At 70.3% G+C, this 112,406-nt stretch carries 108 protein-coding genes and 3 pseudogenes (1 of these 111 cut by a window edge); 67 read left to right on the forward strand and 44 right to left on the reverse strand.

The genetic code is table 11. The annotated features are described in order from the left end of the window. Nucleotides 1-11 precede the first annotated feature (11 nt). From K3N28_RS07105 to K3N28_RS07180, 16 genes are all read left to right on the forward strand, one after another. Nucleotides 12-335: a DUF397 domain-containing protein gene (locus tag K3N28_RS07105; RefSeq protein ID WP_228091789.1), complete on the forward strand. Its 324-nt coding sequence runs from the start codon at nt 12-14 to the stop codon at nt 333-335. 336 nt (nt 336-671) lie between these two features. Continuing rightward, nucleotides 672-2,213: a S8/S53 family peptidase gene (locus K3N28_RS07110; protein ID WP_228091790.1), complete on the forward strand. Its 1,542-nt coding sequence runs from the start codon at nt 672-674 to the stop codon at nt 2,211-2,213. Between the two features lie 9 nt (nt 2,214-2,222). Beyond that, nucleotides 2,223-2,840 (forward strand): RNA polymerase sigma factor, encoded by a 618-nt coding sequence (locus K3N28_RS07115; RefSeq protein ID WP_228091791.1) that lies wholly within the window; start codon nt 2,223-2,225, stop codon nt 2,838-2,840. Next, nucleotides 2,824-3,360 (forward strand): hypothetical protein, encoded by a 537-nt coding sequence (locus tag K3N28_RS07120; protein ID WP_228091792.1) that lies wholly within the window; start codon nt 2,824-2,826, stop codon nt 3,358-3,360. The genes K3N28_RS07115 and K3N28_RS07120 overlap by 17 nt, the downstream gene beginning before the upstream one ends. 235 nt (nt 3,361-3,595) lie before the next feature. Further along, nucleotides 3,596-5,884, forward strand: a complete 2,289-nt coding sequence (locus K3N28_RS07125; protein ID WP_228091793.1) for a CHAT domain-containing protein — start codon at nt 3,596-3,598, stop codon at nt 5,882-5,884. Nucleotides 5,885-5,917: 33 nt separating this feature from the next. Beyond that, a complete protein-coding gene (locus K3N28_RS07130; RefSeq protein WP_228091794.1) occupies nt 5,918-7,213 on the forward strand; it encodes an MFS transporter in 1,296 nt (431 codons plus the stop codon). Nucleotides 7,214-7,339: 126 nt separating this feature from the next. After that, complete coding sequence (locus K3N28_RS07135; RefSeq protein WP_228091795.1) at nt 7,340-7,768, forward strand: protein phosphatase; 429 nt, start codon at nt 7,340-7,342, stop codon at nt 7,766-7,768. 265 nt (nt 7,769-8,033) lie between these two features. After that, on the forward strand, nt 8,034-8,753 hold the full coding sequence (locus K3N28_RS07140) for a DUF4129 domain-containing protein (protein ID WP_228091796.1): 720 nt from the start codon (nt 8,034-8,036) through the stop codon (nt 8,751-8,753). Then, nucleotides 8,750-9,259 carry a hypothetical protein gene (locus K3N28_RS07145; protein WP_228091797.1) on the forward strand — a complete coding sequence of 170 codons (510 nt, stop codon included), beginning with the start codon at nt 8,750-8,752 and terminating at the stop codon, nt 9,257-9,259. Before K3N28_RS07140 ends, K3N28_RS07145 begins: the two co-directional genes overlap by 4 nt. Continuing rightward, the gene (locus tag K3N28_RS07150) at nt 9,259-10,275 is read left to right on the forward strand and encodes a MoxR family ATPase (RefSeq protein WP_228091798.1); all 1,017 of its coding nucleotides are present in this window, start codon (nt 9,259-9,261) and stop codon (nt 10,273-10,275) included. Before K3N28_RS07145 ends, K3N28_RS07150 begins: the two co-directional genes overlap by 1 nt. Next, nucleotides 10,272-11,630: a DUF58 domain-containing protein gene (locus K3N28_RS07155; RefSeq protein WP_228091799.1), complete on the forward strand. Its 1,359-nt coding sequence runs from the start codon at nt 10,272-10,274 to the stop codon at nt 11,628-11,630. The genes K3N28_RS07150 and K3N28_RS07155 overlap by 4 nt, the downstream gene beginning before the upstream one ends. Nucleotides 11,631-11,692: 62 nt before the next feature. Next, nucleotides 11,693-12,307, forward strand: a complete 615-nt coding sequence (locus K3N28_RS07160) for a hypothetical protein (RefSeq protein WP_228091800.1) — start codon at nt 11,693-11,695, stop codon at nt 12,305-12,307. A gap of 20 nt (nt 12,308-12,327) precedes the next feature. Next, on the forward strand, nt 12,328-13,728 hold the full coding sequence (locus tag K3N28_RS07165) for an FAD-dependent oxidoreductase (RefSeq protein ID WP_374209707.1): 1,401 nt from the start codon (nt 12,328-12,330) through the stop codon (nt 13,726-13,728). A gap of 73 nt (nt 13,729-13,801) precedes the next feature. After that, complete coding sequence (gene mtrA / locus K3N28_RS07170; RefSeq protein WP_030155693.1) at nt 13,802-14,491, forward strand: MtrAB system response regulator MtrA; 690 nt, start codon at nt 13,802-13,804, stop codon at nt 14,489-14,491. Nucleotides 14,492-14,526: 35 nt separating this feature from the next. Beyond that, the gene (mtrB, locus tag K3N28_RS07175; protein WP_228091801.1) at nt 14,527-16,122 is read left to right on the forward strand and encodes an MtrAB system histidine kinase MtrB; all 1,596 of its coding nucleotides are present in this window, start codon (nt 14,527-14,529) and stop codon (nt 16,120-16,122) included. After that, entirely contained in the window at nt 16,106-17,833 is a 1,728-nt protein-coding gene (locus K3N28_RS07180) for an LpqB family beta-propeller domain-containing protein (protein WP_228091802.1), read from the forward strand. Before mtrB ends, K3N28_RS07180 begins: the two co-directional genes overlap by 17 nt. A gap of 202 nt (nt 17,834-18,035) precedes the next feature. Here K3N28_RS07180 and K3N28_RS07185 read toward each other — a convergent pair whose 3' ends face one another. Together K3N28_RS07185 and K3N28_RS07190 are read right to left on the reverse strand one after the other, a co-directional pair. Beyond that, nucleotides 18,036-18,263 carry a DUF3107 domain-containing protein gene (locus K3N28_RS07185; RefSeq protein WP_228091803.1) on the reverse strand — a complete coding sequence of 76 codons (228 nt, stop codon included), beginning with the start codon at nt 18,261-18,263 and terminating at the stop codon, nt 18,036-18,038. 351 nt (nt 18,264-18,614) lie between these two features. Continuing rightward, nucleotides 18,615-19,226: pseudogene (locus K3N28_RS07190) on the reverse strand (TetR/AcrR family transcriptional regulator); the annotation flags it as partial. A 176-nt stretch (nt 19,227-19,402) separates the two neighbouring features. On the opposite strand from K3N28_RS07190, the gene K3N28_RS07195 reads away from it, so the two are divergent. The 5 genes from K3N28_RS07195 to K3N28_RS07215 all read left to right on the forward strand — a co-directional run bounded on the left by K3N28_RS07195 (nt 19,403) and on the right by K3N28_RS07215 (nt 25,648). Continuing rightward, the gene (locus K3N28_RS07195) at nt 19,403-21,394 is read left to right on the forward strand and encodes a hypothetical protein (protein WP_228091805.1); all 1,992 of its coding nucleotides are present in this window, start codon (nt 19,403-19,405) and stop codon (nt 21,392-21,394) included. A gap of 5 nt (nt 21,395-21,399) precedes the next feature. Next, the gene (locus K3N28_RS07200; RefSeq protein WP_228091806.1) at nt 21,400-22,389 is read left to right on the forward strand and encodes an alpha/beta fold hydrolase; all 990 of its coding nucleotides are present in this window, start codon (nt 21,400-21,402) and stop codon (nt 22,387-22,389) included. A gap of 69 nt (nt 22,390-22,458) precedes the next feature. Further along, nucleotides 22,459-23,313 (forward strand): DUF3152 domain-containing protein, encoded by an 855-nt coding sequence (locus K3N28_RS07205; RefSeq protein WP_228091807.1) that lies wholly within the window; start codon nt 22,459-22,461, stop codon nt 23,311-23,313. 106 nt (nt 23,314-23,419) lie between these two features. Continuing rightward, complete coding sequence (moeZ, locus tag K3N28_RS07210; RefSeq protein WP_228091808.1) at nt 23,420-24,598, forward strand: adenylyltransferase/sulfurtransferase MoeZ; 1,179 nt, start codon at nt 23,420-23,422, stop codon at nt 24,596-24,598. A gap of 156 nt (nt 24,599-24,754) precedes the next feature. Next, on the forward strand, nt 24,755-25,648 hold the full coding sequence (locus K3N28_RS07215) for a serine hydrolase (RefSeq protein ID WP_228091809.1): 894 nt from the start codon (nt 24,755-24,757) through the stop codon (nt 25,646-25,648). A 117-nt stretch (nt 25,649-25,765) separates the two neighbouring features. Here K3N28_RS07215 and ahcY read toward each other — a convergent pair whose 3' ends face one another. Next, nucleotides 25,766-27,211, reverse strand: coding sequence for an adenosylhomocysteinase (gene ahcY / locus K3N28_RS07220; RefSeq protein WP_228091810.1), 1,446 nt, complete (start codon nt 27,209-27,211; stop codon nt 25,766-25,768). A gap of 315 nt (nt 27,212-27,526) precedes the next feature. Here ahcY and K3N28_RS07225 point away from each other — a divergent pair, with 315 nt between their 5' ends. Then, nucleotides 27,527-28,558, forward strand: a complete 1,032-nt coding sequence (locus K3N28_RS07225; protein ID WP_228091811.1) for a GNAT family N-acetyltransferase — start codon at nt 27,527-27,529, stop codon at nt 28,556-28,558. Nucleotides 28,559-28,634: 76 nt separating this feature from the next. On the opposite strand, the gene manA is transcribed toward K3N28_RS07225, so the two are convergent. From manA to K3N28_RS07250, 5 genes are all read right to left on the reverse strand, one after another. Next, nucleotides 28,635-29,783, reverse strand: coding sequence for a mannose-6-phosphate isomerase, class I (gene manA, locus K3N28_RS07230; RefSeq protein ID WP_228091812.1), 1,149 nt, complete (start codon nt 29,781-29,783; stop codon nt 28,635-28,637). Nucleotides 29,784-29,946: 163 nt separating this feature from the next. Continuing rightward, entirely contained in the window at nt 29,947-31,140 is a 1,194-nt protein-coding gene (locus tag K3N28_RS07235; protein WP_228091813.1) for an SIS domain-containing protein, read from the reverse strand. Between the two features lie 135 nt (nt 31,141-31,275). After that, nucleotides 31,276-31,449, reverse strand: a complete 174-nt coding sequence (locus K3N28_RS07240; RefSeq protein WP_228091814.1) for a Trm112 family protein — start codon at nt 31,447-31,449, stop codon at nt 31,276-31,278. 3 nt (nt 31,450-31,452) lie between these two features. Next, a complete protein-coding gene (locus K3N28_RS07245) occupies nt 31,453-32,832 on the reverse strand; it encodes a phosphomannomutase/phosphoglucomutase (RefSeq protein WP_228091815.1) in 1,380 nt (459 codons plus the stop codon). 97 nt (nt 32,833-32,929) lie between these two features. Next, nucleotides 32,930-33,364: a DUF3499 domain-containing protein gene (locus K3N28_RS07250; protein WP_228091816.1), complete on the reverse strand. Its 435-nt coding sequence runs from the start codon at nt 33,362-33,364 to the stop codon at nt 32,930-32,932. A 121-nt stretch (nt 33,365-33,485) separates the two neighbouring features. On the opposite strand from K3N28_RS07250, the gene K3N28_RS07255 reads away from it, so the two are divergent. Beyond that, nucleotides 33,486-33,917 carry a metallopeptidase family protein gene (locus tag K3N28_RS07255; RefSeq protein WP_228091817.1) on the forward strand — a complete coding sequence of 144 codons (432 nt, stop codon included), beginning with the start codon at nt 33,486-33,488 and terminating at the stop codon, nt 33,915-33,917. Nucleotides 33,918-34,435: 518 nt separating this feature from the next. On the opposite strand, the pseudogene K3N28_RS07260 reads toward K3N28_RS07255, so the two are convergent. The 3 genes and pseudogenes from K3N28_RS07260 to K3N28_RS07270 all read right to left on the reverse strand — a co-directional run. After that, nucleotides 34,436-34,687, reverse strand: a pseudogene (locus K3N28_RS07260) (WhiB family transcriptional regulator); the annotation flags it as partial. 338 nt (nt 34,688-35,025) lie between these two features. Further along, nucleotides 35,026-35,556 (reverse strand): hypothetical protein, encoded by a 531-nt coding sequence (locus tag K3N28_RS07265; RefSeq protein WP_228091818.1) that lies wholly within the window; start codon nt 35,554-35,556, stop codon nt 35,026-35,028. Beyond that, nucleotides 35,556-36,638, reverse strand: a complete 1,083-nt coding sequence (locus tag K3N28_RS07270; protein ID WP_228091819.1) for a mannose-1-phosphate guanylyltransferase — start codon at nt 36,636-36,638, stop codon at nt 35,556-35,558. Before K3N28_RS07270 ends, K3N28_RS07265 begins: the two co-directional genes overlap by 1 nt. Before the next feature lie 217 nt (nt 36,639-36,855). On the opposite strand from K3N28_RS07270, the gene K3N28_RS07275 reads away from it, so the two are divergent. The 3 genes from K3N28_RS07275 to K3N28_RS07285 all read left to right on the forward strand — a co-directional run bounded on the left by K3N28_RS07275 (nt 36,856) and on the right by K3N28_RS07285 (nt 40,110). Next, nucleotides 36,856-38,946: an alpha-galactosidase gene (locus K3N28_RS07275; RefSeq protein ID WP_228091820.1), complete on the forward strand. Its 2,091-nt coding sequence runs from the start codon at nt 36,856-36,858 to the stop codon at nt 38,944-38,946. Between the two features lie 179 nt (nt 38,947-39,125). Then, on the forward strand, nt 39,126-39,533 hold the full coding sequence (locus K3N28_RS07280) for a hypothetical protein (RefSeq protein WP_228091821.1): 408 nt from the start codon (nt 39,126-39,128) through the stop codon (nt 39,531-39,533). A 199-nt stretch (nt 39,534-39,732) separates the two neighbouring features. Further along, a complete protein-coding gene (locus tag K3N28_RS07285) occupies nt 39,733-40,110 on the forward strand; it encodes a DUF4190 domain-containing protein (protein ID WP_228091822.1) in 378 nt (125 codons plus the stop codon). Between the two features lie 48 nt (nt 40,111-40,158). Here the strand turns inward: K3N28_RS07285 and nucS are convergent, their stop codons facing one another. Further along, nucleotides 40,159-40,824, reverse strand: coding sequence for an endonuclease NucS (nucS, locus tag K3N28_RS07290; protein ID WP_228091823.1), 666 nt, complete (start codon nt 40,822-40,824; stop codon nt 40,159-40,161). 194 nt (nt 40,825-41,018) lie between these two features. Then, nucleotides 41,019-41,756 carry an SDR family NAD(P)-dependent oxidoreductase gene (locus tag K3N28_RS07295; protein WP_228091824.1) on the reverse strand — a complete coding sequence of 246 codons (738 nt, stop codon included), beginning with the start codon at nt 41,754-41,756 and terminating at the stop codon, nt 41,019-41,021. A 125-nt stretch (nt 41,757-41,881) separates the two neighbouring features. Here K3N28_RS07295 and K3N28_RS07300 point away from each other — a divergent pair, with 125 nt between their 5' ends. Next, nucleotides 41,882-45,157 carry a DUF4132 domain-containing protein gene (locus K3N28_RS07300; protein WP_228091825.1) on the forward strand — a complete coding sequence of 1,092 codons (3,276 nt, stop codon included), beginning with the start codon at nt 41,882-41,884 and terminating at the stop codon, nt 45,155-45,157. 54 nt (nt 45,158-45,211) lie between these two features. Here the strand turns inward: K3N28_RS07300 and K3N28_RS07305 are convergent, their stop codons facing one another. Continuing rightward, the gene (locus tag K3N28_RS07305) at nt 45,212-46,138 is read right to left on the reverse strand and encodes an aldo/keto reductase (RefSeq protein ID WP_228091826.1); all 927 of its coding nucleotides are present in this window, start codon (nt 46,136-46,138) and stop codon (nt 45,212-45,214) included. Between the two features lie 2 nt (nt 46,139-46,140). Next, the gene (locus K3N28_RS07310) at nt 46,141-47,358 is read right to left on the reverse strand and encodes an ROK family transcriptional regulator (protein WP_228091827.1); all 1,218 of its coding nucleotides are present in this window, start codon (nt 47,356-47,358) and stop codon (nt 46,141-46,143) included. A gap of 106 nt (nt 47,359-47,464) precedes the next feature. Here K3N28_RS07310 and K3N28_RS07315 point away from each other — a divergent pair, with 106 nt between their 5' ends. The 8 genes from K3N28_RS07315 to K3N28_RS07350 all read left to right on the forward strand — a co-directional run bounded on the left by K3N28_RS07315 (nt 47,465) and on the right by K3N28_RS07350 (nt 57,869). Continuing rightward, on the forward strand, nt 47,465-48,559 hold the full coding sequence (locus K3N28_RS07315) for a Gfo/Idh/MocA family protein (RefSeq protein WP_228091828.1): 1,095 nt from the start codon (nt 47,465-47,467) through the stop codon (nt 48,557-48,559). Beyond that, nucleotides 48,556-50,043 (forward strand): sugar ABC transporter ATP-binding protein, encoded by a 1,488-nt coding sequence (locus tag K3N28_RS07320; protein WP_228091829.1) that lies wholly within the window; start codon nt 48,556-48,558, stop codon nt 50,041-50,043. The genes K3N28_RS07315 and K3N28_RS07320 overlap by 4 nt, the downstream gene beginning before the upstream one ends. Then, nucleotides 50,040-51,038 carry an ABC transporter permease gene (locus K3N28_RS07325; RefSeq protein ID WP_228091830.1) on the forward strand — a complete coding sequence of 333 codons (999 nt, stop codon included), beginning with the start codon at nt 50,040-50,042 and terminating at the stop codon, nt 51,036-51,038. The genes K3N28_RS07320 and K3N28_RS07325 overlap by 4 nt, the downstream gene beginning before the upstream one ends. Beyond that, nucleotides 51,038-52,042 (forward strand): ABC transporter permease, encoded by a 1,005-nt coding sequence (locus K3N28_RS07330; RefSeq protein WP_228091831.1) that lies wholly within the window; start codon nt 51,038-51,040, stop codon nt 52,040-52,042. Before K3N28_RS07325 ends, K3N28_RS07330 begins: the two co-directional genes overlap by 1 nt. 16 nt (nt 52,043-52,058) lie before the next feature. Further along, nucleotides 52,059-53,258 (forward strand): substrate-binding domain-containing protein, encoded by a 1,200-nt coding sequence (locus K3N28_RS07335; RefSeq protein WP_228091832.1) that lies wholly within the window; start codon nt 52,059-52,061, stop codon nt 53,256-53,258. Further along, a complete protein-coding gene (locus K3N28_RS07340) occupies nt 53,255-54,100 on the forward strand; it encodes a sugar phosphate isomerase/epimerase (RefSeq protein WP_228091833.1) in 846 nt (281 codons plus the stop codon). Before K3N28_RS07335 ends, K3N28_RS07340 begins: the two co-directional genes overlap by 4 nt. Beyond that, nucleotides 54,093-55,094, forward strand: a complete 1,002-nt coding sequence (locus tag K3N28_RS07345) for a sugar phosphate isomerase/epimerase (RefSeq protein ID WP_228091834.1) — start codon at nt 54,093-54,095, stop codon at nt 55,092-55,094. Before K3N28_RS07340 ends, K3N28_RS07345 begins: the two co-directional genes overlap by 8 nt. Before the next feature lie 591 nt (nt 55,095-55,685). Next, nucleotides 55,686-57,869 carry an HNH endonuclease signature motif containing protein gene (locus K3N28_RS07350; RefSeq protein ID WP_228091835.1) on the forward strand — a complete coding sequence of 728 codons (2,184 nt, stop codon included), beginning with the start codon at nt 55,686-55,688 and terminating at the stop codon, nt 57,867-57,869. Here K3N28_RS07350 and K3N28_RS07355 read toward each other — a convergent pair. Further along, nucleotides 57,866-58,621 carry an SDR family NAD(P)-dependent oxidoreductase gene (locus tag K3N28_RS07355; protein ID WP_228091836.1) on the reverse strand — a complete coding sequence of 252 codons (756 nt, stop codon included), beginning with the start codon at nt 58,619-58,621 and terminating at the stop codon, nt 57,866-57,868. The genes K3N28_RS07350 and K3N28_RS07355 overlap by 4 nt on opposite strands. 85 nt (nt 58,622-58,706) lie before the next feature. Between K3N28_RS07355 and K3N28_RS07360 the strand changes: the two genes are divergently transcribed. Beyond that, complete coding sequence (locus tag K3N28_RS07360) at nt 58,707-59,300, forward strand: TetR/AcrR family transcriptional regulator (protein WP_228091837.1); 594 nt, start codon at nt 58,707-58,709, stop codon at nt 59,298-59,300. Nucleotides 59,301-59,745: 445 nt separating this feature from the next. Here the strand turns inward: K3N28_RS07360 and K3N28_RS07365 are convergent, their stop codons facing one another. Then, the gene (locus tag K3N28_RS07365; RefSeq protein ID WP_228091838.1) at nt 59,746-61,107 is read right to left on the reverse strand and encodes a permease prefix domain 1-containing protein; all 1,362 of its coding nucleotides are present in this window, start codon (nt 61,105-61,107) and stop codon (nt 59,746-59,748) included. Nucleotide 61,108: 1 nt separating this feature from the next. Beyond that, complete coding sequence (locus tag K3N28_RS07370; protein WP_228091839.1) at nt 61,109-61,477, reverse strand: PadR family transcriptional regulator; 369 nt, start codon at nt 61,475-61,477, stop codon at nt 61,109-61,111. 138 nt (nt 61,478-61,615) lie between these two features. Here K3N28_RS07370 and K3N28_RS07375 point away from each other — a divergent pair, with 138 nt between their 5' ends. Then, on the forward strand, nt 61,616-62,278 hold the full coding sequence (locus K3N28_RS07375; RefSeq protein ID WP_228091840.1) for a nucleoside/nucleotide kinase family protein: 663 nt from the start codon (nt 61,616-61,618) through the stop codon (nt 62,276-62,278). 83 nt (nt 62,279-62,361) lie between these two features. Here the strand turns inward: K3N28_RS07375 and K3N28_RS07380 are convergent, their stop codons facing one another. Further along, the gene (locus K3N28_RS07380; protein ID WP_228091841.1) at nt 62,362-63,177 is read right to left on the reverse strand and encodes an MBL fold metallo-hydrolase; all 816 of its coding nucleotides are present in this window, start codon (nt 63,175-63,177) and stop codon (nt 62,362-62,364) included. A gap of 199 nt (nt 63,178-63,376) precedes the next feature. Here K3N28_RS07380 and K3N28_RS07385 point away from each other — a divergent pair, with 199 nt between their 5' ends. Further along, entirely contained in the window at nt 63,377-64,231 is an 855-nt protein-coding gene (locus K3N28_RS07385; protein WP_228091842.1) for an NAD(P)-dependent oxidoreductase, read from the forward strand. A 98-nt stretch (nt 64,232-64,329) separates the two neighbouring features. Further along, nucleotides 64,330-64,815 (forward strand): hypothetical protein, encoded by a 486-nt coding sequence (locus K3N28_RS07390; RefSeq protein WP_228091843.1) that lies wholly within the window; start codon nt 64,330-64,332, stop codon nt 64,813-64,815. Nucleotides 64,816-64,855: 40 nt separating this feature from the next. Here the strand turns inward: K3N28_RS07390 and K3N28_RS07395 are convergent, their stop codons facing one another. The 4 genes from K3N28_RS07395 to K3N28_RS07410 form a co-directional block, all read right to left on the reverse strand. Further along, nucleotides 64,856-65,317 (reverse strand): hypothetical protein, encoded by a 462-nt coding sequence (locus K3N28_RS07395; protein WP_228091844.1) that lies wholly within the window; start codon nt 65,315-65,317, stop codon nt 64,856-64,858. After that, nucleotides 65,317-66,102: a hypothetical protein gene (locus tag K3N28_RS07400; RefSeq protein WP_228091845.1), complete on the reverse strand. Its 786-nt coding sequence runs from the start codon at nt 66,100-66,102 to the stop codon at nt 65,317-65,319. The genes K3N28_RS07395 and K3N28_RS07400 overlap by 1 nt, the downstream gene beginning before the upstream one ends. A 177-nt stretch (nt 66,103-66,279) precedes the next feature. Beyond that, the gene (locus tag K3N28_RS07405; RefSeq protein WP_228091846.1) at nt 66,280-66,615 is read right to left on the reverse strand and encodes a hypothetical protein; all 336 of its coding nucleotides are present in this window, start codon (nt 66,613-66,615) and stop codon (nt 66,280-66,282) included. Continuing rightward, entirely contained in the window at nt 66,608-66,964 is a 357-nt protein-coding gene (locus K3N28_RS07410) for a hypothetical protein (RefSeq protein ID WP_228091847.1), read from the reverse strand. The genes K3N28_RS07405 and K3N28_RS07410 overlap by 8 nt, the downstream gene beginning before the upstream one ends. 200 nt (nt 66,965-67,164) lie before the next feature. Here K3N28_RS07410 and K3N28_RS07415 point away from each other — a divergent pair, with 200 nt between their 5' ends. The 6 genes and pseudogenes from K3N28_RS07415 to K3N28_RS07435 all read left to right on the forward strand — a co-directional run bounded on the left by K3N28_RS07415 (nt 67,165) and on the right by K3N28_RS07435 (nt 71,206). Further along, complete coding sequence (locus tag K3N28_RS07415) at nt 67,165-68,034, forward strand: Scr1 family TA system antitoxin-like transcriptional regulator (RefSeq protein WP_228091848.1); 870 nt, start codon at nt 67,165-67,167, stop codon at nt 68,032-68,034. Next, nucleotides 68,006-68,260, forward strand: coding sequence for a DUF397 domain-containing protein (locus K3N28_RS07420; RefSeq protein WP_228091849.1), 255 nt, complete (start codon nt 68,006-68,008; stop codon nt 68,258-68,260). The genes K3N28_RS07415 and K3N28_RS07420 overlap by 29 nt, the downstream gene beginning before the upstream one ends. A 202-nt stretch (nt 68,261-68,462) precedes the next feature. Beyond that, nucleotides 68,463-68,831, forward strand: a complete 369-nt coding sequence (locus K3N28_RS07425; protein WP_228091850.1) for a helix-turn-helix transcriptional regulator — start codon at nt 68,463-68,465, stop codon at nt 68,829-68,831. Next, nucleotides 68,828-69,301, forward strand: a pseudogene (locus K3N28_RS23510) (SRPBCC family protein); the annotation flags it as partial. The gene K3N28_RS07425 and the pseudogene K3N28_RS23510, both read left to right, overlap by 4 nt. After that, the gene (locus K3N28_RS23515) at nt 69,290-69,916 is read left to right on the forward strand and encodes a TIGR03086 family metal-binding protein (protein ID WP_374209714.1); all 627 of its coding nucleotides are present in this window, start codon (nt 69,290-69,292) and stop codon (nt 69,914-69,916) included. The pseudogene K3N28_RS23510 and the gene K3N28_RS23515, both read left to right, overlap by 12 nt. Nucleotides 69,917-70,363: 447 nt before the next feature. Next, nucleotides 70,364-71,206 carry a helix-turn-helix domain-containing protein gene (locus K3N28_RS07435; RefSeq protein WP_228091852.1) on the forward strand — a complete coding sequence of 281 codons (843 nt, stop codon included), beginning with the start codon at nt 70,364-70,366 and terminating at the stop codon, nt 71,204-71,206. Nucleotides 71,207-71,255: 49 nt separating this feature from the next. Here the strand turns inward: K3N28_RS07435 and K3N28_RS07440 are convergent, their stop codons facing one another. Beyond that, nucleotides 71,256-72,167: an oxidoreductase gene (locus K3N28_RS07440; RefSeq protein ID WP_228091853.1), complete on the reverse strand. Its 912-nt coding sequence runs from the start codon at nt 72,165-72,167 to the stop codon at nt 71,256-71,258. A gap of 445 nt (nt 72,168-72,612) precedes the next feature. Further along, complete coding sequence (locus K3N28_RS07445) at nt 72,613-72,843, reverse strand: DUF4287 domain-containing protein (RefSeq protein ID WP_228091854.1); 231 nt, start codon at nt 72,841-72,843, stop codon at nt 72,613-72,615. A 281-nt stretch (nt 72,844-73,124) separates the two neighbouring features. Between K3N28_RS07445 and K3N28_RS07450 the strand changes: the two genes are divergently transcribed. Then, the gene (locus K3N28_RS07450; RefSeq protein ID WP_228091855.1) at nt 73,125-74,264 is read left to right on the forward strand and encodes a hypothetical protein; all 1,140 of its coding nucleotides are present in this window, start codon (nt 73,125-73,127) and stop codon (nt 74,262-74,264) included. A gap of 69 nt (nt 74,265-74,333) precedes the next feature. Here K3N28_RS07450 and K3N28_RS07455 read toward each other — a convergent pair whose 3' ends face one another. From K3N28_RS07455 to K3N28_RS07475, 5 genes are all read right to left on the reverse strand, one after another. Next, the gene (locus tag K3N28_RS07455) at nt 74,334-75,119 is read right to left on the reverse strand and encodes an ABC transporter permease (RefSeq protein WP_228091856.1); all 786 of its coding nucleotides are present in this window, start codon (nt 75,117-75,119) and stop codon (nt 74,334-74,336) included. A gap of 37 nt (nt 75,120-75,156) precedes the next feature. Next, nucleotides 75,157-76,101 (reverse strand): ATP-binding cassette domain-containing protein, encoded by a 945-nt coding sequence (locus K3N28_RS07460; protein ID WP_228091857.1) that lies wholly within the window; start codon nt 76,099-76,101, stop codon nt 75,157-75,159. Nucleotides 76,102-76,601: 500 nt separating this feature from the next. Then, nucleotides 76,602-77,120 carry an EXLDI protein gene (locus K3N28_RS07465; protein WP_228091858.1) on the reverse strand — a complete coding sequence of 173 codons (519 nt, stop codon included), beginning with the start codon at nt 77,118-77,120 and terminating at the stop codon, nt 76,602-76,604. A gap of 195 nt (nt 77,121-77,315) precedes the next feature. Then, on the reverse strand, nt 77,316-78,092 hold the full coding sequence (locus K3N28_RS07470) for a sporulation protein (protein ID WP_228091859.1): 777 nt from the start codon (nt 78,090-78,092) through the stop codon (nt 77,316-77,318). Between the two features lie 230 nt (nt 78,093-78,322). Beyond that, the gene (locus tag K3N28_RS07475; protein ID WP_228091860.1) at nt 78,323-79,618 is read right to left on the reverse strand and encodes a nicotinate phosphoribosyltransferase; all 1,296 of its coding nucleotides are present in this window, start codon (nt 79,616-79,618) and stop codon (nt 78,323-78,325) included. A gap of 198 nt (nt 79,619-79,816) precedes the next feature. Here K3N28_RS07475 and K3N28_RS07480 point away from each other — a divergent pair, with 198 nt between their 5' ends. The 10 genes from K3N28_RS07480 (at nt 79,817) to K3N28_RS07525 (ending at nt 88,475) form a co-directional block, all read left to right on the forward strand. Further along, nucleotides 79,817-80,299, forward strand: a complete 483-nt coding sequence (locus K3N28_RS07480) for a Mov34/MPN/PAD-1 family protein (protein WP_255640262.1) — start codon at nt 79,817-79,819, stop codon at nt 80,297-80,299. Between the two features lie 105 nt (nt 80,300-80,404). Next, nucleotides 80,405-80,683 carry a ubiquitin-like small modifier protein 1 gene (locus tag K3N28_RS07485; RefSeq protein ID WP_228091861.1) on the forward strand — a complete coding sequence of 93 codons (279 nt, stop codon included), beginning with the start codon at nt 80,405-80,407 and terminating at the stop codon, nt 80,681-80,683. A gap of 19 nt (nt 80,684-80,702) precedes the next feature. Further along, nucleotides 80,703-81,653, forward strand: a complete 951-nt coding sequence (locus tag K3N28_RS07490) for a PLP-dependent cysteine synthase family protein (protein ID WP_228091862.1) — start codon at nt 80,703-80,705, stop codon at nt 81,651-81,653. A 330-nt stretch (nt 81,654-81,983) separates the two neighbouring features. Beyond that, nucleotides 81,984-82,613, forward strand: a complete 630-nt coding sequence (locus K3N28_RS07495) for a hypothetical protein (protein ID WP_228091863.1) — start codon at nt 81,984-81,986, stop codon at nt 82,611-82,613. Between the two features lie 258 nt (nt 82,614-82,871). Continuing rightward, nucleotides 82,872-83,675: a glutamate racemase gene (gene murI / locus K3N28_RS07500; RefSeq protein WP_228091864.1), complete on the forward strand. Its 804-nt coding sequence runs from the start codon at nt 82,872-82,874 to the stop codon at nt 83,673-83,675. A 6-nt stretch (nt 83,676-83,681) separates the two neighbouring features. Beyond that, on the forward strand, nt 83,682-84,440 hold the full coding sequence (locus tag K3N28_RS07505; protein WP_228091865.1) for an MBL fold metallo-hydrolase: 759 nt from the start codon (nt 83,682-83,684) through the stop codon (nt 84,438-84,440). A gap of 219 nt (nt 84,441-84,659) precedes the next feature. Further along, nucleotides 84,660-86,465, forward strand: a complete 1,806-nt coding sequence (locus tag K3N28_RS07510) for a hypothetical protein (protein WP_228091957.1) — start codon at nt 84,660-84,662, stop codon at nt 86,463-86,465. A 39-nt stretch (nt 86,466-86,504) separates the two neighbouring features. Beyond that, nucleotides 86,505-87,746 carry a deoxyguanosinetriphosphate triphosphohydrolase gene (locus K3N28_RS07515; RefSeq protein ID WP_228091866.1) on the forward strand — a complete coding sequence of 414 codons (1,242 nt, stop codon included), beginning with the start codon at nt 86,505-86,507 and terminating at the stop codon, nt 87,744-87,746. A 97-nt stretch (nt 87,747-87,843) separates the two neighbouring features. Next, nucleotides 87,844-88,059, forward strand: a complete 216-nt coding sequence (locus tag K3N28_RS07520; protein ID WP_228091867.1) for a type II toxin-antitoxin system VapB family antitoxin — start codon at nt 87,844-87,846, stop codon at nt 88,057-88,059. Beyond that, nucleotides 88,056-88,475: a PIN domain nuclease gene (locus K3N28_RS07525; protein WP_228091868.1), complete on the forward strand. Its 420-nt coding sequence runs from the start codon at nt 88,056-88,058 to the stop codon at nt 88,473-88,475. Before K3N28_RS07520 ends, K3N28_RS07525 begins: the two co-directional genes overlap by 4 nt. 158 nt (nt 88,476-88,633) lie before the next feature. Here K3N28_RS07525 and trmB read toward each other — a convergent pair whose 3' ends face one another. Continuing rightward, nucleotides 88,634-89,323, reverse strand: coding sequence for a tRNA (guanosine(46)-N7)-methyltransferase TrmB (gene trmB / locus K3N28_RS07530; protein WP_228091869.1), 690 nt, complete (start codon nt 89,321-89,323; stop codon nt 88,634-88,636). A 39-nt stretch (nt 89,324-89,362) separates the two neighbouring features. Beyond that, nucleotides 89,363-90,175: a hypothetical protein gene (locus K3N28_RS07535; protein WP_228091870.1), complete on the reverse strand. Its 813-nt coding sequence runs from the start codon at nt 90,173-90,175 to the stop codon at nt 89,363-89,365. 363 nt (nt 90,176-90,538) lie between these two features. On the opposite strand from K3N28_RS07535, the gene K3N28_RS07540 reads away from it, so the two are divergent. Together K3N28_RS07540 and K3N28_RS07545 are read left to right on the forward strand one after the other, a co-directional pair. Then, entirely contained in the window at nt 90,539-93,187 is a 2,649-nt protein-coding gene (locus tag K3N28_RS07540; RefSeq protein WP_228091871.1) for a sigma-70 family RNA polymerase sigma factor, read from the forward strand. 188 nt (nt 93,188-93,375) lie between these two features. After that, entirely contained in the window at nt 93,376-93,900 is a 525-nt protein-coding gene (locus K3N28_RS07545) for a GtrA family protein (protein ID WP_228091872.1), read from the forward strand. Nucleotides 93,901-93,981: 81 nt separating this feature from the next. Here the strand turns inward: K3N28_RS07545 and K3N28_RS07550 are convergent, their stop codons facing one another. Both K3N28_RS07550 and K3N28_RS07555 read right to left on the reverse strand, forming a co-directional pair. Beyond that, nucleotides 93,982-94,512, reverse strand: a complete 531-nt coding sequence (locus K3N28_RS07550) for a PH domain-containing protein (RefSeq protein WP_228091873.1) — start codon at nt 94,510-94,512, stop codon at nt 93,982-93,984. 175 nt (nt 94,513-94,687) lie between these two features. Continuing rightward, a complete protein-coding gene (locus K3N28_RS07555) occupies nt 94,688-95,485 on the reverse strand; it encodes a biotin--[acetyl-CoA-carboxylase] ligase (RefSeq protein ID WP_228091874.1) in 798 nt (265 codons plus the stop codon). Between the two features lie 33 nt (nt 95,486-95,518). On the opposite strand from K3N28_RS07555, the gene K3N28_RS07560 reads away from it, so the two are divergent. The 4 genes from K3N28_RS07560 to K3N28_RS07575 all read left to right on the forward strand — a co-directional run bounded on the left by K3N28_RS07560 (nt 95,519) and on the right by K3N28_RS07575 (nt 99,484). Then, nucleotides 95,519-97,102 carry an acyl-CoA carboxylase subunit beta gene (locus tag K3N28_RS07560; protein WP_374209715.1) on the forward strand — a complete coding sequence of 528 codons (1,584 nt, stop codon included), beginning with the start codon at nt 95,519-95,521 and terminating at the stop codon, nt 97,100-97,102. 448 nt (nt 97,103-97,550) lie between these two features. Beyond that, entirely contained in the window at nt 97,551-98,564 is a 1,014-nt protein-coding gene (locus K3N28_RS07565) for an NYN domain-containing protein (RefSeq protein WP_228091876.1), read from the forward strand. Nucleotides 98,565-98,600: 36 nt separating this feature from the next. Further along, nucleotides 98,601-98,810 carry an acyl-CoA carboxylase subunit epsilon gene (locus tag K3N28_RS07570; RefSeq protein ID WP_228091877.1) on the forward strand — a complete coding sequence of 70 codons (210 nt, stop codon included), beginning with the start codon at nt 98,601-98,603 and terminating at the stop codon, nt 98,808-98,810. An 83-nt stretch (nt 98,811-98,893) separates the two neighbouring features. After that, nucleotides 98,894-99,484 carry a nucleoside triphosphate pyrophosphatase gene (locus K3N28_RS07575; RefSeq protein WP_228091878.1) on the forward strand — a complete coding sequence of 197 codons (591 nt, stop codon included), beginning with the start codon at nt 98,894-98,896 and terminating at the stop codon, nt 99,482-99,484. A gap of 218 nt (nt 99,485-99,702) precedes the next feature. Here the strand turns inward: K3N28_RS07575 and K3N28_RS07580 are convergent, their stop codons facing one another. Together K3N28_RS07580 and K3N28_RS07585 are read right to left on the reverse strand one after the other, a co-directional pair. Next, nucleotides 99,703-100,257, reverse strand: a complete 555-nt coding sequence (locus tag K3N28_RS07580; RefSeq protein ID WP_228091879.1) for a thioredoxin family protein — start codon at nt 100,255-100,257, stop codon at nt 99,703-99,705. Nucleotides 100,258-100,604: 347 nt separating this feature from the next. Then, nucleotides 100,605-101,264, reverse strand: coding sequence for a MerR family transcriptional regulator (locus tag K3N28_RS07585; RefSeq protein WP_228091880.1), 660 nt, complete (start codon nt 101,262-101,264; stop codon nt 100,605-100,607). 91 nt (nt 101,265-101,355) lie between these two features. Here K3N28_RS07585 and K3N28_RS07590 point away from each other — a divergent pair, with 91 nt between their 5' ends. From K3N28_RS07590 to K3N28_RS07605, 4 genes are all read left to right on the forward strand, one after another. Then, nucleotides 101,356-102,078, forward strand: coding sequence for a DUF2306 domain-containing protein (locus K3N28_RS07590; protein ID WP_228091881.1), 723 nt, complete (start codon nt 101,356-101,358; stop codon nt 102,076-102,078). Continuing rightward, nucleotides 102,075-102,500: a GNAT family N-acetyltransferase gene (locus tag K3N28_RS07595; RefSeq protein WP_228091882.1), complete on the forward strand. Its 426-nt coding sequence runs from the start codon at nt 102,075-102,077 to the stop codon at nt 102,498-102,500. Before K3N28_RS07590 ends, K3N28_RS07595 begins: the two co-directional genes overlap by 4 nt. A 72-nt stretch (nt 102,501-102,572) precedes the next feature. Beyond that, a complete protein-coding gene (locus K3N28_RS07600) occupies nt 102,573-104,711 on the forward strand; it encodes a UvrD-helicase domain-containing protein (RefSeq protein ID WP_228091883.1) in 2,139 nt (712 codons plus the stop codon). Nucleotides 104,712-104,851: 140 nt separating this feature from the next. Next, a complete protein-coding gene (locus K3N28_RS07605) occupies nt 104,852-105,556 on the forward strand; it encodes a hypothetical protein (protein ID WP_228091884.1) in 705 nt (234 codons plus the stop codon). Here K3N28_RS07605 and K3N28_RS07610 read toward each other — a convergent pair. The 5 genes from K3N28_RS07610 to K3N28_RS07630 all read right to left on the reverse strand — a co-directional run bounded on the left by K3N28_RS07610 (nt 105,549) and on the right by K3N28_RS07630 (nt 109,537). Continuing rightward, the gene (locus tag K3N28_RS07610) at nt 105,549-106,169 is read right to left on the reverse strand and encodes a hypothetical protein (RefSeq protein WP_228091885.1); all 621 of its coding nucleotides are present in this window, start codon (nt 106,167-106,169) and stop codon (nt 105,549-105,551) included. The two genes, K3N28_RS07605 and K3N28_RS07610, sit on opposite strands and share 8 nt — an antisense overlap. Nucleotides 106,170-106,193: 24 nt before the next feature. After that, a complete protein-coding gene (locus K3N28_RS07615; RefSeq protein ID WP_228091886.1) occupies nt 106,194-106,439 on the reverse strand; it encodes a hypothetical protein in 246 nt (81 codons plus the stop codon). Between the two features lie 473 nt (nt 106,440-106,912). Continuing rightward, a complete protein-coding gene (locus tag K3N28_RS07620; RefSeq protein WP_228091887.1) occupies nt 106,913-107,506 on the reverse strand; it encodes a histidine phosphatase family protein in 594 nt (197 codons plus the stop codon). Between the two features lie 92 nt (nt 107,507-107,598). Then, nucleotides 107,599-108,579: an L-histidine N(alpha)-methyltransferase gene (egtD, locus tag K3N28_RS07625; protein WP_228091888.1), complete on the reverse strand. Its 981-nt coding sequence runs from the start codon at nt 108,577-108,579 to the stop codon at nt 107,599-107,601. A gap of 70 nt (nt 108,580-108,649) precedes the next feature. Next, the gene (locus K3N28_RS07630) at nt 108,650-109,537 is read right to left on the reverse strand and encodes a carbohydrate kinase (RefSeq protein ID WP_228091953.1); all 888 of its coding nucleotides are present in this window, start codon (nt 109,535-109,537) and stop codon (nt 108,650-108,652) included. A 503-nt stretch (nt 109,538-110,040) separates the two neighbouring features. Here K3N28_RS07630 and K3N28_RS07635 point away from each other — a divergent pair. After that, on the forward strand, nt 110,041-110,649 hold the full coding sequence (locus K3N28_RS07635; RefSeq protein WP_228091889.1) for a DUF4245 family protein: 609 nt from the start codon (nt 110,041-110,043) through the stop codon (nt 110,647-110,649). Here K3N28_RS07635 and K3N28_RS07640 read toward each other — a convergent pair. The 3 genes in view from K3N28_RS07640 to xseA are tightly spaced (each overlapping or abutting the next) and all read right to left on the reverse strand, a layout consistent with a single transcriptional unit that may run on beyond the window. Continuing rightward, nucleotides 110,646-111,155, reverse strand: coding sequence for a tetratricopeptide repeat protein (locus tag K3N28_RS07640; protein WP_228091890.1), 510 nt, complete (start codon nt 111,153-111,155; stop codon nt 110,646-110,648). The genes K3N28_RS07635 and K3N28_RS07640 overlap by 4 nt on opposite strands. Further along, complete coding sequence (locus tag K3N28_RS07645; RefSeq protein ID WP_228091891.1) at nt 111,155-111,376, reverse strand: exodeoxyribonuclease VII small subunit; 222 nt, start codon at nt 111,374-111,376, stop codon at nt 111,155-111,157. Before K3N28_RS07645 ends, K3N28_RS07640 begins: the two co-directional genes overlap by 1 nt. Continuing rightward, nucleotides 111,373-112,406 carry the 3' portion of an exodeoxyribonuclease VII large subunit gene (xseA, locus tag K3N28_RS07650; protein ID WP_374209716.1) on the reverse strand. 178 nt of this gene lie beyond the right edge of the window, so 1,034 of the gene's 1,212 nt are visible here — the last part of the coding sequence; the start codon falls outside the window, past its right edge; its stop codon occupies nt 111,373-111,375. The genes K3N28_RS07645 and xseA overlap by 4 nt, the downstream gene beginning before the upstream one ends.

Consider the following 112,406-nt stretch of genomic DNA (forward strand, 5'->3'; position numbering starts at 1 on the left):
ATGCTTGGGCCATGACGAAGCGTGAGCACCCGCTCAAGGGCGAGTTCGACACTGCCACCGCCCGTTGGGAACGCACCACCCACGAGGACGGGACCCCGGCCGCGCTCGAGATCGGCTACGCCGACAACGGCCTGGTCGCCCTGCGCATGGCCGAGGACCCCGACGGCGACATCCTCATCTACACCCCGTCCGAGTGGGAGGCCTTCGTCGAAGGCGTCCGCGACGGCGAGTTCGACCTCGAGTCCTGGGAGGACGAGCCCATCGTCGAGATCATCGAGGACGACGAGGAAGCGGAGCCGGTGAACCGGGCGGAAGACGCGCCCGCGAGCAAATAAGCCGAGGCACCGCGAGCCGAAGACCGCACGAACGGCCGCGCCGGCCGGGGAGACCCGGAGGCGCGGCCGTTCGGTTTTCCACCATGGTCGGTATGTGCCAACCTCAAAATCCCGCCGCGCCCGTGTATCCCACCGGACTCGGGGGTCTCTTCCCCGGTGAATGACGTGATTCCCGCCCAGCCCGTGGCGTTCGCGGCATTCCGGGCTCGAGTGCCTCCCGACCTGCCGGAGCCCGCGTGGGACCCCACGTGTGGCACGTGGAGGGGAGAATCGATCGCGAAGGATCCCCCTCCTCAGAACAACCGCATACCCCCCGAGTCAAGCAGAGGAGCTCCCATGCGACTGGTGTTCGCCGATCACGAACCCCATTTGAAGCCCAATCCACGCCGCGACCACATGAGCGGCGTCCCTGAGTTGTCCTACTCCACTCTGGACCGACACGGCGGTCGAGTGCTGGCCCCGGGACAGGTCGTCCGCACCCCCGGGCGCCCCGCCCCGGTCGGCACCATCTACCGCTACGACCGCCTGCTCGTGGACGGGTCGGTCATCCACGACGCCGAAGCCCGCGAGAAGCTCGAAGGCGCGATCCGCCCGACCGGCATGTCGCTCGAAAGCCGGGCCGCGAGCGCGATCATTCCGGGCCAGGGCTCGTACCGGGTCCCGGTGTTCAGCAATCACGGCGACCAATCCGCGGTCGATGCCTGGTCGCTGCTCCAGCGACTGCGCACCGCGAACGACGAGACGATCCTGCCGGACGAACTGCTCGACAAGGTCCGCCTGGAGCACCTCATGATCTGCTCGAAGGGCGGCCCGGGTGTCGGCAGCGGCGAGCCGCCGATCGGCGATACACGTTCTTTCACACTCGGTCGCATCCCGGTCGACATGGTGAACCCGATGCCCGGCCGCAGGCAACTGGACCGGCGACTGCGTGTGGCCATCCTGGACACCGGCGTTCCTACGAAGCACCCTGCCTTCGACGTTTCCGATCGCACTGAGCGCGAGGACACCTTCGTGGTGGTCGACCACGCGTTCCAAGTCAAGCTCGGTGAGCACTCCGATTCGCCCGCGGCTCCGCTCGACGACCCGTGGGAGGGCCCGGTCCACGAACCGACTCTCATCGGCGAGGTCGCCAGCCACTTCGGCCACGGCACCTTCATGACCGGCCTGCTCCGGCAGATGTCGCCAGACGTTCAGGTCTACTCGCTGCGAGTGGTTCACAACGACGGCCTCGCTTACGAGCACGAGGTCATCGCCGCGCTCCACCACGTGGCCGACCAGGTCGAGGCCGCCCGGCGCGGTGACGCAGAGGCGTTCGGCATCGATGTGGTCGTTCTGGCGATGGGGTACGTGGACGAGAACCCCGAGGACCAGCCCGGCGGCTGGATCGGGGAAGCGGTCAAACGCCTCTCCGCCCTCGGCATCCCCGTGGTGGCGGCTGCTGGAAACCAGTCCTCGGACCGGCCGTTCTACCCGGCGGCCTTCGCGGCGCACCCGCAGCTCGAGAACGCGGCGCCGATCGTGAGCGTCGGAGCCCTGAACCCGAACCGCCATGTCGCGATGTTCTCGAACGAGGGCTCATGGGTCTCGTGCTACGCCACCGGGGCCGGGTTGGTGAGCACGTACCCGTGCGAGGCCAAGGGGTCGCGGATGCCTGACCGCCGTGTCAAGTCCACGATCCTTGACCGCCACCGCGAGAGCCACGATCCCGACGACTTCTCGTCCGGATACGCGGTCTGGAGCGGCACGTCGTTCGCCGCGCCTCTGGCTGCGGCGTTCTTGGTGAACGCGATGGCGGATACCGGCATGGCCGAGGTGGAAGACGCCATTCAAGCGTCAGCGCGTGCACACGAAGCGTTGAAGCAACTGAAGAACCGCTAGCCTCAAGTCATGAACGTGACTTCGGCTCATTCGGTGGCCGCCGTGGATTACGACCGGCGCGCGCAGCTCTATCTGGCTGCGCGCGCCGGCGACGGCACTGCGCAGCAGACCCTCGTCGGCGAGCTCAATGAGCTCCTCTGGCGAGCGGCCCGCCGTACGGGACTCGACAGGGAGAGTGCTTCGGACGTCGTGCAGACGGCCTGGCTTCGGCTGTGGCACATCGAGAAAGAGCTGGAACAGCCTCGAGCGCTGACCAAGTGGTTGCTCACCACCGTCAGCCGAGAAGCCTGGAAGCAGATCGGGCACATGCGACGAGAGCTCGTCGCCGATCCGATCGACATCCAGGAGGAAGCGGCCCTCGAGGATATCGAGGACGGCTTCGTCCGTGCTGCCGAGCGAGAGGCCGTGCGTCGTGCCTTCCTCGCCCAACCAGAACGGTGCCGGCGACTGCTCGCCTTCGTGGCGACCGTCGCCCGGCCCGATTACGACGTCATCGCCGAGGCACTCGGGATGAAAAGGGGGAGCATCGGACCCACACGGGGCCGTTGCTTGGACAAACTGAGGAAGACGCTCCTGGACGATCCGTCCTGGGGTGGAGGTGAGGAGCGGGATGAAGATGCGACCTGAATACGAGAGTCAGGGTGAATTCGAGCCATTGGACTCCTGCGACGAGCGGATTCTCGCCGTGATCAACGAGCTGCATCGGCGAGACGACCCGATGCCGGAGGACCTCAATGAGCGAGTGCAATTTGCGCTCGAACTCGAAGCCGAACTCGACGCACGGGTGGCGCGCGTTTCGCGCTCCAGTGAACTGGTTCTCACACGTGGGGACGCTGATCTCATTGTAGGCCAGGGTGATCCAGCGTCGATCACGTTCGACTGCGAAACGGTCACGGTTATGGTCACGCCTCGCCCTTCGGCGCTGCGAGAGCTGCGCCTTGACGGATGGATAGGTCCTGAGGGCACTTACGAAGTTGAACTCAGAAGTCCGGAGGGTTCGAGAAGGGCTTCGACCGATGAGACCGGTCGGTTCGTTCTCGAAGGTCTGCCCGACGGTCAGATGTTCCAACTGGTGATCCGGCCGGATGAGACGCTGCAGCGGGAAGGGCTACCGGCGGTCGTCGTGACGCCTGCGGTGCGGTTGTAGCATGTGAAGAATGCTTCACAGTGCCTGGCGCTTGTTCTCACGTGGGCACCGACTTCAGGGTAGGTGGCGCATCTCCGAGGCCGCCGAGGTGTTCGATGAGGCGCTGAAGCTGCTGGCGTGGAATCCGTCGGCGCCTCCGGAAGCTGGTACTGCACGGGCGAGACTCACTGCCCGAATTCTCATCTCCCGTGCTTTGACATGGACTTACTCGGGTGATGCTCCCGCAGGATTGGCCTTGCTCGACCAGGTGGACCGCTTCGTGGATGAGCGGGATCGCGGACTGCTGATGCATCAACGGGCGATGATCCTTCACCAGAACGGGCGGCCGGTAGACGCGCTTGCCTGGTTCGATCTCGCCGAACCGATACTCAGAAAGCACGGTCCCGACTGGACCTATGCAGGGCTGTTCTTGAACCGTGCGAACGCGTTGAGAGACCTGGGAATACTCGGCAAGGGACTGGAGAACGCGACGAGGGCTCGCGAACTCTTCGCGAAGCTCGGCCGTCGTCTCAACCAAGTGAAGGCGCAGCATGTGGAAGCGCTCTTGCTGCTCGATTTGGGCGAGGTCGCCAAGGCGCTCGCAGAATTCGAGGAGGTTCGGGCCCAATACCGAGAGCACGCTCCTGAACTGGAAGCGTTCGTCCACGGTTCCAACGCCGATGCGCTTCTCTATGTGGGTATGTATCGGCAATCGGCCGAGCACTGGGCTGAAGCCATAGCTGCCTTGCGTCTGGCGGGCGACCATCGCACAGCGGCGATTTACGAGTATTGGCGCGCGGTCACCGCTTTCGAAGACAATCAACTGAAGCTCGCCACCGATTGGGCGAAGCGAGCGATGAATTCTCTCTATGCGCAAGGCAATGAGCCGATGGCCTTCTTGGCGAGACTCCTGATTCTTCAGGGAGAATTCGACTCGGAGACTGAAGGCCCCGACTTCGCCGACAAGGTGTCCCGCCTTTGCGACGCCCTCGAACAGCGCGGATGGACCCTCCGGCTCAAGCAGGCCCGTATTTTGGCTGCTCGGGCCCGCATCAGGGCGCGTGACCTCGAAGGCGTGGAAGTCGCCTTGGCGGATGAGGAGAGCGGCCCGGGCTACGAGGCGCTGGCCGAGGGTTTGGCCAGGCACCTTGCCAAGGCGGAGCTCGCCAGCGCTCGCGGGTTGGATCCGATTCCCGAACTGAAAGCAGGCCTCGATCAGCTGGACGAGTACCGAATGGCGTTCGGTTCGGTGGAATTCCAGGCGGGAGTCTCCGCCCTCGGCGTGCAGTTGTCCGGCAAAGGTTTGATCCACACCACCAATCATGGATCACCTGCGGAGATGCTCTGGTGGAGCGAGCGGTCCCGCGCCCAGGGCCTTCGCATCCCCCCGGTCAAATCGGCGACCGAACCTGATGCGCGAGAAGCGCTCGGCCGGCTTCGTCAAGCACGTCAACGACTCTGGGACCTCCAAGTACAAGGTTCGGAAGGGAGCGAAGAACTTGAGCGGGTCCGCCAACTCGAAGAAGAGATCCGCGCCTACGACCGGACCAAGCCCGGACCTGGAGAGCAGGCCGAGCGCATCGCCCCCGATGCCATCCATGACCTGGCGAAAGCCCGTGACACCGTTGTGGTCAGCCTTTACGAGGTCGGCGGCGATGTGCGTGCGATTCTCGCGGGGGGCGACGGCATTCAGCATGTCCGGCTGATGCAGCTCGAAGCGGCCGTGGAACTTGAACGCCGCATGGGAGCTGACTTGGATGCCCTCGGGAAGCCGTTTCGACTTCCGCCCCGCCTCCAGGCGAGCGTCGAAGGCTCGCTCCGCCGCAACGCCTCCGCGCTCGCCGAAGGCATCTGGGAGCCCATCGCCGCCTACGTTGGCGACCGCCAGGTGGTCATCGTGCCGCACAGCCGACTCGCCTGGGTGCCCTGGCCGCTGCTGCCGCAGCTCCGCGGGCGGCCGGTCACGGTCTCGCCTTCGGCCGAGGCATGGTGGCGGGCGGTCCATCGGAGTGCTGCCACCGGCCCCGCCCTCGTGGCGGCCGGCCCTGCGCTCTCCCGAGCGGGCGGGGAGATCGAGACGATCGCGGGTCTCTACCCGGGGGCGAATCTCATCACCGCAGATAAGTCCGATCCCGAACTCATCCTACGAGCGCTCGACGGTGCCTCGGTCGCCCACATTGCGGCGCACGGCCACCACGAGCCCGACAACGTCCTGTTCTCGCGCCTGGACTTCGGTCTCGGTCCGCTCAACGCGTACGAGCTCCTCGGTCTGGACCAGCCGCCCGGGCATGTGGTGCTCTCCTCGTGCGACCTCGGCCGGTCGACCGTGGCAGTCGGGAACGAGACCCTCGGCTTCACCGCGGCGCTCCTGCACGCCGGTACCTCCACTGTGGTCTCCAGCCTCGGCCGCGTACCCGACGACATGGCCGCCGAGATGATGATCGAGTACCACCGCCGCTGCGCCGCGGGCGCGACTCCCGCCGAAGCCCTCGCCGCCGTCGGTGAGCACCGCCCCTGGCATCCCTTCGTCGCGTTCGGCGCCTGACCCGCCCCCGACTTCCTGAGAAGGCCCACCCCGATGACCGCTCCCGAGCCCGACCGCGACACCGAACCCGAGTCCGGTCGCCGACCCGAGTCGATGTTCCGCAACCCCGATCACCTGAAGCTCTTCACCTCCGTCGGAGCGAGCCAAATCGGCCTCCAGATCGCGTACTTCTCGATCTCGATCATCGCCGTGGTCGTGCTGGACCTCAGCGAATCCCAGATCGGGGTCCTGTACGCGATGGACCAGATCGCGCTGGTGCTCTTCGGCCTGCTGGTCGGCGTCTGGGTCGACCGGTTGCGGGACAAGCCGATCATCATCGTCAGCGAGATCTTCAGGGCGGCCGTGATGCTGAGCGTCCCCGTCGCCTGGGCGCTCGACGCGCTGACCGTCTGGCATGTGTACGCGGCGATGTTCCTGCTCGGCGTGGCCTCGGTGTTCTTCGATGTCGCGCAGGTCAGCTTCGTGCCCCGGCTGATCGACAACAACAGCCTCACCCGAGGGAATTCGCGGATCCACGGGATCAGGTCGGCCTCCGACACGGGCGGGCCCCTGGCCGCCGGGCCGCTGGTGTCGCTGCTGACCGCGCCGGTCGCGATCGTCGTGGCGGTGGTGTCGTTCGCCGTGTCGGCCTTCTCGGTCACCCGGATCCAGTACCGCGAAGAGGAACCCGAACGGGCCGAGAAGCCGCACGTCTGGACCGAGATCGTTCAGGGCGTCAAGTTCATCTTCCACGACATGATCCTGCGGAACATCGCGATCGCGAGCGCCTGGTGCAACCTGTCGGTCGGCGCCTTCCAGGCCATGCTCATGGTGTTCCTCATCCGGGAGGCCGGCCAGTCGAGCGAGGTCGCCGGCTTCATCCTCGCCGGCTCCGGCGCCGGAGGCGTCCTGGGCGCGATGCTGGTCGGCCGTCTCTCGAAGCGGGCGGGCGTCGGCCCGACGGCGATCGCGGCGCTGGCGGTGTCCGGTCCCGGCATGGCGATCGTCGCCGCTTCCGGTCCCGGTTGGGGCGCTGCGGTGGCGTTCGCCGGGCAGGTGGTGTTCGTGTCCGCGGTCGTCGTGTTCAACGTGAACGTCATCAGCTACCGCCAGGCGGTCACCCCGGACGACATGCAGGGCCGAGTGGGGGCGACGCAGCGGGTGATCTGCTGGGCGGCGATGGCGGTCGGCTCGATCCTCGGCGGTTTCACGGGCGATCTCCTCAGCGCCCGGGCCGTGCTCTTGATCGCCGCCGCCATGTTGTGCCTCGGGTTCCTCCCGCTGTTGCGGACGCCGTTCCGGAGTCTGCGCGCGATTCCCGAAGAGCACGAAGTGCGGGCGAAGCCGTAGCGATGTGTTGCTGAGCGTCATCCGTCGGGCACTGGGGAACCGGGTTTCGCGGACAGCACGCCCTGGTCATGGGCTGTCGAGCACCCACTGGGCACCAGTGTGGGCGTCGCACAGTAGGTTCCGAGGATGAAGGAATCTTGGGACCCGGAAGCCGTCGGGGTGCTGCGTCTGCCGTCCGGCCGTCTCGTGCGCGGGCGCGCGCTCGCCCGGCCGCTGCCCGAGGGCCCCGACCCGGATTTCGCGCTCCACCTGCTGGGGCACGAGCCGCCGGAGGTCCCTTGGGCGTCCAGGTGGATCCTCTGGCCGGACTTCCGTCTCCCGAACGACAAGCCCGCCTTCGGGGAGGCCCTCCGGGAGGCCTGGGACCGCGCGGAGACCGAGCGCGTCGAGTTCGCCTGCTACGGCGGCCACGGCCGCACGGGCACCGCCCTGGCCTGCCTCGCGGTCCTCGACGGCGTGCCGGCCAGGGAAGCGGTCGCCTACGTGCGCGAGCACTACGCCAAGCGGGCGGTGGAGACCCCCTGGCAGAGCCGCTTCGTCTCCCGTTTCAGCTAGCGGCCGGAAGGCTGCAGCGGTCTTCGAAGACGGACGCGGCCGGCGCTGAAGGACCGGCCTCGCCTCATGTTCGTATGTCACCACGGTGCTGCCGGTGAAAGCGCGGATCGGCGAGACGTGCGAGCGGCACGGTCGAGTGCCCGAGAGGACTGCGAATCCCTTTTCCGTGTTCGACGGACTCAGGCTGGGAGGCGTTTGCAGCGGCGTTGACATAAGGTGGGGCTCGTAACCCCTCCGGCTAGCGATCCCCCTCTCGAGGTTCCGTATGGCGCACCCCGGTCCGCAGCCGCGTCCGACGCGGCGCTGGCTGCCCGTTCTCGTCGTCGTCGCCGCGCTGCTCGTGGTCGGCCTCGCGGCGCAGGGGACGGGACTCCAGTGGCAGCAGGCCGAACTGCCCGAGGTGACCGGCGGCGGCGAGTCGATCCAACCGGGACTCCAGCCTTCGGAGGAGATGCCCAGCGCACCGGAGGTCCCGGCCGCGAGCGACGGGTTCTCCTTCCCTCCCTGGGTCTCGTGGCTGATCCTCGCCGTCCTCGTGGGCATCCCGCTGGCGTTCGTGCTGCTGTTCGTCGCGCGCAAGGTCATGGAATGGCTCATCGACGCCCCGCCGAACAGCGGCGACCCCGATCTCGAACCGCAGTACCTGCACCGCGACTTCACCCTCGTCGAGGACGCCGTCAGCGCCGCCCTCGCCGACATGGACCTCGGCACGGACCCGCGCGCGGCCATCATGGCCTGCTGGGTCCATTTCGAGCGGGCCTCGGAAGCGGTCGGGATCGAACGCGAAACCTCCGACACCCCCTCCGACCTGGTGCGGAAACTGCTCGAACGCCATCAGCTCGACGGGGCCGCGCTCAACCGGCTCTCGGAGGCCTACCTGCGGGCCCGCTACTCGCCCCACCAGGTCGGCCAGGCCGACCGGGACCGGGCCCGCGACGCGCTCGTCGCGCTCCAGGCGCAGCTCGGCGTCCGGGAGGGCCGATGAAGGAGTTCCTCGCGCCGTTCGGGCGTCTCAGGCTCTGGCCCGCGGTCGGCGCCGTGGCCGCCGCCGGGTTCTTCTGGGTCCTCGGGCTGCTGTCGGGCGTCGACTTCTCGCTCTGGCAGCTGGTCCTCCTCGCCCTCGCCGCCCTGCTCGCCAACTCGGTCGTCAACGGGATGCGCGCCGACACCGAGAAGGCCCCCGAGCTCATCGTCCGCACCGTCAACGAACCGAGCTGGCGGCCCTTCACCGAAGTGAACCGCTGGGAGGACCGGCTCATCTTCGCCGAGGCGAAGCCCGGTCGCTTCGAGGGCACGAACGCCAAGCGGCAGCTCGTCGAACTCGCCGCCGAGCGGCTGCGGCTGCGCCGCGGCCTCTCGCTCACCGGGCAGCCCGACGAGTGCCGCGCGCTCCTCGGCGAGCGCACCTTCCAGTTCCTGACCGGGCCCGTACCGGACTGCCCCACCCCCTGGCAGCTCGACGAACACCTGCAAGCCATCGAGGAGATCTAATGTCCCCAGCACCGAGCGTCAGTCTCGACCAGGTCGCCGACCACGCGAGCGCGGTCCTGAAGTCCGTCCAGTCGGTCATCGTCGGCAAGGACGAGCCGCTGCGCCTGGTGCTCGCCGGGATCCTCGCGGGCGGACACATCCTCCTCGAAGATCTTCCGGGCCTCGGGAAGACGCTCACGGCGCGGTGCTTCGCGCAGAGCCTCGGGCTGGACTTCCAGCGGCTCCAGTTCACCCCCGACCTGCTGCCCGCGGACGTCACCGGTTCCCTGCTCTACAACCAGAAGAGCGGCGAGTTCGTCTACCGCAAGGGGCCGGTGCACACGAACCTGCTGCTCGCCGACGAGATCAACCGGACGCCGCCCAAGACCCAGTCGGCGCTGCTGGAGGCGATGCAGGAGCGCCAGGTCTCGGTCGAGGGGGAGACGCACCTGCTCCCCGAACCGTTCACGGTGCTCGCCACGTCCAACCCGGTCGAGTTCGAGGGCACCTACCAGCTGCCCGAGGCGCAGCTCGACCGGTTCCTGCTGCGCGTCTCCTTCGGCTACCCGACGCCGGACGAGGAGTGGGAGGTCCTCCAGCGGCGCCTCTCCCGCCGGGCCGAGACCGTCGACCTCGCGCCCGTCATCGACGCCGCCACGCTGGTGGGGATGCAGCGGGCGCTGGAGCAGGTCACCGTCGAGGACTCGGTCGGCCGCTACATGGTCGCCATCACCGGCGCCACGCGCGGCCATGCGCAGGTGCAGGTCGGCGCGTCACCCCGCGGGTCGCTCGCACTGCTGCTCGCCTCGCGGGCGCTGGCCGTCCTTTCAGGACGCGACTTCGTGACCCCCGACGACGTGAAGGGCGTCGCGGGCGCGGCCCTGGCCCACCGCATCACCCTCAAGCCGGAGCTGTGGATGCGCCGCATCGACCCGGCCGCCGTCGTCGCCGACATCTGCCGCGGCGTCGAGGCGCCCCAGACGGTCAAGGACCCCACGTACTCGGCCGCGAGCGGGGATTCGGCGCGGCGGCCATGACACTCGCCGGCGATCCCGCGCTCAAACTGCGCACCGACAATCCGCGTCCGCAGCAGCGGGCGGTCGCCGAGCCGCCCGTGACGTGGCGGCGCACCACGGCCCTGACGCGGGCGGTCGCACTGGTGGCGGTGTGCCTGCTCGTCGCGGTCGTGTTCGGCCGGGTGGACCTCGTGCTCATCGCCGCGCCCTTCGCGATCGGCACCGCGCTGCTGCTCCAGCATCGGCCCACGCGCCCGCCCGAGGCGCGGCTCGTCTCGATGGACGACGCCACCAGCGCCGAAGGCGCGACCGCGTCCGCGAGCCTGGTCGTCTTCAATCCCGAGCCGGTCCCGATCACCGCGTTCGTCACCGCCGCGGCCGACCCGTGGATCGCCCTGCACACCGGCAAAGGCGACTTCGCCGAGCGCATCGGCCCCGAGACGGGACGGGACATGGTCGTCGCCGGGACCGCCCGGCGCTGGGGCGGCCACCACCTCGGACCCGTCCACGTCCGCTCGATCGCCTGCGGCGGGCTGCTGGAGACCACGGTGCAGCGCCTGCACGGCGCGACCGTGTGGGTCCTGCCGGTCCCGGACTGGTTCGAGTCGGCCGAGTCGCTGCCGTTCGCGGACGGCGTCACCGGCGTCCACCGGTCCCGGCGCGGCGGCGACTCCGGCGAGCTCGCCGAGGTGCGCCTCTACCAGCCGGGGGACCGGCTGCGGCGGATCGACTGGCGCACGTCGATGCGCAGCCAGGACCTCTACGTCAACGCCACCCTGTCCGAACGCGACACCGACGTGACCTTGATCCTCGACCTGCAGGTCGAAGCAGGGGTCTCCGGCGGCGTCGAAGGCGCGGCGTCGATCGCCGACCTCACCGTGCGCGCGGCCGGCGCCGTGGCCTCCCACTACGCCCTCCAAGGCGACCGGGTCTCGTGCATCGAGTTCGGCGCGCGCGGCCGCCGGATGCGCCCGGGGACGGGCAGGCGGCACGCCGCCGCGACGCTCCGCTGGCTCGCCTCGGTCGACATGCCGCCCGATCCGCTCCCGCCGTCGCCCGAGATGCTCCGGCGCCAACTCGCCGGGCAGCGCAGCCTGAACGTCGTGTTCACGCCGCTGCTGACCGACCGCTCGGTCGCGCTCATCGCCGCGATCGCCCGCGCCGGCCGGCCGGTGCTGTGCGTCGACACGCTGCCGCCGCACCTCGCCCCGCCCGCGCGGACGCATTGGACGCCCGCCGCGGAGCGCCTGTGGCGGCTCTCGCGCGACAACACCGTCATGGAGCTGCGGGACCTCGGCGTCGCCGTGGAGCCGTGGAAGGGCTCCGCTTCGCTCGACAACGTGCTCGCCGAACTGAACCGGAGGCGCTACCGATGAGCATCCTTGACGAAGTTCGGGAGGCATAAATGAGCATCCTTGACGAAGCTTGCGAGTCATAAATGAGCGATGTCCAGCGCGGCCTCGTCCAGGCCCTCGCCGAGGGCGCCCGGCACCGCCTCCGGGCCGGCAGGCGCGGCGGGCTCTCGTGGGCCCGGCGCGTCGCCCCCGGGCCGGTCCTGCTGCGGCTCGCGGTCGCGCTGCCGCTGTTCCTCGCCGCCGAGCTCGCCGTCCCGTCCGAGTGGGCCGCGGCCGCGGGCTACATCGCCGCCGCGGCGCTCTTCGCGGCCGCGGCCGCACTGCTGCCGGGCGGGATCGCGCCCACCGCGGCGATCCTGTTCGTCATCGTCGCCTGGCTGCTCAACGGCGCTCTCAACGAAGGCGACCCCTCCCTGTGGACGGCCGCCGCCCTGGCGTGCCTGCTGTACACCGCCCACTCGGCCGCCACGGTGACGCAGCGGTTCCGAACGACTACCGCAATGGACGGTGAGATCATGCACACCTGGGGTCGCCACCTGGGGCTCGTGCTCGCGTCGACAGTGGCCCTCGCCGGTACCCTGGCCCTGTTCACCGCGTATTTCACCGGACTCGCCGCTGGACTCGTCGCCGCCGCCGGCATCGTGGCCGCGGTCACCGTGATCTACGTCCTCGCGCGTTCACTACACAAGAACCCCTGAGTAAGGCCAGAATTGAACGCGTGAAACGTATAGCCGTGATAGGTGCCGGTCACGTCGGTTTTTACGTTGCCGAACGCTTGAGCAAGCTGCTGAAGGGCGACATCAAGCGCGGTCAAGTTGAACTGATGGTCATCGACCCCAACCAGCACATGACCTACCAGCCGTTCCTGCCCGAGGCGGCTGCTGGCTCCATCTCCCCGCGACACGGTGTTGTGCCGCTCCGACAGGCCCTCAAGCACTGCACCATCCTCACCGGTGCGGTCACCGAGATCAAGCACGCCGAGCGCAAGCTCACCGTGCAGCCTTTCGCCGGTCCCACCCGCGAGGTCGAGTACGACGAGGTCATCGTCGCCCCCGGCTCCGTCTCCCGGCCCCTGCCCATCCCCGGTCTGGCCGACACGGCCATCGGCATCAAGTCGATGGGCGAGGCCATCTGGCTGCGCAACCACGTGCTCCAGCGCTTCGACATCGCCGCCACGACCGAGGACCCGGACGTGCGCCGCAAGGCCCTCACGTTCCTCACCGTCGGCGGCGGCTTCGCCGGCGCCGAGACCCTCGGCGAGCTCGAGGACCTCACGGCGAACATCGTGAAGAACTACCCGATGCTCGACGCCTCCGAGATCAAGTGGTACCTCGTCGAGTACGCGAACAAGATCCTGCCCGAGGTGGGTCCGGAGATGGGCGCGTACGCCGCCCGCCAGCTCACCCGGCGTGGCGTCGACATCCGCCTCGGCACCACCCTCAAGTCCTGCGAGGGCGGCCACGTCGTCCTCACCGACGGTGAGGAGTTCGACTCCGACACCATCATCTGGACCGCCGGGGTCATGCCGCACCCGCTCATCAAGCAGTCCGACCTGCCGGTCGGCCCCCGGGGCCACCTCGAGTGCAACACGCGCCTCCAGGTCGCCACGGGCGTCGAGGCCGGCACCGACACCGTCGGCGAAGTCGTGGAAGGCGCCTGGGGCGCCGGCGACTCCACCCAGGTGCCGGACACCTCGGACTTCCCGATGGACTGGTGCTCGCCCTCGGCGCAGCACGCCGTCCGCCAGGCCCGCATCCTCGCCGACAACGTGTACGCCAAGCACGTCGGCCGCGAACTCAAGCCGTACGAGCACAAGTACATCGGCTCGGTCGCCGGCCTCGGCCTGTACAAGGGCGTCGCCAACACCTACGGCTTCAAGGCCAAGGGCCTGCTCGCATGGCTCATGCACCGCGGCTACCACCTGTCGCGCGTGCCCGGCACCGGCCGCAAGGGCCGCATCCTCGCGGACTGGATCGTCGGCTTCTTCACGAAGCGCGAAATGGTCCAGCTCGGTGAAATTCAGGCAGGGCGCGAACCCTTCGAGGCCATCGCCGCTGGCACCGACCCCGCACGTGCCGCCAAGCCCGAGCCCGCGGAGGCCGTCAAGTCCGTCGGTTAGTCGTTACAGTTAGAGCACCACGGGAGTCCACCCGTGGTGCTCTAGCCTTTAGCGAGGTGGAAAACTGGTGTCCATGAGAGCACGTGTACTCGTCGTTGACGACGACCCGGCCCTGGCGGAGATGCTCGGCATCATCCTCCGGACCGAAGGCTTCACCCCCACCTTCGTCACCGACGGGGAGAAGGCGCTCGCCGCGTTCAAGGAGCACCGGCCCGACATCGTCCTGCTCGACCTCATGCTCCCGGGCATGAGCGGCATCGACGTCGCCAAGGCGATCCGCGGCGAATCGGGCGTGCCCATCGTCATGCTCACCGCCAAGTCGGACACCGTCGACATCGTCCTCGGCCTCGAATCGGGCGCCGACGACTACATCGTCAAGCCCTTCAAGCCCAAGGAGCTGGTCGCCCGCATCCGCGCGCGCCTGCGCCGCGGCGACGACGTCACGCCCGAGCGCCTGGAGATCGGCAAGCCCGGCCTCCAGGTCCAGATCGACGTGCCCGCCCACCAGGTCACCCTCAACGGCGCCGAAGTCAAGCTCACGCCGCTCGAATTCGACCTGCTCGTGGCCCTCGCCCGCAAGCCCCGCCAGGTCTTCACCCGGCAGGTGCTCCTGGAGCAGGTCTGGGGCTACCGGCACTCGGCCGACACGCGCCTGGTGAACGTCCACGTCCAGCGCCTGCGCGCGAAGATCGAGCCCGACCCCGAGCGCCCCCAGCTCATCCAGACCGTGCGCGGCGTCGGGTACAAAGCCGGATTGGGCTAGTGAAACCGGATCAGAGCCGGCCTCGCCCGAGGCCGGTGTGGCTGCGTCGCCTCGGCCAAGGCGCCGCCCGCGTCGCGGACCGCGTCTCGCGACCGCTGATCGAACGGTTCGCCGCCTCGCTGCAACTGCGGGTCGTCGCCTCCACCCTGATCGCGTCCACGATCCTCGTCCTCATCTTCAGCTTCGTGGTGGCCGGGTCGGTGACCTCGGGCCTGCTCGACGAACGCCAGGACACGGCCGTCGACGAGACCGGGAACGCCGCCGAGCGCGCCGCCGAGCAGCTGGGCACCTACTCCTCCTCCTCGGACACCGCGCTCGCCACCACCCTGCAGCAGATCGCGAACGAGCTGGCCGAGGACCCCGCGTACGCGCCGTACATCATGCTGCGCACCGCCGACGGCGACGTGACCAAGACGCACCCGATCGCCGGCGACGTCCGGTCGAGCGACGACCTCCAAGCGGCCGTCGCCGACCGGAAGGTCGCGAGCCAGTACGCGGACTTGGACGTCGAGGGCGACGGCGACTTCCTGCCGTACCTGGTCGTCGGCTCCTACATCGACGTCGGCATCGGGTACGAGATCTACGCGTTCTACCCGCTGGAGTCGCAGCAGGACGCCATCAGCCTCCTGCGCACCAACCTCGCTCTGGCCGGGGTCGCCCTCGTCCTGCTCCTCGGCGTCATCGCCGCGCTCGTGACACGGCTGGTCGTCACGCCCGTGCGGGAGGCCGCCCGCACCTCGCAGCGCCTCGCCGCAGGCCTCCTCCACGAACGCATGGAAGTGCGCGGCTCCGACGACCTCGCCCGCCTCGCCGGATCCTTCAACCTCATGGCCGAGAACCTCCAGAGCCAGATCCGCCGCCTCGAAGAGATGTCGATGATGCAGCGGCGCTTCACCTCCGACGTCTCCCACGAGCTGCGCACCCCGCTCGCGACCATCCGCATGGCCGCGGACCTGCTCTACGACAACCGCGACGACTTCGACCCGGTCACCAAGCGCTCCATCGAACTCCTCCAGCACGAGATCGACCGGTTCGAGGACCTGCTTCAGGAGCTGCTCGAGATCTCCCGCTTCGACTCCGGGTTCGCGTCGCTCGAAGTGGACGCCGTCGACGTCGGCCGCATCGCCGAGGACGTCGTGACCGGCCTGTCCCGCCTCGCGGGCGAATGCGGCGTCGAGGTCACCGTGGAGAAGCCGCCCCGCCGCGTCATCGCCGAGGTCGACCCCCGGCGCGTGCAGCGCATCCTGCGCAACCTCGTCTCCAACGCGATCGAGCACGCCGAAGGCCGACCCGTCGAGATCCGCGTCGCCGAGAGCGACACGGCCGTCGCCGTCGCCGTCCGCGACCACGGGGTCGGCCTCAAACCCGGCCACGCCGACCGCGTCTTCGACCGGTTCTGGCGCGCCGACCCCTCCCGCAACCGCAAGACCGGCGGGACCGGCCTCGGCCTCGCCATCAGCCTCGAAGACGCCAAGCTCCACTCCGGGACCCTCAAGGCCGCCGGCGAACCCGGCAAGGGCACGCTGTTCGTGCTCACCCTCCCGCTGCAGGCCGGCAACCGGGTCATCACCTCGCCGATCCCCCTGCGCTTCGAGGAACCGAAGGAGGCACCGCATGCGACGCAGGACTAGTCTCGCCGCCGCGACCGCGATCGGCACCGTCTGGGCCCTCTCGGCGTGCGGCATCCCCACGGGCAGGGCGCCCGACGTCATCGGCGACGCCCCCACGGACTTCGACCAGTCCTCCGGGGTGAGCCCCGAGTCCTTCGACCCGACCGAGGACGCCGCGGTCACGGTCGCCAACTTCTACAAGGCCGCCGCCGGCGACCCCGCCAGCCGCGACGACCGCCTGCAGCGCTTCACCGCCAGCGAGGACGAGCAGTTCTCCGGCCCCGGCGACGGCATCCGCCTCCTCGACGACCTCGCGTTCTCCATCGAGGACGCGGGGGCCCTCGAGTCGGCCACGGTCACCGTCACCGGTTCGGTCGTCGGCATATACCGCGAAGACGGAACGGTCCGCGTGCCCCCGACCTCGACCGACTACAGCGAGATCTTCACCCTCCAGCGTGACGGCGTCGGCGACACCTGGGAGATGACCACCCTTCCCACGCAGGTCGCGCTGGACTACGACTACTTCACCGCGTCCTACGAGCAGGCGCCGCTGTACTTCCAGGCGGGAGAGGCCGAACTCCTCGTCCCCGACCTGCGGTGGATCTACGGCGACCTCAACGCCGGCACCCGCCGGAAGCTCCTCCTCGACTGGCTCGTCCTCGGCCCCTCGGAATTCGCCAAGCAGGCCGCGGGCAACGCGATCCCGCCCAGCACCGTCGGCAAGATCGCAGAACAGGACGGCGTCCTCCAGGTCGACCTCTCGCTCGGCGCGGAGGTCGAGGACGACGTCGCGGACGCCATCGCCGCCGAAGTCGCCTGGAGCCTCGGCCTCGACGGCGAGTTCGTGCTCACCGCCGACGGCGAGGAGCGGGCCCGGGGCACCCGCATGGACTGGCGCGACTGGAACGCGATTCCCGCGGAACTGCCCGAGACCGCCTACTTCATCGCCGAAGAGACCGTGTGGCAGTACACGAGCGACGAAGGGGTCACCAGGACCGACGCGGACCACCCGTGGGTCGGGTTCACCATGCCCGGCCTCCGGCAGGTCGCGGTCGGATCAGGCGGCCGGATCGCCGCGATCACCGCGGGCTCCGGCGGCGAGGTCCTCCAGACGGGAGACGCGGTGACCGGCGTGCGTCCCGTCAGCGGCGTCGACGGGGCGCTCACCGACCCGCAGTGGCTCGGCGACGGCACCGTGATCGTCGTCGACGACGGCGTGCCGATCGCGGTGGTGCCGCGGACGGGCACGATCCAGCCCCTCGCCGCGGGGGACCAGGTGACCGCGCTGGCGCTCTCGGCCGACGGCCGGCGCCTGGCCTACGTCGAGGACGGCCTCGCATGGGTCGCCCCGCTGTTCCTGGACGCGGACGGGAACATCTCCGCCGGCCAGTCGGAGCCGGTCGGCACGGGCATCGAGGACGTGTCGGACGTGGCCTGGAGCTCGGAGAACTTCCTGTGGGTCGCGGGGAACCGCGAGGACTACAAGCTGTTCAACGTGGCGATCGACAACTCGCGGATCGAACCGCAGGCGGGGACCGTGGCGTTCCCGCCGATCACGGAGATCGCCGCCAACCCGGCCGAGCCCGTGGGGTCGAGCCTGCCCCGCGGCGAACCGGTGATCATCGTGGCGAACTCGACGCTGTACCGGGTCTTCACGACCCCGGACGAGGTGCTGAACGGCGACGTCCCCGTCTCGGGATCGGCCCCGTTCACCGTGCTGCAGGCGCGGTAGGGCCCGCAGCGGCAGACGCAAGGCCCGGAGCGGGCTGCTCCGGGCCTCTGCTGTACTCCTGATCAGGCGTCGCCGTGCGGCCCGCCCGGGCCTTCGCAGGCTCAGGCGTGGACGGCGCCCTTGCGCTTCACCGTTCGACGCTTCCGCGGCTCAGGCGTCGACGGCGCCGCGCTTCTCGTTCACCGCTCGGGCCTTCGCAGGCTCAGGCGTCGACGGTGAAGCCGACCGATCGGACGTTCGTCGCGGCGATCTCGACGTAGGCGATCTTCTCGACCGGGACGATCACCTGGCGACCCTTCTCATCCTCGAGCCGAAGGACCCCGCCGTTCTCGACGGCCTGGTCGATCGTCTCGGACAGGTCCTTCGGCGACAGCTTGCTCTCCAACACCAGTTCGCGTGGGGCGTACTGGACACCGATCTTGACCTCCACGGGCCCTCCTCAATCGAAATACTCTGACGTCTAGACGGATGCAAGACTACTCGCGGGGGCCGCCGGGGTCCGGCACCGCGCAGTGCGCCGATAGCGAACGGGGCGCGGCGGCACCGTGGTCTGTTTCACGTTCGCGAAGCGGCGCCGGTCGCGAGCGGTCGACTCGGCAGGGCTCCCGCCTCCTCAGCGTTCCTCGGCTTCGCCTCGCGGGCTGTGCTCGTGCTCCCCTGGCTCGGCTTCGCCTCGCGGGCTGAGCTCATGCTCCCCTGGCTCGGCTTCGCCTCGCGGGCTGTGCTCATGCTCCCCTGGCTCGGCTTCGCCTCGCGGGCTGAGCTCATGCTCCCCTGGCTCGGCTTCGCCTCGCGGGAAGTGCGAAATCCCGCGCCACGCGAGGGCGCTCATGAGCTGCACGGCCTCGTCCTTCGGGATGGCGCGGCCCGAGGCGATCCACTTCCTCGCGGCGACCTCGGCGTTCCCGAGGAGGCCGGTCGCCAGGAGTTCGGCGCGGGCCTTGTCGACGTGGGTGTCGGCCATGATCGTGTCGGCCATCGCCGCCACGCAGTCGGCCTCCATCTTCAGCACCCGCTCCGACACCTCGGGGTCGTTGCGCTGGTCGGACTCGAAGACGAGCCGGAACGCCTCGCCCTGGGCGTCCACGAAGTCGAAGTAGGCGCGCATGGCCCGGTTGACCCGCTCCTTGTTGTCCTCAGTAGAGTCGAGGGCGTGCCGCACCTGTTCGACCAGCTCGGCCGCTCGACCGTCGAGCAGCGCCAGGTAGAGCTCCAGCTTCGACGTGAAGTGCTGGTACAGCACGGGTTTCGAGACCCCGGCGTTCTCGGCGATGTCGTCCATCGAGGTGCTGTGGTAGCCCTTGGACACGAAGACGTCCTGCGCGGCCTGCAGCAACTGTGCCCGGCGTTCGCTTCTGGGCAGTCGGACCCGGCCCTCACCAGCGCTGTTCACCTCGGCACCTCTCTTCGGCACATGTCGGTCATCCGTCAGTGGCCCGCTCTTGCGACCTGAACGAAGTTTACGGAAACCTGAATACAGTCTCCCAGCGTACGGGGGCGACAAACGCGGGTTCGAGTCACTGGCCGCGCCACGGTACCTTGAGGGCGGGAATATGAAGGAGTTGTCTAGTGGTGTATGACCAGAACCGACCGGATGAGCCGCAGCGTCCGAGCGGGGAGGACCGGCCCGCTCGCAGGCGCATCGGCAGGTCGTGGGGCCCGCCCGCCGACGAGGCTCCCGAGGCCGCCGAGGAGTCCCGGCAGGGGACGGGCCAGGCGCCCGAGCAGTACCGCTTCGATCCGGATCGGGGACGCCGCCACCGCTACAGCGAGGACCCCACCGGGCAGGTCCCGAACGTGCCGGTCGAGATCGCCGAGACCGGCCCGATGGTCCCGGCCACCCGCCGCCCCTCGCCCGGCGACCAGTTCGAGCCGATCCCGCCCGCACCGCAGCAATCTCAAGGCCCCCAAGGATTCCCGTCCGAGCAAGCGCAGCAGCAGTCGCAGTTCGCGCCGCCAGGGGCGAACCATGAACACAGCGCGCCTCCCGGCGTGAACCAGGAGTACAGCGCGCCTCCTGGAACGAATCAGGAGTACAGCGCACCTCCCGGAACGAACCAGGAGCACGGCGCGATGCCGGGCGCGAACCAGCAGTACAGCCCCCCGCAGCAGCACCCCGGATACAGCGCCCCGCCGATGCCCGGCGACTACGCCGCCCCGCAGCAGCAACCGAACCAGGGGCCGCCGCAGCCGAACCAGGAGTTCGCGCCCCCCGGCGGGAACCAGGACTACGGCGTCCCGCAGCAGGACCAGAACGCCCCCGCGCAGCAGTTCTACAGCGCTCCGCAGCAGGCCATGCCGAGCGCGCCGCCCGCCAACCAGCAGTTCGCCCCGCCGGGGGCGAACCGTGAGCGCGGCGCCGCGCCAGGGGCGAATCAGGAGTACAGCGCACCGCCCGGAGCGAACCGTGAGCACGGCGCGCCGCCGGGCGGCAACCGGGAACCGGTCGCCGACCAGCAGTACAGTGCGCCGCCGGCCGCTCAGCGCGAGTTCAGCGCCCCGCCCGCCGTTCGCCCCGAACGCCACGCGCCGCCCGCCGACCAGCACCACAGTGCGCCGCCCCCGCCCGCCGCGCCTCAGGAGACCCCGGCACCGCCCGCGGCGCCGGACGTGAACCAGGAGCACTCGCAGGGCCGCGGTCCGGCCCAGCCGCCGCACACCGGCCCCATCGAGGTCCCGCCGCGGCCCGCCGCGACGCCGCCCCCGAACGGGCCCGGCCCGCAGGCCCAGGTCTCCGTCGCCGAGCAGCAGACCGAGCAGTTCCCGGTCCAGCCACCGCCGCCGGTCACGGAGGTCTCGCCCCCGGCGGTCCCGAGTCCGCCCGTGACCGAGCAGGCCCCGCTGCGCTCGTCGCCGCGGAACCGGCCGCCGATCGCCGAGCCCACGCCTCCCGCGACCGTAGAGAAAGACGTGAACGACCCCGAATCCGCGCGCCTCGTCGAGGCCGTCCGCCAGGTCCCCGGCGTCCGCGACGCCTTCCACGTGACCGCCCCCGACGGCGCCTCCAGTCTGCGCCTCGAACTCGAGGACGGGGTCGACCCCGACGAGGTCCACGCCGTCGTCTCGGCCGTGGTCGCCGAGCAGCGCGCCGTCGAGCCCGGCCCGCAGTCCTCCGACGAGCCCGGCGAGGAGCTCCACGGCCAGGTGGAGTCGCCCTCCACCGACGTCGAGGTCGCGAACATCGGGCCGGTCGAACTGCGCCGCGTCGAGATCGAGTCCGCCGGCCTCGAAGCCGAGGTCAGCGTCACCCTCGCGCTCGGCGACACCGAGTCCACCGGCAAGGTGGCCGTCCCGCCGATCGACTGGCACATCCACCACGCCGCCGCGGCCGCGACCGTGGAGGCCCTGCGTCCGCGGCTCGGCGAGAGCGACGTCCGCGTCGAGGTCGAGCACGCGTCGATCGTCCCCACTGGACCGGTGAAGACCGCCGTCGTCGTCATCCTGTGGCTCGACGGCCGCTCCGTGCGCCGCCTCTCGGGGGCCTCCGTGGTCACGGCCGAGCGTTCCCGTGCGGTGGTTTCGGCTACATTGGGCGCGCTGGCGGGCGAAGTGTCACACTAGGACACATGAAACGGGCACGTCTCGCGGAGGCGGGCGGGGTTCGGAATCCGACCCGCCCGCACCCGCCGTGGCCCGGCATCGAACACCAGCTCAGCCGCCGTCGGCTGTTCATCCGGCACACCCCGCCGACCGCGCCGAACGCCGAGCCCGCCGTGTTCGTCCACGGGCTCGGGGGCTCCGCGCAGAACTGGACGGACCTCGCCGACGCGCTCTCCGACCGCCTCGCGGTCGACGCGGTCGACCTGCCGGGCTTCGGCCAATCGGCCCCCGCGCCGCGCGTCACCATCCCGCTACTGGCGCAGGACGTCGCCGCCTGGATCGTCGAGTCCGGCCGCGGCCCGGTCCATCTCGCGGGCCACTCCCTCGGCGGGGCCGTCTCGGTCTATCTCGCCGCCACCCGCCCGGGCCTCGTGCGCACCCTCACGCTCGTGTCGCCCGCGATGCCGTTCGCGAACCCGCGCCGCTCGCACCAGTCGCGGTTCGTGCCGATGCTCGCGGTCCCGAACATGGCCCGCATCGCCGACCGGCTCATGCGCGGCCGCACCCCCGAGCAGGTCGTGAACGACATCTACCTCGGCACCTGGGCCGACCCGACGCGCGTCCACCCGCAGCGCCGCCGCGAGGCGATCTCCGAGGCCCGCCGCCGACTGGCGGTCCCGTGGAACTCCAGCGCCTACATCCAGACCTACCGGGGGCTCATGGCCTCCTTCTTCCAGTCGTTCGTGCCCGGCACGCACTCGCTGTGGCGGCTCGCCAAGAAGATCGCATGCCCCACGCTCGTCATCTGGGGCAAGCAGGACAAGGTGATCGACGTCCGCCTCGCCCCGCCCACGGCGCTGGCCATCCCCGACTCGCGGCTGCTCATCCTCAACCGCACCGGCCACGTGGCGATGATGGAGCACCCGCACACCGTGGCGCGCGCGATGGTCGCCCTGCTCGACGACGCCAGCGAGGTCGAACCGGACACGGCGGACGACGCTCTGTCCGTGATGTGAACACGAACGGGGCCACACCGACCTCCGGGGTTGAGCCCCTCAGGCCTTCGTCTGTCCTAGACTCGCCGTGTGACTGAGGGACGGGTGGGACGGCTGCAACGCAACCGCAGGCTCCGCAAACGGCGGCGCCTCGTGTTCTTCGCCATCCTGATCCTCATGGCGGGCACGGGGCTGTACTTCGCCCTCGGCGCCGCCGACGCCGAGAAGCCCCAGGCCTTCGACCAGGACGAGCGGATCCCGCCCACGACCGTCGCCGATCCGTCCCCTTCGGACATCGCTTCCGCGGAGGCTCCGGCCGAGACGCAGGCGACGCCGCCGCTGTACTTCTCCGGCACCGGCACCTGGACCTACGCCGAGCCGGTGAGCGCCGCGGTCGTCGGCTCCGCCGGGACGCTCCTGACGTACAACGTCGCGGTCGAGGACGGGCTCGCGCTCGACGCGGCCGAGTTCGGCGCGTTCGTCCACGCGACCCTCGCGGACCCGCGCTCCTGGACCGCCGGGGGCGGCTGGCGCTTCGAGCAGGTCGGGGAGGGCGGCAACGCCGACTTCACGGTCTACCTCGCCAGCCCCGAGCAGCGCGCGCTGCTCTGCGGCTCGCAGAACACGACGGTCTCGTGCCGCAACGGCGACAACGTCGTCATCAACTCGGCCCGCTGGATCACCGGCGTCGAGCACTGGGACGGCACGCTCGACGCCTACCGGCAGTACGCCGTGAACCACGAAGTGGGCCACCGGCTCGGCCACGGCCACGAGGTCTGCCCTCAAGACGGCGCGCTCTCGCCGGTGATGGCCCAGCAGACCTATCAGCTCGCCGGCTGCGTCGGCAACGCCTGGCCCTACCCGGACGGCACGACCTACGTCTCCGGCCCGGTCGGGGACTACGGCGGCCCGGACCTCCCTCCGGACGACTTCGTCGACCGCTGACCGCAGGAGTCCCGGAACGTGGGACGAACCGTCCCACGCGGGTGAAGAACCGCACACCGCGCTTCCCGGTGGAATATCCAGCCAGTGGACATGCATTATTGACCATATGAGTTTGCCGCCGCTGGTCGAACCAGCCTCAGAGCTGTCGGTCGACGAGGTGCGCCGCTATTCGCGCCACCTCATCATCCCCGACGTCGCCATGGACGGTCAGAAACGACTCAAGAACGCCAAGGTGCTCTGTGTGGGCGCGGGCGGCCTCGGGTCCCCCGCGTTGATGTACCTGGCAGCCGCCGGGGTCGGCACGATCGGCATCGCCGAGTTCGACACCGTCGACGAGTCGAACCTCCAGCGCCAGATCATCCACGGCCAGTCCGACGTCGGCCGCCCCAAGGCCGAGTCCGCCGCCGACTCGATCCGCGAGATCAACCCGTACGTCGACGTCGTCATCCACAACACGGTGCTCGACAACGACAACGTGTTCGAGATCTTCGAGCAGTACGACCTCATCGTCGACGGCACCGACAACTTCGCCACGCGCTACATGGTGAACGACGCCGCCGTGCTGCTCGGGAAGCCGTACGTTTGGGGCTCGATCTACCGCTTCGACGGCCAGGCCTCGGTCTTCTGGGCCGACCAGGGCCCGTGCTACCGCTGCCTCTACCCCGAGCCCCCGCCGCCCGGCATGGTGCCGAGCTGCGCCGAGGGCGGCGTCCTCGGGGTGCTGTGCGCCTCGATCGGCTCCATCCAGGTCACCGAGGCCATCAAGCTCCTCACCGGCGTCGGCGACCCGCTCGTCGGCTCGCTCATGGTCTACGACGCGCTGGAGATGACCTACCGCAAGATCAAGGTCCGCAAGGACCCGAACTGCGCGGTCTGCGGCCCGAACGCCACCGTCAAGGAGCTCATCGACTACGAGGACTTCTGCGGTTCGGTCACCGACGAGGCCGCCGAGGCCGTCATCGGCTCCACGATCACCGCCCGCGAACTGGAGACGTGGATCAAGGAAGGCCGCGACATCGACCTCATCGACGTGCGCGAGCCCGCCGAGTACGAGATCGTGCGCATCCCCGGTTCGCGGCTGATCCCCAAGGGCGAGATCGTCTCCGGCGCCGCGCTGGCCGATCTGCCGACCGAGCGCCAGGCCGTGTTCTACTGCAAGGCGGGCGTCCGCTCCGCCGAGGCGCTGGCCGCGGCGAAGGCCGCCGGTCTGAAGAACGCGGTCCACGTGCAGGGCGGCGTGCTCGGCTGGATCAACCAGGTCGACCCGAGCCTGCCGACGTACTAGAGCAATGCGAGCGAGGGGCGTGCGGCCGACGGCCGCACGCCCCTCGGCGTGCTTTGCGTTGCTTCGTGGCCCTATGAGATTTCCGACTCCGATCGATCGGACTTTCCGTTCCTGGGGCGTTGACTCGCACTCGACCGGTTCCGTAGCCTCGCAGGAATGATCCGCAAAAGCGAACCGTCCTCTCGCCGCTTGACTCCCAGCCGCCGCAATCTGCTGCGGTTCGGCGTGCCCGCCGTCGTGCTCGCGGGCGCGGGCGCGGCCACCACGGTCGCCGCGAACGCCGAGGAGCTGGGCCTGCCCTTCTTCGGGCCCTCCCGCGAGGAACTCGAAGCCGACCTCACGACCCGGATCGACGCGTACCTCGCGGACACCGGCACGAAGGTCGAGGCGTCCGTGGCCGTCGAGCGCGGGGAGCGCCGCCTGGACTACAACCCCGGCCGGACCCACATCACCGCCTCCATCGTCAAAGTGGAGATTCTGGCGATGGTCCAGGAGTACTGGGGGGCGGTCGACGCGATCCCCGAGGACCACCGGGAACTGCTGCACCTCATGATCACCGAGTCGAAGAACCGCGCGGCGACGACGCTCTACAACTACCTCGGCGGCGTGGACGCGCTCGTGGCCGCGCACGCCCGGTACGGCCTCCAGGACACGACGCCCGACGCGGAGGGCCGCTGGGGCGTGGGCTGGTCGAGCGCTTCGGACCAGCTGATCCTGACCGACCTCGCCCTCTTCAGCGACCGCGGCGTCCTCGACGCCGAGCAGGTGGACCTGAGCCGGGAGCTCATGGGCGGCGTGATCGAGGAGCAGGCGTGGGGCGTCTCGGCCGCGGCCGCGGAAGGCGAGACGGTCTGGCTCAAGAACGGCTGGGACGTCGAGTCGCAGCTGGACGGGCTGTGGGTGGTGAACTCGATCGGTGTCCTGGGCGGCGAGGGCGGCGAGCCGGTGAAGATGGCCGTCCTCACGAGCGGTGCGGTCGACGACGTGGAGGGCATCCCGATCGTCGAGGCGATCGCCGAGATCGCCCGCGACGTCGTCGAGACGGAGTAGCCGCGAAAGCGGCCCGGACCTCTCGGTCCGGACCGCTTTCCCTCGTCTCGCAACGGCGGCGCCGCGGCAGTGGGCCGTCGGCTCCGTTCAATGCCTACTGCGCCGCGGTCGCTTCGCTCAGTACCGGTAGTGGTCGGGCTTGAACGGGCCTTCCACTTCCACGCCGATGTAGTCGGCCTGCTTCTTGTTCAGCTTCGTCAGCTTGACGCCGAGCGCGTCCAGGTGCAGGCGCGCGACCTCTTCGTCGAGCTTCTTCGGCAGCGTGTAGACCCCGATCGGGTACTGGTCCAGCCTGGTGTGCAGCTCGATCTGGGCGAGCACCTGGTTCGTGAAGCTGTTGCTCATCACGAAGCTCGGGTGCCCGGTCGCGTTGCCCAGGTTGAGGAGGCGGCCCTCGCTGAGCACGATGATCGAGTGTCCGTCGGCGAACTGCCACTCGTGGACCTGCGGCTTGACCTCGAGCTTCTTGACGCCCGGCTCGGCGGCGAGGCCGGCCATGTCGATCTCGTTGTCGAAGTGGCCGATGTTGCCGACGATCGCCTGGTGCTTCATCCGGCGCATGTGGTCGATCGTGATGATGTCGCGGTTGCCGGTGGTGGTGATGAAGATGTCGGCGTACTCGACGGCGTCTTCGAGGGTCAGCACCTCGTAGCCGTCCATCGCCGCCTGGAGCGCGCAGATCGGGTCGATCTCGGTGACGATCACCCGGGCGCCCTGGCCGCGCAGGGACTCGGCCGAGCCCTTGCCGACGTCGCCGTACCCGCAGACCACGGCGACCTTGCCGCCGATGAGCACGTCGGTGGCGCGGTTGATGCCGTCGATGAGGGAGTGGCGCACGCCGTACTTGTTGTCGAACTTCGACTTGGTCACCGAGTCGTTCACGTTGATCGCCGGGAACGGCAGGCGCCCATCGCGCTGCATCTCGTAGAGGCGGTGCACGCCGGTGGTGGTCTCCTCGGTGACGCCCTTGATCGCTTCGGCCTTGCGGGAGAAGCGCGTCGGGTCGTCCCCCAGTGAGCGGGCGAGCAGCGCGAGCACCACGGCCTCCTCCTCGCTGTCGGCGGCGTCGACGCCCGGGACGGCGCCCGCGGCCTCGTACTTGGCGCCGTTGACCACGAGCATCGTGGCGTCGCCGCCGTCGTCGAGGATCAGGTTCGGCTCCTCGTCGCCCCAGTCGAGGGCGCGCTCGGTGCACCACCAGTACTCCTCCAGGGTCTCGCCCTTCCAGGCGAACACCGGAACCCCTTGCGGGTCTTCGGGAGTCCCCTGCCCGACCGCGATCGCGGCGGCGGCGTGGTCCTGGGTGGAGAAGATGTTGCACGAAGCCCAGCGGACGCGGGCGCCGAGGGCCGTGAGCGTCTCGATGAGGACGGCGGTCTGAATCGTCATGTGTAGAGACCCGGTGATGCGGGCACCCTCAAGAGGACGGGCCGCGCCGTAGCGCTCGCGCAAGGCCATCAGGCCGGGCATCTCGTGTTCGGCCAGGCGGATCTCGTGGCGGCCGTAGTCGGCCAGCTTCAGGTCGGCGACCTTGTAATCGTCGGCTCGCAGCGTGTTCGTCATGGTTGAAATGCTACGCGCCGCGCCGGTCGCCCTCGAAGTACGACGTCGGTGGCGGGGGACACGGAAAAATATCCACGGGGATCCGTGATTCGACTTGACACCGTCGGGGCTGTGGGTAATATTGCAGATACACAGCGTCACGGAGGTGCGGGGATCCACAGGGTCCCGAACCATCGCCGATGACGCGGGGGAATACCAAACCGGGGGGAGTGCCGGGCGGTCTGGGGTGGCCGCCCGGCACATTTTTGCGCGCTGCACACCCTCGCCCGAAAACGGTTTGCGTCCGGTCTCGAAGTGCGGGACGGTACGGGGGACATGAGTGACATCGACATCATCCCGATCGATCCCCTCGACGCCGAAGTCGTCGGGGCGTGGATCGCCATGCAGAACGCCGTCATCGCGCACGACCGGCCCGGCGACGCGCCCTACAGCCCGTCGCATCAGCGGCTCCGCCTCCTGCTCCATGCATCGGCGGTCGACGTCGAGCGCTACGCCGCCCGCCTCGACGGCGTCCTGGTCGGCAGCGTCGAACTGGTCTTCTACCTCACGGACAACCAGCACCTCGTGAGCGTCGAACTCGAGGTGCACCCGGACTGCCGCCGCCGCGGCGTCGGCACCCGCCTCGTCGAGTTCGTCGAGCAGCGCGCCGCCGAACGCGGCCGCGACACCCTCCTGGCCGGCGTCGCCGAATCCGTCGAGGGCGGGCCGGCCTTCGACCACGCCGGCCGCGAGTTCGCCAAGGCCCGCGGGTACGCGTCCGTGGACAACGAGATCCACCGCCGCAACGACCTCTTCGCCGTCGAGGACGACGACCTCGCGAAGCTGTACGCCGACGCGTGGGCCAAGGCCGCCGGGTACGAGCTGATCCAGTGGGTCAACCACGCCCCGGACGACATCGTCGAGGGCATCGCCGCGATGCGCGCCCGCATGTACACCGACCCGCCGATGGGCGAGGAACTGGACATCCGACCGGCCGTCTACGACGTCGCCCGGGTCCGCGACGAGGAGCGCGTGCGCGCCGACCGGGGCGAGCTCCAGCTCGCCGCCGCCGTCCGCCACGTCGAGTCCGGCGAGGTCGCCGGCCTCACCGACATCCTGGTCCCGCCCGGCAGCGAAACGCACGCGGGTCAGAACGACACCATTGTGGACCCCTCCCACCGCGGCAGGCGCCTCGGGACGATCCTCAAGATCGCCAACCAGCGGCTCCTGCGCGAGTACCGGCCGAAGCTCCGGTACGTGCACACCTGGAACGCCGAGTCGAACGCCCACATGATCGCCATCAACGAAGCCGTCGGCTACCGCCGCCTGTGCCGCGACATCGACGTGCAGAAGAAGCTCACGAAGTAACGAGATTCCCGCGTTGCAGATGGGAACCGGCCCGACCGCGCACATCAGCGGTCGGGCCGGTCTTCGTTCGGAGCGATCAGGCGCTGGCGATGAACAGCTCGCCCTCGCCCGAGACCACCAGCGGCCCGGCGCTGCCAGCCGAGAACGCCGCGCGGCCGGGGGACAGGGCCACCTCGCCGCGGTCGTCGGCGACGGTGACGCTCCCGCCGGTGCTCAGGCAGATCTTCGGCCCGTCGACGGCGAGGGTCTGCGTGTCGCCGCGGAGCTCGACGCGCCGCAGCGCGAAGTCGTCGATCGGGACCGGCCACGAGCGCACGGGCCCGTCGTCCTCGATGCGCGCCCGCGGCTCGTCCATCGCGCGGAAGTCCAGGACCCGCAGCAGCTCCGGCACGTCCACGCGCTTGTTCGTGAGGCCCCCGCGCAGCACGTTGTCGCTGGCGGCCATGACCTCCACGCCGAAGCCCTTGAGGTAGGCGTGGAGGTTGCCCGCCGGCATGTAGACGCCCTCGCCGGGCTGGAGGGTGATGTGGTTGAGCAGCAGGCTCACCAGGACGCCCGGGTCGTCGGGGTAGGACCGGGCCAGGTTCACCAGGTCGGCGGCGTCCTGCGTGTCCACGTCCGAGGCCGCCTTCGCGGCGGCGTCGATGATGCCGCGGCACTCCTCGCGCCCCAGGCCCAGCAGGTCCGGGACGGCCCGGCGCAGTCCGGCCTTCGGGTCGCGCAGCGTGCGCACCAGCGGCTCTAGCTCGGTGACGCCGAGCGCCTCGATGTCGGCGGCGGCCGCGAGCGGCTCGCGGAAGCCGCACATCGCGCGGAACTCGGTGAGCGCCACCAGCAGTTCGGGCTTGTGGTTGTCGTCCACGTAGTTGCGGTAGGCCGCGTCGATGCCGATGCGCAGCTCGCGCTGGTGGCCCGAGTGGGCCTGCCGCGAGTTGGGGTGCGCCTGGAGCGACAGCGGCTTGTCGGCGGCGAGCAGCTTCAGCAGGAACGGCAGCCGCGGGCCGAAGCGGTCGAGCGCCCGCCGGCCGAGCATGTCCGCCGGGGCCGAGGCGATCGCGTCGTCCAGGGGACGGCCGTCGTGGAGGGTCGAAGGGGCGTTGTGGTGCGCGCCGAACCACTCCTCCGCCTCGGGAAGGTCGGCGGGGACCTCGCGGCCCTGCAACCTGGCCAGATCGACCTGCGATCCCCACGCGTAGTTGCGGATGACGCCGTAGAGCCCGTGCACCGCCCCTCCTCACTGTTCGGGTTGAAGGCCTCAACTCTATCGGTTCGGCCCGCGCGCCCCGTTACCCCGGCCCGTCCCCCGCAAGCGTGCGCCCGACAGCGGGACGGCCGCGGACGGCGTCGCCGTCCGCGGCCGCGAACCACTTGCGGGCCTTCAATTGTCGTCAGTCGGAGCCGAGGGCCGCGTCCTTCATCTCGGAGACGGCCGGGACGCGCATCGGGTCGAGGCCGTGCGCGAGCGCCAGGTACACCGACGCGAAGTCGGGGACGGCGATGAGCGAGGCGAGCCGCTCCAGCGAGCAGCCGCCTTCGGCCGGGAGCACGTCGCAGCGGACGCCGCGCCGGGAGGCGAGGTCGGCCACGGCGTCGGCGCGGCGCGTGTCGGGCTTGGGCCCGGTGTCGTCGCCGTCGAGGCCGTCGTCGCGCATGAGGACGATCCGCAGCCGCGTCAGCTCGTCGTCCTCGGGGTCGGCGAAGATGTCCGTCTGCCCCTCGGCGAGCGAGCCGAACACGCCGTCGAGGAGGCCGACGCGGCCGCGCCCGACCTCGCCGAGTTCGCCGGAGACCACCGGGTAGCGGGAGTTCGCGGCGAGCATGTCGCCGAAGCGGCGGGCGGCCACGCCCGCGAGCGGGCTCGAACCCCAGATGACGGGGATCGAACCGGCCAGGTTCATCGCCAGTTCCTTCGCCGGGTTCACGTACGCGTCGGCGTCCGGGCGGCAGCGCTCGGCGTCCTCGTCGAGCCGGCGCGCGGTCTCGGCGATGTCGGCCTCGACGAGGTTCACCAGGCCGAGTTCCCTCGCGGCCAGCAGGACCGGGACCGCGAGCGCCCACAGGCTGAGCCGGGCGGGGGCGCGGCGCGGGACCGCCACGAACGAGGCGCGCGCCCGTTCGGCGACCGCCTGGAGTTCGGAGTCGGGCGCGCCGATGGCGACCAGGCGCGCGCCGCGGCGGGCGGCGGCCTCGGCGGCGGCGAGCGCCTCCGGGCTGCGACCCGAGGCCGAGACGGCGATGACCACGTCCGCCGCGCCCACCCAGCCGGGGACGCCGGCGGAGCGGTGCCCGAGGATCGGGACGGGGCAGCGGGGCCCGGCCACGGTGGCGAGGATGTCGCCCGTGCGGGCGGCGGTGCCGACGCCCGCGACGACGACCGCTCTGGGGCGGCCCTCCTCGGCGAGCGCGCCGAGCCCGGCGTCGGCGGCGAGCGCCGCCGATTCGCGCAGCTGCGGTCCGGCAGAGGCGAGCGCCCACAGGGCGCCGCCGGGGCGGATCGACTCGCTCAGATCGCCTTCGATGCGGCGCTCGTCGGCGAGCCGGTCGCCCGTGATCCCGGCGAGGCCGTCTTCCTCAAGACCCATGCTGTGTGTCCCTCCTTGGCCTGGCGCCGGCCGGTTGCACTCCGGGGCCGCACTTCGGTGCGCCCCTTCTGATCGCCTGAAAGCGGGGGCTCGTCGACGTCTCGGCTGGCGAGTGTCGCCGAGGGTGTCGCCGTCCTACTCGGGTCCGTCGAGGAGCATCACGGGGATGCCGTCCTCGACGCGGAAGACCTTCGCGCACTCCGAGCAGGTGAGCGCGTTGTCCTCGCGGTCGTACGCGAGCGGGGCGTGGTGGGGTTCGGGGCAGCGCAGCAGTTCCAGGAGGACTGGCTTGGGCGCGGTGGCGGGCATGGGCTAGTTCCTTACGGTGCGGAGGATGTCGTCGCGCAGTCGCTCCATCGAGGCCTTGTCGGGGCCCTCGACGTTGAGGCGCAGCAGCGGTTCGGTGTTGGACGGGCGCAGGTTCGCCCAGGAGCCGTCTTCGAGCGAGACGGTGAGGCCGTCGAGGCGGTCGATCGTGACGTCCTCGTCGGCTTCGAAGCGGGCGGCGACCTCCTCGATCTTCGCGCGGGGGTCGTCGACCTCCGAGTTGATCTCGCCGGAGGGCGCGTAGCGGACGAACTCGTCGGCCAGGTCCGAGGCGCTGCGGTCGCTCTCGCCGACGGCGGCGAGGACGTGCATGGCCGCGAGCATCCCGGTGTCGGCGAACCAGAAGTCCCGGAAGTAGTAGTGCCCGGAGTGCTCGCCGCCGAAGACCGCGTCCTCCTCGGCCATGACGGCCTTGATGTAGGAGTGGCCGACGCGGGTGCGCAGCGGGCGGCCGCCGTGCTCGGCGACGATCTCGGGCACGGCCTTGGAGCAGATCAGGTTGTGGCAGATCGCGCTGCCGGGGTGCTTGGCGAGTTCGCGGGTCGCGATGAGCGCGGTGATCGCGGACGGCGTGATGGGCTCGCCCTGGGCGTCGACGACGAAGCAGCGGTCGGCGTCGCCGTCGAAGGCCAGGCCGAGGTCCGCGCCGACTTCCTTGACCCGGGCCTGGAGGTCGACGATGTTCGCCGGTTCGAGCGGGTTGGCCTCGTGGTTGGGGAAGGTCCCGTCGAGTTCGAAGTAGAGCGGGTCGATCTCCAGGGGGAGGCCGGGGAGGAGCTGGTCCCCGAGGACGGCGGGGACGGTGTGGCCGCCCATGCCGTTGCCGGCGTCCACGACGATCTTGAGCGGGCGGATCTTGGAGAGGTCGACCAGTTCGCGCATGTAGTCGGCGTACGCCGCGAGGAAGTCCTCCCGGGAGACCGTTCCCGGCTCGTCCGCGGCGGGGGCCGGCTCGCCGTCGAGGATGGCCTGGGCGCGGTCGCGGATGTCGGCGAGGCCGGTGTCGAGGCCGATGGGGCGCGCCGCCGGGAGGCACATCTTCAGGCCGTTGTACTCGGCCGGGTTGTGGCTGGCGGTGAACATCGCGCCGGCGACGTTCCGCTGCCCGGCGATGAAGTAGAGCATGTCGGTCGAGCAGAGCCCGGCCTCGATGACGTTCGCGCCCGCGCGGGTCGCGCCGCGCGCGAAGGCCTCGGCGAAGCCGGGGCCCGAGTCGCGCATGTCATGGCCGACCGCCCAGGTCCGCTCGCCGGTCACGGCGACGGCCGCGGCCCCTATGGCCTCCATGACCTCCGCGGTGAGTTGCGAACCGACGAGTCCGCGCACGTCGTAGGCCTTCACGAAATCGCTGAGCTTCGGAGCCACTCAGATGCCGCCTTTCCGCAGTGTCGGAACCGGTCGGGGCGCCGTCTCGTCCGCGGTTCGCAAGCTTCGCCGCGGGCGTGCCGTCCCCGAGACGAGACTAGCGCTGTAGGTCCTCGTCGCCGGACACCACCCGGAGGTGACGCCTCGCACCGATCTGCGGGGCGGCGGGGCGGTGGCCTTGGCGCTGAGACGGATCGGGGCCGTCGTACCGGGCGCCGCCGATCGCGGGGGCTTCGGGCGGTTCGACCTCGTGCCGTTCGCCGACGGCGGCTTCGCGGACGGCGTTGGCCAGCGCGACCAGGTCGTCGTCGGTGGGCATGGGCACCGCGTAGTCCCCTTGGTGGCGGACCAGCTCCCAGCCGTGGGGCACGGTGAGGCGCCGGGCGTGCGCATCACACAGGTCATAGCTGTGGGGCTCCCGCGTCGTCGAGAGCGGGCCGACCACAGCCGTCGAATCCGAATAGATGTACGTCAAAGTGGCCACCGCAGGCTGGCGGCAGCCGTTCCGGGAGCAACGCCGATCCGACCTCACCCCACGAAACTACCACCCGCGGTGGTGAAGTCAGCGGCGCTGAACAGTGCTGGGAGGGGGATTCGCGCCATTGGGGATCGCGCGGACCGAAATCGTCGGACGCGGAGGCTAAGGTGGCCCCATGCGCAGAGATCGACACGGACGGGGGATGCGGGGTCCGTTGGCGCCGGGCGCGCTGCCGCTGCGGCGCACGCCTGTCGAGCAGTTCGACGCGTTGGTGATGGACTCGGTGGTGGCGATCGAGCGGCGTCTCTCCGAGTCGCTGGGCTCGAAGTTCACCGATCTGCGGCACATCGAGTTCGCGGTGGACGAGGTGCCGCCGGAGACGCAGGCGTACGACGCGGACATCGTGGAGGAGCGCGGGGTGCCGCTCTCGAAGCTGTACCCGGCGCAGCCGGGCACGGTCGCGTCCTCGCCGCGGATCGTGCTGTACCGCAGGCCGATCGAGCTGCGCGCCGAGAGCAGGGCCGAGGCGGAGGCGCTGGTGCGTTCCGTTCTGGCCGAGCAGTTGGCCTCGTTGCTGAATCTGCCGCCGGAGGAGCTGGAGTTCTGAGGCTGGTTCGCCTCTTGTTCGAAGCGGACCGTGTCGTACCGACCGGTTGGTTTTCAACCGAGGGGCCCGGCGGGACGAACCGGGAATATCCCGTTTCGCTTTCGCTTTCGTGGTCGTGGTCGTGGTCGTGGTCGTGGTCGTGGTCGTGGTCGTGGTCGCCGGTCGCCGGTCGCCGGTCGCCGGTCGCCGGTCGCCGGGCACGGCGAAGGGGCGGGACTTCGCTGGCCCGCCCCCTGCTCGATTCGCTCGTAGGGATGTGTTCGTTATGCGGCGACCGGGATGCGCTCCTGCACCGCCGGTTCCTCCACCAGTTCGCCGACCGGCACGCCCCTGCGGGCGCCGATCAGATCGTCCATCAGTCCCACTTGGTTCCCCAGTCCGGCTCCGACCAGGACCGGTTCGGCGTGGCGCTGTTCCGCCGCGAAGACGGTCTCCGCGGGCAGCGCGGGGTTGATCATCGGGCTCGGCATGCACACCACCACCGGCATGCGCTCAGTGCGACGCCGTGCGGCCTCGCGCGCCTGGCGCTTGATCTTGCGGCGCTCCCGTTCCGAGAGCCCGCCCCAGATGCCGAACCGCTCATCGTGGTCGAGTGCGTACTGCAGACAGTTCTCTTTGACCTCGCACCGCGCGCAGATGCGTTTCGCATCCCGCGTGGAACCCCCTTTTTCGGGGAAGAACGCCTCCGGATCGGTCTGCGCGCACAATGCGCGAGCCTGCCACTCCGGAACGTTACCCAACAGGTCGGCCAAGTAGTCACGGCCGTCCATATGCGTCCGCCTCCTCGTTCGCGCACCGGAAACCCGGTGCTCCCCCCTTGCAATCACTTGCGCGGCATCGGCATGCGGACTCGGGACTCCGGGTCGGACGCGTCCCCTCCCCTGAAAACGCGTACGGCCCAGCTGCGGACGCGCCGGTCGCCCGCTGTGTCGCTCGGTCCTGCATTGCTGTGCTTCTCTAAGAAGCCCGGTGCCCGCGGGCGGCCTGAAGATGGGGCCGCACCGCCATACTCATCTCTATGGACGATGAGTGTTCATCGCTATTCGATAACGGTTCGATATCAGACGATAGCGCACAGTGATCTGGATGATGGAAGGACCCCTCAGACTCACGCTTGTGGGGGACTTGTCTTGACAGGTTCCGAATTAGAGGATCGCTCGCGCTTTCCGCTCCATCGAGTGAAGACGAGGCCGATGACGGCCAGCGTCAACCACACCGTGTCGAGCACGAGTCGCTCTGCGGCGGCGCGGGTGTCGATGAAGACCTGTCCTTCCTCAACCAGTTGCCTGGGCTCGTCGAATCCGTACCGTGCTGCCGATATCGCCAGCAGTACACCGATAACGAGATAGGCGACGTAGACGAGACGGGTCAGGCGGGCTATCACCCGTCCGGGTCGCGTGTCGGGCGCGAGGAGGGCGGCGAGGGCGGGGAGCGCGACCGGCAGGACCGAGAAGAGCGTGCTGCGGGCCTCGTCGGAGAAGCCGAGGCCGGCGGCGCGGCGCAGGGAGTCGTCGCGCGGGTCGATCCCGAAACCGAACAGCCATTGGGACACCGCGACCGCGATGACCGCTGCGGCGCAGGCGAGGAGGAGGGCGGCGATCACGGAGCGCCGTCGTGGAGCGAGCTGCATGGCGGCCATTACACCAGATCGGTTCGATTCGCCTGCTTGAGTTCCTCGACCAGGGCCTTGACCTCTTGGGCACGGTCCCTGGGGCACACCAGGAGGGCGTCCGGGGTGTCGACGATGATGAGGTCGTCCACGCCGAGGGCGGCGACGAGCCGGCCGGCCGCCGGGACGACGACGTTGCGCTTGGCCTCGGTCAGGATCGCCTCGCCCGAGCCGCGCACGACGACGTTGCCGACCTTGTCGGCGGCCTTGAGGACCTGGCCGAGGGTGTCGTAGTCGCCCACGTCGTGCCAGTCGAAGTCGCCGGGGACGACGCCGACCTTGCCGGCGGCGGCGGCGGGTTCCATGACGGCGTAGTCGATCGAGATCTTCTCGAGGGTCGGCCACAGCTGGGAGAACAGGGCCTCGCGGCCGGGCGAGTCCCACGCGGCGGCGAGGGTGCGCACGGCGTCGTGGAGGGCGGGGCGGTGGCGGGCGAGCTCGGCGAGGAACACGTCGACGCGCCAGACGAACATGCCGGCGTTCCACAGGTAGTTGCCGGCCGAGACGTACTCGACCGCCGAGACCTGGTCGGGCTTCTCCACGAACGCGTCGAGCTGGTAGCCCGGGCCGATCGGGGCGCCGAGGCGCAGGTAGCCGAAGCCGATGTCGGGGCCGGTCGGGTTGATGCCGATGGTCATGAGCAGGCCGGTGGCGGCCAGTTCCATCGCGCGCTCGACGGTCTTGGCGAAGGCCCCGCCGTCCTGCACGAGGTGGTCGGCCGCGAAGGAGCCCATGACGGCGGTCGGGTCGCGCTCGGCGATGACGGCGGCGGCCAGGCTGATCGCGGCCGCCGAGTCCCGCGGGGAGGGCTCGACCAGGATGTTGTCCCCGGGCACGTCGGGGAGCTGGCGGGCCACGTCGACGGCGTGGGCCGCGCCGGTGACCACATAGACGCGGTCGGGGTCGGACAGGAGCCGGACCCGGTCCACGGTCGATTGCAGCAGCGAGGACTCGGTGCCGGTGAGGGGCAGCAGGAATTTGGGTCGTTGCGCACGAGACAGGGGCCAGAGTCGGGTTCCGGAACCGCCTGCAGGGACCACCGCGTGAAGCATGCCAACAGTCTTTCATGCCGTTCCCACGTGCCCGTTCACCGCCTTCGACGGGGCCGCCGGGGTGACGCGGCCGTAGCGCGGGCGTGAAGAATGCGGCAACTTCGGCGATTCCTGCCCCCTTTCGCGCGGCCGGTGCTCGCCCATGCGGGTGGATACCGTTTGCTCGACGGAGGTCGGCCCGGCAGACTGGAGCCGATCTCGATCGTGAGGAGACTGCATGTCCATCCGCTTCGACGAAGCCGCCCTCGCCTGGCACCTCACCGGGCCCGGCCTCTCGTACGTCGTCGGCGTCCAGGACGGGCTGCCCCGTCAGCTCTATTGGGGCCCCGCGATCCCGGACGGGGCCGTCGCCTCGCTGGCGCGGGAATGGCGGGAGGCGTACTCGTTCGACGACCGGCTCCACACCGGCGCGGAGCTGCTCGGCGAACTCGGACCCCAGTTCGCGACGCCGTCCCTCCAACTGCGGCATCCCGACGGCGCCAAGGGCTTCGACTGGCACTACCGCGACCACGCCATCGAGGAGGGCGACGCCGGCGGCGACCGCCTCGCGATCGTCTTCACCGACCGGGACCTCACCCTGACGCTGCACTACCGGCTGTGGGACACCGGCGTGCTCGACCGCTGGGCCTCGATCGACGCGGGCGCGCCCGTCGAGGTCACCCGGTTCGACTCGGCCGCATGGACCCTCCCGCACTGGGGCGACTACCGGCTCTCGCACCTGAGCGGCGAATGGGCGGGGGAGTGGCAGCTGCGGCGCGTCCCGCTGCCCGTGGGCGAGACCGCGATCGGCTCCCGGCGCGGCAACACCAGCCACCAGGCCAACCCCTGGACCGCGGTGGACGACGGCACCGCCACCGAGACGAGCGGCCACGTCTACTCGACGAACCTCGCGTGGTCGGGCTCGTGGCGGGTCATGCTGCGCCGCTCCCCGCAAGGGCGCGTGACGATCACCGGCGGCGCCGGCCACGAGGGCCTGCGCTGGACCCTCCGCGAGGGCGAGACCTGGACGACCCCGGTCTCCTCCGGGCTGTGGACCGACACGGGCTTCGGCGGGGCCTCCCGCGCCTGGCACGAGCACCTGCGCCGCCACGTCATGCCCACGCCGGAAGAAGACGCCCCGGTCCTGTTCAACTCCTGGGAGGCCGTGTTCTTCGACGTGTCCGAGGAGAAGCAGCTCCCGCTCGTCGAACTGGCCGCGCGGGTCGGCTGCGAGCAGTTCGTCATCGACGACGGCTGGTTCGGCAAGCGGCTCGCCGACAACGCCGGCCTCGGCGACTGGTGGCCCAACCCCGACCGGTTCCCGAACGGCCTGAAGCCGCTCATCGACGCCGTGCACGCCAAGGGCATGACGTTCGGCATCTGGGTCGAGCCGGAGATGGTCAACCCCGACTCCGACCTCTACCGGGCGCACCCCGACTGGGTCCTCAACCAGCAGGGGCGCGACCGCACCGAGCTGCGCACCCAGCTCGTCCTCGACTACGGCCGCCCCGAGGTCGCCGAATGGGCCTTCGCCTGGCTCGACAAGCTCTTGAGCGACAACGACATCGACTACGTCAAGTGGGACCACAACCGGCCCTTCACCGAGGTCGGCCGCCCCGGGGCCGAGGACCCCGACCGCGCCTACTTCGAGCACGTCGAGGCCGTCTACGCGCTGAAAGAGCGCCTGCGCGCGGCCCACCCACGGGTGCGCATCGAAGGCTGCGCCGGCGGCGCCGCCCGGGTCGACCCCGGCATCCTGCGCTACGTCGACCAGGTGTGGACCTCGGACAACACCGACGCGGGCGACCGCGTCAACATCCAGTACGGCTTCGGCCAGGCCTATCCGGCGCGCGCCATGGGCACCTGGATCACCGACGAGCCCACCGGGTTCAACCACCGGACCACCTCGATGCGGTTCCGCTTCCAGGTCGCCAGTGCCGGGGTGCTCGCGGTGGGCGGCAACCTCACCGAGTGGTCCGAGGCCGAGCTCGACGAGGCCGCCGAGCATGTGGCGTACTACAAGCGGCTGCGGCCGGTCGTGCAGCACGGCGTGCAGTACCGGCTCGGCGATCCCGAGCGCGAACCGCTGACGGGCGTCCAGTACGTGCGCGGGGACCAGATCGCGGTGCTGGCGTTCAAGACCCCGTGGCACTGCAACCGGCCGCTGCCGCCGCTGCGGCCCGAGGGGATCGCGGCGGACTCGCGCTGGGAGGACGAGGACACCGGCGAGACCCATTGGGGCGCGACCCTGAACGCGCTCGGCCTGCCGCTGCGATGGGGGAACGCGGATTGGGACTCGGCGATCCTTCGACTGCGTCGAGTGGCTTAGCGAATCCCATCACTAAGTGCAAACAGGACAAATAAGGAGAGCGGCGGTGCTGGATCGCGCGTGAGGCGCCTCTCGGTCATCGCGCCGGTACGCGAATCATGCTCACTGGCATCGCTGGCTTAGACTCACCGCTGTTCCGCCCGAACGCATCATTCACCGCTATCCATAGGAGTTCCCCCGTGGCCTATCCGCCCGCCCCGGCTCCCGCCCCCCAGCCGTACCCCGCCAAGCAGGGCAACGGCTTCGGCGTGACCGCCCTCGTGCTCGGCATCATCGCGATCGCCGGGTTCTGGATCCCCATCGTCAACGTCGTCAGCATCATCCTGGGCGTGCTCGCCCTCATCTTCGGCATCGTGGCGCTCGTCGTCGCCCCCAAGCGCGGCGGCAAGGGCAAGGGCACCGGCTGGACCGGCGTGATCCTCGGTGTCCTCGCCATCGTCGCCTCCATCGCGTGGAACGTCTACGTCTTCAACGAGGCCGACGAGTACCTCGACGAGGAGTGGAAGCAGGCCTGCGAGGACGCGGGCATCCCCGAGGACGAGTGCGGCGACTGGGAGGACTGGGAATCCGGTCTCGAGACCCAGTGACCCTTTGAACACCAAGGCCGCAGCGATCTCGCTGCGGCCTTTCGCGTTGCGGTGAAGTGGTACCGGAAGGATCGGTGTGAGGCTCATGTTTTCGGGAGCCGGAATTCGCTACCGCGAGACAGGAGCGGCCTCGGTGTCATACACTCGGCCCAGTCCTGCCCGGAACGAAACAGTCGATTTTGAACCTTTGGAGTACACCGTGTCGTACCCGCCCGCTCCGCCTCCGGCCGCTGAGCCCGCACCCGCCAAGCAGAGCAACGGTTTCGCCGTCGCCGCACTCGTGCTGGGCCTCATCGGCCTGATCGTCTTCTCGTGGATCCCCGGCATCAACCTCTTGACCGCCATCCCGATCGGCATCCTGGCGATCATCTTCGGCATCATCGCGATCGTCAAGTCCAAGAGCCGCGGCGGCAAGGGCAAGGGGATGGGCCTGGCCGGCCTGATCCTCGGCGTCCTGGCCATCGCCGCCGCGATCGTGATGAACGTCGTGCTGGTCGATGCGGTCAAGGAGCAGTGCGAGGACCCGAACTCCGAGATCTACGGCAGCACTCAGTGCGAGGACATCCAGAACATGTGAGGCGACAGGGAAAGGGCCGCGGCATCGCCGCGGCCCTTTCTCGTTGCGCTAGAAGAGCCTGGGCTGGCTCTCGTCGATCGCGCCGCGCAGGTCGTCGTAGTCGAGGACCACGCAGCGGATGCCGCGGTCCTCGGCGAGGACGCGCGCCTGGGGCTTGATGGCCTGGGCGGCGAAGACGCCCTCGACGGGCGCGAGCAGGGGATCGCGGTTGAGCAGCTCGAGATACCTGGTGAGCTGCTCGACGCCGTCGATCTCGCCGCGGCGCTTGATCTCGACGGCGACGTGCCTGCCGTCGGCGTCGCGGCACATGAGGTCGACGGGCCCGATCGCGGTGGGGTATTCGCGCCGCACGAGGGTCCAGCCCTTGCCGAGCGGGTTGGTGTCGGCGGCGAGCAGCTCCTGGAGGTGCGCCTCGACGCCGTCCTTCTGGAGGCCGGGGTCGACGCCGAGTTCATGGCTGGAGTCGTGGAAGACCTCTTCGATGGTGATCTTCAACTGGTCGCCGGACTTCTTCGACGTGACGGTCCACTCGGTGGCCCCCTCGACGACGGTGCACGGCGGCGTCATCCAGTTGAGCGGCTTGTACGAGCCGCCGTCGGCGTGCACGAGCACGCTCCCGTCCGCCTTCCAGATGATGAGGCGGGTGGCCATGGGCAAATGGGCCGAAAGCCGCCCGGTGTAATCGACCTGGCATCGTGCCACCAACAAACGCATGGCAAGCACCCTACCGGTGGCGCTTGAGCGGTCCGGAAACGCGGGGTTGGGCAGTGGTCCGCCGCCGCGCGCGCCCGCGTGCCTTCCACCATGGACCTGTCCGAGCGGACCAGTGCCGCTACCACCTTCGTGCCGCCCAGGCCGAGCGCGAGGCCCCTGCCGTTGCGGCGTCCTTCGATCGAATCAGCGGGCGCTCAGTCCATGTTGTGGCCGCCGTTGACGGTGAGGCGCTGGCCGGTGATGAACGACGCGTCGTCGGAGGCGAGGTAGGCGACCGCCGCGGCCACGTCCCCGGGGACGCCGATGCGACCCATCGGGACGTCGGCGACGTAACCGGCGAGGTCCTCGTCGGTGAGCTCGCCATGCCGCTCGACGGGGACCCAGCCCGGCGCCACCAGGTTCACGGTGATCCCGTCCGCGCCGAGCTCCTTGGCCCACACGCGGGTCAGGCCCCACTGCGCGCCCTTCGCGGCCGTGTACGCGGACATCCCCGGCAGCGAGCGCTCGAACACGTCCGAGCCGATCTGGACGACGCGGCCCCGCCGCGCCGCGCGCATGTCCGCCAGCACCGCCTGCAGGAGCAGCGTGGGGCTCTTGACGAAGAACGCCAGCTGGCCCAGGTGGTCCTCCCAGGTCACCCGGTCGGCGGCGATCTCCGGCTGCGGGCCGGTCGCGTTGCACACCAGGACCCCGACGGGGCCGAGCGCGGCGCGGACCTCCTCGACGAGCTTCACCACCGAGGCCTCGTCGGTGACGTCGCCGCCGAACGCCTCGGCGGTGCCGCCCGCCGCGCGGATCTCGGCGACCACCTGTTCGGCCTGCGTGCGGCTCGACGCGTAGTTGACGGCGACGGCGAAGCCGTCGGCGGCCAGCCGCTTCGCGATGGCGGCGCCGAGGCCGCGGGATGCGCCGGAGACGAGTGCGACGGTCATGGGGATCCTCCGTTTCGGCGCCCGAGCGGCGCCCCGAGCAAGCATTCCAGGCGCTCGGCGATCCGGCCCGCGGGCTTCCGGGAAGTGGAACGCCGATGTCGCACCCGCTTCCTATGCTCGCCCTCGTGAACCGAGCTGACACCACCCCAATCGATGAAGACGCGGTCGACTTCCCCGAGGACTGGGCCGCCTACCGGCTCGACCGCCGCGGCCGACACGCCCCGCGCCCGTACGAGGCCGACCCGGCCGCGCCCGAGCGGCTGCGGTCCCTCTTCGCCGCGGCCGGAGCGGAGCTCGACCTGCGGCTCCAACGGCTCGACCCCGCGCGGGCGGCGTCGATCCGCGCCGCGATCGCCGGGGAGCCCGACCCGTTCGGCGCCGCCTCCGCCGCCACGATGGCGAACGGGATCGTGCACGGCCACTGGCGGCCCGACGGGGACCGCACCGCCAGTGACGCCTGGATCGCCGCGCACGGCGTCGCCTTCGCCGCCGCGGCCACGATCGAGCGGCACGCGCACTCCGTGTACTGGCACGTCCAGGAGCCGCCCGATAGCGCCCTGGTCACGATCAAGGTCGTCCCCGTCCGGCAGTTCCTCCACATGACCGGGACGATCGAACGGATCGCCCCCATGCGGTCGCTCCTGGCGGCGCTGCCGGACGCCGAGTACGCGGAGGTCCGTGCGGCCGTCGCGCGGCACCGCACCAGCGACACGCACCGGTTCCTCTCGGCGATGCTCATGCCCGGCGAGGACGACTGGGTCCTCGACGCCTGCCGCATCCAGTCCACGACGTGGCCCCGCGAGAGCTTCTGGGCGGTCCCCACCAGGGCCGAGCACCTCGAACTCGCCGGGATACGCCGGCTCGATCCGTACTACTGCGGCGTCGCGGCGGTCGCCCGCCTGGTCGACGCGCTCGGCCCCGAGGCCCTGCCGATCCTGGTGAACACCCTCGAACAGGGCAGCAGACCCGATGCCGCGGACTGCGACCGCATCTACGACGCGATCGGGCGGCTGCCCTCCGACGCCGCGATCGCCTACCTCCTCGACCGCATGACCGTCCCGCGGGCGGTGGGCGCCGCCCGCGCCGCCGTCGCGCGCTTTCCGACCAGGGCCCTCCGCGCCATCGCGTCCCTCGTCCCCGACGCCTCGGTCGCCTGCAGGGCCCGCCTGGCCGGCATGGCCCGCGAACGGGCCGAGCACCTGCACCGCTTGAACGACGAGGACCGGAGCCGCATCGAAGGCCTCCTCCCCGCCGCCCGCCGCCCCGTCGCCTCGCCGGACGCCGTGCCGCGCGTGTTCACCGCCCCGCCCTGGGCCCGGTTCGGCAAGCCCTCCGCGAAGACCGCCGTCACCGGGCTCGTCCCGCCGCCGATCGACGATCTGCGCTGGGCCCCCGGTGAACGCGAGGAGTGGTCGTCCTCGGAGGGGATGTACGCGAACTGGGAGCACTACGGGGTCTGGGAACGGTTCCTGAAGCGCGGCTTGGGACCGACCGACTACTACTTCGTCCCCACGCTCGCCTTCGCGCCCGAGGAACGGGCGCGCCCGCTCTACGACCGCTGGGACGGCACGCTCAGGGAAGCATCGCTCGCCGCGGTCAAAGCCCTCATCGTCCGGTACGACGACGCCGCTGCGAAGCTGCTGCCGCTGGTCAAGAAGCGTCCCGGGTACCGCCCGGCCCTGCTGCCGTTCATCGATCGCGACATCGCCCGCATCGCCGCCGACAGCCTCGCGCGTTCGCGTACCCACCGCGCCTTCGCCCGGGCATGGCTCGACCGCCACGCCCCCGACGCCGCCGCGCTCCTCGTCCCCGACGCCGTCGGCAAGCCGGGCAAGGCGCGCCAGTCCGCAGTGGCGGCGCTCCGGCACCTCGCCGAGACCGATCGGTCCCTGGTGGAGTCCACGGCCGCCGGCTACGGCGACGCCGCCGCGAAGGCCGTCGCGGCCCTCCTGGACGCCGACCCGCTCGACCCGCAGCTCCCGCGCCTGCCCAAGCCTCCGGCCTGGGCCGACATCGCCATGCTTCCGCCGCTGCTCCTGCCCGGCCGTGAAGCGGCCCTTCCCGACGAGGCCGTGCGCACCCTCCTGACCGCGCTGGCGATCGACGACTTCGACCGCCCCTACCCCGGCGTCGACCTCCTCGCGGCCGAATGCGACCCGGCGTCGCTCGCCGACTTCTCCTGGGCGCTGTTCGAGCTGTGGCTCTCGGCCGGATCGCCGACGAAGGACGGCTGGGCCATGGACCAGCTGCGCCGGTTCGCCGACGAGGACGCCGTGCGACGCCTGACGGCCCTCATCCGGGAATGGCCGGGCCAGAACCAGAGCCGCAAGGCCTCCCGGGCCCTGGAGATCCTCGGCGCGATCGGCACCGAGACGGCCCTGCGCGGCGTCCAGGACATCTCCCGGACGTCGAAGTTCAAGGGGCTCAAGCAGACCGCGACCGAGCAGATCGAGGTCATCGCCGAGCGGCTCGAACTCGACGCGGACCGGCTCGCCGATCGCCTCGTGCCCGACTTCGGGCTCGGCGGCGAGCAGGCGCTCGCCCTCGACTACGGCCCCCGATCGTTCACGATCAAGTTCGACGAACGCCTGCGCCCGTATGTGATCGACGAGCAGGGCAAGCGCCGCGCCGGACCGCCGAAGCCGGGCGCGAACGACGACCCCGAGCTCGCCCAGGCCGCTTACGGACGGTTCGCGGAGCTGCGGCGCGACATCAAGACGACCTCGGAGGCCCAGGTCAAACGCCTGGAGGAGGCCATGATCGCCGGCCGCACCTGGGCGTTCGGCGAGTTCCGCCGCCACCTCGTGGACCACCCGCTGGTGTGGCAGCTCTCCAGCCGCCTGGTCTGGCAGGCCGAGACCGGGGCCGAGCGGCGCGTCTTCCGTCTCGCCGAAGACCGCACCCTGGCCGACGCGGACGACGAGCCGCTCGCGCCGCCCGAGGACGCGGTGGTGCGCCTCGCGCACCCGGTCCTCCTGGGCGAGAAGGAAGTCGAGGCTTGGGCGAGCGTCTTCGCGGACTACGAGATCCTGCAGCCGTTCGACCAGCTCGCGCGACCGGTCTTCACCCTCACCGACGAGGACCGCGCGACCGGGCGCGTCGCCCGGTTCGAAGGCGCGAAGGCCGGCGCGGGCGCGCTGATCGGCCTCATCAAGCGGGGCTGGCGGTACGGCGACCCGCGGCCGGGGAGGCGGTACGGCAACTGCCTCTACTTCACCTTCCCCGAGGGCGGGTTCGTGCTCCTCGATCCCAACCCGAGCGTCCACCCCGGCGACTACCGGCCCCAGGGCGAGTGCGTGCTGGAGACGGTGGCGTGCGCCCTCCCCGAGGGCGCGTCGATCGACCCGGTGAGGCTTTCCGAGACCTTGAACGCGGTCGCGAAGCTCACCCGCACCGCCTGACGGCGACCGCGTCCGGTGCCCCGGTTCGGGCACCGGACGCGGTAGGCCGAGCGGTCAGATGGCGACCTTCGGGACCAGGGCCTCGAGTTCCTCCCACAGGGACTCGGGGATGTCGACCGCGAGCAGGTCGATCGTGTCCTGGACGCGCTCGGGGCGGGAGACGCCGACCACGGTGGCGTCGACCAGCGGGGAGCGGACCGAGAACTGCAGGGCCGCCGCGATGAGCGGGACGCCCGCGCGCTCGCACGCCTCGCTCATGGCGAACGCGGCGTTCCCGATCGCCTCGTCGCGTTCGCCGTAGCAGTACTTCGGCTGCGCCGCAGGGCCCTTCGCGAGCATCCCGCCGCCGTACGGCGCGGCGTTGAGGACCCCGAGGCCCGCGGCGCGGGCCCGCGTGAAGAGCTCCTCGGCCTCGCGGTTGAGCAGCGTGTAGCGGTTGTGGTTCAAGACGACGTCGAACTCGCCGGTGTCCAGGTACTCCTGGGTGACGCGGAGGTCGCCCGCGGCCACCGCGAGATGGTCGGCGACGCCCGACTCGCGGATCTCGATGAGCGCTTCGAGCGCGCCGCCGGGCGCGAAGCCGTCCTGGCGCATGAACTCGGGGTCGTGGAGGGCCAGGATCGGCAGGTGGTCGACGCCGAGCCGCTCCAGGCTCTCCTCGACCGAGCGGCGCACCCGGTCGCCCGAGTAGTCGCCCGTGGCCGGGTCGGGGTCCACCTTGGTCTGCAGGACGAAGCCCTCCGGCAGGCCCCCGCGCCTGCGGACGGCCGCCCCGACGCGGTGTTCGGCGAGGCCGTCCTCGCCGTAGCCGTTCGAGGTGTCGAGGAAGTTGACCTCGCTGTCGAAGACCGCCTCGATCGTGGCGATCGCCTGCTCGTCCGAGACGGTGTAGCCGTAGTGGGCCAGGTTCGCGATCGGGCTCGTGCCGATGCACAGGGGGCTCACTTCGATGCCGGTCTGTCCTAGCGTGTTGCGCTGCATGTTCATCCGTTCTTGAGTTCGGCGCCGAAGGAGGCGCTGTCGAGGCGGTCGGGGTCCAGGGCGTGCTCGATGACCATGACCCCCGCGCCGATCGCGCCGCTGCTCTCGCCCGTGCGGGCCGCCGCGATCCGCAGGTGCCGGGTGGCCAGTGGCAGCGAGCGCTGGTAGATGACCTCGCGCACGCCCGCGATGAGGTGGTCGCCCGCGAGCGCGAGGGAGCCGCCGATGACGATGATCGACGGGTTGAAGAAGTTGACGGCCCCGGCGAGGACCTCGCCGATGTCGCGTCCGGCCTGGCGCACGAGGCGCAGGGCCGGGACGGACCCGGAGCGGGCCAGTTCCACGACGTCGAGGGAGCCGCCCGCGGGGATGCCCTGCTCGGTGAGCTTCGCGGCGATGGCCCCGCCGCTGGCGACGGCTTCGAGGCAGCCGGTGTTGCCGCAGCGGCAGTGGACGTCGTCGGCGTGGGCGACGCGGATGTGCCCCATGTCGCCCGCCGCGCCCTGGGCGCCCCGGTAGACCTTGCCGTCGGCGATGATGCCGCAGCCGATGCCGGTGGCGGCCTTGATGAACAGCAGGTGCTCGTATTCGGGCCAGGCCGTGAAGTGCTCGCCGAGGGCCATGATGTTGACGTCGTTGTCGCACATCACGGGGACCGGGATGCGTTCGCGCACATAGCCGGGGACGTCGAAGCCGTCCCAGCCGGGCATGATCGGCGGGTTGACGGCGCGGCCGGTGGAGTGCTCGACGGGTCCGGGCAGGCCGATGCCGACGCCGAGCAGGTCGGCGGCGGGCCGGCCGACCTGGTCGAGGAGTTTGCGGCCGCGGTCGATCGTCCAGTCGAGGACGGCCTTGGGGCCCAAGGCGATGTCGAGGTCGGCGTTGGCGACGGCGAGGACGTTCCCGGCGAGGTCGATGACGGCGAGCCGGGCGTGGGTCGCGCCGAGGTCGGCGCCGAGGACGATGCGCGCGGCGGGGTTGAACGCGAACGTGGCCGGGGGCCGGCCGCCGGTGGAGGCGGTCTCGCCGCTGGGGGCGATGAGCCCCGCGGCGAGCAGGGCGTCGACGCGGCCGGTGACGGTGGAGCGCGCGAGGCCGGTGAGGGCGGAGAGTTCGGAGCGGGTCCGCGGCACGCCGTCGCGCAGCAGCTGGAGCAGCGCGCCGGCGCCGACCGAAGCCCCTGGGGACGGGCGGCGTCCCACGCCTGAATCATCTGCCACAGCACTAGTGAAGCATATGGGTTCGGCTGGAGGGTAGACGTAACTGTTTCATAACGCAGTCAACTTTTGCTTGTGTTCTGTCATAAGTCTGTCTTACTGTCGTCATATGGCCCACGTCACGATCACTCGAGCGACCTACCGCGCCGCGATAGTCGGCACCGGCTTCATGGGGCGCGTCCACTCCCACGCCATCGCGGTGGCCGGGGGTTCGGTCGCGGGGATCATCGGGTCGAGCCCCGAGCGGGCCCGCGAGGCCGCCCCCGCCCTCCGGGCCGAGGCCGTGTTCGACGACGTGGAGGCCGCGCTCGACGCCGCCGACGTCGTCCACGTCTGCACCCCCAACCACCTCCACGCCCCGATCGCCTTGGCCGCCATCGCGGCCGGGAAGCACGTCGTCTGCGAGAAGCCCCTCGCCACCGACCCCGACACCGCCCGCGCCATGACCGAGGCCGCCGCCGAGGCGGGCGTGGTGGCGACAGTGCCGTTCGTCTACCGCTTCCACCCGATGGTCCGCGAGGCCCGCGCCCGCGTGGCCGCCGGCCGCGTCGGCCGCCTCACCCTCGCCCACGGCTCCTACCTCCAGGACTGGCTCCTGCGCCCCGGCGACGACAACTGGCGCGTCGACGCCGACAAGGGCGGCGCGCTCCGGGCCTTCGGCGACATCGGCTCCCACTGGTGCGACCTGCTCGAATTCGTCACCGGGGACCGCATCACCGCCGTCTCCGCCCAGCTCGCGCGGGCCAACCCGCGCCGCGCCGGACGCGACGTCTCCACTGAGGACATGGTGACGCTCCAGTTCGCCACCGCGGGCGGCATGATCGGCTCCACCGTCGTCAGCCAGGTCTCCGCCGGGCGCAAGAACCGGCTCCTGCTGGAGATCTCCGGCACCGAGGCCACCCTCGCGTTCGACCAGGAGCAGCCCGAGACGCTCTGGGTCGGCGGCCGCGACCAGAACGCCCTCCTCATGCGCGACCCCGAGAACCTCGGCCCCGAGGCCGCCCGCCTCGCCCGCGTCCCCGGCGGACACGCCCAGGGCTACCAGGACTGCTTCAACGCCTTCGTCGAGGACACCCGCGCCGCCATCGCCGGGGACGCCCCCGACGGCCTCCCGGTGTTCGCCGACGGGCTGCGCGCCGCGAACCTCGCCGACGCCGTCGCCCGCTCCGCGAGCACCCGCGACTGGGTGGAGGTCCCGCGATGACCGCCACCGCGGCGCTCACCATGCGCGGCATCGACAAGGCCTTCCACGGCATCCCGGTGCTCTCCTCAGTGGACCTCACCGTGGAGCAGGGTGAAGTCCACGCCCTGGTGGGGGAGAACGGCGCGGGCAAGTCCACCTTGATGAAGATCCTCGCCGGCGTGCACACCGCCGACGCCGGCACCATCGAGCTGGGCGGCCGCGCCGTCTCCTTCACCCACCCCGTCCAGGCCCAGAACGCCGGGATCGCCACGGTCTTCCAGGAGTTCAACCTCCTGCCCGAGCTCAGCGTCGCCGAGAACGTCCACCTCGGACGCGAACCCCGGCGGGGCGGGCGGATCGACCGCCGCGCCATGGCCGACCGGACCGCGCAGGTGCTCGCCGACCTCGGCGTCGAGGACCTCGCCCCGACCGCGAAGGTCGGGTCCCTGTCGGTCGCGCACCAGCAGATCACCGAGATCGCCAAGGCCCTCTCCCAGGGCGCCGACCTCATCTGCATGGACGAGCCGACCGCCGCGCTCGCCGACGCCGAGGTCGCGCTGCTCTACCGGCTCGTCGAGCGCCTGCGCGAACGCGGCGTCTCGGTCCTCTACGTCTCCCACCGGCTCCGCGAGATCTTCGACCTCTGCGACCGGATCACCATCCTCAAGGACGGCCGCCTGGTCGACAGCGTCGACACCGCCGACATCACCCCCGACGAACTCGTCACCAAGATGGTCGGCCGCCGCATCGAAGCCCAGTTCCCCGAACGCCTCCCGGGCACCGAGACCGGCGACGTGCGCCTCCGGATCACCGCGGGCGGCAACGACTACGTCGACGGCATCGACCTCGACGTGCACGCCGGGGAGATCGTCGGCCTGGCCGGGCTCCAGGGCTCGGGCCGCACCGAGATCGCCGAGGCCGTCTTCGGCATCACGCCGTTCACCCGCGGCTCGATCGCCGTCGACGGCCGCCCGGTGCGGATCACCCGCCCCCGCAAGGCCATCGCCTCCGGGATCGCGCTCGTCACCGAGGACCGCAAGGCCCAGGGGCTGGCGCTGCACCAGTCGGTGCGGGCCAACGCCCGCATGGTCCTCGATGCGAACCGCAGCGTCCACTCCCGGCAGCGCCTCGCGCGCATCCGCGGCATCCTCTCCAGCCTCGACCTCGTCTCGCGCGGCGACGACCAGGAGGTCCAGTTCCTCTCCGGCGGCAACCAGCAGAAGGTCGTCGTCGCCAAGTGGCTCGCGGCCGAACCCGGGGTGATCGTCCTCGACGAGCCCACGCGCGGGATCGACGTGGGCGCCAAGCACAAGCTGTACTCGGTGATCCGCTCGCTCGCCGCCGACGGCCTCGCGGTGCTCCTCATCGCCTCCGAACTCATCGAGGTGATCGGCCTGGCCGACCGGATCGTGGTCCTCCACGACGGGCGCATCGCCGGCGAGCTGCCTTCGGGCGCCACCGAGCAGGACGTCATGGCGTACGCCACCGGGAGGCGGACGGCATGAGGACCCTCAACACCACCGCCCTCAGCTCAACGGCCATGATCTACCTGGCGCTCGCCGGGGTCCTCGCCGTCGGCGGCGCGGCCGTCGCCCTCGACGGCGGGAACCTGTTCGCCACCGCGAACCTCGTCGACATGCTCACCCGCACCAGCCTCACCGGGTTCCTCGCCATCGGCATGACCCTGGTGATCCTGTGCCGGTCCCTCGACCTCTCCGTCGGCTACACCGCGGCCCTCTCCAGCCTGGTCGCCGCGACCACGATGGACGGCCAGGCCGCCAACATCCCGCTGGCGATCGGCGCGGTCCTCCTCGTCGCCGGCCTCATCGGCGCGGCCAACGGCGCGATCATCGCGTTCCTCAAGGTGAACCCGTTCATCGCGACCCTCGGCACCGGCCTGATCATCAAGGGCTACCTGGACACCGAGTACAAGGGCCCGGCCGGTGACGTGCCCGCCGCGTTCCAGCAGTTCGGGTACACCCGGATCGCGTTCGTGCCGGTCTCGGCGCTCGTGATGCTCGCCGTCGCGGGCGCGGCGATCTGGTACCTGCGCTCCACGCGCACCGGCCACCACATGTACGCCGTCGGCGGCGACATCGACGTCGCCCGCATGTCCGGCATCCGCACCACCCGCGTCCTGCTCACCGCCCACGTCCTGTGCGGCATGGCCGCCGGGGTCGCCGGGCTGCTCCTGGCGGCCCGCTTCGGCACCGGCTCGGCCGAGGCCTACACGAACCTGTACGAGCTCGACGCGATCGCCGCGGTCGTCCTCGGCGGCACGCTCCTCCTCGGCGGCAAGGGCGGCGTCGCCGGCACGGTCGCCGGCGTGGCGATCCTGGCCGTGCTCGACACCGTGTTCAACGTGATGCAGATCGACCCGTTCGCCAAGGACGTGCTGCGCGGCGTGGTCATCATCGCCGCCGTCGCCCTCTACGCCCGCCGCCAGCTCGACCGCACCGCCCGAAGACCGCGCTTCGCAATCAGTGAAGGGAGGGCGTGATGCAGCGCCTCCGCTCCGCCGCCGCAGCGCTCTTCGGGGGCGGCACCGGCACCGTCTTCGCCCTGCTCATCGTGATCCTCGCCGGGATCTTCGCGATGAACCCGGGCTTCTTCGAGGGCCCCTCGCTCATGGCCTTCCTCAAGCAGGCCGCGCCGCTGGTGATCCTCGCGGCCGGGCAGTACTTCGTGATCGTCTCGGGGAACTTCGACCTCTCCGTGGGCGCCCTCGTCGGCGCGCAGGTCGTGATCGCCGCCCGCCTCATCGACGGCGAGGAGTCCCGCACGGTCCCCGTGCTGCTGGTGATGCTCGCCTTCGGCCTCACCGTGGGGCTTGTGAACGGCCTCATCACCACCGTCCTGAAGGTCCAGTCGTTCATCACCACGCTCGGGATGCTCCTGGTCCTCTACGGGGCGATCCGGCTGTGGACCGGCGGCGCGCCCACCGGCGCGCTCTCCGAGGCCTTCCGCAAGGTCGGCCGGCACGGCATCGACGACGTGCCGCTCGTCGGCCAGATCCCGTGGGCGCTGCTCGTCATGCTCGCCGTCGGGGCGGGCGCGATCCTGCTCATGCGCACCCGCTTCGGCCGCATCGTCATGGCCACCGGCGACAACGACCTCGCCGCGGCGCTCTCGGGCGCCCGCGTCGCCACCGTCCGCACCGCCGCGTTCGTCCTCTCAGGACTCTCGGCGACGATCGCCGGGGTCCTCATCGGCGGCTTCGCCGGGGTCAGCGCCCAAGTCGGCGAAGGCCTCGAGTTCACCGTCATCACCGAGGTCGTCCTCGGCGGCGTCGCGCTCGGCGGCGGCCGCGGCACGGCCCTCGCCGCCATGGCCGGCGCCCTCGCGATCGAGGCCCTGTTCACGCTCTTCAACCAGATGGCGCTCCCCGCGACGCTCCGGCCCACCGTGCAGGGCGCCATCATCATCGCCGCCGTCGCCTACGCGGCCCGGCAGCGGACCCGTCCCGCCGCCGTCACCGCACCAGCAACCGTCAGTCCCTCATGAGAAGAAGGTCCGCACCATGCAGACAACGCGCCTAGCCTTCGCTTCGGCCGCCGCCCTCGGGCTGCTGCTCGCGACCGGCTGCACCACCGACGCACCGACCGAGTCCCAGGACGACGCCACCTCCGGAGCCCCCTCGGGCGACGAGTGGTTCGTCCAGGCCGAATACGACGAACAGCTCGCCCAGCGCGACATCGAACCCGAAGGCGACCCGAGCCAGCCGTGGCTCCAGGCCATCGAACCCGAGTGGATCGACACCAGCCAGTACGCCCGCGAGGGCGGCGACGCCACGGTGTGCTTCTCGAACGCCTCGGTCTCCAACCCCTGGCGCGTCACCGGCTGGATCACCATGCAGGAGCAGGTGAAGGTCCTCCAGGAGGCCGGCGAGATCGGCGAGTTCCGCCACTCCGACGCCGGTGACGACGACGACCAGCAGATCTCCGACATCCAGGCGTTCGTCGACTCCGGCGAATGCGACGCGCTGATCATCTCGCCCTCGACCACCGCGACGCTCACGCCCGCCGTCGAGACCGCCTGCGCCTCGGGCATTCCGGTGATCGTCTTCGACCGCGGCGTCAACACCGACTGCGCCACCACGTTCATCCACCCGATCGGCGGCTACGCCTACGGGGCCGACGCCGCCGAGTTCCTCGTCGAGAACCTCGAACCGGGCTCCACGGTCCTCGCGCTGCGCATCCTGCCCGGCGTGGACGTGCTCGAACACCGCTGGGCCGCCGCCCAGGAGATCTTCGGCGACTCCGAACTGGAGATCCTCGGCAACGAGTTCACCGGCGGCGACGCCGCCGAGATCAAGAACATCGTCACCCAGTACCTCCAGCGCGGCGACGTGGACGGCATCTGGATGGACGCCGGGGACGGCGCCGTCGCCGCCATCGAGGCGTTCGAGGACGCCGGCAAGCCCTACCCGGTCATGGCCGGCGAGGACGAGCTGTCGTTCATGCGCAAGTGGGAGGAGACCGGCATGACCGCGATCGCGCCCGTCTACTCCAACTTCCAGTGGCGCACGCCGGTCCTGGCCGCCACGATGATCCTCAACGGCGAGCAGGTCCCGGCCGAGTGGGTCCTCCCGCAGGACCCGATCACCGAGGCCGAGCTCGCCGACTACCTGGAGCGCAACGCCGACATGCCCTCGCTGCACTACGCCAAGTTCGGCGGCGAGGACCTGCCCGGCTTCCCCGACGCCTGGCGGGACCGTTGAGCCGGAAGGTAGGAGTCAACACCTGGGTCTGGGCCTCGCCGCTCGACGACGAGGCCCTGGCCCGGCTCGCGGTCCGCGTCCGCGAGTGGGGGTTCGACGCGATCGAGCTCCCGGTCGAGGCGCCCGGCGACTGGGACCCCGAACGCGCCGCCGAGCTCCTCGAGGGACTCGGGCTCGACGCCACCGTGGTCCTGGTGATGGGCCCGGGCCGCGAACTCGTCGACGCCCCGGGCGCGACGGTGGCCGAGACGCAGGACTACCTGCGGCGCGTCGTGGACGCCGCCGCCGCCGTGGGCTCGCCCGTCATCGCCGGTCCCGCGTACGCCTCGGTCGGCCGCACCTGGCGGATCGAGGACCGCGCGGCGGCGTACCGGGAGCTGCGGGCCAACCTCCGGCCCGTCGCCGAGTACGCCGCCGAACGCGGCGTGACGGTGGCCGTCGAACCGCTCAACCGTTACGAGACCAGCCTGATCAACACCGTCGACCAGGCGCTGGAAGCGCTCGACGGCCTCGCCGGGGCCGCGCTGGCGCTGGACGTCTACCACATGAACATCGAGGAGACGGACCTCGCGGCGGCGATCGGGCGGGCCGCCGGGCGCATCGGCCACGTCCAGGTGAGTGCGAACGACCGCGGCGCGCCGGGCCGCGACCACCTGCCGTGGCCGGCGATCCTGCGTGCTCTGGACGAGGCCGGGTACCCCGGTCCTCTGGTGATCGAGTCGTTCACCGCGCACAATGCGACCATCGCGACGGCCGCCTCCATCTGGCGGCCGCTCGCGCCGACCCAGGACGCCATCGCCGTCGACGGCCTGGCCTTCTTGAGGAGCCTCATCGATGCCTAGACCAGTCACGCTGTTCACCGGCCAGTGGGCCGACCTGCCGTTCGAGGAGGTGTGCCGCCTGGCCTCCGGGTGGGGCTACGACGGCCTCGAAGTCGCCTGCTGGGGCGACCACCTCGACGTGCGCCGCGCCGCCGAGGACGACGACTACGTCGCCGAGCGGAAGGCGATCCTCGAATCGCACGGCCTGGGCCTGTGGGCGATCTCGAACCACCTGGTCGGCCAGGCGGTCTGCGACGACCCGATCGACGACCGGCACAAGGCGATCGTGCCCGCCCACGTGTGGGGCGACGGCGACCCCGAAGGGGTGCGGCGGCGGGCCGCCGAGGAGATGCGGACGACCGCCCGCGCGGCGGCGAAGCTCGGCGTCGACACCGTCGTGGGCTTCACCGGCTCGGCGGTGTGGAAGTACGTGGCGATGTTCCCGCCCGTCGCGGAGTCGGTGATCGAGGCGGGCTACGACGACTTCGCGGCGCGCTGGAACCCGATCCTCGACGTCTTCGACGAGGTCGGCGTCCGCTTCGCGCACGAGGTGCACCCCTCCGAGATCGCCTACGACTACTGGTCGACGCACCGGGCGCTCGAAGCGGTCGGGCACCGGACCGCGTTCGGCCTCAACTGGGATCCGAGCCACATGGTGTGGCAGGACATCGACCCGGCCGCGTTCCTGTGGGACTTCCGGGACCGGATCTACCACGTGGACTGCAAGGACACCCGCAAGCGCTTCGACGGCCGCAACGGGCGGCTCTCCTCGCACCTGCCGTGGGGCGACCCGCGGCGCGGCTGGGACTTCGTGTCCACCGGCCACGGCGACGTGCCGTGGGAGGACTGCTTCCGGGTCCTGGGCCGGATCGGCTACGCGGGGCCGATCTCGATCGAGTGGGAGGACGCGGGCATGGACCGCCTGCGCGGCGCGGCCGAGGCCGTCGAGTTCGTGCGGGGCTTGAACTTCGATCCGCCGCAGGCGTCGTTCGACTCGGCCTTCGGATCCGAATAGGACAAAGGCCCGGGTCGCGGACGCGACCCGGGCGCTCTTCGGTCGGGGCCGCTGCCGTGCGCCGCGGTCCTTGCGAGTGGCGGCGAGGGGTCTGCCGCGGTAGGGGAGGCGGGCGGTCGCCGGGGTCGCGCCGGGTTGGCGTTCGGGCGGGCGGCGACGAGGTGGGCGTGGGCTTCGGTCGGGTTTCGGCTGCCTGGTTCGTGTCGGTCCCGCTTCAGGCGAGCGGTGACGACGAGGCTGGAGAACTCCTCGGTTCGGTTTCGGCTGCCCGGTTCGTCTCGATCCCGGTTCAGTGGGGCAGCGACGACGAGGGCGGAGGGGCCTCGGTCGGATTTCGGTTGCCTGGCCCGCGTCGATCCCGGTTCAGGCGAGCGGTGACGACGAGGTGCGCGCGCGGGTGGACTGATCGGCAGCCGTCCGCTTCTAATCTCACGGCGGCACAGGCAGTTCAGGTCATGTCGCGAACCGTCCTCATAGAACTTTCACCCCTCTGGGCGATGCGGATTCGTAACCGGACTGTCACTATTGACATAGGACGAGTCACTGAAAAACCGACAGGCATTCGAGCATAGGTAAGGGAGGCGGACCCTGATGGCAACCAGTACCGTCGAAGCCCTCGACGTTCAGCTCGCGTCCCCTCTTCATTCCGTGTCAGGGTCCACTTCTCGTGCCCAGATGACGCGGGCACTCCTGGATGACACCGCTGCTCTCGTGAACGGCGCTTACGCCACCGCCCTGCGGATTGTGATCGACGCCTTCGAACACCGGGTGCATCGCGAGGCCGACGGGTTCTCGGCGCAGCGGGACTGGTTGGTCTCGACCTTCGATTTCACCTGCTCGGCGGCCGGTGAGATCGCGGTGATCGCGAAGTACGCGAACAAGTTCAGCGTGCTGGCCGAGGCGGCCCTGACCGGGTACGCCCGGATCGACCAGGTCGCGTACGCGGTCCGCTCCCTGGCGAAAACCGCCGCTAGCGCCCTGTTCGCCCGCACCCCCTTCCGTACTCCTGTGGCGTCTCCGTTCGACTGCGACACGGTTTGCGCGAGCCCGGAGGAACTGGTGGTCGAGTATGCCGCTCACGCCCCTTACCGGGTCCTCAAACGGCACTTGGCCGAACTGCACGCCAACCTCGTTGAAGAGGCCGAACTCCTGGATGCACTCGGGGAGGAGTCCCTTCAGCGGCTCGAGGTGCAGGGACTGGGGGAGGGCGGCATGTGGGTCGTCTCAGGGCTGCTGTCGGCCACTACCGGGATGCTTCTTGACAAGTACTTGAAGACCGCCGTGCCCCCGCCCCGCAAGGAGGAGGCGGACGCCGAGGGGGTCCTGCCCCCGCAGGCGACTCGCAATGCCGAAGCCCTCCACCAGCTGCTCGCCGGCTACGGGTCCGCTCCTGAGGCCGTCACCCGGCATGGGCACACGGTGACGCTGAACCTGACCGTCGACATCGAGACGTTGCAGGGAAACGACACCGGCCGCACCTCGCTGCTGGAGAGCCGGCCGATCTCCCTTGCCAGGGCTCGGTTCCTCGCTTGTGAGGGCGTGGTGGTCCCGAGCGTGTTCGACTACGCCACCGGGGAGGCCATCGAACTCGGTCGGGCACGGCGTCTGCCCAACACGGCCCTGCGTCGGAAACTCGAACTCGAGCAGCCCGAGGGTTGCGCTTGGGCCGGGTGCGGGCGTCCGGTCGCCTGGACCGAGGCCCACCACGTCCGGCACTGGGCCGACGGCGGAAAGACCGTGGCGGAGAACCTGATCTTGCTGTGCCGGTTCCACCATGGCCGCGTCCACACCGCGGGCTGGAGTGTCACCAAGACCGCGCCCGGGCGGGCGTCGATCGTTCACCATGAGGGCCACGAAGTGAGCGAGGACCAGGGCGGGGCGTGCGGGGCAGGGTGCGCGGACTGGCGCACCGACGCCGACATGGACACCCTGTTCGAAGACGACGCGAAGAGCTGCTTCCCGACTGGGCTGTACCCCACCGAATGGTCCGAGGCCATGACTCCGCATCTGGCCGCGGTCACCGAGCAGGTGAAGGAAGCCCGTCGATACTTCGCCTTCGGTGGCAGTGCCGCCGCATACGACGCCCGCGGCCTCAATACCCACGACACCGGCCACGCGAATGATGACGGTGACGCCGGTGAGAATCGCGGTGGCGATGGCGAGGATGGCGGGGCCGCCATGAGGGCTTATCGAGTCCCGGACACGAACCCGCCTCCGATCTATGGGGAGCGATCTTCCGCCGAGGATCTGATCCCGTTCTTACCCCGCCCGCCGGGACCGTGGAACCCGGCGGGGAGTGAAGCAGCGACCACGAACCGCCGAGACGGGCCGCGGCTGCTGCATAGGCCTGCGCCCGTAACGGACACAAGTCTTTTCCCTTGCCCGCCAGCGGTACCGCCGAAAGCCGGTCAGGGACCCCGCTCCGCCCGCCGGGTTGTCGGTGCCCGCTCGGACCTTGATCACCACAGACCGGCCGGCCGAAGAGGGACCGGATCCTGCCGCCCGCCCCATTGTCGCCACCGCTTGAACCGCCACCGCACCGCGACACGGAAGTCGACGCACTCACCCGGCCTCCGCGCACCCATATGGCCCGCCGATCGAACACCGACTCTCATCGAAGATGAAGCTGTGAAGCGACTCGGCTCCTGCGCTCGCCAAGTGATCGGTGACGTTCGCGTACTGAACGCCCGTTCTCCAACGGTTCGCAGAGCTTCCCGTGGCGCCCCGGTGGAACGAGCTCACGGGAAACCCTGCAAACCGGTCGAAGCGGTCTAGAGGTCGGAGCCGCCGGTCGCGTCGATGACCTGTCCGGTGGTCCATCGGCCCGCCTCTGAGGCCAGGAACAGGACTGGGCCGGTCACGTCTTCCGGCAGGCCGACCCGGCCGAGTGCGGCCCGGGCTGCGGCTGCTGCCTGCGCCTCAGCGTTGCCGCGCAGCCAAGAGGCATTGATGTCGGTGTCGATGATGCCCGGAGCGACCGTGTTCACCGTGATCCCGCGGGGCCCGAGTTCCGCGGCGAGGGCGAGCGTGAAGGCGTCGACTGCGCCCTTGGTCATGGCGTATGCGATGCCTTCGGGGAAGGCGATGCGGGTGACGCCGGAACCGATGTTGACGATGCGGCCGCCGTCGGGAATGAGCTCCAGTGCCCTGCGCGTGACGAAGAACAGCGACTTCGTGTTGACGGCGAAGGCGCGGTCGTAGTCCGCCTCACTGACGCCGCCGATGCCACCGTAGGCGTTGACGCCGGCGTTGTTGACGAGGATGTCGAGCGGGTCCCCGCCCAGTTCGATAGCGAGTGCGTCGATGAGGGCATCGGCCGCGCCGGGTTCGGCGAGGTCGGCTTGGACGGTGAAGGCGGCGCCTCCTTCGGATTCGATCGCAGCGACCGTCTCCTTGGCGGCCTGAGCGCTCGCGCTGTAGTGAACGGCGACGCGCGCCCCGGCCCCGGCCAGCCCGACGGCGATGGCGCGGCCGATGCCCCTGCTGGCGCCGGTGACGAGAGCGGTCTTTCCCGAGAGGGGGAACATGGCGATTCCTTTCTTGAGTGATCGATCAATAATCTGACCGACATGAGGTTACCAGATTCTTGAGCGATCGCTATATAATGGGGTGGTGACCAGAGGAAGGCCCAGGTCGTTCGACCGAGACGCAGCTCTTGACAAGGCCCTGCGCGTGTTCTGGCGGTACGGCTACGAGCCCGCCTCCATCGCCGCGCTCACTGATGGGATGGGCATCCGACCGGCCAGCCTCTACGCCGCCTTCGGCGACAAGCGGCGGCTCTTCAGTGAGGCGGTGACCCGCTACCAGGCCACCTATGGTGCCTTCGTAGGCGTGGCACTCGCCGAAGAGCCCACCGCCCGCGGCGCGATTGAGCGGATGCTCCACGAGATCGCCGTCAACTACACCGATCCGAGCCAACCGCCCGGGTGCCTGATCATCTCCGGCGCGATCAATCACGGACCCGACGCCGCCGAGGTCGAGGACGAGCTGCGGGCGATTCGGGCCCGGTCGCGAGCGGCCGTGGCAGAGCGCCTCCGCCAGGGCGTCGCGAACCGGGAGCTTCCCGAAGACGCCGACATCGACGCACTCGCCGATTTCATCGCGGCCGTAGTTCGGGGCATGTCGCGCTCCGCCCAGGACGGCGCGACCGCCGAAGAGCTCCGCGCGGTCGCCGACCTGGCCATGAACGCCCTGCCTCGACGGTGACCGAGTCGGAGATCTGAGCGCCCCGTGCTGTGGTGGTGCTTCGTTCGCGCAGTGCCCGATGTCAGTTGAGGATGCCGCAGGCCTTGTCGTGGCCGCCCGTGGCAGTCGGGATGCCGTAGGCCTTGTCGGCTGCCCGGCTGCCCGGCTGCGGCCGGGTGGCCTCAGGCTTTGTCGGTGGCCCGGTGGCCCGGTGGCCCGGTGGCCCGGTGGCCCGGTGGCCCGGTGGCCCGGTGGCCCGGTGGCCCGGTGGCCCGGTGGCCCGGCTGAGACCGCGTGCAACCTCCTCGGCGTGAACCTTCCGCTCCTGCAGTGGCGCCGCCCGCCCGCCGCGCCCGGAGCCTCGTGATGCTCGGGCCGACGGATCCACCGCTTGCGAATCATGCAGACGCCCCGCCGGCGCCGACCTCGACGAATCCGAGGTCGGCGCCGACGGAGGGCGTTACGGCTAAGCGAAGGCGAACAGCGGCGGGAAGACCAGGACCACGGTCCAGGCCCACGCGGCGTACACCGGCACGTAGTCGGTCTGCCAGCGTTCCAGTAGTGCGAACCGCTTGCGGCCCTTGATGACCGAGAAGTACAGCCAGGCGGTCCAGGCGAGGTTGACGAACAGGATCAGGTTCTCGCCGAGCGCCGCGCTCTTGTTGGGCGTGAAGCCCCACTCGGTGATGCGGCCGGTGATCGCGATGAGCACCAGGACGTCGATGAGCAGGGCGCTCACGACGAGGGCGAGCTGCATCCAGTCGAAGATCCCGGCGGGCTTGCCGGGGTCGCGGGCCGAGATCGAGTAGAGCACCAGGCCGAGCACGACCACCAGGAGCAGGTCGAACAGGATGAGCATGTCCCGTTCGACGTCGATGGCATTGGTGGTCACGGCGATCGCGATGAGGACGGCCACCAGCGTCACGGCGAACAGCGGCGTGAACACCCGGGTGAGCACCGGGGCCATGTTCTCGATGACGCCCTGCTTGGCCTCCACGAGCCACGCGGCGACGATGACGGCCGCGGCGGCGCCGCAGGGGAGCAGCCATTCGCTGATGAACACCTCGGCGTCGATGCCGATGGCGCTGAACGTGCCGACGGTGACCCCGGTGAGCACGCCGCCGCCGAGGGCGATGAGCACGAAGTAGATGAACCACTCGCCGGTGAAGCGGATGAAGTCCATGCGCTTCGAGCCCGAGCGCCAGTCGCCGGCGGCGTAGGCGAGGCCGACGACGAGCCACAGCGCCAGCGGCAGGTGGAGCGCGCTGAGCACGATCGACTGCGAGTCGTCGTCCAGCCGGTACGCGTTCGCGCCGACCGCGCCGAGGACGAAGAGCAGGGCGAGCACGACCCCGGTACCGGTCCCGACGCGCCGCCGCCACGCGAAGTAGGCCGTGAGCGGCGCGAGGGCGAACAGGCCCGCGTTGCGGGCGTAGAAGGCCTGGTCCTGGTCGAGGTCGAGGCCGAACAGGGTCGGGAGTTTCACGGCGAGGGCGGCGAGGGCCGCGCAGACGACCATGGCGAGCAGGTCGCGGCGGCGCTCGGCCTCGGCGGGCGCGTCGGGGGTGAGCACGAGCTGCTTCCACAGCCGGTCGGAGTGCTCGCGGGCGAACTCGCGGGAGAGCTCGTCCATGCGGCCCATTCGCTTGACGGCGATGAGGAAGGCCTCGTCGGGGCGCAGGCCGGTCTCGGTGAGGTCGCCCACGCGCTCGCGCAGGTGGTCCTCGAGTTCGTCCACATCGGAGCCGTGGATGGCGCGGCGGCGGAGCATGTAGGTCCGCCATTCGGCGATCTGGGCTTCCAGATCGGTGTCGTTCTCCGTGGTCATCTCACCCCTCCAGTACCGGCGGCGCGATCGGGCCGATCGAGCGCGTCGCCTTCCAGACGTCCTGCAGCGCCTCGGTCACGGCGGCCCACTGCTTGCGCTGCTCGACGAGTTCCTTGCGGCCGGCGTCGGTGATGGCGTAGTACTTGCGCCGCCGTCCGCCTTCGGGGGTGCGCCAGGTCGCCTCGACGTGGCCGAGCCGTTCGAGGCGGTGGAGGAGCGGGTAGAGCAGGCCTTCGGTCCACTCCAGGCGGCCGCCGGAGCGGTCGCTGATCTCCTTGAGGATCGCGTAGCCGTAGCTCTCCTCTTCGGCGAGGATGCCGAGGACCAGCGGTGTGGCCGAGGCGGCCACGAGGTCTTTCGCGATGTGCATGAGGGGGGAGCCTCCTAACCCTAGCGGTTCTATGCCTTGATCTTCTATGCATCATAGATCTAGGCTTCCGTGGATGTCAAACGGCCTCGCCCGGGGCACGGCGGCGGGTCGATCCGGGCCGTCGGTTAAGTTCGGCGAGTGGACTTCGCAGACGACCCGCAATCGCTGTCGGACCGGGTGAAGGCGCTCGGCGCCGACGGCGGGCGGGTGCTCATCGGCATCGCGGGCTGCCCCGGCGCGGGCAAGTCGACCGCCGCCGCGTGGCTGGCGCGCTCGCTCGACCCGGAGGGCCGCCGCGCGGTGCAGGTCCCCATGGACGGGTTCCACCTCGCCAACGCCGAACTCGTCCGGCTGGGCCGGCGCGACCGCAAGGGCGCGATCGACACCTTCGACGGCGCGGGCTACCGCGCGCTCCTCGAACGCATCGCCGAGGGCCGCGACGAGACCGTCTACGCCCCCGCGTTCGACCGGCGCGTCGGGGAACCGGTGGCGGGCTCGATCCCGGTGTTCCCGGAGGCCGAGTTCGTGGTCACCGAGGGGAACTACCTGCTCGACGACGAGGGCCCGTGGCCCGCGGTGCGGGCGGCGCTGACCGAGGTCTGGTACTGCGAGACGCCCGAGCCGCTGCGCCTGGAGCGGCTGATCGCCCGGCACGAGCGCTTCGGGAAGAGCCCCGAGCACGCCCGCTCCTGGGTCGCGGAGGTCGACGAGCGCAACGCCGAGCGCATCCGGGCCGGCCGCGAACGCGCCGACCTGATCGTCGACTTCGAGGCGCTGGCGATCGGAACGCCCGAGCCCTGACCGGCCGGGAGCAGGAGACCGACGCCCCGGCTTCCCGAAGCGTGCGCCAGGACGGCGGTGCACCGCAGCGGTCCGAGGCCGCGTCAACGCCCCCGAGCGCGGACGAACGGCTCGGTGAGGTGCGGGGTCGCCAGGTGGAGCACGGTCGCGGCGTCGCGGTCGAGCATCCGCTCCCTTGAGCGCCTTGCCGTCTCGGGGTCGGTCTCGTGGGCGTAGGGCAGTTCCGGGTAGAGCAGCTGCAGGGCGTGCACGAGCAGGTCTCCGGTGACGAGCGCCCGCTCGCGGCCGGCGTCGACGAGCACGCTCTGGTGCCCCGGTGTGTGCCCCGGGGTGGCGAGGACCTGCACGCCGCCGCGCAGCGGTGTGTCGCCGTCGAGGAGCCGGAGCCGCCCGGCCCGCCGGAGCGGGTCGATCAGGGTCTCCCGAAGCTGCGGGTTGAGCGTCTCGATCGCTTCGAGTTCACCTCGCTGCAGCAGGTATTCGGCATTGGAGAAGTAGGGGCGGCGGTGTTCGCCCTCGCTCACGACGGCCCAGCCGACATGGTCGGTGTGGAGGTGGGTGAGCACCACGGTGTCCACTTCGGCCGGATCGATGCCGCCGGCCGCCAGCGTCTCGGGGAGCCTGCCGGGCACGGGCGCCCACGAGGAGGCGGGGCCGTCGGCCGGGCCGATCCCGGCGTCGACCACGACAGTGCCCTTCGGGCCGCGGATCGCGAAGGCCCGGAACTGCAGGATCCACCGGCCTGCGGCGTCGACCGCGCCGGGGTCGAGGCGGTCGGCCGCGGCCCACTGGTCGGCGGTGGCCGCGGGGAAGGCCTCGGCCCGAGGGGAGAAGAAGGGCCCCTCGCCGTCGGCGAGGGCGAGGATCTCGATCGGACCGATCCGGATGGCGGGGGTCATGACCGTGATCCTGCCACCGCGCGATCGCCCGCCGCCCGCCAGACTGCGCGTCGGATTCGGACGGCAGGGCGCGCGGCGACGATCCCGCCACCGCGTGAGCGACCGGCGCGTCGGCTCCGATGAGCAGGCGGGTTGTCCTGGAGTGCACTCCAGGTCGTAGGCTGCGAGCGATCACACCGAAGCAAAAGGGGGCAATGCGATGGCGCGAGTGGCGGTGACCGGAGGCAGCGGCAAACTCGGCCGCGCCTGCGTGCGGGACCTGGTGGAGCACGGCTGGGAGGTGGTCAACCTCGACCGCGTCCCCTCGCCCGACGGCCTCGCGCCGTTCCTCCAGATCGATCTGACCGACTACGGCCAGGTCGTCGGCGCCCTCACCGGCGTGGACGACCGCTATGACGCGGTCGACGCGGTCGTGCACCTCGCCGCGATCCCCGCGCCCGGCCTCCACGCGAACTCGGCGATCTTCCGCAACAACATGCTGAGCACCTACAACGTCTTCGCCGCCGCGAAGGTCGCCGGGATCGCCAACGTCGTGTGGGCCTCCAGCGAGACCGTGCTCGGCCTCCCGTTCGAGACCCCGCCGCCGTACCTGCCGGTCGACGAGGAGTACGCGCCGCGGCCCGAGTCCACCTATTCGCTCGTCAAGACCCTCGAAGAGGCCATGGTCGAGCAGCTGTGCCGCTGGAACCCCGCGCTCAAGGCCACGGGCCTGCGCTTCTCGAACGTCATGTACGTCGAGGACTACGCGGCCTTCCCGGCGTTCGACGACGACCCGACGCTCCGCAACTGGAACCTCTGGTCCTACATCGACGCCCGCGACGGCGCCCAGGCGATCCGCCTCGGCCTCGAACGCGAGGGCGCCGGCAAGGAGGTCTTCGTGATCGCCTCCCCGGACACCGTGATGACCACCCCGACGATGGACCTGGTCAAGGAGTACTACCCGGACCTGGAGCTCAAGCGCCCGGTGAGCGGCCACGAGACGCTCCTGTCGATCGAGAAGGCCCGCCGGGTCCTCGGCTACGACCCGCAGCACACCTGGCGCGACCACGTCTGAGCCGCGACCGCTCCGGTGGGAGCCGGGGCGGGACCAGTGCCTCGACGCCGAGCGCCGAATCGGGACCGGTCCCGGATTCCGGCGCTTAATCTCGTCCCATGACGCTCTCGCGAACCTTCCGTCGGCGACGCCTGGCCGCCTGCTCGCTCGTCGCCGCCCTGGCCCTGGCGGGCTGCGGCGACGACTCGGCCTCGGACTCCGATCCGGACGCCGGCGCCGCCTCCTCCGACGCGCCCACGGCGGCCGACGGCACCGACTACTCGGCCTGCGACGACGGCGAATGCGAAGTCGCCGTGTCCGAGCCGACCGACTTCGTGTTCACGACCGCCGAAGGCGAGGTGACCCTCTCGATCACCGACGTGACCGAGAACGGCATCGAGATCAGCACGGCGTTCCCCGGCGCGGGGCAGAGCACCGGTTCCCTCGGGGGCCTGTGCGAATCGGTGCTGACCTCGACCTCCTCCTCCTCGGCCTGCTACGGCGGCGGCACCCTGCCGCCGCCGGAACCCGAGCCGGGCATCCTCGTGCTGCAGCTCCTCGGCATGAACGAGGGGGCCGCGATCCTGCGGATGGCCATGGGCTGACCGGTCGGGACCGGGGCACCGGGAGCGTGGACGGACGCGCTCAGGGCGCTCCCGGTTCGATCAGCGGCAGGTCGGGGGCCCCGGCGATGGGTTCGACGGCGCCGATGACGGCGAGGACTCCGTCGTCGAGCTGCTCACTGTCGACCACGACGCGGCCGTGCGAGCCGTCGGCGGCGACGAGGGTCCACCGGAACTCCTCGGCCGACTCCGGCCCGAAGACCACACGCCGCTTCAAACGGGTCGCGAGTTCCACGGCGACGGCGAGGACCTCGGGTTCGCCGGTGTGCTCGGCGAAGGCGTCGAAGCCGACGAACTCGGCGAACGCGCCCGGCCCGGATCCGACGGCGACTTGCGCGATCACGGGCTCGGCCACGGGCGCGGTGAAATTGCGGCCGTTCCAGATTTCGATCTGCTCGGGAGGAACGGAGAAGGCCGCGGAGACGGCTTCGACGAGGAAGCTCAGATTCACCGGTTCGATGAACACGATCGTGTAGTCGCGCATCAGGCCCTCCCCTGCGCCCGGTCGAACACGCTGCGCGCATGTTCCCATGTCCGGTCGGTCATATGTCGGCGAAACCGTGCGATCCTGGGATCACGTTCGGCTGACGCCCGGTCCCCGCCATGGGCCAAGAGGGCTTTGAGCGCGGTGAATTCCAACTTATTCATTTCTGCGAAGCCTTCGCCTCGAACGGGATAGACCGTGCCCGACGGCGTTTCGACGCCGTACGTCCGGCCGTTCACCTCGTAGAGATTGTCGCGGAGATGAGTCGCACGGCCCGCCTTGATCGCGGCGATGTCGGCGTCGGTGTCGACGTGGGGGAGCACGACCGTGTTCTTCGCCTTGACGGGGCTCTTCGGGCGGATCTGACCGAACAGGTGCCGCTTGCCCACGGGCTTCAGCGTGGTCGACGCGGCGGGGCCTTTGATCGGCGGCGGTTCCTGCGAAGCGCCGGTGAGCGGGAACGACGCCGGCCGGAGGGACGAACCGCGAGACAGTGTCGCGGAACCGGTGCTCCCAGAGGCCGTCACGATTAAAGCCTTCAATGCGTCGACTTGTGCGCGAAGGGCATCGAGTGCGTCGGCCAGAGCATTGGCGTGTCCGGCGAGTTCCTCGGCTCGGTCACTCGCGGCCTGAGTCTGATTCGATTTGACGTCCACGCCGATGGCGGCCAGTTGCGCCGCCAATTGTTCGAGCAGGTCCTTGGAGGAAGTAATGCCGCCGGCCAGTTCGCGCGCGCTCTCCGCATTCGCGCCGACCGAACCCGAGGCTTCGTCGACGTTCGACACCGGAACTCCTTCCGGACTAGGGGTATCGCCAGAATAAGTGACCCGCCATGTGATCGCAAGCACACGACTTGTTGTGGCACATCAGTGGCGGAGAGGGCCGGTCGGTCCGCCACCTCGGACCGACCGGCCCGGGAGGAAGGTCTGATGTCGCCGGGACGCGGCGCGGCTTGAGTGCCGCTATTTGTTGTCGGGTTCAGCGATGAGTGCGCGGGTCTTCTCGAGAATCCATTCGCACCACTCGTCGCCCCTCCAGGCGCCGAACCATTCGGGGACCGGATCGGGTTCGTCGCTGAAACGGCAGATCTCCCGCGGCCCCGCGCCGTCGTTGCAGCAGACGCGGTACTCCGCCGGGACGAGTGGGTGGCCGCCGTTGTTGGGGCCGATGCGGAAGACCGAGAACACCGCCGGCTCCCTGGCGAAGTCGCCGAGCCAGCCGTCCGTGTCGGGATCGCTGTCGTGACAGCCCTGGGATGCCGGTTCGGGCTCGGGAGCGTCGCCCGTGGCGTCACCCATTGCAGAACTTCACCGGCCCCGGGCCGCCGTCGCCGGAGCCGGGACGGTTCGACGGACGGTCGGTGATGTGGTGGCCGGTGTAGAAGACCTTGAACGCGACGTCTTCGACCCAGACCTTCCACTCGGGGTTGAACGCCCGCCAGCCCTGGCCCCACGTGGCGTGAAGGTCGCCGGAATTCAGACCGGACACGATCAGCACGATGTCGGCGAGGTTGTCGTCCGCCGACACCTGGAACGAATCCGGTGCGTCGATTGTCGAAGCGCGGACGGTGAAATCGGTGTGTCCATCGGTGAACCGCCCGCGCTCCAACGGGTCGGGCGCGGGTGCGGTGCGACTTCGGTTGCTCATCGGTGTCCTCCATTTCAGATTGGATCAACCTGCGACATGGATGACAGTAGGACGAGTTTCCGCAGCTCACAATGAGGCGCGGGCCGTTATTTGAGCGCTCTCCGGTGCGGAGCCTAACGGAATCGCCCTAACAAAATTAGGCCGATTCTGTTAGAGCACTTGCGAAGTGGGGGGTTTACAAATTCCGGACTTATGCCATCATGGAGCCCCACCAGTCGAAGAGCATCGGGAGTTCAACGATGATCCGAGCACGACTCATGCGATGGTTCGTTGCGGTCTCACTCCGGGACGCCAGAATCGCGGCCGGACTCACGCAAGCGGAGGCGGGACAGGAGTTCGGATGCTCTTCACAGACGATCTACTACTGGGAGAAGGGCGAACGCCACCCGAAGTCGAGCGAGGTCTCCCAGATCGCCGAGACCTACCATCTCACCGCTGAAAACAAGCGATACCTCAAGCTGGTCCTGGAGAAGAAGGACTCGCAACGGCTGGAGGCGGACGCCAGGTTCCATGCGATGGCGCTGGCGAAGGCAGAGCTCCACTCGGGCATCATCTTCAAGTACGAGCCGCACCTGGTTCCCGGACCGCTGCAGACGAGGTATTACCACGACCTCGTTCCCCAAGCTGCCGAGCAGCTAGAGCTGTCAGAGTCGGAGAAGGGATGGAAGTTCAAGTACGGACGTCGGACAGCGATCCGAGGACGCAAGAACCCGCCCGACATCCAATATCTCATCGGGGACAGCGCGATCTATCTTTTGCGCACTCTGCCGAAGAGCGTGCAACGAGAGTTGGTAGACCAGATGCTTGCAGACGATGAGCTGCCGAATGTCGAAGTCAGGGTAATCGCTAGTTTCCATACCGGCCGCAACACGCCATTCAGCGTATACAAGCCGGGCAAGAGCAAGACTGCTCCGCCTACCTTCGTCTACTCCGAGATCCTTCACGGCAGCTGGTGCATCGAGGAGGACAACCTCGTTGCCCTGTACGATGATGCCGGTCGGGCCATGTGGCGACTTGGGATACCGTTGAAGGAGTTCCTCCATGAAAACTGCCGTGACCTCCTGGCGTAAGAGCACTCGTAGCGGAGCTTCCAACTCTTCTGACTGCGTTGAGGTCCGCCGAGCCTGGCGCAAGAGCACCCGCAGCGGTAGCACCGACTCTTCCGACTGTGTCGAGGTCTCGCTGTGCGGCGACTCCGACGGTTTCCATCTCCGTGACTCCAAGCTCGGCGATGCCTCCCCGGTTTTCGACCTCACCCCCGCTGACCTTCAAGGGCTTCTGAACCAGGCCGACTGACGCGCTTGCGCTAGAGACAGCGACTTCGGGCCGGTGGCATCATGCCACCGGCCCGAGCTCGTGTCGGCACCGCTCAGATGGAAGCGCCGTCCAGGAGCCTCGGCCCTGACCGGGGCCGCTCACCTCGGTTCTCAACGCTTCGGTTGACAATGCTTGTGGGTCGGCATAACCTTGTTCTCAACCAATGAGTTGAGGAAGTTCGGTGGAAGAGAACACGGAGCGGCTCAACCGGGCGTTCGCGGCGCTGGCCGACCCGACACGGCGAGACCTGATAGCCAGGCTGGCCGATGCGGACGCGACCGTGAGCGATCTGGCGGAGCCGTACGACATGAGCCTCCAAGCGGTCTCCAAACACGTGAAGGCCCTCGAAGAGGCCGGCCTGGTGACCCGCAGCAAGGACGCCCAGCGTCGGCCGGTCCACCTGGACGCGGACGGGCTCGGATTGATGACGAAGTGGATCGAGCGCTATCGCCGAGAGGCCGAGGAGCGCTATCAACGACTCGACGCCCTGCTGGGCCGCATGGCCGACGACGAGCATGACCGGCAAACCCCTAGGAAGGAAGCATCATGACCAGGCATGAGACCGAGATTGCGGTGGACGAGAAGGTCCCCACGATCGAGATCATCCGGGAATTCGACGCGCCGCCCGAGCACGTGTTCCGGGCCCACGTCGACCCTGAGCTCTTCGCGCAGTGGATCGGCCCGCGGTCGATGACCACGAGAGTCACGCGATGGGACGCACGTACCGGCGGCGAGTGGGCCTTCGCGAACGATCGCGGGGGCGAAGAGATCGCCTCCTTCTACGGCAGCTTCCACCAGGTGCGGCCGAACGAGCGCATCGTCAGGACCTTCACCTACGAAGGCGAGCCCGACGGCGTCGCATTGGAGACGCTGACATTCGAAGCACTCGAAGGCGGGCGTACACGCCTGCGAGGGCTGAGCCTGGTACGCGCCTTCGAGACCCGTGACGGCATGCTGTCCAGCGGTATGGACGTGGGAGTCGAGGAGGGCTTCGACAAGCTCGACGAGCTGCTCGCGAATGGATCCGCGACTCCGCTTGAGCTTGAGAGACCTGCTCAGCGGCACGCGCATGATGCGGCCCGGTTCACCGCGCTGGTCGAGTCCGCCTCGGCAGAGGACTGGACGCGACCCAGTCCGGTCGACGGGTGGACGGCCATCGATGTCGTGAAGCATCTGGTCGAGTGGTCCCGCGGCCTCTTGCAGGGGGCGGGGATCGAACTCCCGGCTTTGGACGTCGAGAACGACCCGGTCGCCGCGTGGAAGCGGCACGTCGCCGACATCCAGGCCATCCTGGACGATCCTGCCGGGAGAGTGCTCAGCAATCCGCACTTCGGCGACAAGCCGGTGGAGGAAGCGATCGACCAGTTCTACACGGGCGACGTCTGGATGCACTCCTGGGACCTCGCCAAAGCGCTCGGCCGCGAGATCGACATGGGCGAAGAGCGCTGCCGTGCCGCATTGGAGGCCATGGGGCCGATGGAGCAGATGCTTCGCGACAGCGGGCAGTTCGGTGCCGCCGTGCCCGTCGATGAGGACGCTTCCGCGCAGGACAAGCTGGTGGCGTTCATCGGGCGGGACCCGGAATGGCGGCCGGAAGTCGGCTTACCCGCCGGGCAGGCCGAAGATCAAGCTTGAGGTCGTCCTGAAAGAGGAAGGCTCCGCCGACAGGTCCTGAGCGCCGTCAGTTCGTGGTCGTCCGCTGCTCGAGCATCGGAGGCGGGGCCATGCCTGCGTCTGCCGATCGCTGGGTCCGGCGATGTTCAGGCGGTCGACGTCCTCGGTCGGCTCACCGTAGCGATCAAACAGCACTCGCAACTGGTCACGGTCGGCAGACGAGAGTGATGCCCGTTCGTCAGTCAGCACTGCCCCGAGCTCCCCGAGCGCGAGTCCCGGTTCCCCGGCCCGAGCCGACCTTGCGATGAACTCGGCTTCCCGCACGTTCGGAAGCAGGGGCGGCAGTCGTTCGATGAGGTCTCTGGTGGCCGCCATCACCGGGTCGCGCCACTGGGCGTGGTTCCTGGGACTGCCCCTGAGCCGCTCAGCGGTGAGCCGACCGAGGCCGTCCGGGACTACCATCGACCCATGCCCTCTGAGATCCAGACGCTCGGCAGCCTGCTCCGTACCTGGCGTGAGCGGATCGACCCTCAGGAGGTCGGTATCGCCGGGGGCGTCCGGCGCAGGGCGAAAGGGCTCCGCCGCGAAGAGCTCGCCTCGCTCGCGGGGGTGAGCACCGATTACGTCGTCAGGCTCGAACAAGGGCGGTTCCGGACGCCCTCGGCGCAGGTCGTTTCCGCGCTCGCCCGCGCGCTGCGCTTGTCGGGCAGCGAGACCGAGCTGCTCTTCCGCGCCGCGAACCACCTGCCTCCAGGTTCGACCACCATCGACGACCGCGTGCCGCCCGCCGCGCAGCGGCTCGTCGCACGGATGTCGGACCATCCCCTCGCGGTCTTCACCGCGGACTGGACACTGCTGCACGCGAACCCGCTGCTGTGCTACCTCTTCGACCTCCCCTCGCCGGCCGAGGCGATCGGCGAGAACCTGGTCGTGCGAACCTTCGTCGACGAGATCTCCTCGCAGATCGCCACGCCCGCAGGGGGAGACGAGACGTTCGAACGGGCGCTGGTGGCCGACCTGCGGCTCTCGGCGACCGAACTCGGCGACGACCCGACCTTTCAGTCCCTCGTCACCACGGTGCGAGCCAAGAGCCCCCGCTTCGCCGAGCTCTGGGACGAGGGCCGCGCGGCCCCGCACCTGAGCATGGCCAAGACCGTCCACAATTCACACGTCGGCGACCTGGTCATCGACTGCGACGCGCTCATGGTCGTCGGTTCCAACGTCAGGCTCATCGTCTGCTCGGCCCTGCCCGGGACGCCCGACGCGGAGAAGCTCGAAGCATTGCGCGCCAGGGCGAACCGGTCGGAATGAGCGCCGCCCGGCCGGAGCGCGGCCGGGCGGCGTCGCGTCGAGAGCGGGATCAGGCTGCGGGCGTGAACGGTTCGACCTCGTCGAGCCGGGCCAGATCCTCGGCGTCGAGCGTGATGCGGCCGACCGCCAGGTTCTCGTCGAGGTGCGCGATCGAGGCGGTCCCGGGGATGAGCAGCATGCGCTCGTAACGGGCGAGCAGCCAGGCCAGCGCGACCTGGGAGGCGGTGGCGTCGTGCTTCCGGCCGACCGCGTTCACGTGCTCGTCGGCCGCCAGGCGGTTCGGGCCGCCACCGCCGAACGCCGAGCCGAGCGGGAAGAACGGCACGAACGCGATGCCGTGTTCCCGGCACAGTTCCACGATGTCGTCGTCGGCGCGGTCGAGGATGCTGAAGGCGTTCTGGACGCCGACCGCCCCGGCGGCGATCGCGGTCCGCACGCCGGCGAGGCCCGCGTTCGAGATGCCGATCATGTCGATCTTTCCTTCGTCGCGGAGTTCGTTCAGCGCCGCGAGCTGGTCTTCGAGGGCGGGCTCGGCGACATCGGGGTGGTCGCGTTCGAAGCGGCGCAGGTTCACCAGGTCGAGCCGTTCGACCTGCAGCGAGCGAAGGTTCTCCTCGACCTGGCGCTTGAGGTCCGCCGGATCTCCGGCGGGCAGCCAGGCGCCGCGTTCGTCGCGGGCTCCGCCGACCTTGGTGGCGAGGACCAGGCCCTCGGGGTAGGGGTGGAGCGCTTCGCGGATCAGGTCGTTGACGACGTCGGGGCCGTAGATCTGCGCGGTGTCGATGTGGTCGACGCCGGAGTCGACGGCGTGACGCAGGACGGCCTTGGCGTTCTCAGGGTCGGCGGGCGGTCCGAACACGTTGGGGCCGGCGAGTTGCATCGCGCCGTAGCCGATCCGGTTGACGGTGAAGCGGCCGAGGTTCGCGGTGGCGCTCGTGGTGGTGCTGGTTTCACTGGTCATGGCACGACGGTAGGTCGGTCGGCCGAGGTCTTCCAGAGAAGGCTTTTCGTGGGAACGGCTTTCCCATCTCAAGCCTGTCCCGAATCTCGACCGTTGCGGAGTCCGCAGGCAACCCGATCGGGTGTGGGAAGGCGAGGCGTAATGGGGATGATTTCGCATCGAGACCGAGCGCGCCGAGTTCGCCTTGGAACTCGGCGGTCCGTTCACGACTCGCGGCCAGGCGGGCGATGAGGACGCGGCTGTGGTCGATTGCGGTCCGGATCGCGGCGGCGAGCGCATCGACTGAGGGCGCGCAGGGCTCCCTCCGAAGGGGTGGCGACTGCGGTCAGCTGAGAGGAGATCGGGCAGACCATGGGTGCGCTCGCCGCCCGCGGCACGGAGCCCCCGCGCCGCTTTCGTTCGGTCCCATAGCGACCGGGCCGCCGCGAGACGGTCCGCGCCCGCTTCACTCGCCGCTGACGTACTCCGGCCACTTGCCCGGGTTGAGGTGGTAGGCGACCAAGGCGTTCGCGTGGCCGTGTCCGAGGCCGTGTTCCGTCTTGAGCCAGTCCACGAGCGCCTTGTGCCCGGTGGCGTCGCTCGCCTCCAGGTCGCTCATCCAGTCGGCGATCGGGCGCCCGTAGGTCTTCTCGATGGACGGGAAGTACGAGGTCGGGCCCTTCGGTCGCGTCGCCATGTCGTTCCTTCGCTGGTAGCAGGTGATTCGGTCGTCGGCCCGATCCTCGTCGAGGATCGGGCGCTCGCACCTGTATCGACGACCGTGGCCATACGGATTCATCGTCCTGTGACGCTCCGCACGCCGATAATCGTTCCGCGCGCTCGCTGCGCCTGCGATGCTCTCCGACCGCTCCCGCCAGGCACTTCCGCCTCGGGTCTCACTCCGTTGGCGGTTGACTACGCGCCGTTCCGGCTGCGATACTCGGCGCCTTGGTCTCCTGCCGAAACGAGGCGATGGCAATGGCCCACATCGAGGAGCACCGCGAGGAATGGTTCAAGATCCTCGACGGCTACCCCGAAGACGAGCACCCGGACCCCGAGAACCGCTTGGCGGTCGAGACCTCCTGCTCCGGGTTCCTGGGGAACATGTGGACCCGCTCCAGCATCCCGGAGGTCCAGGGCGTCTCCCTCCCGGAGCTGGAGATGGTCTTCGTCCAGTACTACCTGAACAAGGGCGACCGGTTCTCGGCCGCGATGCTCGCGGCCATGACCGAGCTCGCCGACGCGCCCGGCGGGCGCCGGGCGGCGACGAAAGCCGTTGAGCGTCTGAGCGCGCAAGGCGTCGACCCGCCGTCCTGGTACGGCGAGGAGCTGAAGATCGATCAGTGCTGGAAGGCCGGCGACGTCTACGGGGACCAGCTGACGTTCTTCTGCTCCTTCCACGCCCCCAGCGGGGACCACGCACTCTCTTACACAGTGGACTACTCGGAGTACCACTTCGACATGGTCGTGGACTGCGACGCCACGGACGACATCGAGCGGATGCTCGAACTGCACCGCGTCCGCAACGCGAAGTTCCCCGACCGGCTCTTCATGCCGGTGGAGGCCGACCCGGCCGAGTTGATCCCCGGCACGCAGCGCTCCATCGAGGACTGGGACCTGTTCTGCGTCGAGGGCGACCCGACGCTGCTCGCGCCCCGGTTCCTCATGCTCCGGGAGCTGTGGAAGAGCCGGATGCGGCTGTTCCCGCAGATCGACGCCGAGGAGGTCCGGCAGCCGACCGAGGAGGAGCTCTCGCTCTTCGCCTCCGGCTTCGTCAACCACCTGCTCGGCCAGTTCGAGCTGGAGGCCGCGCATTTCGAGGCGATCCGGGAGCTGTGCTGGTTCCACGGCTTCAACGGCCCGAAGATCAGCCCCACCCGCGCGTTCGTGTTCCTGGAGCGGTACATGCCCGCCAAGTACGAGCCGGACGACCCGGTCGTGGAGGCGGTGCGGGAGCTGTTCGTCCCGTTCCTGCGCTGGACGGCCACCGCCGCCGACCTGAAGCCCGAGGCCTGGCCGTATCTCAAGGCCAAGGCCGAGCACCTGCTCAAGTCGTACCCGAACTGGGCGGCCAAGGACCCCGACATCGCGCGGTTCCCGCGTCCCCGATCGCTTTGAGCGACAAGGCGAAAGGCGGGCCGCAGCTGCGGCCCGCCTCCGGGTGTCCCCTGGTTGCGACAGCGGCGCTCAGCGCTTGTTGAAGTTCTTCTTCGCGACGACGTAGCCGAGCAGGGCCAGGGCCAGCGACCAGGCGACGGTCAGCGCCAGGTCCTTGCCTTCGACGGCGGTGCCGGCCAGCAGGCTCCGAGTCACCTCGATGAACGGGGTGAAGGGCTGGTAGTCGGCGAAGTACTGCAGCGCCGTGGGCATCGAGTCGGTGGGCACGAAGGCCGAGCCGAGGAACGGCAGGATCATCAGGAACATCGGCGAGTTCGAGGCGCTCTCGACGCTCTTCGCGGTGATGCCGAGCGCGACGGTGAGCCAGATCAGGCCGAACGAGATCAGGGCTATGACGCCGACCAGGCCGAGCCAGTCGAGGGCGTCCGCTTCGGGGCGGAAGCCGAGGGCCACCGCGACGCCGAGGACGACGGCGATCCCGAGGAACGACTGGATCATCGAGCCGAGCACGTGGCCGGTGAGGACCGAGACCCGTGCGATCGACATGGTGCGGAAGCGGTCGATGATGCCCTGGGTCATGTCCATGGCCACACCGATCGCGGTGCCCTGCACCACGCCGGCGATAGTGATCATCAGCATTCCGGGCGTCACGTAGGCGAGGTAGGCGTCGCGGCCGCCGGTCATGCCGCCGAGGCCGTCGCCGAGGGTCCCGCCGAAGACGAAGACGAACAGGAGCAGGAAGACCACCGGCATGCCGATGAGCATGACCGTCAGGGACGGATAGCGCTGCATGTGCTTGAGCTGGCGGCGGAGCATGGTGGACGTGTCGGTCAGGGCGTAGCCGAGGGTGCTCATCGAGCTTTCTCCTTGGAAGTCGTTGCGGGCGTTCGAGTTAAGCGGCGGTCGTCGTCTGGCCGGTGAGGGACAGGAAGACGTCGTCGAGGTCGGGGGTGTGGATGGTCAGCTCCTCCACCTCGACGCCTTCGCGGTCGAGGGTGTCGAGGACCTTGCGGAGCGAGTCGACCGAGCCGTCCGACGGGACCTGCACGGTGAGCTGGTCGATGTCGCTGCCACTGGCGGCCAGGACCTGCGCGGCGCGCTCCACCTGGTCGGCGCGGTGCAGCCGGAGGCTGATGTGCCCGCCCGGGATCATGCGCTTGAGCTGCTCGGGCGTGCCCTCGGCGACGAGCTTCCCGCCGTCGAGGACGGCGATCCGGTCGGCCAGCTCGTCGGCCTCCTCCAGGTACTGCGTGGTCAGGAAGATCGTGGTTCCGCCCTTGACGAGCTCGCGGATGATCGCCCACATGGTGCGGCGCGAGCGCGGGTCGAGGCCGGTGGTCGGCTCGTCCAGGAAGATGATCCGCGGGTTCCCCATGAGGCACATGGCGATGTCGAGGCGGCGCTTCATGCCGCCCGAGTAGGTGGCCGGGGTCTGCTTGGCGGCGTCCACGAGGTCGAAGCGCTCCAGGAGCTCCTCGGTGCGGCGCTTGGTCTCCTGCTTGCCCAGGTGGTGCAGGCGGCCCATGAGCTGCAGGTTCTCGCGGCCGGTGAGCAGCGTGTCGACCGCGGCGAACTGGCCGGTGACGCCGATGGCGCTGCGCACCTCGTCGGCGTCGCGGGTCACGTGGTGACCGCCGACGAACGCCTCGCCGCCGCCGGCCTGGATGAGCGTCGAGAGGATCTGGACGGTGGTGGTCTTGCCGGCGCCGTTGGGGCCGAGGAGGGAGTAGACGGTGCCCTCGGGGACGGCGATGTCGATGCCGGCGAGCACGACCTTGTCGCCGTAGGACTTGGTGAGGTTCCGGGCCTCGATCGCCAGGGGCTTGGTGGTGGTCATGATGCCTCGTCTTTCGGGTCTTGGCGGTGGGTGTCGTTCGGCGGCTCGGTCGGTTCGGTGGACCTCGCCGGGCATGTGAGTACTGTGGCCGGGGCGGCTGACACGGCGCTGACACCGGCCTGACGCGTTCGCGGCGCGGCTGTCAGGGAGCGCGGCGGCGGGTAGAGCGTGAGCACGAGTCCCAGGTCGAACACGGTTTCACCTCGCATATTCTGTGCATTGTGGACAGACAGCGAGCAGGGGTCCGCCCGTCGTCATGGTCGGTTCGAAGGTGCGCGCGGCCGCTCGGCGGTCGCGGTTCGCCGTGCGATCCGCCCTGCGGCGGTCGCGGTCGGGTGCGCGTGCCGCTCGGGAGCGAATCGCGGTTCAGAACGCGGTCCGCTCGGCGGCGCGGTCGGTGTCAGTGGCGCGATCGGCCGTTCGGCGGGCGCGGTCGATCACCGGCTCGGGGCCGGGAGTGCTTGCGGTGCGGTGGTGTCGGGGCCGAGCGGCCTACGGGTCTAGATGTCGAGGTCCTGGACCGGCGGCGCTTCGGCGGTGGCCGCGACCAGGTCGTACAGCTCGCTCGGGATCTTGGCCTTGAGCTCTTCGAGCGTCTCGACCACTTCGAGGCTGGCCTCGCCGGTCGTCGTCACGTAGGTCTGCTCGCCCAGGCCGAGGTGCTTCCTCCAGCCGGTCACGCTGGCCGCGTGGAGGTAGTCCGGCGTCTTCTCGGTGTGGATCACGAACTTGCCCGACCGCGAGCGGTACACGCGGTAGAACTCGGCCTTGATCTCGTCCGAGCGGATCCATTCGCCGAGCTTCACGCCGATGAAGCGCTGACGCCGGCGCTTGCGGCCGGTGCCCGGGCCGACGGGGACGGTGATCTCCTCGTAGCCCTCCAGCCGTCCCTCCTCGGCGTCGACGTAGTGCTTGAGCGCCGTCGAGATCGCCTTGGAGAGGTTGCCGCCCGCGAGTTCCTGGGCCCGTGAGTAGAGCGGCAGGTCCTTGTCGGCGACGTAGATCGTCTTGTTGGGCATATCGGCATCTTAACCTCCTTCCAGGGGCCGTCCTCGGTATACGTAGAGAATATACGTATACGTAGAAGGATGCAAGCCCGGGTCCCGGTTTTTTCTCCAGGGACGCCGAAGGGCGGTCCGCGTCGCTTCGCGGAACCGCCCTGACGTGCGTTCTCATCGCATCCTGTCGGAGGAGGGCCCGGCAGGATCGGGGGGTTAAGCGTCCTTCTGGGCCAGCAGCTGCGTCAGCTGGGTCTTCACGGTCTCGGTCACGTCGCCCGGCTCGGCCGTCGGCAGCGTGAACCGGATCGTCGAGTTCAGGTCCGGGGCCAGCAGCTCGGCCGAGTTGTCGGCCGCCAGCACCACGTCCGTGTTCGCCTCGCCGACCACGAAGACGACCTCGAGCTCCTTGACGCGCCCGTGGAACTCGCCCTCGGTCGCCCAGAACTCGACCTCCTGGTAGAACGGCACGGTCGCGCCCTGGATCGTGCCCGCCTCCAGGTCGGTCTCCTGGAACGCGAAGCCCAAGGCCTCCAGTGCTTCCCAGACCGCCTTGTGCACCGGCAGCGCCTCCACGGTCAGCCAGTCCAGGTCGCCCTTGTCCAGGGCCTGGTCCAGCGACAGGTGCGTCGAGACGCCGAGCTTCATGCCGCCCACCATCGGGCGGCCCTCGACGTAGTTGAACGGCGTCTCCCAGGGCACCTGGACCTCGAACGGGATCGGGTGGGCCGTGCCCTTCGTCAGGTCGAACTTCCCGGAGATCTCCGAGCGGAAGTAGTCGTGCACCACGCCGGGCGTGTCCTCGCCCTTGCTGTCGTCCTCGACCAGGGCGGTGAACTCGATCTCGACGCTCTCCACGGCGGCGTCCACTTCGGCGCCGGAGATGCGCACCTCGCCCTTGAGGACCCCGCCGGGCACGACGTGCTTCTCGTGCAAGAGCGTGTCGACTTGGATGCCACTACCGAGCATGGCCTTGAGCTTGCTGAACACCATTGGGGCGGTTCCTTTCGGGGAGGATCGCAGGTACTACGAGGTCACGGACGAGGAGGGAACGCGAACAGGGGCATCCGCATCGTATCCCGGATGCCCAGGCCACCGCGTGACAGCTACCCGACTGCGCGTCGACCGCCATGGGGGACAAAAGGAACCAAACGGACCGTGCGGCGGACCCGAACGCGACCGGACGAGGCCCCCGGCGGTGAACCGCCTGCGGCAGAAGGGGACTACTCGCCGCCGTGCTTCTGGATCACCGGAATCGCCGGATCGCCGGGGGAGAGCTTCAAACCCTCCCAGGGAATCGAGATGAGGCGCTGGCGCAGCAGTTCGCGCGACTCCTCCAGCGTCGGCTGGTCCACGAGCACGCCGCCGCGGAAGAGCGGCACCTGGAGCCGCTTGTCGCCCGGCAGCGACTCCGGCTCGCCCTGCGACACCACGACCTCCTCGACCGCGGTGCCCGTCGGCTTGTGCCGGCGCACCGCGACCTTGCGGCCCCCGTTGGTGCTCTTGTGCTCCGAGCGCTTCGCGACCGGGCGTCCCTCCACTTCGACCAGCTTGTACACCAGTTGCGCGGTCGGCGCGCCCGAGCCGACCACCACGGCCGTGCCCGCCCCGTAGATGTCCACAGGGGCCGCCGCCAGCGCCGCGATCGAGAACTCGTCGAGGTCGCCCGAGACGACGATCTTGGTGTCGTGCGCGCCCAGCTCGTCGAGCAGCTCCCGGGCCCCGGTCGCCATCACGTCCAGGTCGCCCGAGTCGATGCGGATGGCCCGCAACCGCGGACCGGCCGCCTCGATGGCGTTGCGGATGCCCTGCGTGATGTCGTAGGTGTCCACCAGGAGGGTCGTGTCGGTGCCGAACGCGTCGACCTGCGCCTGGAAGGCGGCCAGCTCGGACTTGTGGAGGAGCGTGAACGCGTGCGCGCTCGTGCCCGAGGTCGGCACGCCGAACCGGCGGCCGGCCTCCAGGTTGGAGGTGGCCGCGAACCCGGCCAGGTACGCGGCGCGGGAGGACGCGATGGCCGCGGCCTCGTGCGTGCGCCGGGACCCCATCTCCAGGATCGGACGGCCGCGCGCGGCCGTGACCATGCGGGCGGCGGCGCCCGCGACCGCGCTGTCGTGGTTGAGGATCGAGAGCGTCAGCGTCTCCAGCAGCACGCACTCGGCGAACGTGCCGGTGATGGTGACGATCGGGGACCCGGGGAAGTACAGCTCGCCCTCGGCGTAGACGTCGATGTCGCCGCCGAAGCGGTAGTCGGCCAGCCATTCGGCCGTGGACTCCTTGATGACCTTGCGGGAGGTGAGGTCGTAGAGGTCGGACTCGTCGAAGCGGAAGCGCTCGATGGCCTCGCTGAGGCGGCCGATCCCGGCGACCACGCCGTAGCGGCGGCCGGTGGGCAGGCGGCGCCCGAACACCTCGAACACGCACGGCGTCTGGGCGGTGCCGTCGCGGAGGGCCGCTTCGAGCATCGTGTACTCGTAGTGGTCGGTGTACAGGGGCGTGCGCGGGAGCGTGACGGACATACGGGTGAGCGTAATGCACTTCAGGACCGGCTTCCAGGCCAGAACGGACTGCCGCCGCCCCGCTCCCCCGCTCGGGCCGGGCGGGGGAGGGGTGCTCACACCCGTCTCTTTATTCCCCTCCGTCGCAGGTAGGGAGGCTTGTCTCACGCTCTGAGCGAGGGTTTCTGGCCCGGCGACGCCGCGTGTACGCTTGCTTGCGTGTTGCGGATCGCGCATGAACTGGTCGAGGCGATGGTCGCGCACGCCCGGGCTGACCACCCCGACGAGGCGTGCGGCCTCATCGCGGGCCCCGAGGGCACGGGAGAGCCGAAGAGGCACATCCCGATGATCAACGCTGCCCGCTCCACCACCTTCTACGAGTTCGACGCGGAAGAGTGGAAGCAGGTCTACGACCAGATGTGGGACAACGACGAGGAAGTCGTCGTGGCCTACCACTCGCACACCCACACCGAGGCCTATCCCTCGCGTTCGGACACCGGGATCGCCTCGCAGCTGGGACTGCCCGGCGCCCACTACGTGCTCGTGACCACCCGCGACCCCGAGGTCGCCGAGGTGCGGTCCTTCCGGATCGCCGACGAGGTCGTCACCGAGGAGCCCATCGAGGTCACCGGCGCGCCCGAGGCGGTGCAGAGCTACAAGTTCGCCCACACCCCCGACTCGACGGTCTACGACTGTTCCTGAGTTTCCGCCGCTCTCCCGAGCGGTATTCGTCATGCGGCTTTTCAGCTGCGCGTCAGACAGATCCAGCGCCCCCGGCGGGCTGCACCACGTAGTAAAGGGAAAACCATGTCCATTGAAGTCCGCGTCCCCACCATCCTGCGCAGCCACACCGGCAACCAGAAGCTCGTCACCGGTGAGGGCGAGACCCTCGCCGAGCTGTTCGACAGCCTCGAAGCCCAGCACAAGGGCATCAAGGCCCGCGTGGTGACCGAGGAGGGCTCGCTGCACCGCTTCGTGAACGTCTACGTCAACGACGAGGACGTGCGGTTCATCGGCGGCCTCGAGGCCAAGCTGTCCGACGGCGACCAGGTCACCATCCTGCCCGCGGTCGCGGGCGGGATGTAACCCAGAAGGGACGGAAGCCGTGGCACGTTACGAGGACATCACCGCGACTGTCGGCGACACGCCGCTGGTCGGACTGCCGCGGCTGTCGCCCTCGCCGGACGTCCGGCTGTGGGCCAAGCTCGAGGGCGCGAATCCGACCGGCTCGGTCAAGGACCGGGTGGCCGCCAAGATGATCGAGGCCGCCGAAGCGGACGGCCTCCTGAAGCCGGGCGCGACCATTCTGGAGCCGACCTCGGGCAACACCGGCATCTCCGTGGCGATGCTGGCCCGCCGCAAGGGCTACAAGCTCGTCGCGGTCATGCCGGAGAACACCTCGCTGGAGCGGCGGCAGCTGCTGACCGCGTTCGGCGCGGAGATCGTGTTCTCGCCGGCGGCGGGCGGTTCGAACGCGGCGGTCGCGAAGGCCCGGGCGATGGCCGAGGAGCGGTCGGACTGGGTGATGCTCAACCAGTACGCGAACCCCGCCAACGCCGCCGCCCACTACGAGGGCACCGGCCCCGAGCTGCTGCTGGACCTCCCGGAGATCACGCATTTCGTGGCCGGACTCGGGACCACGGCGACGCTCATGGGCGTGGGCCGGTACCTGCGGGAGCGGGTGCCGGAGGTGCAGATCGTGGCGGCCGAGCCGCGGTACGGCGAGCTGGTGTACGGACTGCGGAACCTGGACGAGGGCTTCGTGCCGGAGCTGTACGACGAGAAGGTGCTCGACCGGCGCTTGAGCGTCGGGACCGAGGACGCGCTGCGGCGCACACGGGAGATCCTGAGCGAGGAGGGCCTGTTCGTGGGGCTCTCGACGGGCGCGGTGCTGCACGCCGGGCTCGTGCTGGCGCGGGAGGCCGCGAAGGCCGGACGCAGCGCGGACATCGCGCTGCTGGTGGCCGACAACGGCTGGAAGTACCTCTCGACGGGCGCCTACTCCGACGGCCTGGACGACGCGGCGAACGCGCTGGACGGCCAGGTCTGGGCTTAAGCAGGTCGGGGCTTGCGAACGTAAGAAGAAGACGGGAACGGCCGGGCCGCGCGCGAACGCGGCCGGCCGTTCGTCGTCTGCGTGGAGCCCTCCCGGCCGAGCGAGGCGATCCTGGCCCCGAGGCGGCTGCAGGAGTCGGCGCCCCGCGGTCGGGTGCGGCGAGCGTCGGCACCCCGCGCACCAGGGCGCCCGCAGGGCCCGACCGCCCGTGGGCGCCGGGCGTCGGACGCCTCCGGCAAGCGTCCCGGTCGTTTGCCCGCTTCGGCGACGTGCACCGCACTCCTGCGGTGCGCTCCTGAGGCGTCCTCAGCGGGTTGCTAGCCTGGCCGCATGAGTTCCGGCAAGCTCCGCACCTTCGCGCTCGGCAAGGCCAAGAGCCTGCCCAGGCAGGGCGCGGCGCCGCAGACCGAAGCATGGCAAGTCGATGAGCCGCAAGCGAAAGCGAGCCCGAAGCGCTTCAGCCCGGCATCCTTGATCGGCCGTGTCAAATCCGACGGGAACGCAGGTCCCGGCGCCGCTGCCGGCGCCAACGGGAGCGCAGGTCAGGCCGCCGCCGCTTCTTACGGCGCCGGCCGCAACGGCGGCTCCACGCTGCACGCCGTCTCGCCGGACCTCGACGGCGCCTCGCTCAGCAGCGTCGTCGACACCGCCGCCGCCAACAGCAGCGCGTCCACGGCGCCCGAGCCGCCCGGGGTCCGGCTGCGCCGCCTCGCCGGCGTCGCGACCTGGGCGCTCGCGCTCGTCCTCGCCGGCGTCGTCTCCGCCATCGTCGGCCTCTTCCGGATCTTCGGCGACAGCCCGGGCTGGTTCACGCCCGCGTTCATCTCCTGCGGCGTGGTCGGCATGATGCTCGCGATGATGGCCTTCGCGACGGTCCGCTTCCGCGGCGTGCCCTGGATGTTCATGGCCGCCTCCTCGGTCACGCTCCTCGCCGCCTTCCTGATGCTGCGGCTCGCCTGAGCCCCGGCTCGGCGAGGACCGGTACGACCCGGCCCGGCGCGATCGAGTCAAGCCTGCGAGCTGCGCCCGGACGTCCTTCCCGCCCTGGGCGGGCGCACAAGGAGATACTGCGGAACGACCGCGCGACCGGCCCGCCGCGGAGTGGCAGCAAAGCCGTTCGAGCGCTGTCCTTGTGGCGATCGCCACGCTGTCATTTTGACGACATTCCCGTGCCGAGCAGGGGCGTTCCATGCCCGTTTCGACGTACGCTCGGAGCCCATGAACGACGCGCCCATCGGGATCTTCGACTCCGGTGTCGGAGGCCTGACCGTCGCCAGGGCGATCAGCGAACTGCTGCCCGCCGAACGACTCGTCTACGTCGGCGACACCGCCCATGTCCCATACGGTCCCCGGTCCATCGCCGAGGTCCGCGAGTTCTCGCTCGACGTCTGCGACCATTTGGTCGAACAGGAGGTCAAAGCGCTGATGATCGCCTGCAACTCCGCCGCGGCGGCCAGCCTGGCCGACATCCGCGAGCGATACGACATCCCGGTCGTCGAGGTCATCAGGCCCGCCGTCCGCCGCGCGGTCGCCACGACGCGCACCGGCCGGGTCGGGGTCATCGGGACGGTCTCCACGATCTCCTCGGGCGCGTACTCGGACGCCTTCAACGCCGTCCCGAACGTCAAGGTGACCGCGGTCGCCTGCCCGGCGTTCGTGGATTTCGTGGAACGCGGTGTGACAACCGGCCGACAGCTCCTCGGGCTCGCCCAGGGGTACCTTGAGCCGCTACAGCAGTCCGACGTCGACACTGTGGTGTTGGGCTGCACCCACTATCCGCTGTTGTCGGGCCTCATCGGACTGGTGATGGGAGAGGACGTGACACTGGTGAACTCCGCGAGCGAGAGCGCGCGCGAACTCTACCGCGTGCTCACCGAGCACGACCTCCTGACCTCCCGCACCGAACCCGGCGAGCACCGCTTCCTCGCGACCGGCGACCCGGAGGCCTTCACCAGGACCTCCCGGCGGTTCCTCGGAAACCTGTTCCCGAACGCTGCGGCGGCCGTACTGGACAAGGTGTGATCTGCCATGAAACTGACGGTTATCGGATGCGCCGGTTCGTTCCCGGCACCCGACACCCCCTGCTCGGCCTACCTGGTCGAGGCGGGCGGGTACCGGCTGCTGATCGACTTCGGCACCGGATCGCTCGGTGAACTGCAGAAACACCTCGACCCGCATCTGATCGACGCGGTCATCGTCACCCATCTGCACGCCGACCACTTCTTCGACGCGTGCGCCTACGCCGTGATGCGCCGCTACGCCGCCGACGCGCCGAAGCACCCGCTGCCGCTGTACGGCCCGACCGGGGTCGCCGAGCGCATCGTCGCCGCCTACGGCGGGCAGGGCGAGCTGTGCCACCCGTCGATGCGCGACGTCTACGACTTCCAGGAGCTGAAGTCCGGCACGTTCGACCTCGGCCCGCTCACCGTCACGGTCGACCGCGTCGCCCACCCGGTGGAGACCTACGGCGTCCGCGTCGAGCACGCCGGGTCCTCGATGGCCTACACCTCCGACTCCGGGCCCTGCCAGGCGCTGGAATCGCTCGCGACGCATTGCGACCTGCTGCTCGCCGAAGCCTCCTACCTGGAGGGACGCGAGAATCCGAAGGACGTGCACCTCACCGGCAAGGAAGCGGGCGAGTACGCCACCAAGTCCGGGGCCGCCCGCCTGCTCCTGACCCACCTGGTCGAGCCGTGGAACTCGCGCGAGCAGACGCTCGCCGAAGCCCGGGCCGCCTACACCGGACCCGTCGAGATCGTCAGGCCCGGCCAGATCTACGAGTTCTGAGCCGCGCCCGGCGACGGGCGCGGGACGAGGGACCGCCCGGCGAGACCCGGTCGCGATCCCGACCGGTCGAAACCGCCGCCCACGCGACCGCATCGGCCGAAACGGCCCCCCGCACGAGACCGCGCCCTACTTTCCCGCATCGCCTCGTCCGGCCCCACGGCGTCGCGATTGGCACCTTCTCGGGATGCGGCTGTTGCACGGCCGCCGTAGCGTCAAAGGATGTCGAGCGATGCCAACTCCTCCCCGTACTCCGGTGACGCCGGTCAGCCGCCGCAGTACCATCAGCAGCCGCCTCCCCAGGCGTACCAGCCGCCGCCCCCGCAGGGCGCCTACGAGCCCCAGCCGTATGTGGAGCCGGGCTCCCCGTCCGGCGCGGGCGGCCAGCCGCCGTACCTGCCGCCGGGCGCGTACGTCCCGTCCCCGATGCCGCCCGCCGGCCGCGGGCGCGGCCCCAACATCGCGATCGCCGCGATCCTCTCCGTGGTCCTCCTCGCCGCCGTCGGCGCGGTCGTCCTCTTCAAGTTCATCCTGGTCAGCGGACCCGACCCGGCCGAGAGCCTCCCCTCCTCCGCGTCGATGTACATGGAGGTCAACCTCGACCCCTCCTTCGACCAGACCCCCAAGCTCCTCGACCACCTCGGCAAGTTCGAGGACCTGGACTACGACTCCACCGACGACATGCTCGCCGACCTCCTGGAGGAGTCCGGCCTCGAAGGCGTCGACGCCGAAGAGGACCTCTCCTCCTGGCTCGGCACGCGCCACGGCCTCGCCATGTGGGAGCACGACGACCAGCCGTACGCCGTGATCAGCCTCGCCAGCACCGACGCGAACGCCGCCGAGGACGGCCTCGCCACGATCCGCACCGCCGCCGGGGCCGAAGAGGACCAGATGGCCTACACCGTCGAGGACGACCACGTCCTCATGGTCGTGGGCGAGACCGGCGCCGCCGCCGCGCTCGACGCCGCCGAGAGCGAGGCCGGCTCCGAGCCGCTCGCCGCCTCGCAGTCCTATGAGGACGCGCGCGCCTGGCTCGACGGCGACCAGCTCGTCACGTACTGGGTCGACATGGACGCCGTCGCCGAGTTCGAGGAACTCGCCGGCGACGACGAGGCGGAGGCCTTCCTGGACTTCTACTCAGGACAGATGATCCTCGGCCTCTCCGCGTTCGACGACGGCTTCGAAGTGAACTACCGGCTCTTCAACGGGCAGGACGACCCGTGGTCCGGCTCCGAGGACCTCATGGCCTCCATGGGCGGCCTCCCCGCCTCCGACTTCGCCGCCACCGCCTACGTCCCCGAGAACCTCCCCGATGTCGTGAACGAATGGACGACGCTCTTCGAGGACTTCTACGGCGACGAGGAGGCCGCCGCCGAGCCCGCCGTGGCCGAGCCGCTGACCGACGCCGAATACGCCGAGTACCTCGAACTCTCGGACGGCTACTACGGCGGCACCCTCAGCGTCGAGGACGAGGCCCGCTACATGGAACTCGACGAGCGCTACTGGACGTACGGCACCGAGGACGAACCCGCCGGGTACCCCGATGACACCGACTACGGACCCGACTTCGCGGAGATCGAGGCCCAGATCAACGAGGCCGCCGACCTCCTCGCCGGATCCAGCCTCGCCTTCGCCGGGAACTTCGACGCCGAACAGGACGTCGACCCCGACTCGCTGTTCTTCTCGGCGCACCTCGCCGAGGACCGCGCGCAGGAACTCGAAGACATGATCGACGAGTGGTCCGACGACGCAGCCCTTCCCGAAGGCGCCGAAGCGGACGGTTCCGAGTTCTCGTACACCGGCTCCGCAGTCGCCTCGGAGCCGCTCTCGGACGACGACCGCTTCAGCGACTTCGCCGACGTCGCCCCGAGTTCGACCGCGCTCGCGGTCTGGTTCGACCTGGCCGCCGCCGCAGAGGCTCACCCGGACGACTTCGAGGGCGCCGAGCCGCTCTCGGCTCTCGCCTGGGCGCACGGGAGCGAGGACGGCGACGGCACCGGCGTCGTCCGCCTCTACCTCAAGGATTAACCGCTGAACGACGGGATCGGTCGCGCTAGGCTCGATGGCGTGACCGATCCCGTCCCGCATTCCCGCGAGGCGCACGCGCCCGCCGAGGAGCGGTTGGTCGCGGAACCCGACTCGGTCCGCACCCCGTTCCAGCGCGACCGCGCCCGCATCCTGCACTCGGCCGGCTTCCGCCGCCTCGCCGACAAGACCCAGGTCCACACCGCCGGCACCGACGACTTCCTGCGCACCAGGCTCACCCACTCGCTCGAGGTCGCGCAGATCTCCCGCGAGATGGGCTCGGCCCTCGGCTGCGACGCCGACGTGGTCGACGTCGCCGGGCTCGCCCACGACCTCGGCCACCCCCCGTTCGGGCACAACGGCGAGGACGCGCTCCACGAGGTCGCCGGGCCGTGCGGCGGCTTCGAAGGCAACGCCCAGACGCTGCGCGTCGTCAGCCGTCTGGAAGCGAAGGTCCTCGACGCCGAGGGGCGCTCGGTCGGCCTCAACCTGACCCGCGCCTCGCTCGACGCGATGTGCAAGTACCCGTGGAGCGCGACGGTGGGGAAGCGGAAGTTCGGCGTCTACGAGGACGACCGGACGGTCTTCGACTGGATGCGCGACGGCGCCCCCGAAGGCGTGAAATGCCTGGAGGCCCAGGTCATGGACTGGTCCGACGACGTGGCCTACTCGGTCCACGACGTCGAGGACGGCCTGTACGGCGGCTATATCGACCTCGCGCGGCTCATGGACGACGCGGAGGAGCAGGCCGCGGTCTGCGAAGCGGTGCGGGGCCGCTACGCCGACGAATCGGCCGCGGCGCTGTGCGAGGCGCTGAAGGATCTCCTGCGCGACCCGGTCATGAAGAGCCTGCACGACTACGACGGTTCGCTCGGCGCCCAGGTGGCGCTGAAGAACTTCACCTCGACCATGGTGGGCCGCTTCGTGAACGCCGCCGCCAAGGCCACCGAGGAGCGGTTCGGCGACGGGCGCCTGCGCCGCTACGGCGCCGACCTCGTCGTGCCCGAGACCGAGCGGATCCAGTGCGCCCTGCTCAAGGGCATCGCCTGGCGCTACGTGATGCGCCCGCGCACCGACGAGTCCTGGTACACGCGCCAGCGCGAGATCCTGCAGGACCTGGTGTCCGTGCTGTGCGACCGCGGTCCGGAGGCCATGGAGCCCGTGTTCGCCGAGGCCTGGCACCGCGCGGGCGACGACGCCGCGAAGGTCCGCGTCGCGATCGACCAGGTCGCGTCCCTGACGGACGCCTCGGCGGAAGCCTGGCACCGGCGGCTCACCGCTTGACCGCGAGAAAAGCTGCTCGCTCTGGCGTGTCCTCCACGGCTCTGGCTACACTCGTATGTACATTCGGTGGCATGGTATACACCAAAGGAGGTGCGCAATGACCCGCACCATGATCGACCTCGACGACGACCTGCTCGCTGAAGTGAGCAAAGCGCTCGGCACCTCGACCAAGAAGGAGACCGTCAACACCGCGCTGCGCGAGGTCCTGGAGACCCGTCGCCGGGCGATGGCGCTGACCAGGCTCCGTGCGATGGTCGCCGATGGGGCGATCGATTCGGAGTTCCTCATGGACAAGAAGAATTATCGTCCATGAGCCCGGCTCGATTCCTCATCGACACGAGCGTATTGACGAGGTTGCTTCTCGCAGACGGAGAGAATCACGGATGGGACCGCGCCGCCGAGGCCGGTCTCATCGCATTGTGCTCCCCAGTTGAACTGGAATATCTGCGGACGGCGAGGTCCAAGGAGCATGGGCGGGAAATCGAGCAGATCTTCCTCGACCTGTTCGGCTGGGTTTCCGCTGACGAGCGCATGTTCCGTCGAGCTCGCGAAGTGCAACGCGAACTCCTATGGCGCGGCGAACACCGCGGGTCGAGTCCGGTGGACCTGCTCATCGCCGCGACTGCGGAACTCAATGATCTGACGTTGCTGCACCTCGACAACGATTTCGAATGCATCGCCAGGGTCACCGGACAGCCGATGGAGCGGTTCGGACCACCCCGCACCTAGGGCGAGTTTCGAGCATCCCGACGGCCGCTATCCATGTGTCCGCTCGCTTCGCTGTCGGCCCTTCCGATACCACCGGTATCGGGAGGGCCTTTCGCGGCCTCGGCTCTGCTCATTGACGGTTCGTAAGCAGCCTGAGCACGCCCTAGTCGGAGTAGCGATCAGCGCTTGCGGAAGACCAGGTCCGCGATGGGGCGGTCCTCCTTGATGCCGCGGCGCTCGAACTTGGTCATCGGGCGGTGGTCCGGGCGCGGGGCGTAGCCCTCGGCGGTGTTCGCGAAGGCCGGTTCGGCGGTGAGGACTTCCAGCATCTGCTCGGCGTAGTCGGCGATGTCGGTGGCGCAGTGGATGACCCCGCCGGAGCGCAGCAGGCCGGCCATCGTCCGCACGTGCTCGGTCTGGATGATGCGGCGCTTGTGATGGCGCTTCTTCGGCCACGGATCGGGGAAGTACACCCGGATCTCGTCCAGCGACTCCGGCGCGATCCCGTGCCACATCAGCGGCAGCGCGTCGCCCTGGTAGACGCGCAGATTGTCGAGCCCGCGGTCTTCGGCGCGGCTCATGAGGTCGGCGATGCCCTGGGGGTAGACCTCAACGGCGAGGAGGTCCCGGTCGCGGTCGGCGTCGCACATGGCCGCGGCGGCCTCGCCGTTGCCGGAGCCGATCTCCAGGATCACCGGGGCCGTGCGGCCGAACAGCTTCGCGAAGTCGATCCTGCCGTCCTCGGGCTGCCACTCCATGCCGTAGCGCGGCCACAGGCGCGCGAAGGCCTCGTCGTGGCGGGGCTTGTTGCGGCCCTGGCGGAAGTTGAACGTCAGGATATGGCGGTGCTGCGGTTCCTCATCAGGCATAACCGGGCAAGTTTAGCCGCAGCCCGACGGTGGCCGGTGTCAGCGTTCGAGTTTCGCCGGGGCCTCGTAGGAGCGCCCGCGCACGCCCGCGGGGCCGTCGGGCCGCCTCGGGTCGGGACGCGGCGGCGGCGAGGGCTCCTCGTCCATGGTGCCGTTCTCGAACAGGTACGACTCGCGGGGCTCGCCCTCGGCGTCGTCGCCGTCGGGCTGCTCCGGGACGTACGTGGGCGGTCCGGCCTCTTCGTGCTCGGGCTCGGCCGTGATCATCGCCTTGGGCCTGCGCGGCGCGCGGCGCAGCCGCTTGGCGCGTTCGCGCAGGAAGTAGACGTAGCCCCCGAGGGCCAGCAGCGCCACGCCCGCGCCGACCCAGAAGCCCGGTCCGCCGATCGCGACGCCGACGAGTTCGAGCACGGTGAGGGCGATGAGCACGTAGAGGACGCGGCGGTGGCGCCGCCGCCACCACTCGGCTCGCATCTGCCGGAGCCTGGCCTGCTCGTGCATCTCGGGGTCCTCGCCGGTCAACGACTGGTCGGTCTCCAACCGTACCGAGTCCCCGCGGCGACCGCCGCGGCGCTCCCACCCGCGTGACTTCCCCTGTGCCGGAACGGCTTGGCCCTCCATCATCTCGTCGATCGATATGTCGGATTCATCCGCATCCGCAGGGTCGAGCGCGACCGTGGGATGCGAGGCCGGCCGGGAAGGGCGGTGGCGCTCGCGCGCGAGCACGCGCGCGTCCGAGGAGGACCGGTCGGCGATCATGCGCTCGTCCGGGTCGTATCGGCGCACCAGCGCCGGGGTCAGGGCCAGCAGGGCCGTGGCGGCCAAGAGCGCCAACAGAACCGATGCGGGCATCGCTCACCTCCCTCACGTCGCGGCGTGTCGCGCGTGACCCAACGGTACGCAATGGCCTGACGTATTTCCGACAGTCGCCTGGAACCGGACGGGAAGTCCCAATATCATCACGCCTGGTCACAATCACATCACAATTCCCGGCTGTGCTGGGTTTTTGCCCTAAACTCGCTGCAATGTCCATTTCGTCGGCAGCCGGCCCGAACGGCGGAACGGGCGCAACCTGAGGCGTACTCGATCGTTAAGTCGAATGGAGACACCGAGCGATCCTCCGCTCGACGCGTTCCAGACGCCTCGCCCGCGAGCATGACCCGAGCCCCCCGATGGTACGAGCTCGGCGCAACCAGGAAGGAGCACCGGCGAACGATGCCCGAGACCGTTCCCGCCGGCGATTCCCGCGGTCTGGCGAGCGACGCCCCCACGGGGCCGGACGAGCCCCCGACCCGCTCCGATCCCGAGCTCATCGCCGCCACCCGCGGCGGCGACACCACGGCCTACGCCGTCCTCTACGAGCGCCACGTCCACGCCGCCCGCCGCCTCGCCCGCATCCTCTCCCGCGACCCGGCCGGCGCCGACGACCTCGTCTCGGAGACCTTCGCCAAGCTCCTGCACACCTTCCGCGAAGGCGGCGGTCCCGACCTCGCCTTCCGGCCCTACATGCTCCAGACCCTCCGCAACACCTTCTACGACCGGGTGCGGCGCGACAAGAAGGTCGAGTTCACCGACGACCTCACCAAGCACGACTCCGGCGAGGTCTTCGCCGACCCCGCCGTCGAGGGGCAGGAGCGCCGCTACGCCGCCCTCGCGTTCGGCAAGCTCCCCGAGCGGTGGCGGATGGTGCTGTGGCACACCGAGGTCGAGGAGGACCCCCCGGCCAAGATCGCGGTCATGCTCGGCATGACGCCGAACGGGGTCTCCGCGCTCGCGTACCGGGCGCGCGAGAAGCTGCGCCAGAACTACCTCAGCGAGCACGCGGCCGACTCCCCGCGGGAGGAGTGCCGCTGGACGGTGGACCGCCTCGGCGCGCGCGTGCGCGGCAAGCTCGGCGAGCGCGACGAGTCGAAAGTGGACGCCCACGTCGGCTCGTGCGTCACCTGCAACCTGCTCTTCGCCGAACTCACCGAGCTGAACTCGGGCCTGCGCACCGTCATCGCCGGGGTCTTCCTGGGCGCCGCCGCCGCCCCGTACCTCGCGGCCGGCGTGGCCTCGGCGGCCGGGCTCGCGTTCGGCGGCGCGTTCGCGTTCCTCTTCGCGCCGTTCAAGGCCGCCGCGAACTGGATCAGGCGGATCGTCCAGCAGCTCGGGACGAAGGGGGCCGTCGCCTCGGGCACCGCCGTGGCGGTGGCCGCCGCGGTCGTGGTCTTCGCGCTCACCTCGGACGAGGAGGAGCCGCCCCCGCAGGCCGCCCCCGAGGGGTCGGTGGCCGAGCCGGTCGCTCCCGACGAGGAGCCGGAACTGCCCGGACCGCCGGTTCCCGAGCCCGAACCCGAGGATCCCGTCCAGCCGGACGACCCGGAGCCCCGACCGGAACCGGAGCCGGAGCCGGGCGAGGAGCCCGAGGCGCCCGCCGAACCCGTCGCCTACTCGATCGAGCACGGCCTGGGCGCCACCGGTCTCGTGGCCGGGGGCGAAGCGGTCCTCCCGATCCGCCTGGCGGCGCCCGGGAACGCCGGCGGGGGCTACGCGCCGGTCACCGAGCGGGCGGCGGAGCCGGACGGGACCGGGGCTCCCGAGTCGGTCCTCCCGACGGTCCAGAACGGGGAGCCCGCATCGGCACGCCCGAGGCTCGAACGGCGCGCGCCGGAGTCGATGCGACCGGCCCTCGAGACCGACGCCGCAGCGGTGCGTCCCTCGATCGAGGCGGCGCCGCGTGGCCGAGGCCAGGCCGCGTCGGAGCGCGTCACGCTCGACATCTCCCTTCCCGAGGGCGTCTCGCTCGCCTCCGAGACGGCCGAGCCAGGTTGGAGCTGCGCCGAGACCGACGCGGTCGTGCACTGCACCGTCGCCGCGATGCCCGATCCGGCCGAGGCCCACGTGCGCCTCCTGATCGGTGAGGACGTCAGCGGCTATCAGACCTTCGAGGTCGCGGTGCGAGGACCGGGCATCGGCGGCACGACCGCGCTCCAGGTGCCGATCGCCCCGGCCGGGAGCCGGGTCGGTTACGCGAGTCTCGACGCCACCGGTGTCACGGCCGCGGGGAACACCTGGCTGACCTGCTCGGTCCCCGGCTGCCGCGAGGCCGCGCTCGTCGGGGGCGGCGACACCTGGCCGATGAAGGCGTACAAGCCCGGCGACGCGCCCGCGGGCCGCGAAGGCGAGGCCGTCTCGGGGGCGGTGCTGGAGATCCCCGGCGGCGCGGAGATCGCATGGGCGGGCCTGTACTGGGCCGGCGTCCACGAGGACCTGCCCGCGGACGTCTCGCTCGCCGGGCCCGGCGGTTCCTGGACCGACCTCAGCGCCGAGACGATGCGCGACACGAACCCCGGCGTGCAGGCGTTCACCGAGGTCACCGGCTTGGTCTCCGGCGGCGGCGAGTACTGGGTCGCCACGGACAACCATCGGCTGCCGACCGGCGAATGCCCCCTCTGGCCGATCGACGCGGACGGGTCCTGCGGCGAGCCGCACTGGGCCGGTTGGGCGCTCACCGTCGTGTACGCCGAGCCCGGAGCCGAGGCCAAGGAGGTCGCCGTGTACGACGGCGCGCCTGCGGCCGACACCGCGATCGAGGTGGAGGACGGCGGCGAGGTCGACATCGCCGCCACCCTGTGGGGCGGCTCGGCCTACCGCGGCGGCGACCGCCTCACCGCGGGCGGCCAGGGCCTCGGCGAGCCGGCCGCGTGCCGCGCGAACGGGGCCGTGGAGAACCCGAACTGGTACGCGTTCGGCGTGGACGTGGTCGTGCACCGGGTGCGGACGGGCGAGCAGGCGGTGATCCGCTTCGAGCGCGGCGACGACCCGTTCATCGTCGGCGTGGTCGCGATCGCGGAGCCGAAGGGCGGTGCGGCGGGGACGTAGGCGGGCCCTCCGGGGTCGGCTGTGTCGGTTGCCGAGCGCCCCGAAGCAAGCGTGCGCAGCGAGTGTGACAATGCGCGACGGTGCGCCTTCGCCTTCCGTCCCGCTGCCGGTGGATCGCCCGGCCAGGCCGCATGTTCAGGGCATTCGACGGTGTCGCCGAAGCCGCCGGGCGGGTAAGCTGACCCTTGATGCCGACCTCCATCGATACTCCGACTCCGCCCCCGGCCCGCAGCGGCCTCGGGGGCCTCTTCGCGCGTGGACTCGATCTGCTCAAGCGCCACGCCGCCGAGCTCATCCGCTTCGCCGGGGTCGGCGGCACCGCGTACATCATCGACGTGGGCCTGTTCAACCTCCTCTATCTGGGCATGGACTGGTCCTACTGGTACGCCAAGATCATCTCGACGCTCGTCGCCATGACCGTGGCCTTCGCCGGGAACCGGCACTGGACCTGGCGCGAGCGCCGCGGCAGCGCCGCCGCGCACCGGCAGTACGCGCTGTACTTCCTCTTCAACGGGATCGGCCTGCTCATCTCGCTCGCGTGCCTGTGGGCGAACTCCGGCCTCGCCCAAGTCTGGCCGCAGTACTTCGACAACGAGCTGGCCGTGAACATCGCCGCCAACTTCTTCGGCGTCGGCTTCGCCACGATCTTCCGCTTCTTCGCCTACCGCACCTGGGTGTTCCGCAAGCCCAAGCTCGCGGAAGTGCTCAATTAGCGCCTGACCGGCCGACGACGAAGGCCCCGCAATCCTCTCGGATCCCGGGGCCGATGCGCTCTCGGACCAGAAGGTTTCGGATCAGGTGCCGTCGCCGCCGGGCGCGCTCGTGCGGCGCAAGCGGTCGTCCTCGGCGAGCTGGTAGAGCAGGGCCTTGGTCTTGTCCACGCGGGGCACGTCGACGAGGTTGATCTCGCCGTCGTCGGAAGCCGAGTCGATGTTCATGTCCCCGAAGCCGAAGATCCGCTCCCACACGTTCTGCGTGTAGGACACCGTGTTCACGCGGCCGAGCGGGATGTGGCGGCTCTCGCGGGACACGAGGCCTTCGCGCCACATGATGCGCTGGTCGGTGATCACGTAATGCGTCGAGCGCCAACGGATCCACGGGATGACGGAGAGCCACATCAGCAGGGCGAGGATGACGACGACCTCGGCCAGGATCAGCCAGGGCTTGGGGTCCCAGTCGAGCCGGGTCGTGTAGGCGATCGCGATGGCGCCGATGGCCAGGAACACCACGAACCACAGGACGGGGCCGACGCCCTCCTTCCAGTGCGGGCGAGTGTGCAGTTTGACCACTTCGCCGCGGGCGAGTTGATCGTCGGGATATCCCACTGCGGACCTCCAGGAGTGAGAACGGGCGGGGGCAGTTCAAATGTCAAAAGCACAGTACAACACCCCGGCATGAGGGCTCGGTCCACGATTCCGGCGAATCCCCTGAACGCGTGTGCCACTCCCGTTTTTCCGCGGCGGGACTCGACGGCCGGCGACTCCGCGGCCGTCGGCGGTCTCAGCCCTGGGGACGCAAGTGGACGATGTCGCCCGCGGCGACCGTGGCGACCGCGCCGTCCGGCTGCGAGACCTGGAGGCAGCCGGCGTTGTCGATGCCGATCGCGCGACCGGTGACCTTGCGGCCGTTGGGGAACGACACCTCCACATGGCGTCCCAGCGTGGCCGAGTGGCGTCGCCACCGCTCGATGACCGAGGCCGGGCCGCGCTCGTTCCACGACTGGTAGACCGCGGCCACGTGCGCGAGGAAGCCCACGGCGATCGCCTCACGGTCGAGTGTGGAGGCCCCGGCCAGCAGCAGCGAGGTCGCCTCGGGCACCGGCAGCTCCTCCTCGGCGAGCGAGACGTTGAGGCCCGCGCCGACGATGACCGCGCCGCCCTCGACCTGCGCGAGGATGCCGCAGACCTTCCGGCCGTCGATGAGGACGTCGTTGGGCCACTTGAGCTTCGCGCTCACGCCGCAAACCGCTTTGAGCGTCTCCTCCAGTGCCACGGCGGTGAGCAGGCTCAGGGTGCCCCACTGCTCGCGGGGGGCGGCGGGGCGCAGGAGGAACGACATCGTCAGGCCGGCCCGGGCCGGGCTCACCCACTGCCGGTCGAGGCGGCCGCGCCCGCCCGACTGCTCTTCGGCGATGAGGACGCGGCCCTCCCGGGCCCCGTGCTTCGCGGCGTCCGCCAGGTCCACGTTCGTCGATTCTGTGGTCTGGACCACATCGATCTCGGTCCAGAAGTCGGACTTATCCGACAACTGCGACCAGAGACGGTGCCGGTCCAGTGGCTTTCTCGTCGGTGTGTCCACGCACATAGCGTAGCCACCGGGGCGGCCGATACGATCCGAAGCGTGACCGACATCGACTTCCACACGACCGCCGGGCGGCTCGCCGACCTGGCCGAGCGCCTCTCAGAAGCGGCCACCGGGAACCCCCGGGCGATCGAGAAGCAGCACGAGAAGGGCAAGCGAACCGCCCGCGAGCGCCTCGAGCAGCTGCTCGACGAGGGGTCGTTCGTCGAGCTGGACGCGCTGACGCGGCACCGCTCCACGAACTTCGGCATGGAGGCCAACCGGCCCTACGGCGACGGCGTCGTGACCGGCTACGGCACCATCGACGGCCGCGAGGTCTGCGTGTTCGCGCAGGACTTCACCGTGCTCGGCGGCTCGCTCGGGCAGGTCTCCGGCGAGAAGATCACCAAGATCCAGGACCTGGCGCTGCGCACCGGCCGCCCGATCATCGGCATCTCGGACTCCGGCGGCGCCCGCATCCAGGAGGGCGTGGCCTCCCTCGGCGGCTACTCCGACATCTTCTTCCGCAACGTGCGCGCCTCAGGCGTGATCCCGCAGATCTCGCTCATCATGGGCCCGTGCGCGGGCGGCGCGGTCTACTCGCCCGCGATCACCGACTTCACGATCATGGTCGACCAGACCAGCCACATGTTCATCACCGGACCGGACGTCGTCCGCGCGGTGACCGGCGAGGACGTCGGCATGGAGGAGCTGGGCGGCGCGCGCACCCACAACGCGGTCGCGGGCAACGCCCACTACCTCGCCTCGGACGAGGACGACGCGCTCGAGTACGTCAAGCACCTCCTGTCGTACCTGCCGTCGAACAACCTCGACGAGCCGCCGGCCTACGAGTCCAAGGACTTCGAGCTGGACCTGACCGCCACGGACCTCGAGCTGGACACGGTCGTCCCCGACTCGGCGAACCAGCCGTACGACATGCACAAGGTGCTCGAGTCGGTCCTGGACGACGGCGAGTTCCTGGAGACGCAGCCGCTGTTCGCGAAGAACATCATCACCGGCTTCGGCCGCCTCGACGGCCGCCCGGTCGGCGTGGTCGCCAACCAGCCCATGCACTTCGCCGGTTGCCTCGACATCGACGCCTCGGAGAAGGCCGCGCGGTTCATCCGCTTCTGCGACGCCTTCAACATCCCGATCATCTCCTTCGTGGACGTCCCCGGGTTCCTCCCGGGCACCTCGCAGGAGCACGACGGCATCATCCGCCGCGGCGCGAAGCTCATCTACGCGTACGCCGAGGCCACCGTCCCGAAGCTCACCGTCGTCACCCGCAAGGACTACGGCGGCGCGTACTGCGTCATGGGCTCCAAGGGCGTCGGCGCCGACCTCAACCTGGCCTGGCCGACCGCGGAGATCGCGGTCATGGGCTCGCAGGGCGCGGTCAACATCCTCTACCGCCGCGAGCTGGCGAAGGCCGACGACGAGCAGGCCAAGCGGGCCGAGCTCATGGCCGAGTACGAGGAGAAGCTGAACAACCCGTACGTCGCCGCCGAGCTCGGCTACATCGACGCGGTGATCCAGCCGCGCGAGACGCGGGCGATGCTGGTGCGCGGCCTGCGCATGAACGCCTCGAAGCGGGACGAGCTGCCCGCGAAGAAGCACGGCAACATCCCGCTCTGACGGAAGCGCCGGCGGGCCTGTCCGCGGTCTTCGCAGACGGGCCCGGTTCGGCGTGTCCACGGCCGCCCCAAGCGGTCTCCGCTCAGCGTTCTCGCGGTCCGCAGGCGGCCCGGTGCGGCGTGTCGACGGCCGCGAGCGGCCCGGGGCCGGTACCTTACGGCTCGCGAGCGGCCTCGGCGAAGCAGGCGAGTCCGAGCCGTGCGGGCCGCGCTTGCGAGCCGTCGTGCCGAGCGGCGCCTTCCCGCCGTGTTCCCGATGTCGCCCGCTCTCACTCGATCCGGTGAGCACGCCACGCGTCCGCTTCCCCGTCGTGCCCGCTACCGGGCGAAACCGCTTTGCCGCGCGAAGCGGCGCGCACCACTCCCATCCCAAGAGTCCGATCCGGGTACCGTCTTATACAGCTGGGGGAAGCGGGACGAATTGTCCCGCCCGATGTTGGGAGTGGGCCATGACACCAATCGGAGGGATGCTGCCCGGGTTGCCGTCCCGGCGGTACGCCATATTGATCGACGTCGGCTATCTCTACGCGGCGGCGGCCGAGCTCCTGCTCGACGCGACCTCTCGCCGCGATTACCGCGTCGACGCCGAGAAATTGATCAAGTCCCTCATGGAGCGCGCCGCCCACCTGCTCTCCGACGGCGAACTGCTTCGCCTCTACTGGTTCGACGCCGCCCGCGACCGCGTGCCCACGGTCGACCAGCGCGTCATCGCCAACATGGAATTCGTGAAAGTCCGCCTCGGCAACCTGAACTCGCGCGGCCAGCAGAAGGGCGTCGACGCCCAGATCCGCAGCGACCTGGAACTGCTCGCCCGCCACCGCGCCATCCACGAGGCGATCCTCCTCGCCGGCGACGAGGACATGGTCCCGGCCGTCGAGGTCGCCCAGGCCTACGGCGTGCGCGTCCACCTGTGGGGCGTCGAGCCGCCGTACGGCACCAACCAGGCCGAGCGCCTGGTGTGGGAGTCCGACACCGTGGAGACCATCGACGCCGAGGACCTGCGCGCCTACTTCACCAAGAGCGGCACCGCCGCGGCGGCCACGTACAACATGGTCGGCGCGCCGATGGCCCAGCCCGAACCGAGCGTGCCGAGCCCGGCCGCGGTCTTCGGCCAGCGCCAGTCCGTGGCCGTGACCATGAACGCCGCGGACGCGTTGGCGCAGGCCGAGTCGGCCCGCCCGAAATTCGTGCGCACCACGCAGACCGGCGAGAAGCTCGACCCCGAGACCGTGCGCTCGGTGGGGGAGTACGTGGGCCACAAGTGGCTGCTGACCAGGGGCGCCGACAACATCGCCGATCTGCTTCCGGGCCCGCAGCTGCCGACGGTCATCGACAAGGAGCTGCTGGTGGAAGCCGAGAAGGAACTCGGTTACTCTCTACGCGACCACCCGGAAGCGCGGATCTGGGTCCGCGACGGCTTCTGGGAGCGGGTGCACCGCGAATTCGACTTCGATGAAGAGTGACACTGACGTCGCAAGGCACAGGCGAGGAGTAGCGCGATGAGTCTGGAACTCAAGGTCCTCCGTGGGAACCCCACGGATGAGGAGCTTGCGGCGCTGGTCGGCGTGATCACGGCCCTGCCGCGCCCCGAGGAGGAGGCCGAGGCCCCACGCCGCCGGGCCGCCTGGTCGGATCCGGGCTTGAAGCTGCGGGTGCGCCGTTCGTGGCGCGACACCGCCGTCCCGGCCCGCCGGGGGTTGGAGCGTTGACCCGTCCGTCCGACAGCGCTTCAGTGAACGAAGCGGCGCGGCCGTCTGACAGTGCCTCACGGAGCGAAGCGGCGCGGCCGTTCGTGCTCGCTTCCCAGTCTCCGGCGCGGCGCGAGCTGCTCAAGACCGCCGGGATCGAGCCGCAGGTGATCGTCTCGGGCGTGGACGAGAGCCAGGTGACGGGGGAGGACCCCGCCGAGCTGGCGTCGACGCTCGCCGAGCTGAAGGCCAACGCGGTCCTCGATCAAGTGGGGCCCGATGCGCTCGTGCTCGGCTGCGATTCGGTGCTGCACTTCGACCGCGAGATCCTCGGCAAGCCGGAGGGCCCTGAGGAGGCCACGTCGCGGTGGAAGCGGATGCGGGGCCGTTCGGGGACGCTGTGGACCGGGCACTGCCTCATCGACGTGGCCGCGGACCGGCAGATCGTGCGCGCGTCGGGGACCGTGATCCACTTCGCGGAGGTCGCCGACGAGGAGATCGCCGCGTATGTGGCGACGGGCGAGCCGCTGCACGTGGCCGGCTCGTTCACGATCGACGGCTACGGCTCGGCGTTCATCAGCCGCATCGAAGGCGACCCTGGCACGGTGATCGGCCTGTCGATGCCGCTGCTGCGCAACATGCTCGGCGAACTGGAGATCGCGCTGCACCAGCTGTGGCGCAGTCCTAAGGCCTGATCACCGGGCAGCGGCCTGCCGCGAGCGGTGATTCGCAAGGCCCCCCGATGCAAGGGCCGCTCTACGGGTAGGACCGCGTGAGCCGGCCTGTCGTTTTCGCGGAGCGGTCCGCCGCGAGTGAGGATGCGCGGCGCCGCGGGGGTACGTCCGAAGCGGTTCCGGAGCACCCCCGGCGGCGGCTCGTCCGCGACCCCGGCGGGGCCGCGGCCCGCTACGGCTCACTCGTCGGCGTCGGCCCGCCACTTGATGCCGCAGCCCGTGGACGGGTAGTGCGGCTCGGGGACCGGTTCGCCCTTGCGGACCTGCTCGATCGCGAGCGCCAGGTATTCCCCGGTGACCGGCACGCCGTTGCCGGGCGTCGAACCGTCGAACGCGCCCCGGTAGGCGAGCTTGCGGTCGGGCCCGTAGAGGAAGAAGTCGGGGGTGCAGGCCGCGCGGTAGGCCCGCGCCACCTCCTGCGACTCGTCCACGAGGTAGGCGAACGCCCAGTTCGCGCGCGCCACCTGCTCGGCGAGGCCCGCGGGCGCGTCGTCGGGGTACTGCTCGGCGTCGTTCGAGCAGATCGCCGCCACGTCCAGGTCCACCTGCCCGGTCGTGAAGGAACCGAAGACCTGCTCGATGTGGCGGACGTACGGGCAGTGGTTGCACACGAAGGCGACCAGCAGCATCGGGGCGTCGAAATCGGACAGTGAGCGCAGTTTGCCGTCCAGATCGGGCAGCGTGAAGTCCGGCGCGGGCGTGCCGAGCGGGACCATGTTCGAGTTGAGGGCCATACGGATCGCACTCCTCGGTGAGACGGTCGACGCCTCCATCGTAAGGCCGCCCGCAAGCGGGGGCCACGTTGGAAGTGCGGCGGGGCTCCAGGCCAGGTATATGGAGCCCCGCCGCCGGCCGTTCCTGCTACCCCACGTCGCAGAACGGCCTCCTGGTGATGGCGACAAAGTCTCTCGTCGAGCAGGCTTGGTCCTTGTCGCCGCGCCACCGGTGTGCGCTGTAATCAGCGTAGAACCACCCAATCGACTTGCGAAGTCAAAAAGCCGACAAGTGCAGACATTGCCATCAGCGCATGAGCATGGACGGGCGTGCGGAGGCGGCCTCGCCGGCCTTCGTCCACAATGACTCAGCCTTTGGCCGTGCCGTCCGGTTCGCCTTCGCGCGCATTGAAGGTGCGGCCCGAGATCTCGACCTGGGCGATCCGCCGCAGGGCCGAGAGGAGCGCGTCGCCGAGGACCGTGCCGACGATCATCGTCTCGAGAATCTCGTCGCGGTCGTCCCGGGTGAACAGGAGCCGGAGATCGGCCTCGGCCACCGTCTCGGCGGCCCGCGCGTACTGGTCGATCCGGTCCACCATGTCGTCCATGCCGAGCAGCCGCAGGCGGCCGATGACGTCGGCGAGCACGTTGATCTGCGGGATCCCCGGGTTCACCCGGTGCCAGCCCTGCCGTTCCATGATCGCGTGCGCCGTCTCGACGTCCTCGGCCTTCGGCCCCTGCGGCGGCTCCCAGTGCGCCGAGAGCGCCCCGGCGACCACGCCGAGGGTCCCGTCGAGATCGCGGTCCGGCTCCTCGATCTCGGCCAGGACCTCGCGGACCTTCGCGATCGGCAGCGAGCCGGTCTCCACCAGCGCGCGCACGAGCCGCAGCCGCCGCACGTGCTCCTCGCCGTATCGCACCTGGTTGTGGCTGATCCGCTCGCCGCCGGGGAGGAGCCCTTCGCGCACGTAGTACTTGATCGTGGCCGCCGGAACCCCGGTCCTCGCGCTGAGCTCTCCGATTCGCATGGGTCCTTCTTACCCGAAGCGCGGTTGACCGCCGACCGAATCAAGTGATAGTTTTACTATCGATAGTGTTACTCTCAATAAGGAGGCCGACATGTCCGCCACCCTCGCCGCCCCCGGCCGGATCCCCTCGAGACGACGGCGCGTCGCCGTCACCGTCGTCGCGGTGCTCAGTGTCGGGGTGACCCTCTACGCCGTGCCCGTCTACCTCTTCGGCAGCCACATGCGGATCGAGCTCCGCGAGGACGTGCCGATCCACCTGCCGGTCCTCGTCGTCCACGCCGCCACCGCCGGCATCGCCCTCCTGGTGGGCCCCTTCCAGTTCTTCGGCTCCATCCGCCGCCGCAGCCCCCGGACCCACCGGCTCCTCGGCCGCGTCTACCTCCTGGCCGGCGTCCTGCCCGGAAGCCTCACCGGGATCGTCGTCGCCGTGCTCACCACCGCCGGGCCGCTCGCCGTCGCCGCGTTCGTGTTCATCGACGTGTACTGGTTCTACACCGCGCTGCGCGCCTACCGGGCCGTGCGCTCCCGCGACTTCGCCGGCCACGAGCGGTGGATGCTGCGCAACATGGCCGCGACCTTCGCGGCCGTCACCCTCCGCGTCTTCATCGGCCTGTTCGTCGTCGCCCAGCTCCCGCTCCTGCAGTCGGTGTACGGCGGCGACTTCCAGGCGCTGTTCGACCGCGCCTACCTCGCCGCCATCGTCGGATCCGTCGTGGTCAACGTGCTCTTCATCGAGATCTACCTGCGCCGCAGGGACAACCGCCGGATTCGCGCTGGCGCGGACGCCCCCGCCGGGCTTAGGTTGGGCGCATGAGCGACGCGTACACGATCTCCTCCGACCCCGATCGCCTCGACCGCGAGTGGATCCACCGGGTCATCTCGACCGACACGTACTGGGCCGTCGGCCGCACCCGCGAGGACATGGACCGGGCCATCGACCACTCGCTCCCGTACGGGCTCTACGACGGCGACGGCCGCCAGCTCGCCTTCGCGCGGCTCGTCACCGACCGCGCCTACTTCGGCTGGCTCAGCGACGTCTACGTGGACCGGGACGCCCGCGGCAAGGGCCTGAGCAAGCGCCTCATGGCCCACATCGTCGAGGACGCCGAGGCGATGAGGCTCAAGCGGATCGTCCTGGCCACCGGCGACGCCGAGGGCCTCTACCAGCAGTTCGGCTTCACCGAGATCGACGACGACTACTCCTGGATGTACAAGGTGTGGCCCGGCCGCGTCTAGGCCCCGATCGGCGGACGGCCGTCACCCCGACGCGCTAGGCTGGTGCGTTCCCGAATTCGAGCGAGGAGCGCAGTGTCCCAGGAACCAGGCCCCGCCGACGACCAGCAGCAGGACGACGACACGTCCCACGCCCTGCCCGAGCCCGATCCCTCCAGTACCCCCGAGCAGGAGATCGCGATCGAGCAGGCCTTCGTCGACCGCGTCTACGACCGCGTCGACATCCTCCGAGGCGAAGCCCTCGGCAACCGCGACTCCGGCTACGCCCACCTCGCCGCCACCGTCCCCGGCGCGCAGTACGAACGCGACGTCTTCGTCTACCGCGCCGCCCGGCGCATCGCCGACCTCGACTCGCAGCACGAGGGCCTCGTCTTCGGGCGGCTCGACTTCGACAACGGGAAGGCGCGCCACATCGGACGCCTCGGCGTGCGCGACGAGGAGTACCGGACCCTCCTGGTCGACTGGCGCGCCCCCGCCGCCGCGCCGTTCTACCGCGCGACCGCCGTGGACCGCCAGGACGTGGCCCGCCGCCGCGTCATCCGCTCCTTCGGCCGCAGGGTCGAGGAGATCAGCGACGACCTGCTCAACGAGGACGCCGCCGAACGGCTCCCCGTGATCGGCGACGGTGCGCTCATGGCCGCCTTGGGCCGCAAGCGGACCGGGCGCATGCGCGACATCGTCGCGACCATCCAGGCCGAACAGGACGCCGCGATCCGCGCTCCCGGCCGCGGCGCCACCATCATCACCGGCGGCCCCGGCACCGGCAAGACCGTCGTCGCGCTCCACCGCGCCGCGTACCTGCTCTACCAGGACCGCAACCGCTACGAGGCCGCGGGCATCCTCGTCGTCGGCCCCTCGGCGGTGTTCATGAAGTACATCGGCAGGGTCCTCCCCAGCCTCGGCGAGGAGACCGCCGCGCTGTACTCGCTCGGCGAGCTGTACGCCGGGGTCGAGGCCACCCGCCAGGACCGGCCCGAGGTCGCGGCCGTCAAGGGCGGCACCGTCATGCTCCCGATCCTGCGCCGCCTCGTGCGCCAGACCCCGCCGGGCGCGCCGACCGAACTGCGGATCGTCTACCGCGGCGACGTCTTCACGCTCGACGCCGCCGAGCTCGCGGTGGCCCGCGCCCGCGTCTTCGAGAAGGAGACGCGCCCGAACCTCGCCAAGACCGAGGCCGGACGCGCCCTGCTGGTCGCCTTGTGGCGCAAGGTCAAAGCCGTCATCGAGGACGCGGAGCCGGCGAAGTTCTCCCGCGACGTCGGCTCGCGCGGGGAGTTCCTCACCTTCCTCGACCACTGGTGGCCCGACCTCGACCCGGCCGACGTGCTCGGCTGGGCCGGCGACGTCCGCCGCCTCGCCTCCGCCGCCGAAGGCCACCTGAAGCGCGGCGCCATCGAAGCGGTCGCCGCGTCGCTGCGCGAGAGCGACTTCTCCATCCCGGACGTGGCGCTGCTCGACGAGCTCCGGATGCTCCTCGGCGTCAAGCCGCAGCCGCGGGGCCGCGACCGGATCCGCTCGTGGGACGGCATCCAGGAGGTCTCGACCACCCAGGACCGCTACTACGACCGGCCGGAGCGGCAGGCCCGCGACGCGTTCTACGAGGACTACGCCCACGTCATCGTGGACGAGGCGCAGGACCTGTCGCCGATGCAGTGGCGCATGCTCGGCCGCCGCGGGCGCGCCGCCGGCTGGACCATCGTCGGCGACGAGGCCCAGTCGAGCTGGCCGCGCCCCAAGGAGAGCGCCGAGTCCCGCCGCCGCGCCGTCCCGCACGGGCGGATCTACGAGTTCCACCTGACCAAGAACTACCGGAACTCCAAAGAGGTCTTCGACTACGCCGCCGAATGGGCCAAGCCGCGCCTGCGGGACATCGACCTCCCCGAGGCGGTGCGCGAGACCGGTGCGGCGGTCGCCGAGAAGACCGTCGCCGCCGACGCGCTGCTGCCCGAGGTCGCGGGCGCGGTGGTCGAGGCGCTGGAGGCCGTGGAGGGCACGGTCGGGATCATCGCCCCGTACGACCGCCACGACGAGCTCCGCGGCATCGTCCACGACGGACGCGTGACCCTGGTGGGGCCCTTGGAGTCCAAGGGCCTGGAATGGGACGCCGTGATCGCCGTCGACCTCGAGTCCGTGGCCGAGACCCACGGCCCCGGCGTCGCCTACGTGGTCCTCACCCGCTCCACCCAGCGCCTCACCAGAATCGACCTCGCCTGACCGAGGCGATCCGCCGCGAAACCTCTACAAGGGATCGGGAGTGTCATCGCGACCAGCGCGAATCCGGGGCAGTCGCTAGACTCCGAGTGAGCCGCGGCTGCCCCGAGCCGCTGCCCGAGAACTGAACGAGGTCCACCCCCATGTTCGGCCCCCCGCCGCCCCTCGACCCCCGCACGCCGCGACAGCACCGGCCCAGCTCGATCGCGTCCTACCGCGAACCGGGACGGCCGAAGGTCTACCTCGGCCCCGTGTTCGCGGTCGGCATCCTGGCCTGCATACCCGCCTTCGCAGTCAACGGGTACGCCATCGCCATCGAGAGCGGCACGGTCCAGCGGACCGCCAGCGCCATGTTGCAGATCGCGGTCATGGTGGTGGGCGTCGCGGGGACTCCCGCGAAAGACGAGTCCACCACGCGAGCGGTCGTCGACGCAGACCGACGACTCTCCTTCTTCGGGCAGTTGCGGCTCGTGCCTTGGTTTCGATGCGTTGTCTTCTACGTCATCGCGGCCTCCGCGGCCGTTTCGGCCATCGCGGCGGACGCCAAGGGCTGGGAGCTCGCATTTCCCGCGCTGACCGGTTATCTGCTCATCGCCCACTTGGTCGCACTGATTCCCGGGATCCGCCGGCCGTTCTCGGAGCTCCCCCGCAACCTCGACGTAGTGCTCGCGGGGGTGCCGACGGGATTGCTCGCCGGTGCCTTCCAGGGGCGTGGCTACTGGGTTCAAGACCCCTGGTTCTGGAGCGCGATTCTCCTCGCGGCATTGACGCTGTTTCGGCTCCTCCGTAAACCGATGGCCGATCGAACCCGGAAACAACGCCAGCGCCGGGCCGACCGGATCAAGTGAGGTGCTCGACGGCGGCGGTGCGGTCGGCCTGCCGCCGCAGTGCCTTGGCGAGTGCCCCGAAACCGAGTGCCGCTCCTCCCATCGCCGCCGCCGGGAGCCACAGCAGGTTCGGGCGCTCTTCGTCGCTCACCGACCGCCATTGCGAGCGATCCGCGAACGGCATGAGCCAGCGGTCCCATCCGACGGCCGTGTACTTCGCGACCCGGTCGCCCGATCCGACCGTCGCGCCCCCGATCACGGTGGGCGACTCGCCTCGCTCCAGATACGAGTCGCTGGGGACCGTCGAACGGTATCCGGCCGGCGTGCAGGACTGCACGAAGCCGAAACCGGTGACAGGCCTTCGGCACTCGCCGGTCTCGATGACTTCGACGACCGTGCCGCCTCGGTCGCCTACGGGCGCTCCGTAAGCGGTCACCACCGCCGTCGCCAGCAGCTCCACGACGAGCAGCGCCGTCGGGAGAGCGAACCCGGCGAGCCGCTTGCGCAGCCGCGGCCGCCCAGCGGCAGGGGAGTGCGGTTCCTTCGGAATGAGCATCCGGAGCCCGACCGTGACGAAGACGGCCACGGCTGCCGCGCAGCCGAGGAGCGAGAGCAGGTTGAGCAAGAATGTCATGAGCGCCTTGCCGGGAACGGGGAATCAGTCGAGGGGGTCGCCGCCTTCGTCCTTGCGGCGGTCGGCCTTGCGCAGGCCCCGGATGATCAGGAGCGCGGCGATCACGCCCGGGCCCATGTGGACCAGGAGCACGCCGATGAGACTCGGGCCGCCCCAGTCGTTCTCGTAACTCGACGGGTCCGAGAAGTCGATGACGAAGGGCTCGATGAGGGCCCGCACGATGAAGAAGCCGCCGACGACGAAGGCGATCAGCCACAGGACGCGTTTCATGCACCGACTCTAGTGCCGGATCGCGCTGCTCAGGGGCCGCGGTTCGGCTCAGAGGCGCAAGCCGTTGATCGTGTCGGCCTGGACCACGTTCTTCGGGCCCTCGCCATGGAAGTTGTTCTGGAACCTGACCTGCCGCCCGGCCTGGTTCACCTGGGCCACCTGAATCGGTCGGCCCGTGAGGGCGCTCAGCTGCTCCAGGAACGCGTAGTCGCTCGATCGCGGCGGCCAGGTCCTCGACCGGGATCTCGCCGGTCTCGGCCCGCAGCAGCACGAGCTCCTGCCCGTCGTCCTTGGCGAACCGCTCCTTCACGAACTTCCCGGCCGCGACGACGCCCTTGGCGACCTCCCCGGCGAACGTGCTGACAGCGGCGGTCGCGATCGAGACGAATACCGGGCCCATGCAGCCTCGCCAAGGGCCGCGACCAGCCTGGACCGAAATCGCCGACGGCACACGACCCCCGATCCGCGGCGGCTCACTCCGGATCGGCGGCCCAAGGAGTGAGGTTCCACAGGGCGATCGCGTGGCGCCCGTGCTCATAGCCCAAGGCCGCGATCGAGGCGGTGTCGATCGTGAACTCGCGGCCGTCCCGCGCCGGCCTGCCCAGCCACCGCGCCGCCGCCACCCGGGTGCTGTGGCCGTGCGCCACCAGCGCCACGTCGCCGCGGTCCAGCAGCGCCTCGGCCTCGGCCAGCGCCCGGTCCAGGCGGGCGGCGACCTCGTCCGGCGTCTCACCGCCGGGGCCCTTGCCGCCATGCGTCCACAGTGACCAGTCCGGGTTCTCCTCCCGGATCTCCTCGCTGGTGCGGCCCTCGTAATCGCCGTACCCCCATTCGGCCAGGTCGGGGACGACGGCGGTGATCTCGAGGCCCGCCAGATCCGCCGTCACCAGCGAGCGCTTGCGCGGGCTCGACCAGACCTCGGTGAAATCCCATCGGGCGAGCAGCGGCGCGAGCGCCTTCGCCTGGGACACGCCGTTCTCGGTGAGGTCGAGGTCGGTGACCGAGGTGTGCTGGCCGGAGGCCGACCAGGTCGTCTCGCCGTGACGGATGAGCACGATCTCTCCCATGCCGACCACCCTAGCCCGGACCGGGCCGAGGCGTGCCCGATCGCGGGAGCGCGGCATGCCGTTTCCGCACGGCCCCAAGGGCCGCCGGGGGTTCAGAACGCCCGGGCCAGGAACACGCCCATGTAACCGCGTTCGTCCGTCCAGCACCGCACCGGCTCGAACCCGGTGGCCTGGAGCTGGTTCTCCAGCTCGCCGCGGTGGAACTTCGTCGAGATGCCGGTGTGGATCTCCTCGCCCACCGCGAAACTGACGTCCACGCCGAGGGCCGCGACGTCCACCGCCATCGGCTTCATCGCCCGCAGCCGCATGTCCACAGTCGCGGTGTCGCCGTCCCACAACGCGATGTGCTCGAAGTTGTCGGGTTCGAAATCGGCGTCGAGCCGGTGGTTGAGGACGTACAGCACATGCCGGTTGAACTCGGCCGTCACGCCCGCGGCGTCGTTGTACGCCGCCAGGATCACCTCGGGGTCCTTGACCAGGTCGGCCCCGAGCAGGAACCAGTCGCCCGGGCGCAGCGCCTCCCGCAGGTCCCGCAGGAAGTGGCTGCGCTCCATCCCGGTGAAGTTCCCGAACGTCCCGCCGAGGAACGCCACGAGCCGCGTGTCGTGGTGGTCGGGCAGATGCGCCAGGTGGCGGGTGAAGTCCCCGACGATGCCGCCGAGGTACGCGTCCGGATAGGCGGTGGCGAGCTCGAGCAGCACGTCCCGGACCTCGCTCTGCGCGACGTCGAAGGGCCAGAACGCATCCAGACGGCCCGAGTGGGCGAGCGCGCCCAGCACCGGCCGGATCTTCTCGGCCCGTCCCGCGCCCAGCTCGATCACCGACACCGGGTCGGCGCCGAGCGCGTCGGCGATCTCCTCGGCCCGGTCCCGCAGGATCGCCCGCTCGCTGCGGGTCTGGTAGTACTCGGGCTGCTGCGTGAGCTCGCCGAAGAGCGCCGAGCCGCGGCCGTCGTAGTGCAGCCGCATCGGGAGGTACTTCGGGTGCGAGGTCAGGCCCCGCCGGGCGTCGAGTCGGAGCGCCGCGTCGAGGTCGGTCTCGTCGAGGCAGATCCGCAGTTCGGGAGCAGACACAACAAGATCCTATGCCGTCCAGGGCGGCCTCACGCGCGCCTCGACGACGGCGCGTTCGGGAACGCGGTCCTCAGGGGGCGCCCGGGACGGTGCAGGCCTGCGAGGCGATCTGGCTCGCGTAGCGCAGCGCGGCGGCGACCACGCTCTGGTTGCCCCACGCCGGGAGGCGGTCGAGCCGCATCCACCCGGCCGAGGTCAGCCAGCCCAGGAGCCCCGAGGTGAAGGCGTCGCCCGCGCCGATCGCGTCGACCAGCTCCGTCGGAACGGCCGCCATCTCGGTGACATGGCTGCGGTGGAAGGCCACCGACCCGGCGTCGCCCAAGGTCACCACCACCAGTTCAGGGCCGGTTTCGAGCCACTTGCGGGCGATCTCGTCCACCGCGACGCCCGGGTACAGCTTGGCGAGATCGCGTTCGGAGACCCGCACGAGGTTCGCGAGGGCGACGAGCCGCTCGGTGCGCTCGCGGACCTTCTCGGGCTCGCCCATGGCGCTGAGGCGGATGTTGGGGTCGAAGGAGACCGGGACGGCGCGGCGGGCGCGGCTCACCCAGTGCTCGATGACGCGCGCCGAGGGTTCGAGGTACGCGGCGAGGGAGCCGAAGTGCACGAGGTCGACGTGGGCGGGGTCGGGCTTGGGCAGCGCGCGTCCCTCCCAGGCGAAGTCGGCGGTGCCGGTGGTCCAGTAGTCGTAGTCGGCCCGCCCGTCCTCGTCGACGACCGCGAGGCCCAGGGTCGAGGAGAGGTCGGTGCGGTGCAGCCAGTCGCGGTGGACGCCCGCCGCGATGTGGCGGCGCCAGATCTGCCGTCCGAAGCTGTCGCCGCCGACCGCGCCGACGAGTGCCGTGGGGACGCCGCGCCGGGCGAGCGAGACGGCGGTGTTCGCGGGGCCGCCGCCGCACGTGGGCCTGAGCAGGCCGCCGGGGGCTGGGACGAGGTCGATGACGTTCTCGCCTGCCACGAGGATCAAAGGAGGCTCCTTCCGGTCGGGCTCGGGTGCCGCTGCGGAGAGGGTATTGCAGGCGCCGATCGGGCCTGGAGTCGGATTCGCGCCACGGTGGGCGAGGAGGTCCGGTTCGGCGGGGATGGGGCCGGGGCGGGGCATCGAGCGATCGCTCTGAAGGACGCCCCGCGGTCCGGCGGGCGGAAGGGGCGAGCGCTCCGCGGGCGCGTCCGATGCGGCGGAGCGGGGCGGAAGAAGGCGAGCGCTCCGCCGGGAGCGCACCGGGTCCGGTGTGCCGAGCCCGCCCCGGCCCTGTCTCCTGGTCGACCGCGCACTGGCGCTGCGGGTCGCGGCGGCGAGCCTGACCGGGCAGCCGCATCCGGGACTGCCCCGAGGAGCCGTCGGGCCCGACCAGTGCCCGCCTCGGGCCGGAAGCCCCTGAGGCCGCCCGGTGGGACTCGTGGGCCACCCTCGGGCAGGGTGGTGCGGCGACCCGGCGGGCGGGGAGGCAACATGGAGGCATGTCCACCGATGAGGTCAAGGTCGAAGGCGCTGCGGAAGCGGCCGAGGTCGACGGCACCGGCGACGCGCGCGAACGTTCCGCCGAGGGCGGTCCCGTGAAGCCGGCGCGTCCGAAGCCCCGGCGGATGCGCGACATGGCGCTGTCCCTCGCCGTGCTCCTGGTGCCCATCGGCGTGTTCTTCGCGGCATGGCAGTGGCTCGCGGCCGACCGGCAGGTCAGCGTGGTCGACACGACCGAGGACTACACTGCCGCGGCGAGCCTGGGCCTGACGGTGGTCGAACCCGAACTCACCGAGGACTGGAAGCCGATCTCGACCGACCTCGCGGTCGAAGGCGAGACGGTGACGCTGCGGACCGGCTGGTACTCGCCCGAAGGCGACGGCCTGCAGCTCGTCGAGACCAGCGGCACGGCCGCCGACGTGAACGACGCCGTCACGGGCGCGGGCACGCCGGTCGAGGCCGGCGGGATCGAATGGGCCGCCTACGACATGGGCGGCGGCGAGGCCTGGGTCGCCGAGTTCGACGGCGAGACGATCGTGCTGACCGCCGAGCCGGACGGCGTGAACGAACTGCCCGAACTCGCCGAAGCCGTCGCCGCGGCCCTCTAGCGCTCGGCCGCCGGTTCCCGCTCCTCGACCAGGTCGCGGGCGTACGCGCGCAGCGGTCTGGCGTACTGGCGCAGGTTCGCCGACTCGCCGCCGTCCAAGGCGAGTTCCAGCAGCGTCGCGACCGCCTCCCGAGGCCGGTCCGCGTCGACCAGCGCGAGCGCCAGGAACGCGCGGGCGGCGTCGTCGCCGTCGAAGCGTTCGACCGCCTCCCGCAGGGTCGCGACGGCCGCGTCATGGCGGCCGATGTTGCGCAGGGTGCTGCCGTACTGGATCAGGCCTTGGCGCAGGAGGTCGCCGTCGAGGCCGGCGGCGAAGGCCGCCTCGTACACCGGCGCGGCCTCGGCTTCACGTCCGGCGAAGTCGAGCGATCCGGCGTACTCGAAGATCGCGCGGGCGCTCTCCGGGTGCGCGTCGCGCAACTCGCGGAAGTAGGCGATGGTCGCTTCGGGGCGCTCCGCGTCGGCGGCGGCCCATCCCGCGTCGACTGCGGCGGCGAGATCGGCCATCAGTCCTCCGCATCGGGGTCGGTGCGGGCCTTCAGGCGCTCTCTCGCGCCTTCCAGGTGCGACTGGCACATGTCGGCCAGCGCCTCGCCCCGTTCCCACAGCTTCAGCGACTCTTCCAGGGTCGCGCCGCCCGCCTCCAGGCGTTCGACCGTGGCCACCAGTTCGGCGCGCGCCTCTTCGTAGCTCAACTGCCTGCCGCCCTGCGCTTCGTCCGTGCTCAACGTTCCTCCTCCTGCTCCGTCTTCTCTACGATCTCGGCCCGCAGCGATCCGGCCGCGAGGCGCACGCCGATGCCGTCGCCCGCTTCGGCCGCGTCGCGCAGCACCGCGCCGGTCGACTCGTCGGTGACGATCGCGTAGCCGCGGTCGAGCGTGGACTGCGGGGAGAGCGACCGCAGCCGCGCCCGCAGGTGCTCCAGTTCGTCGATCGACCGCTCCAGCCGCGACCCCACTCGCGAGCGCATCCGGTGCTTCAGGTTCGCGACCGCCTCGCCGCGCGCCTCCAGCATCGTCTCCGGCCGGGCGAGCACCGGACGGGCGCGCATCGCGGCGAGCGCGTCCGTCTCCTTGGTGAGCATCACGCTCAGGGCCTGCCGCAGGCGGGTGCGGCTGATGTTCAGGCCGCGCTGCTCCTCGGCGAGGTCGGGCACCACCTTCTTGCCCGCTTCGGTCGGGGTCGAGGCGCGCCAGTCGGCCACATAGTCGAGGATCGGCGTGTCCGGCTCGTGGCCGATCGCCGAGACCACGGGGGTGGCCGCTTCGGCGACGGCCCGGCACAGGGTCTCGTCCGAGAACGGCAGCAGGTCCTCCATCGACCCGCCGCCGCGGGCGATGACGATGACCTCGATGTCGGGGTCGCGGTCGAGTTCCACGAGCGCCGCGCACACCTCGCTGACCGCGCGCGGCCCCTGGACGGCGACCTCGCGGACCTCGAAGTCGGCGGACGGCAGCCGCGCCTTGGCGTTCTTGAGGACGTCGCGCATCGCGTCCGAGGCGCGCCCGGTGATGAGCCCGATCCGGTACGGCAGGAACGGCAGCGGCTTCTTGCGCTCGGCCGCGAACAGGCCCTCGGCGGCCAGGAGCCGCTTGAGCCGTTCGAGGCGCGCGAGCAGCTCGCCGAGGCCGACCTGGCGGATCTCGCGCACGTGCAGCGAGAGCGAGCCGTTCTTGTCCCACCACTGCGCTTGGGCGCGGACGACGACCTGCGCGCCGTCCCGCAGCGGCGGCTCGCACGCGGCGACCGCACCGGTGA

The sequence above is a fragment of the Glycomyces sp. TRM65418 genome, assembly GCF_019710475.1.
Classification (GTDB): Bacteria; Actinomycetota; Actinomycetes; order Mycobacteriales; family Micromonosporaceae; genus Glycomyces.

Excerpts from the sequence above, each read along its gene's own strand:
- K3N28_RS07105 (WP_228091789.1), top strand. The coding sequence starts at position 12 with ATGACGAAGCGTGAGCACCCGCTCAAGGGCGAGTTCGACACTGCCACC.
- K3N28_RS07110 (WP_228091790.1), top strand. The coding sequence starts at position 672 with ATGCGACTGGTGTTCGCCGATCACGAACCCCATTTGAAGCCCAATCCA.
- K3N28_RS07115 (WP_228091791.1), top strand. The coding sequence starts at position 2,223 with ATGAACGTGACTTCGGCTCATTCGGTGGCCGCCGTGGATTACGACCGG.
- K3N28_RS07120 (WP_228091792.1), top strand. The coding sequence starts at position 2,824 with ATGAAGATGCGACCTGAATACGAGAGTCAGGGTGAATTCGAGCCATTG.
- K3N28_RS07130 (WP_228091794.1), top strand. The coding sequence starts at position 5,918 with ATGACCGCTCCCGAGCCCGACCGCGACACCGAACCCGAGTCCGGTCGC.
- K3N28_RS07135 (WP_228091795.1), top strand. The coding sequence starts at position 7,340 with ATGAAGGAATCTTGGGACCCGGAAGCCGTCGGGGTGCTGCGTCTGCCG.
- K3N28_RS07140 (WP_228091796.1), top strand. The coding sequence starts at position 8,034 with ATGGCGCACCCCGGTCCGCAGCCGCGTCCGACGCGGCGCTGGCTGCCC.
- K3N28_RS07145 (WP_228091797.1), top strand. The coding sequence starts at position 8,750 with ATGAAGGAGTTCCTCGCGCCGTTCGGGCGTCTCAGGCTCTGGCCCGCG.
- K3N28_RS07150 (WP_228091798.1), top strand. The coding sequence starts at position 9,259 with ATGTCCCCAGCACCGAGCGTCAGTCTCGACCAGGTCGCCGACCACGCG.
- K3N28_RS07155 (WP_228091799.1), top strand. The coding sequence starts at position 10,272 with ATGACACTCGCCGGCGATCCCGCGCTCAAACTGCGCACCGACAATCCG.
- K3N28_RS07160 (WP_228091800.1), top strand. The coding sequence starts at position 11,693 with ATGAGCGATGTCCAGCGCGGCCTCGTCCAGGCCCTCGCCGAGGGCGCC.
- mtrA (WP_030155693.1), top strand. The coding sequence starts at position 13,802 with ATGAGAGCACGTGTACTCGTCGTTGACGACGACCCGGCCCTGGCGGAG.
- K3N28_RS07180 (WP_228091802.1), top strand. The coding sequence starts at position 16,106 with ATGCGACGCAGGACTAGTCTCGCCGCCGCGACCGCGATCGGCACCGTC.
- K3N28_RS07200 (WP_228091806.1), top strand. The coding sequence starts at position 21,400 with ATGAAACGGGCACGTCTCGCGGAGGCGGGCGGGGTTCGGAATCCGACC.
- moeZ (WP_228091808.1), top strand. The coding sequence starts at position 23,420 with ATGAGTTTGCCGCCGCTGGTCGAACCAGCCTCAGAGCTGTCGGTCGAC.
- K3N28_RS07215 (WP_228091809.1), top strand. The coding sequence starts at position 24,755 with ATGATCCGCAAAAGCGAACCGTCCTCTCGCCGCTTGACTCCCAGCCGC.
- ahcY (WP_228091810.1), bottom strand. The coding sequence starts at position 27,211 with ATGACGAACACGCTGCGAGCCGACGATTACAAGGTCGCCGACCTGAAG.
- K3N28_RS07225 (WP_228091811.1), top strand. The coding sequence starts at position 27,527 with ATGAGTGACATCGACATCATCCCGATCGATCCCCTCGACGCCGAAGTC.
- K3N28_RS07235 (WP_228091813.1), bottom strand. The coding sequence starts at position 31,140 with ATGGGTCTTGAGGAAGACGGCCTCGCCGGGATCACGGGCGACCGGCTC.
- K3N28_RS07240 (WP_228091814.1), bottom strand. The coding sequence starts at position 31,449 with ATGCCCGCCACCGCGCCCAAGCCAGTCCTCCTGGAACTGCTGCGCTGC.
- K3N28_RS07255 (WP_228091817.1), top strand. The coding sequence starts at position 33,486 with ATGCGCAGAGATCGACACGGACGGGGGATGCGGGGTCCGTTGGCGCCG.
- K3N28_RS07265 (WP_228091818.1), bottom strand. The coding sequence starts at position 35,556 with ATGGCCGCCATGCAGCTCGCTCCACGACGGCGCTCCGTGATCGCCGCC.
- K3N28_RS07270 (WP_228091819.1), bottom strand. The coding sequence starts at position 36,638 with ATGCTTCACGCGGTGGTCCCTGCAGGCGGTTCCGGAACCCGACTCTGG.
- K3N28_RS07275 (WP_228091820.1), top strand. The coding sequence starts at position 36,856 with ATGTCCATCCGCTTCGACGAAGCCGCCCTCGCCTGGCACCTCACCGGG.
- nucS (WP_228091823.1), bottom strand. The coding sequence starts at position 40,824 with ATGCGTTTGTTGGTGGCACGATGCCAGGTCGATTACACCGGGCGGCTT.
- K3N28_RS07295 (WP_228091824.1), bottom strand. The coding sequence starts at position 41,756 with ATGACCGTCGCACTCGTCTCCGGCGCATCCCGCGGCCTCGGCGCCGCC.
- K3N28_RS07305 (WP_228091826.1), bottom strand. The coding sequence starts at position 46,138 with ATGCAGCGCAACACGCTAGGACAGACCGGCATCGAAGTGAGCCCCCTG.
- K3N28_RS07315 (WP_228091828.1), top strand. The coding sequence starts at position 47,465 with ATGGCCCACGTCACGATCACTCGAGCGACCTACCGCGCCGCGATAGTC.
- K3N28_RS07320 (WP_228091829.1), top strand. The coding sequence starts at position 48,556 with ATGACCGCCACCGCGGCGCTCACCATGCGCGGCATCGACAAGGCCTTC.
- K3N28_RS07325 (WP_228091830.1), top strand. The coding sequence starts at position 50,040 with ATGAGGACCCTCAACACCACCGCCCTCAGCTCAACGGCCATGATCTAC.
- K3N28_RS07330 (WP_228091831.1), top strand. The coding sequence starts at position 51,038 with ATGCAGCGCCTCCGCTCCGCCGCCGCAGCGCTCTTCGGGGGCGGCACC.
- K3N28_RS07335 (WP_228091832.1), top strand. The coding sequence starts at position 52,059 with ATGCAGACAACGCGCCTAGCCTTCGCTTCGGCCGCCGCCCTCGGGCTG.
- K3N28_RS07345 (WP_228091834.1), top strand. The coding sequence starts at position 54,093 with ATGCCTAGACCAGTCACGCTGTTCACCGGCCAGTGGGCCGACCTGCCG.
- K3N28_RS07350 (WP_228091835.1), top strand. The coding sequence starts at position 55,686 with ATGGCAACCAGTACCGTCGAAGCCCTCGACGTTCAGCTCGCGTCCCCT.
- K3N28_RS07355 (WP_228091836.1), bottom strand. The coding sequence starts at position 58,621 with ATGTTCCCCCTCTCGGGAAAGACCGCTCTCGTCACCGGCGCCAGCAGG.
- K3N28_RS07365 (WP_228091838.1), bottom strand. The coding sequence starts at position 61,107 with ATGACCACGGAGAACGACACCGATCTGGAAGCCCAGATCGCCGAATGG.
- K3N28_RS07370 (WP_228091839.1), bottom strand. The coding sequence starts at position 61,477 with ATGCACATCGCGAAAGACCTCGTGGCCGCCTCGGCCACACCGCTGGTC.
- K3N28_RS07380 (WP_228091841.1), bottom strand. The coding sequence starts at position 63,177 with ATGACCCCCGCCATCCGGATCGGTCCGATCGAGATCCTCGCCCTCGCC.
- K3N28_RS07385 (WP_228091842.1), top strand. The coding sequence starts at position 63,377 with ATGGCGCGAGTGGCGGTGACCGGAGGCAGCGGCAAACTCGGCCGCGCC.
- K3N28_RS07390 (WP_228091843.1), top strand. The coding sequence starts at position 64,330 with ATGACGCTCTCGCGAACCTTCCGTCGGCGACGCCTGGCCGCCTGCTCG.
- K3N28_RS07395 (WP_228091844.1), bottom strand. The coding sequence starts at position 65,317 with ATGCGCGACTACACGATCGTGTTCATCGAACCGGTGAATCTGAGCTTC.
- K3N28_RS07405 (WP_228091846.1), bottom strand. The coding sequence starts at position 66,615 with ATGGGTGACGCCACGGGCGACGCTCCCGAGCCCGAACCGGCATCCCAG.
- K3N28_RS07410 (WP_228091847.1), bottom strand. The coding sequence starts at position 66,964 with ATGAGCAACCGAAGTCGCACCGCACCCGCGCCCGACCCGTTGGAGCGC.
- K3N28_RS07415 (WP_228091848.1), top strand. The coding sequence starts at position 67,165 with ATGGAGCCCCACCAGTCGAAGAGCATCGGGAGTTCAACGATGATCCGA.
- K3N28_RS07420 (WP_228091849.1), top strand. The coding sequence starts at position 68,006 with ATGAAAACTGCCGTGACCTCCTGGCGTAAGAGCACTCGTAGCGGAGCT.
- K3N28_RS07435 (WP_228091852.1), top strand. The coding sequence starts at position 70,364 with ATGCCCTCTGAGATCCAGACGCTCGGCAGCCTGCTCCGTACCTGGCGT.
- K3N28_RS07440 (WP_228091853.1), bottom strand. The coding sequence starts at position 72,167 with ATGACCAGTGAAACCAGCACCACCACGAGCGCCACCGCGAACCTCGGC.
- K3N28_RS07445 (WP_228091854.1), bottom strand. The coding sequence starts at position 72,843 with ATGGCGACGCGACCGAAGGGCCCGACCTCGTACTTCCCGTCCATCGAG.
- K3N28_RS07450 (WP_228091855.1), top strand. The coding sequence starts at position 73,125 with ATGGCCCACATCGAGGAGCACCGCGAGGAATGGTTCAAGATCCTCGAC.
- K3N28_RS07455 (WP_228091856.1), bottom strand. The coding sequence starts at position 75,119 with ATGAGCACCCTCGGCTACGCCCTGACCGACACGTCCACCATGCTCCGC.
- K3N28_RS07460 (WP_228091857.1), bottom strand. The coding sequence starts at position 76,101 with ATGACCACCACCAAGCCCCTGGCGATCGAGGCCCGGAACCTCACCAAG.
- K3N28_RS07465 (WP_228091858.1), bottom strand. The coding sequence starts at position 77,120 with ATGCCCAACAAGACGATCTACGTCGCCGACAAGGACCTGCCGCTCTAC.
- K3N28_RS07470 (WP_228091859.1), bottom strand. The coding sequence starts at position 78,092 with ATGGTGTTCAGCAAGCTCAAGGCCATGCTCGGTAGTGGCATCCAAGTC.
- K3N28_RS07475 (WP_228091860.1), bottom strand. The coding sequence starts at position 79,618 with ATGTCCGTCACGCTCCCGCGCACGCCCCTGTACACCGACCACTACGAG.
- K3N28_RS07485 (WP_228091861.1), top strand. The coding sequence starts at position 80,405 with ATGTCCATTGAAGTCCGCGTCCCCACCATCCTGCGCAGCCACACCGGC.
- K3N28_RS07495 (WP_228091863.1), top strand. The coding sequence starts at position 81,984 with ATGAGTTCCGGCAAGCTCCGCACCTTCGCGCTCGGCAAGGCCAAGAGC.
- murI (WP_228091864.1), top strand. The coding sequence starts at position 82,872 with ATGAACGACGCGCCCATCGGGATCTTCGACTCCGGTGTCGGAGGCCTG.
- K3N28_RS07505 (WP_228091865.1), top strand. The coding sequence starts at position 83,682 with ATGAAACTGACGGTTATCGGATGCGCCGGTTCGTTCCCGGCACCCGAC.
- K3N28_RS07510 (WP_228091957.1), top strand. The coding sequence starts at position 84,660 with ATGTCGAGCGATGCCAACTCCTCCCCGTACTCCGGTGACGCCGGTCAG.
- K3N28_RS07520 (WP_228091867.1), top strand. The coding sequence starts at position 87,844 with ATGACCCGCACCATGATCGACCTCGACGACGACCTGCTCGCTGAAGTG.
- K3N28_RS07525 (WP_228091868.1), top strand. The coding sequence starts at position 88,056 with ATGAGCCCGGCTCGATTCCTCATCGACACGAGCGTATTGACGAGGTTG.
- trmB (WP_228091869.1), bottom strand. The coding sequence starts at position 89,323 with ATGCCTGATGAGGAACCGCAGCACCGCCATATCCTGACGTTCAACTTC.
- K3N28_RS07535 (WP_228091870.1), bottom strand. The coding sequence starts at position 90,175 with ATGCCCGCATCGGTTCTGTTGGCGCTCTTGGCCGCCACGGCCCTGCTG.
- K3N28_RS07540 (WP_228091871.1), top strand. The coding sequence starts at position 90,539 with ATGCCCGAGACCGTTCCCGCCGGCGATTCCCGCGGTCTGGCGAGCGAC.
- K3N28_RS07545 (WP_228091872.1), top strand. The coding sequence starts at position 93,376 with ATGCCGACCTCCATCGATACTCCGACTCCGCCCCCGGCCCGCAGCGGC.
- K3N28_RS07565 (WP_228091876.1), top strand. The coding sequence starts at position 97,551 with ATGACACCAATCGGAGGGATGCTGCCCGGGTTGCCGTCCCGGCGGTAC.
- K3N28_RS07570 (WP_228091877.1), top strand. The coding sequence starts at position 98,601 with ATGAGTCTGGAACTCAAGGTCCTCCGTGGGAACCCCACGGATGAGGAG.
- K3N28_RS07580 (WP_228091879.1), bottom strand. The coding sequence starts at position 100,257 with ATGGCCCTCAACTCGAACATGGTCCCGCTCGGCACGCCCGCGCCGGAC.
- K3N28_RS07585 (WP_228091880.1), bottom strand. The coding sequence starts at position 101,264 with ATGCGAATCGGAGAGCTCAGCGCGAGGACCGGGGTTCCGGCGGCCACG.
- K3N28_RS07590 (WP_228091881.1), top strand. The coding sequence starts at position 101,356 with ATGTCCGCCACCCTCGCCGCCCCCGGCCGGATCCCCTCGAGACGACGG.
- K3N28_RS07595 (WP_228091882.1), top strand. The coding sequence starts at position 102,075 with ATGAGCGACGCGTACACGATCTCCTCCGACCCCGATCGCCTCGACCGC.
- K3N28_RS07605 (WP_228091884.1), top strand. The coding sequence starts at position 104,852 with ATGTTCGGCCCCCCGCCGCCCCTCGACCCCCGCACGCCGCGACAGCAC.
- K3N28_RS07610 (WP_228091885.1), bottom strand. The coding sequence starts at position 106,169 with ATGACATTCTTGCTCAACCTGCTCTCGCTCCTCGGCTGCGCGGCAGCC.
- K3N28_RS07615 (WP_228091886.1), bottom strand. The coding sequence starts at position 106,439 with ATGAAACGCGTCCTGTGGCTGATCGCCTTCGTCGTCGGCGGCTTCTTC.
- K3N28_RS07620 (WP_228091887.1), bottom strand. The coding sequence starts at position 107,506 with ATGGGAGAGATCGTGCTCATCCGTCACGGCGAGACGACCTGGTCGGCC.
- K3N28_RS07635 (WP_228091889.1), top strand. The coding sequence starts at position 110,041 with ATGTCCACCGATGAGGTCAAGGTCGAAGGCGCTGCGGAAGCGGCCGAG.
- K3N28_RS07640 (WP_228091890.1), bottom strand. The coding sequence starts at position 111,155 with ATGGCCGATCTCGCCGCCGCAGTCGACGCGGGATGGGCCGCCGCCGAC.